Source organism: Pseudomonas sp. NFXW11 (assembly GCF_049887815.1).
GTDB lineage: Bacteria > Pseudomonadota > Gammaproteobacteria > Pseudomonadales > Pseudomonadaceae > Aquipseudomonas.
In genome coordinates this window covers 1-113,897 of the sequence record NZ_JAGEKI010000023.1, presented here as the reverse complement: position 1 = coordinate 113,897, position 113,897 = coordinate 1, and the positions used below count along the sequence as shown (strand labels likewise).

The following is a 113,897-nucleotide window of genomic DNA, read 5'->3' as shown; positions in this document are numbered from 1 at the left end:
TGCTCGACATGGGCGGTATTCCTTCTGCGGTTGAAGTTTCATCCAATGAAGCAAGTTCTTTCTTGAACCTGCAAACCCAGCATGGTCGGCATTTATCCAACTGTCCAAAATAAACACCTACAACCACTAACTAAATAGCTATAGCCTGCAACCCGCCCTCTATAACTTATAAACAAACCCCAAGTACTTATAACTCCCCTCTTGCAACTTACCGCTTGTCACTCGCCACTGCCCTTATCCGCTCCTGCAACTGCCGACCGGCCGCGCTCAAGCCACTGCCGGCATACAGCGCCAGGCGCACGCCCTGGATATCCGGCAAGCCGCTGCCCACGTCGAGTATTCGATGGCCCTTGTCCAACACCCGCACCGGCAACAGGCTGATGCCCAGGCCCGCCGCCACCGCCGAGCAGACACTGGCCAGGCTGGCGCTGGAATAGGCAATGCGCCAGGGCCAGCCGCCGACCTCCAGGTGGTGGAGCATTTCCTGGCGGTACAGGCCGCCCAGCGGAAATGCCACCAGGGGCAGTGGATCGCGGCCAAAGGCTGGCTGGCGCAGGCTGTCGACCCAGCACAAGGGCTCGGGCCAGGACTCCAGGCAGTCATCGCTGTGGCCCATCTGCTTGACCAGCAGCAGGTCGAACTCACCACGCCGGTATTGGCGTAGCAGCTCCGGCCCCAGGCCGCTGCTGACCTCCAGGCGCACCGCCGGATGGTCCAGGCCAAAGCGCGCCAGCAGCGGCATCAGGCGTTCGGCGGCAAAGTCCTCCGGCACCCCGAGGCGCAGCACCTCCTCGCTGCGCTGATTGACCAACACATCGCTGGCCTCTTCATGCAGCGCCAGAATGCGCCGGGCATAGCCCAGCAAGCGCTCGCCCTCCACCGTGGCCACCACTAGGCGCTGGTCGCGATCGAGCAACTGGCAGCCCAGGCTCTCTTCCAGGCGCCGCACCTGCTGGCTCACGGTGGACTGGGTCAGGTGCAGGCGCTCGGCGGCGCGGGTGAAATTCTGACTGTCGGCCACTGCGACAAAACTGCGTAACAGCACGGGGTCCAGCATTTTCACACCATCCAATTTCCCACTGATTGGCATGATTATATTTAATTTCAGAATACTAAACCGGCTCACCATACTTCTCGTTCAGCAACCGGAACCAGGAGTTCTGATGCAACTCCATTGCGTGCTGCTCCCCCTCTTCCTCGGAACCCTTGATGAACGACGATCAACACTACCTGCAACGGGCCGTTGAACTGGCCCGGCGCAATGTCGAACAGGGCGGCCGCCCGTTCGGCGCCCTGCTGGTGCGCAACGGCCAGGTACTGGCCGAGGCGGTGAATGAAATCCACCTCAGCCAGGACCCCACCGCCCACGCCGAAATGCTCGCCATCCGCGCCGCCAGCCGGCAGTTGGGCCCGCGCCTGGACGGCTGCGTGATCTACGCCAGCGGCCAGCCCTGCCCCATGTGCCTGGCGGCCCTGTACCTGTGCGGCGTGTCCCGCGCGGTGTACGCCGCCAGCAACCAGCAGGCAGAGCCTTTCGGCTTGTCCACCGCGGCCATCTATCAACAGCTGAGCCAGCCCCTGGACGCCCAGCGCCTGCCGCTGCTGCACCTGCCCCAGGCGGCGATGAGCGTCCTCTACCAGGACTGGCAGCAGCGCCATGCCGCGAACTGAATCGGTGTTCAAGACCTTTGCCGGCTGGGCCCTGCTGGTGTGCCTGGGCCTCAATCTGCGGCCGATCCTCAGCTCAGTGAGCCCGCTACTCAACGACATTCGCGGCGCCACCGGCATGAGTTTCCAGGGCAGTGCCTGGCTCACCAGCCTGCCGGTGATCTGCATGGGCCTGGTGGCCCTGCTGGGGGTACGGATCGAAGCCCGTCTCGGCGAGCGCCGGGGCGTTTCCCTGGGCCTGCTGCTGGTATTGCTGGCCTGCCTGCTGCGCTTGTTCTTCGGGCATGCCGCAGCCCTGCTCGCCACCGCCCTGTTGGGCGGTGCCGGGGTGGCCTTGATCCAGGCCCTGGTGCCGGCCCTGATCAAGCGCCAGTTCCAGCAGCGCGTGGCGCTGGCCATGGGGGTCTATTCAGCCTCGCTGATGGGCGGTGGCGGCATCGCCGCCCTGCTCAGCCCGCAGGTAGCCAGCCACTTCGGCAACTGGCAGGCGGGGCTTGGCATCTGGCTGCTGCCGGCCATGGCCGCGCTGCTGCTCTGGGCCGGCCTGCCCCTGGGCGCCGGGCGCCGCATGGGCAACAGCACCAGCGCCAGCGGGCTCTGGAGCAACCGCCGCGCCTGGCTGCTGGCTTTGTATTTTGGCCTGGTGAACTGCGGCTACATGAGCATGGTGGCCTGGCTGCCGGCCTACTACCTGCAGATGGGCTGGAGCGCCGCCCAGAGCGGCTCGCTGCTGGCCTTCATGACTGTTTTCCAAGTGACCGCCGCCCTGCTGATGCCGGCCCTGGCCCAGCGCAGCAGCGACCGCCGACCGTTGCTGGGCATCAGCCTTGCGGCCCAGGCCACGGGGTTTCTCGGCCTGGTGCTGTGGCCCTTGCAAGCGCCGCACCTGTGGCTGGCGCTGATCGGCTTCGGCCTCGGCGCCTGCTTCGGCCTGAGCCTGATCCTCACCCTGGATCACCGCCGTGATCCACGGGAAGCCGGGCAACTGGCGTCATTCGTCCAGGGCGTGGGCTTTTTGATCAACGCCATTTCGCCGTGGCTCAGCGGCTGGCTGCGGCAAGTCAGCGGCAGCTTTGCCAGCGCCTGGTGGGTGCTGATTATCGGCGTGCTGGCGATGCTTCTTCTGACGCGGATTTTCAGCCCTGACAGCTATCAGGTCAGGACCCAGCCCGACACAGCGCCACAGCCTGCCTGATGCCTCTCCTCAATAAACCGCCTGCGAACGCTGCAAGTGCCGCAGAGGCGAGCAGCGTAGAATCCCCTCCCGACATCAAGGACACAGGCATAGCGATGGACGCCGCAACGATCGGCCGCTGGGTAAAGAACCTGGGCCTCACCTACGAAGAACTGCTCGCCCAAGGCGAAAGCATCGAGCCCCCGACGGACAAGATCTACGACGAATTCGAATGGCTGACCGTATTTGTCGAGCCCGGCCTGGCCCTGGATTTCTGGGAAGACAGCCTGGCCCTGGAAAAGGTACTGATTGAGCTTATGCCCCTTGAAGAGGGGCGCTCGTTCTACAGCGGCGAACTGCCCGCCCCCTTCTCACGCACCATGACCCACGAGGAAATCCGCAGCCTGCTGGGCACGCCCTTGCGCTCGGGAGAGCGCACGCCATCCGCGGACGGGCAACGCATGCTCAATGCTTGGGAGAGCTACCGATTGCCGGAGCATCTGCATCCCAGTGCCCGGGTTGGATTCGTCTATAGCGCCGATATGCAGATCAAAGTTCTATCGTTCGACCTGCTGGAACCCCGTCGCGACTGAGCCATTCCCTATCGCCAACCTGGCTGCTTTGCCTAGCAACTGTATTCCTCACGCGATTTGTGCCGAAGTCTTGCATCGTTCTTGCGGCCGCCTTCGCGGGCAAGCCCGCTCCTACGATGGCCCGAGATACCTCGTAACCTTGCGTGACAAGCTGCGAACGGCTGCAAAGCAGCCGCAAAACCTGCATTCACATTTGGCCTGATACACCGCGGTGCCCGGACCTGCGCCCTGTTGGAGTGCCGTCCAACCCGTTCGCAGCCTTCGGCAGCTCCTACAAGGGATACGCACACCCCATCTTCAGGCCGGCCGACAGGCCGCCGTCTTGCTTTGGCTATTGATCTTGATCTCAAAGGCCCCGTTAACCACGCTGGCCGCACGCAGGCATTGATCCGTGGGTAACCCGGCAGGACGCCGGGTTAGCCGCCCCAGGCCATGGATGGCCTGTGGCGGCGGCCCACGGATCAATGCCGGAGTAAGGGCATGCCGAGCCTAAGCGAGGCACCGAGTGGAGGGGCAAGCGTTTTTGGTTCCTTTTTAGGCGACTGTAAAAAGGGACTCGCCGTAAGGGCGAAACCACCAGCCGCCACACCCGCAGCAACGGATATGCACACCAACAAGACAGCAGCCTCAGGGTTTACGGCCGCTGCGCAGCCGAGCGGGAGCAAGCTCCCTCGCCACAGTAAAAAAATCAGCAGGGGCGCGGCGTGGGCTCTTCGTCAAAGCTGCGGAAGGCCTCGGACGAACCAGACGGCACACCGCAGCAACACACGGCCAGGCAATACGGGTGCTAGCCAAAAGTTTTCATAAAGGGCTCGGCAGATTGCCGGATCGCCGCGACAACATGCGGTGCCCGCTCGCAGCATTCGGCCGATCGGTTCAACACCTGCTCCAGTGCTGCCAACTGCCCGCGAATAACCTCTTGCGGACGAGCCACATCACAGACCTCGGCAAACTCCAGCAACCCCTGCCGCGAGGCGAACAGAGACTTGTTGCCCAACAGATCCAGGGCCAACACGTCTTGCGGGAGGTAGGCGGTGGTGTTGACGATATCGTAGGCCGGCGCCAGCCGCGCATCGCGCTGGCCAGGGTCGGAATACAGCAACCCGAAGTTCTTCAGGTGAGCATCGCCATTACCCACAATGCAGCTCAGGCTCACCATGGCAAACAGCTGCGCCAGTGAATCCTGTACCTGCTCAGGCGAGCAAAACAGGCGCACGGCCTTGGCAATAGCCGAATAGCTCTTGCTGTATTTCTGCTCCGCGCCCAGCCCCATCAATGCCGCCATGTCTTCAAAGCCCAGGCAATCAAGCTGCGCGTCCCGGTCGAAACGGCGCATGACGAACAGCTTGGCGTTATCGGACAGGTAGAACTCCGGCACCGCAATGCCCGCCTCCCTGGCCACAGACATGCACAGGAACTCGTTGATCGCCAACCCCGGAAACTCATCCCGGCCGCTCTTGATGATCAGCTCGGAAGTCTTCGAGGTAAAACGCTGCGACCCGGTGTCATTCCGCTCAGGCACCATGACCTTGGGCTGCACGCCGGATATCCCGGCACGCAGGATGTAGCGATCCACCAGGTCGGCAAAGATGTCCTCGGCGCCATCCCAAGCGAGGATTTCTTCCAGCTTTTCCCCGGAAAACTGCTGTCGCTGCAACAGCGCATCAACTTCTGGCGAACTCACCGCGACCCGCCCGATGGGCGCGCTGCTGCCGGACAGCGCCAACAGCAACATCGGGTCGACCTTGACCACCTTGGCCAGGCGGTTGCGCAGTTGCTCCAGGACATAGCCTTCAGGCAGGTTCATCTGGAATATCGGGTGCAACTCCCGATAACGGTATTCATCCAGACGCACGGGCATCAGCAAGCTGACCGCTGCCTGTGCCCGAGCATCATCGTGGTAGCGAAACAGATAATCGCCAGCGCCACGGTGGATCTTCCCACTCTCACCGGCCGGGGTTGCGACCTGCAGTGTCGTGCTCATCAGTCGAACACTCCCTGGATCTCATCCAATGTGGGCATGGCAGCAGGCACCAATGTGAACTCACAGTCCAGGGCGGCCAGCACTCGCGCATAGGCCGCCATGCCCACCGACAAGTCGCCGCGCTCGACGGCGATGACCTTCTGCCGGGTCACACCGGCCAAGGCGGCCAGGCTGGCTTGTGTAAGGCCACGATGCAGACGGCGCTGGCGAACCTGCTCGCCCAGGCGCGAGGTGATCAGAAGGTAGTCCATGTTCTATATACCTAACAAAATTGATTGAATGTAACGTATACCTAACATTCTAGAAAATCAAAGAAACGGTGCGCTATTGCGATGGAGTGGCGCGCATATCCATTACTGCGGGTGCGAGGCTTAGATACGGGATATGCACTCCCTCTCTATCGCAACCCCAGGTTTTACGGCCGCTGCGCGCCCGAGCGGGAGCAAGCTCCCTCGCCACAACATCATTTCGGGCTCTAAACCAGCGGCATCTACCGAGAAATAAATTATTGTAATTCGATAATTTTTTATCAATAATTCGCCACCCCCCAGTTTTGCAAGGAATACCGCATGAACTCCCAAATCAACGGCTCGGCCCAATACCGCTTGCGACGGGTCGGCCTGCTGGCCGCGATCCTGGCCTGGGTCATGGGCGTGGTGGAGCTTGGCGGCAACGCCGGACTCTGGCTCTACAGCAAGGACCAGGTCCTGGGCGCCCTGCTCAGCGTGTTCGCCGACCACTCGCCACGCCTGTTGGAAGCCGACTTCAAACTCTCCTCCGCAAGCTTCACCCTGCTGGTGATCCTCGACTTCCTGCCCCTGCTGCTGTCGAGCTTCGCCCTGTGGCTGACCGGGGTGTTCTTCCTGCGGCTGTCCCGCGGTGAAACCTGGAGCGATCGCAATATCCGCATCCTCTGGCGCGTGGGCATGCTGTGGATAGTTGCCCCGGCCACCTTCCCCATGGTGGAAACCCTGCAAGGCCTGGCCCTGTCCATCGACCTGCCGCCGGGCCAGCGCATCTTGCAGATTTCTGCGGGCTTCTCGTCCTACGCGGCCTACGAGGTGGTCAAAGGAATCTTGCTCTGCTCGTTTTCCATTATCATGCGCGACGCCAAAGTCCTCAGTGATGAGCACAGTCACTACATATAGAACAATGAGATGACCATTATCGTTCGGCTTGACGTTGTCATGGCTAAAAACAAGATTCGCTCGAAAGAGCTCGCCGCCATCCTGGGCATTACCGAGGCGAATCTGTCGTTGCTGAAAAATGGCAAGGTCAAGGGGATGAAAATCGAGACCCTCGACAAACTCTGTGCCGCACTCGACTGCCAGCCAGGCGACCTGCTGGAGTACCAGGCCAGCGAGCCGGCATGACACCCCCGCGTTTGTTCGAACCGAGTCTCGATCGTTAAAGCCTTATCCATTCCTCACGTTGCACATTGGCTTATTCATGACTCGCTACCTGCTCTGCCCGCTGTTTCTGTTCGCCCTTTTTCTCACCGGTTGCGCCAACAAGCTCGAGGTTGCGATCAACGCCACCCCCGCTCCGGACTACTACTTCGATCCCCAGGCGCCGGTGCTGGTCACCGTCAACGAGACCAACGAAGCCCACGCCCTCAACGCCCGCTACTACCTGCGGGATATGGTTGCAGCCCTGCATGGCATGGGCTTCAAGCAGGTGTACACCGACACCCCGCAGCCGAACAACCACCCGCCGTTCCGGATGAAAATTGCCCTCGACGTGGGCAGCAAGAACACCAGCTACCGCTACACCGCCACCGACTACGGCCAGGTCCCCAGCAGCACCAAGACGGTGTGCAAGCAGAGCTCGAAAAAGGATCAGAACCTGGTGTGCAACAGCACCCCGGTGATGACCTGGGGCGCGGTGGGCAGCTCCGAGCGAACCGGCTACACCACCCTCTCCACCTTCAATGTCGAGGCCAAGGACGCCCAGAGCCGGCGCACGGTATTCCTGATGCGGGTGTCGTCCTATAACGAAGATTGCCAGGACGCCAAGGTCGAGGACTTCCTGGTGCAGGAGGGCCTGGACAACCTGGACTTCCGCAACCGGGTGCAACGCAAATACAGCGTCACCCTGCCCGAAGGCCACAGCTGCAAATAGCGCCTACCACGGGCTTGGGGATGGGCCTACAATCGCCTCCCCACGCCCGCCCGGTGCCTATCGCGCGGGCGCGGCCCCTCAATCACAAGGCGCATGGCAAGCATGACCACGGACTGGAATGCCTGGGACATAGAACCCGGATCTGCGGTGGACCCACAACTGATCGCCCAGGTGCAGCAACAGCTCGGGGTCGAATTCCCGGCGCTGTACCTGGACCTGGTGCAATACGCCGCAGCCGCCACCCCAGGGGTCGGCACCTTCCCCTATGGCAGCGCCTTCACCTGCATCAGTGAGTTCTTCGAGTTCAGCCTGGACCACCAGCCCTGGAGCCTGCTCTGGTACGCCAGCGCCGGTCGCGTGCCGGGGCTCGCCGCCGGTTGCCTGGCGATTGCCCGGGATGCCGGCGGGCTGCTGATCTGCCTGGACTTCAACAGCCCCTCGGTGGCGGTGGAAGTCTTCGATCCCGACAGCGCCAGGCGCTACCCGGTGGCCCCCGACTTCCAGGCCTTTGTCGAGCTGTGGCAAGCATGAAATCGATAGTCGTGCCCCTGAGCAAAGCGGCCATGCAGCGCCTGGACCTGGACCAGTGCCTGGCGGGCGACCTGCAGGAACTGGCCCTGTCCCCGGAGCAGTGGGCGGCCCTGCTCCACAGCGACCTGCTGCCCAGCCTGAACCGTGCCCTGGGCACCCTGATCGACGACTACGAAGACGCTTCGATCCAGGGCCAAGCCGCCCTCTCCATGGCCCTGTCGATCCTGATGCGGGCCGCGACGCCCGGGGACGAACTTATCCACAAGCTGATCGCCCTGAATCGACTGGCCCTGGAACGGGACACCGGGCTGTTCTTCTACTTCTGAGGCACTGCCCAGGGCTGCTCCCGCACCTCATTGTGTGGCGAGGGAGCTTGCTCCCGCTGGGGCACCAACCCGACCCAACCGGAGCCACAGCAGGGCCTCAAGCTCAGATCCCCGCGCTGGCACTGGCCTGCTTCAACCCCGATTCCGGCACGCTTACCGCGGTTTCCGAACGCGGCGTGTCCTGGGGCACCCAGTCGTAGCTCACCGGCAGAGCGCGATACACCCAGTTGCTGATGGCCTCGCTGCCCGGGGCCTTGCCCAGGTAGGGGCTGACGTATTCCCAGACGATTTCACCGCTGGCGGTGACCTGGAAGAAGCGCCCGTTCATGCCTTCGTCGATCAGCGTATTGCCGTTGGGCAGGCGCCGCGCGCTGCTGATGAACGAGCTGTAGAAGGCCCAGCCCGGCTGCCGCGAACTGGCGGCGCTGTACTGCCAGACGATCTCGTTCTTGATGGGGTCGATCTCCAGCACCCGGGAGCCGGCAATCAGCCCCAGGGGCACCGAGGGGTAGCCGGCGGTGCCCTGGTTGTCGAACACCAGCAGGTGCCCGGCCCCGGGCAAGCCGGCGGGAATGATATGGGCGTCATGCTGGCCGACGAACTGGTCCACCGGGCGCGGCAGCTTGGCCGCGGTCTTCGGGTTGATCGGCGCCAGGTTCGGCCCCAGGCGCCAGACCACCTTGCCGCTGTGCTTGTCGAGAATGGCGATGAAGTTGGCGTTGCGCGAATCGATCAGCAGGTTGTCCGGGGCGAAGCGCTGGTCGCCGGCATCGAACCAGCGGTTGGGGCCCACCACACTGAGGTTGTTGATGTGCAGGTAGTCGGGGTTGTCGGTGGCGTACACCAGCTTCAGTTGCGCCGGGGTAAAGCCGAATTCCTTGAGGTGCGCGGAGGCCAGCCACTGCCATTTGATCTGGCCGTCGGCGCCCACTTCATAGATCGCGTCGTCGATCACCTGGGGTACCTTGAACCCCGCCACCTGGTGCACCTTGTTGGCCAGCACCAGGGTGTTGCCGTTGCTCAGGCGACGCTGGTCGTGATGCTGCTGGGCGGCGCCGCCCGGGGCCTGGTCGCCCCACTGCCAGAGCACCTTGCCGTTCCAGTCCAGCTCGCCGACGCTCTGGTTACCCAGGCCATTGCCCGCCGAACCCAGGGGCCCGGGCGCCTTGTCCTTGAGCTGCAACAGCACCCGGCCGCGCTCGCCGCCCACCAGCTGCGGGTCGATGATCGCCGAGGGGAAGCCGGCCTGGGGCCAGCTCTTCACCTGGTTGCCGTTCATGTCGATCAGGTGGGTCTGCTTGTCGGCGCCACTGAAGATCACGTACTGGTTATAGGCCTTGGCCGGATCGTAGCGGGTCACCCCAGTGGGGTAGACGCTGGGGGCGGCTTGCACCGCAGAGGCCAGCAAGGTGGCGGACAACAGCAGGGGCAAAGCGCTTTTCACGGGCAACATGACGAGTACTCCGGTTCAGGTCGAAGGGCGCCGGCCCAGCCGGCGCGCGGTGCATGCAGGCGGGGTTCAGAAGTCGTAGCGACCGGTCACGCCGAGGGTTCGCGGCGTGCCCAGCAGGCCCTCGTAACCGCCGTTGCCGCCGGTCCAGAGGGTAGTGTAGTAGGTCTTGTCGAAGGCGTTCTTCAGCCACAGCGAAACATCCCACTGGCCCTGCTCATAGTTGCCGCGCAGGCCGGTGGAGAGGTTGACCACGGCGTAGCTGGGGATCTGTCCGTAGGCGGAATCCTCCACGGTGCCCACCGCCTTGGAACGGAACGCATAGCTGGCGGTGACGTACTCTTCCAGGCCGTTGTCCAGGTTCCACTTGTATTCGCCGTTGGCGTTGCCGATCCACTTCGAGGCGCCCACCACCTGGTGCCCGCTGAGGTCGCAGGAAGCCGGGGCACCGGGGCGCAGGCTGACTTCCGGCGGGCATGGCGCATCCTTATAGGAGAGGTAGCGCACGTCGTTGTAGGAGCCGTTGAGGTTCAGGGTCAGGCCGCGGATCGGCACCAGGGTGCTTTCCACTTCCACCCCGCGCGAGCGCACCGAGCCGGCATTGGTCAGGTATTGCACGCGGTTGCCGTAGTCGTAGGCGTTGGTCTGGTAGCCGTTGACCTGGGTCCAGAACAGGTTGGCGTTGAGCTGCAGGCGCCGGTCCCAGAGGGTGCTCTTGAAGCCCAGCTCGGCGTTGTTGGCGCGCTCGGTGCCGATCAGCAGCGAGTCGGCCCCAGCGGTCGGCGCCGAGCCCACCGCCAGGTTGACCCCGCCGGATTTCTCGCCGTGGGACAAGGTGGCGTAGCCCAGCAACTCGTCGCTGAAGCGGTAGCTGAGGTTGAGCAGGCCCGAGGGGCTGGTGCTGTATTGGTTGAGGTCGCCAGAGTCATAGGCCCCGGCGCGCCCACGTCGAGCCGTGGCCGCGGCACCCGCCACCGTGGCCCCGCCCAGCGGCGCGTTGCGGCTCACCCAGGCGCTTTTTTCCTCGTAGGTGCCGCGCAGGCCGGCGGTGAAATCCAGGCGCTCGGTCAGGTGCCAGGTGCCCTGGGCGAACAGGGCGAAGCTGTCGGTACGGATATGCCCATTGCCGATGCTGCTGACGTTGCTCAGGGCACCGTTGGGGGTGCCGTTCCAGATATCCGCCTGGGGCCCGTAATAGGAGAAGGATTTGTTGTCCAGGTCGGAGCCGAAGTAGTAGGCGCCCAGCACGTAGTCGAAGAAACCGCCGGTGGGCGAAGCCAGGCGAAATTCCTGGGACCACTGCTTGTCTTCCACCGACACCCCGGCGTTGTAGCTGGCCGGTACATTGAGGCCGTCGTCGTTGCGCGGGGTGAAATTCCACCAGCGGTAAGCGCTGACCGAGGTCAGGGTGAAGTCGCTGGGCAGGGTCCAGTTGGCCTCCAGCGAGGTGCCGCCCTGGAACACCGTCACATGCTGGTCGTTGTCCAGGTTGACCTTGCGGTGCGAGCCGTTGACCAGGGTCGCCCCGGCCGCCGCCGCCCGCGACTCGTAGACATTGGTGCCATTGATGGTCGGCCCGGTGCTGTACAGCACCCGGGTGCCGGCGCTGGAATCCTCTTCGTTGTAGTCGCCGATCCAGCGCAGGTTGAAACTGTCGCTGGGCTTGTAGAGCAGTTGCCCGCGAAAGCCCTGGCGCGAACCGCCATTGAGGTCATGGCCGTCGAACTCGTTCTTGATATCGCCGTCGCTGCGGGTGCGATAAGCGGAAAAGCGCCCCGCCAGTTCATCGCTCAAGGGCCCGGAAATCGTGCCCTTGGTCTGGAAGTAGCCGTCCTCGCCGAGGGAGGTTTCGATGCTGCGCTCCGGGGTGAAGCTCGGCGCCCGAGTGCTGATGTTGATCACCCCGGCGGTGGTGTTCTTGCCGAACAGAGTGCCCTGGGGGCCTCGCAGCACTTCCAGCTGCTCGATGTCCATCAGGTCGAACACTGCCATGCCCGGGCGCCCCAGGTAGACGTTGTCGATATACAGCCCGACGCTGCCTTCCAGGCCATCGCTGGCCGGGTTGTTGCCCAGGCCGCGGATCGACACGCTGGACTGGCGCGCATGCATATAGGCGACGTTGACGCTGGGCACCAGCTGTTGCAGATCCTGGATGCGGTACACCCGCTGGCTCTCCAGGGCCTGGCCGCCGATCACGCTCATGGGGGTGGGCACGCTCTGCGAACTTTCCTCGCGACGGCGGGCGGTCACGGTCACCGTCTGCAACTGATCGGCGTCGGCCTTGGCCTTGCTGGCGCTGCTCTTGGTCGGCGTGGTGTTTGGCGCCGGGGTCTCTTCGGCCCAGGTCGGCGTCCAGCTCGCGCTGCCGGCCAGCAACAGCGCCAGGGGCAGGCGCTTGAGCCGCCGGGGCGAGAGGGGAGAAGCAATGGACAACAGGCTCATGGGCGGCTCCTGGTCAGAAAATATACAGACTCGTATATTCCTTAAAGTTATTTATTTATGGATTTACAAATATTTACTGCATAAGAGATTGCCTTTATAAGGAGTCGACCTAATGCATAGCCAATGCATTTCCCCGATATTTTTTATGTGAAAAATGCATATCGACCTGCGCCAGCTCCGCCATTTCATCGCCCTCGCCGAACAGCGCAGCTTTGTCGCGGCCGCGGCCACGGTGAACCTCTCGCAATCGGCCTTCAGCCGCAGCATCCAGGCCCTGGAACACAGCGTTGGCTGCCAGCTGGTGGATCGCGGACGCAAGGACCTGGCGCCCACCAAGCAGGGCCAGTTGCTGCTGGAACATGCACGGCGGCTGGTCAGCGGCGCCCAGCAGATGGCCAACGAAATCAGCCAGTTCAATGGCCTGGAAGCGGGGGAATTGCGCTTCGGCTGTGGCCCGGCGCCGGCTGCGGGCTTGATTCCGCGGGCCATCGGCAGCTTTATCGGGCGCTACCCCAAGGCCCGGGTGCAGTTCCAGGTGGATGACTGGCAAAGCCTGAGCAAGCGCCTGCTCAGCGAGGAGTTCGAATTCTTCGTTGCCGACACCCGCCATTTCGAGGCCGACCCGGACTACCTGACCCAGCGCCTGCGCCCGCGCAAATGGCATTTCTGCTGCCGCGCCGGGCATCCGTTGGCCGAACGCGAAAGCGTCAGTGCCAGCGAACTGATGAGCTACCCGCTGGCGGTGACCATTCGCCCGCCGAACCTGCGCAAGGTGATAGTCGACCTCAGCGGCAAGCCGGACTTCACCCCCAATGTGGAATGCGAAAACAGCTACAGCCTGCTGGGGGTGGTGCTGCGTTCGGACGCCATCGGCATCGTCGGTTCCTATAGCGACGCCCTGCACAACGCCAAGGGCGAACTGGTGTGCCTGAAGATCGACGGCCTGGCCGACGACCTGGAAGAGCTCTACACCCGCTACGGCATCGTCAGCCGCGCGGGCTATCGCCTGTCGCCCCTGGCCGCGGCGATGATCGAGGAGATCAAGGCCATCGATGAACAGGACGAGGAACTGTGCAGCCTGGATAAGCTCGCCGTCTGAGCCAGGCCCTCGCGGCCGCCCGCCCCCATCGTAGGAGCCGGCTTGCCGGCGAAGAGGCCCTTGAGTCTTGCGGCGTTCTCGCGGACGCCTTCGCTGGCAAGCCAGCTCCTACACAAGCCAGCCCCACACAAGCCAGCACCTGAGAAACCCAGCGCCGCCGACCGCCTTGCATGCCATGCATCGAAACTATTCGGCAAATGCGCTTGCCGGAAGGCCCCGCCGAAGGCGAAAAAACTCGCCTGTCCTGCCTTCGGTGAACCCTATGTCCAAGCCCGCAAAACCCTTACGCAATGTGCTCTACATCATGTGCGACCAACTGCGCCGGGATTACCTCTCGTGCTACGGCCACCCGCACCTGCACACGCCCAACATCGATCGCCTGGCCGCCGCCGGGGTGCGTTTCAGCCGCGCCTACACCCAGGGCACCATCTGCGGTCCGTCGCGCATGTCGGCTTACACCGGGCGCTATGTCAGCAGCCACCAGGTGGCCTGGAACGCCGTGCCCCTGCCCCTGGAAGAACTGACCCTGGGCGATTACCTGCGGCCCCACGGCATCCGCACCGCGCTGGTGGGCAAGACCCACGCCACGCCCAACCTCGACGCCCTGCAGCGCCTGGCCATCGACCCCGCGAGCCCGCAGGCCGAGGTGCTCAACGAGGTGGGTTTCGAGCCCTACTTGCGCCATGACGGCCTCTACCCCGACGACCCGCTGTTCGACGACAAACGCGAGTCGGCGCCCTATACCCACTACCTGCGCGAGCTCGGCTACGACGGCCGCAACCCCTGGCACGACTGGGCCAACGCCGGTGCCGGCGAGCAGGGGGAAATCCGCAGCGGCTGGCACATGCGCAACGCGCACCTGCCGGCCCGGGTGGCCGAGGAGCATTCGGAAACCGTCTACACCACCGAGCGCGCCATCGACTTTATCCAGGAGCAGGGCGAGCAGCCCTGGTGCCTGCACCTGTCCTACATCAAGCCGCACTGGCCCTATATCGCCCCGGCGCCCTACCACGCCCTGTATGGCCCGCAGCAGGTGCTGCCGGCAGTGCGCGCCGAGCCCGGGCAGCTCAGCGATCACCCGGTGTACCACGCCTTTCGCCAGCATGAAGAGAGCCTGAATTTCTCCCGCGACGAGGTGCGGCTGAATGTGGTGCCCACCTACATGGGGCTGATCAAGCAGGTGGACGACCAACTCGGCCGGCTGTTTGACTTCCTGCAGAGCAACGGCCGCTGGGACGACACCCTGATCGTCTTCACCAGCGATCACGGCGACTTTCTCGGCGACCATTACCTGGGGGAAAAGGAGTTCCTGCTGGAGCAGGCAGTGGGGGTGCCGCTGATTGTCCGCGACCCCCGCGCCGCAGCGGACAGCACCCGCGGCACGGTGGATGAACGCCTGGTGGAAACCATCGATACCTTGCCCACTTTCCTCGACGCCCTGGGGCTGCCGGGGGCCGAGCACCGGCTGGAAGGCCGCTCGCTGATTCCGCTGCTGCACGGCGCCGCGCCAAGCTGGCGCCGCTACGCCATCAGCGAATACGACTACGCCTTCCAGGCCCCGGCCCGGGAGCGCCTGGGCCAGCCCATCGACCGCTGCCGCATGACCATGGTGCGCAGCGAACGCTGGAAATACCTGGCCTACGACGGCTTGCGCCCGCAGCTGTTCGACCTGCACAACGACCCCCGGGAACTGCACGACCTGGGGGCCGATCCGGCCTATGCGCAAGTGCGCGAGGAACACCTGGGCTACCTGCTGGAATGGCTGCGCGGCTTGAAGCGCCGCACCACCATCAGCCATGCCGAGATTGACCTGCGCGGCCAGCGCTTTCGCTACGGCGAGCCGCAAAGCGAAAAGCTGGTGCCGATCGGCGTGTGGTAACCAACCTGTGGCGAGGGAGCTCGCTCCCGCTGGCCGCAAAGCGGCCCAAAACAGGCACCGCGTTCATTCAGAAAGCATCGGGTGGCAGGGTTTACGGCTGCTGCGCCCCCCGGAGGCGCCGGCCGACCGAGCGGGAGCAAGCTCCCTCGCCACAGCACCACCTGATGCCTGGGCTGGAACGGTCAGAGCCCCTTGGTGGTCTGGCTGCGCTGCCCGTGAACCCCCACCGGCACGTCGCCCTTGAGGGTCACGCGGCGCACGATGCGGTCCTGGGTGCCGTAGTCGTCCACCGCATAATGCTGGGTCGAGCGGTTGTCCCAGATCGCCACGTCACCGGCGGTCCAGCGCCAGCGCACGGTGTTTTCCAGGCGGGTGACGTGGCTTTGCAGCAGGCCGAACAGGTGCGCCGAATCGGCCTGGGAATAACCCTTGATGCGCTTCACGAAGTGCCCCAGCACCAGGCTCTTTTCGCCGCTCTCGGGGTGCACGCGAACCAGCGGGTGCTCGGTCTCGAACACGGTGGAGGTGAACACTTGGCGATAGCGTTCGAGCTTCTCCGCCGAGACATCCGGCTTGACCCCGGCGTAGTCGTATTCGTTGCTGTGCACCGCCCAGAGCTTGTCCGCCAGCTCCCGCAGTTCCGCCGGCAGCTCGTTGTAGGCGCTGGCGGTGTTGGCCCACACGGTATCGCCGCCGGAGGCCGGGGCCACCACCGAGCGCAGGATCGAGGCCTTGGGGTAGGCGTCGACGAAGGTCACGTCGGTGTGCCAGGAGTTGGCCCGCTGGCCCTCGGCGCCATCGAGCTGCATCAGGTAACGGGTGCCGTCGCGCACCGGCACCGTGGGATGCGCCACCGGCTCGCCCAGCAGGTGGGCAAAGGCTTCCTGGCTCTGGTCGTCGAGGTGGCCCTGGCCACGGAAAAAAATCACCTTGTACTGCACCAGCGCCTGCTGGATGGCTTCCACGGTGGCGGCGTCGAGCTCGCCGGACAGTTGCACGCCACGGATCTCGGCACCGATACGACCGGCCACCGGATGGATATCCAGGACATGCACAGCGGGTTTGACAGCTAAGGCGGCATTGCTCATCAGGTACACCCTCATCGGATTGCTTGCGGTTGGAACCGCCGCGAAACAACGCTCTATCTATATTCAATTTGGATCTAATAGATAACAACATGCTTCGTTGACGGAATAAGAGCTTGCATTTAAAACCTCATTCCTCACTCGTCGCAAATGCCTTCGAGCTATTTTTCGGATGCCGGGAAAGCATATGGACCTTCGCCAATTGCGTTACTTCATCGCCCTCAATGAACACCGCAGTTTTGTCCGCGCCGCCGACGCCATGGGCATTACCCAGCCGGCCTTCAGCCGCAGCATCCAGGGCCTGGAGCAGGAGTTCGGCTGTGTGCTGGTGGACCGTGGCAACAAGGACCTGCGCCCCACCCCGGAAGGCCAGGTGGTGTTGCAGCACGCCTTGAGCCTGGTGCAGGGCGCGGCGCTGCTCGCCAGTGAAGTGACGCAGATGACCAAGCTCGATGCCGGCGAGGTGCGCTTCGGCTGCGGCCCGGCCCCGGCGGTGAAACTGGTGCCCGATGCGGTGGCGCAGTTCAGCAGCGAGCACCCCGGGGTACGCACCTGTTTCGCGGTGGATAACTGGGAAAAGCTCAGCCGCAGCCTGAACCGCGAGGAGATCGAATTCTTTATCGCCGACATCCGCCATTTCGAGGCCGATCCGAACTACCAGACCCAGCCCCTGACGCCCAAGCGCGGGGTGTTCTTCTGCCGCCCCGGGCACCCGCTGCTGGCCAAGGAAAGCCTGTCCACCAACGACATGTTCGACTACCCGCTGGCCACCACCCTGATTCCCCCGGGCATTCGCAAGCTGCTGGCCAACCTCAGCGGGCGCATCGATTTTTCACCGAGCATCGAGACCGAGCACTTTCCGGCCCTGGTGAAGATCGTGCGCCAGTCCAACGCGATTGGCGTGGGCACCGCCGAGGCCTTTGCCGAAGACATCGAGCAGGGCTCGCTGGCGCTGCTGCACTGGCGCAACCTGCCGCAGAACATCGACAGCCTGAACGCCCGCTGCGGCATCGTCAGCCGCAGTGGTTTTCGCCTGTCGCCGGCGGCGCGCAAGCTGATCGAGGTGCTGGTGGCGGTGGATCGGCAGGGGCACAGCATCGCCGTTTAAGCCCTGGCCGCCGGCTTGCCGGCGACAGGCGCCCCTGGCACAAACCCAGTGTTCAGAGACCGGCAGCGGCCAGTTGCGGGGCGACCCAGGCATCCACCTTGAACGGCTTGCGAATCAGCCGCTCCTTGGCCGCCAGGTCTACCGAATCCTGCAGCTTGCCGAGGAACACCGGGTCCAGGGTCGAGGGGAAAATCTCGCTCAGGCGCTGGTCCTTGAGGTCGTCCTGGAGGATCACCGGCGGGTAGCTGGCGAGCCCCGACACCAGCTGGATATAGGCTTCCTTGTTGCTGTCCTGGGTCAGCCACTGCACCGCCTGCTGCTGGGCCTTGAGCAGTTTTTCCACGGCCTCGGGGTGTTCGTCGACGAACTTGCCGGCGCCCACCAGCACGCTCTGCACGCTGCCGGCACCGCCCAGGTCCTTGGTGCTCAGGGGCAGTTCGGCCAGGCCCTTGCCGCGCAGTGCGGAAATCCCCGTGCTGCCCCAGGAGGCATCGATCTGCTTGGCCGCCAGGGCCGCCACGGCGGCGTTGAAGTCGAGGTTGACCACCTTCAGGTCCTTCTCGCTGAGGCCGCGGCTGGCCAGGGCGGCATCGAACGAGAGCTGGGTGGCGGTTCCGCGAAACACCGCCACGCGCTTGCCCTTGAGGTCTTCCAGGGTCTTGATCCCCGAACCCGGCACCACACCGAGGTAGTGCTTGACCCCGCGCGCCGAGGCGCTGAGCAGGCGGGTGTCGAGGCCGTTGGACTTGCCGATGATGGCGGCCAGGTCGCCCAGGTAGGCCAGGTCCACTTGGCCGTTGGCGAAGGCTTCATTGATCACCGGGCCTGCGCCCTTGAAGAAATTCCACTGGATCTTGATGCCCTGGTCGGCGAAGGCCTTTTCGAAGATCTGTTGCTGGCGCAGCACATCCACCACCCCGCCGCCGCTGTGCTGGGTGCCGGCGCTGAGGTCGGGCACGGCAATGCGGATTTCCTTGAGTTCGCCGGCCAGGGCCTGCAGCGACAGGCAACCCAGGAGGCCGGCCAGGGCCGGTGCGGCGAACAGGCTGATAACACGTTTGAAGGGAAGGTTCATAGGAAGGCTCCTGGTGGCAAAGGCTGTGAGGAGCAACAGGTAGGCACGGAATCGATCAACCTTTAAATACTAAAAATTCACATTTTAATAACCGTATTGAATAAATCAGCAGCCACGGGCGTCTCCGCCGGCATGCATGAAACGCATGAAAAATATTCTTCAAATGCATTGGATGCCGGTTGGCGAGAAGCCTTAAATGGCTTCTCTTATCCCCAAAAAGAATCGATAAGAATTTTAATAGAACATAAAAGAATATTTCGTAGAAGCCGGCTTGCCGGCGAAGAGGCCCGTGAGAGCACCTACAAGGCTGGGGCCCATTCGCTGGCAAGCCAGCGCCTACGTATCGAGCAACGCCATGCAGCACCCGACGACGGAGGTCATCCATGGCCCGTGTTTCCCTTCTCAGCCTGCCGCTCGCGGCGCCGTCCAATCGGCGCCCGGGCTGGCCCGTGATCCATCGGCGGCTGTTGCCCTGGCTGCTGCCCGCCAGCCTGTTCGCCCTGTGGTGGCTGGCCAGCCGCAATCAGTGGATGAGCGAGCAGATCCTGCCGGCCCCGGCGCTGGTCTGGAGCAGCGCCCTGGAGCTGGCCCATGGCGAGCTCTGGAGCCATCTGGCGATCAGCCTTCAGCGGCTGTTCTGCGGCCTGTTGGCGGGCATCGGCGTCGGTGCCTTGCTGGGCGGCGCCCTGGGTTTCAGCCGGCGCCTGGAGCGCCTGGTATTGCCCAGTTTCGGTGCCCTGGCGCAGATCCCGACCCTGGCCTGGATTCCACTGTTCATGGTGTTTTTCGGCATCGGCGAGCTGCTCAAGCTGGTGGTGCTGCTCAAGGCCGTGGTGGTGCCGGTGACCCTGCACACCCTGGTGGGGGTGCGCGATGCCCAGCCCAAGCTGCGGGAAGCCGCGGCAGCGCTGCGCCTGCCACCGGCGCTGCTGATTCGCCGCCTGGTGCTGCCGGCCGCGCTGCCGGCATTCATGGCCGGGGTACGCCTGGCCCTGGCCACGGGCTGGACCTCGCTGCTGGCGGTGGAACTGTTGGCCTCCAGCGAAGGCATCGGCTACCTGATGGTCTGGGCGCGGCAGCTGTTCATGCTGGATATCGTCTTCGTGTGCATCCTGGTGATCGGTCTGCTGGGGGTGGGCATGGACCGTGGCATCGGCTGGCTCGACCGGCGCTTGCTGCACTGGCCGCACCCGGCCACCGCGGAGTTGCGCCGGGGCCCGGGCGATCAGGGCTGGCAACGCCTGCAACCCTGGCTGTTGCCGCTGAGCCTGCTGGCGCTGTGGCAGGTGGCGAGCGACCAGCAATGGGTCGACCCGAACATTCTGCCCAGCCCATGGGCGGTGCTGGCCACCACCCTCGACGGCCTGCTGGATGGCAGCCTGCTCGGCGGCCTGGGCCTGAGCCTGAGCCGCACCCTTGGCGGCCTGCTGCTGGGCGGCGGGCTGGGTTTTGCCACGGGCCTGCTGCTGGGCCTGTCACCCCTCAGCGAGCGCCTGCTGGGGCCGAGCCTGGCGGCCATCCGCCAGATCGCCATCTTCGCCTGGGTGCCGCTGCTCACCGCCTGGTTCGGCCTGGGGGAGTTGGCCAAGTGGGTGTTCGTCGCCCTGGCCGCTTTCTTTCCGCTGTTTATCGCCACCCAGCGCAGCGTCGCCCAGCTGTCGCCACAGCTGGCGGAAGCCGCCCAGGTGCTGCGCCTGAACCTCTGGCAACGGCTGCGGCGACTGGTGCTGCCCGGCGCCACCCCGGGGATTTTCGCCGGCCTGCGCATCAGCCTGATCTACGCCTGGCTGGGCACCATTGGCGCGGAATACTTCATGCCGTCCAACGGCGGCATCGGCAGCCAGATGATCAGCGCCCAACAACTGCTGCGCATGGACCTGATCATGGCCGGCATGCTCCTGGTGGGCCTGACCGGGGCCCTGCTGAACCTGATCGGGCAACAACTCGAACGCCGCGCCACCCGCTGGAGACATGCATGAACGCACCCCTGGTCAGTTTCAATCACGTGGGCAAGAGCTTCGCCGTCGCCGGTGGCGAGCTGGAAGCCATCCGCGACTTCAACCTGGAGATTGCCGAAGGCGAGTTCGTCGCCATCGTCGGTGCCAGCGGCTGTGGCAAGTCCACCCTGCTGCGCCTGCTGATCGGCCTGGACAGCGAATTTCGCGGCGAGATCCGCATCGACGGCCAGCCCGTCACCGGCATCGGCAGCGAGCGCGGCATGGTGTTCCAGGAGCACCGGCTGTTCCCCTGGCTGACCGTGGCCGAGAACATCGGCCTGGGCCTGGTCAACCAACCCCAGGGCGCCGCCGAGCGCCAGCGGCGGATCGACGATTTCATCGAGCTGGTGGGCCTCAAGGATTTCGCCCGGGCCTACCCGCACCAGCTGTCCGGCGGCATGGCGCAACGGGTGGCGATCGCCCGCGGGCTGGTGGCCAGCCCGCGCATCCTGCTGCTGGACGAACCCTTCGGCGCCCTCGACGCCCTGACCCGCCAGCAGATGCAGGACGAGCTGCTGGCGATCCGCGCGCGGGCCAGCATCACCACGGTGCTGGTGACCCACGATGTGGAAGAAGCGATTTTCCTCGCCGACCGGGTGGTGGTGCTGGAGCCGCGCCCGGGACGGATCAAGCGTGTGGTCCAGGTGGCCCTGGCGCACCCGCGCCAGCGCAGCGGTTTCGACTTCCACCAGCTGCGCGAAGAACTGCTGCATGAACTGACCCGCGACGAACACTACCAGGCGCCGCCACCGGCGCAGATCCGCGACCTGCCCCTGACTTTCATTGCTTGCTGAACAGGAGTGACCCGATGCCGCAACGTCCCAACTTCCTGGTGATCCTGGCCGACGACCTGGGCTTTTCCGACCTCGGCGCCTTTGGCGGCGAGATCGCCACGCCGAACCTCGACACCCTGGCGTTCAATGGCCTGCGCCTGACCGACTTCCACACCGCCCCCACCTGCTCGCCCACCCGCTCCATGCTGCTCACCGGCACCGACCATCACATTGCCGGGATCGGCACCATGGCCGAGGCCCTGACCCCGGAGCTGATCGGCAAGCCGGGCTATGAGGGCTACCTCAACGACCGCGTGGTGGCCCTGCCGGAGTTGCTGCGCGAAGCCGGCTACCAGACCCTGATGAGCGGCAAGTGGCACCTGGGGCTGACCGCCGAGCGCACCCCTCACGCCCGGGGCTTCGAACGTTCGTTCGCCCTGCTGCCGGGGGCGGCCAACCATTACGCCTTCGAGCCCACCTACGACGAACACACTCCCGGGCTGCTGAAATCCACCCCGGCGCTGTATATCGAAGACGACCAGTTCATCGATGAACTGCCGGCAGATTTCTATTCCTCCGACGCCTTCGGCGACAAGCTGTTGCAGTACCTCAAGGAGCGCGACCAGAGCCGGCCATTCTTCGCCTACCTGCCATTCTCGGCGCCGCATTGGCCGTTGCAGGCCCCCGAGGAGATCGTCGCCAAATACCGTGGCCGCTACGACGCCGGCCCTGAAGCCCTGCGCCTGGAACGCCTGGAAAAGCTCAAGGCCCTGGGCCTGCTGGACGCCGAGGTCGAAGCCCACCCGCTGCTCAACCTGAACACCGAGTGGCAGGCCCTCAGCGAGGAACAGCGGCAGCTGTCGGCACGGGCCATGGAGGTGTATGCGGCGATGGTCGAGCGCATGGACTGGAACATCGGCCGGGTGCTGGATTACCTGCGTCAGCAGGGCCAGCTGGATAACACCCTGATCCTGTTCATGTCCGATAACGGCGCCGAGGGCGCGCTGCTGGAAGCCTTCCCCAAGTTCGGCCCGGAGCTGTTGAGCTACCTCGACCAGCACTACGACAACCGCCTGGAGAACATCGGCCGGGCCAATTCCTATGTCTGGTACGGCCCGGCCTGGGCCCAAGCGGCCACCGCGCCGTCGCGGCTGTTCAAGGCCTTCACCACCCAGGGCGGGATTCGCGTGCCGGCGCTGCTGCACTATCCGCAGCTACCGCTCAAGGGCCAGATCAGCCACGGCTTCGGCACGGTGATGGACATCACCCCGACCCTGCTCGACCTGGCCGGCGTGCGCCACCCCGGCCAGCGCTGGCGCGGGCGTGAGGTGGCGCCGCTGCGGGGCAAATCCTGGCTGGGCTTTCTCTCCGGAGAAACCGCCCAGGTGCACGACGAACACACGGTCACCGGCTGGGAGCTGTTCGGCCGTCGGGCGATTCGCCAGGGCCAGTGGAAGGCGGTGTACATCCCCGGTCCCGTGGGCCCGGCCACCTGGCAGCTGTACCACCTGGGCCAGGACCCGGGGGAAATCCATGACCTGGCCGCAAGCCAGCCGGAAAAACTGCGCAGCCTGCTGGAGGAGTGGCAGCGCTATGTGGATGAAACCGGGGTGATCCTCAGCGAATCGCCGTTCCAGCCTGACTGAGCAAAGGTGGCGAGGGAGCTTGCTCCCGCTGGAGTGCGCAGCGCTCCCCATGCCTGTCGTGCCAGGACGATCCGGGATACCGCGCCTGCGGCTGCCATGCAGCCGAGCGGGAGCAAGCTCCCTCGCCACGCTAAGCCGCTTCAGGCATTGGCCTCGCGTACAGGTTCTGCCTGCTCCTGCTCCTCGGGATGAAAACGGTTGGCCCGGGCAAAGGTGCCGAAATCATTGAAGCGCACCCCCATCTCGGCCATCACCTTGTGCGCCACCGGGGCGGTCAGCTGGCGGATGTAGAAGGGTTCCTTGACCACGAAATGGTGGATGCCGTGGGTGCTGCCGAAGTTGCAGCAGAACGCCTGCAACGGCCACAGCCACCAGGGGTTGAGCACCTGGGTCTGCTGGATCACGTTGCCCGGCTCCACATCGCCGTAGTAGTGCATGTTGGAACTGACGAAGTGCAGGCAGAAGGTGCGCAGCACATTGGGGCCGATGATCACCACCGCGGCAATATCGATCACCCGCATCATGGCCAGGGTGTCGGCCGACCAGTCGATCGAAGCGCCGAGCAAGGCGGCCACACCATTGGCCGCGTGAAAGCCCAGGAACACATACCAGGCGCCCCAGTGCAGCAACGCCAGCGGCGCATACACCGCCAGGGTGCGGCTGAGGATGCGCAGCTTGTGCCGGGCACTCGGCGCCCGTAGCAGGCGAATGAACGCCGCCATCATGTTGTCCCCCACCATCAACAGCCGGGCCAGGCCCCAGGGTTCGCCATTGGTGATGGCGCGCTCCTCGATATCGCTCTCGCTGCCGGAAACCTTGTGGTGATTCAGATGCAAGTGGCGCCGCACCCAGGGGTTGATGGTGCTCGGTCGCGCCAGCCAGACCAGCGCCAGCATCAGGTTGTGTGCCAAGCGCTGCTTGCGGAAATACATGCTGTGGATCAGGTCGTGTTCCAGCTCGTGGGTCAGGGAGGCGAAAAAGGCATTGAGCAGCAGGCAGGCCCACCAGGCCAGGTAACCGCCCAGGTAGAGCAGCGCCGACCCCAGCATCCCGGACAGCGCCAGCACCAGTATTCCCGCGCCCAAGGCGTCCTGGTGCCGCAGCAGGGGATAGCGCTGGCGCAGCGCCTCGCCCCGGGCCAGCACCACCTGGCGTATATGGGCCGCGCGTTGCTGCGCATTCATCCGCTCGGGACTTGCACAAATACCCTGCATGATTCCATCCTCTGGTCAGTGATCTGTGCATCCTGCCCCGAGCCCCGGCTCCGGGCGCTAGCCGTAAACGCCAACCTGTTGACCGGAAGCGCCAATCGCATGACCGAAGCCACTTCCCTTGCCAGCTGGACCCGTGCCTTGCGCAAGCAGCTGGACGCCCTCGACCTCGACAGCGACGCCCTGTGCCGCCAGGCCGGGCTCGACCCGCAATTGATGGAAGATCCCAACGCCCGTTATCCGTTGTCGGCCACCACCCGTTTGTGGCACTTGGCGGTAGACGCCAGCGGCGATCCGGCCATCGGCCTGCGGGTGTCGCGCTTCGTTAGCCCCACCACCTTCCACGCCCTGGGTTATGCCCTGGTGGCCAGCGGCAGCCTGCGGGAGGTGTTCGAACGCATCGTGCGCTACCACCAGGTGGTCAGCGACGCCCTGGAACTGCAGCTGATCCGCGAGGCGGATCGCTACCGCTTCTTCCTCAAGGTGCCCGAAGGCGCGCAGCAGCCGGCCTTCGAGGCCATCGATGCGTTTGCCGCGATCTATGTGCGCACCTGCCGCAACCGCCTGGGCCGCGACTACGCACCGCTGGCGGTGCAACTGCGGCGCCCGCCTCCGACCGACCCCGGCCAGTGGCACAAGGTGTTCCGTTGCCCGGTGCAGTTTGCCGCCGTCGACGATTGCCTGGAGTTCGGCCTGCACGATTTCGACAGCCACTTGGACGACGCCAACCCGGAACTGGCGGAACACAACGAAGCGGTGCTCAAGCGCACCCTGGCGCAGCTGCGGCCCCTGACCTGGGAGCGCAAGGTGCGCGGCGCCATCGAAACCCAGCTGCCGGAAGGCGAACCCTCCGCCGAACGGGTGGCCCAGGTCCTGCACCTGAGCCTGCGCAGCCTGCAGCGGCACCTGGCGGATGAAGGCACGCGCTTCGATACCCTGCTCAACGAATGCCGGGAAAACCTCGCCCTGCTGCACCTGCGCGACCCCGATTGCTCCCTGAGCGAAATCAGCTACCTGCTGGGCTTTGCCGACGCCAGCAGCTTCAGCCGCGCCTTCAAGCGCTGGACCGGAATGACCCCGGGACAATTTCGCGACGCGATGCGCTGAAGGGTGCGGCGCTTGTCCCGTCACCAGGCTGCTGTGCAGTAATTCGAACTACACTTGCAAAATGCATCAAATACGATGCATAAAAACAATTTTTCATAATATGCATCGTATACGATGCGGAATTAAACCAATGGAAAGCCTTGGACACCTGATCCGCAACCTGCGCAAGGAGCACAAGCTCACCCAGCAAGCCCTGGCACAGCAATATGGCATGAGCCGCGCCACCATCTCGGGCATCGAGAACAACAGCCTCCCCGAAATTGGCCTGCGCAAGGTCGAAGCCATCCTCAACGGCTTCGGCTACGAGCTCAGCGCGGTGCCCCGGGCCCGCCAGCGCCCGACCCTGGACAGCCTGAAGCAGGCGCATTTCCATGACTGAGCCGGCGCGGCTGCACATAAGTGTCGCCGCTACTGCAGTGGGTACGCTGGGGCGCGTCCAGGAGCAGGCAGACACGGTGTTCACCTACTCCGAGCAGGTTGCGCCTGGCAACGCGATCTCCCTGACCATGCCGCCGCGCCTCGCCAGCTATGCCTGGCAAGGAGGCCTGCCGCCCCTGTTCGACATGCACCTGCCGGAAGGCTCGCTGCGCGACGAGCTGTTGCGCCGCTTCAGCAAGGCCATTCGCGGTTTCGACGACTTCACCCTGCTGTCGATAGTCGGGCCGCATCAGTTGGGCCGAGTAACCATGAACCCGCTGGAGCCGCCACAAGCCCCGCTGCCGGAAACCAATCTGGCGGACCTGCTGGTTCACGATGGCGCCGCAGGGTTGTTCGAGGATCTTTTGCATACCTATGGCCGCTATTCGGGAATATCCGGGGTGCAGCCCAAGGTCCTGATCCGCGACAGCGCCAGTCATGTCGAGCGCCTGACCCACCGCGGCGCTACCCATCTGCTCAAGGCCTTCGATGCCGATCAATACCCGCACCTGGCCGCCAACGAGTTCTTCTGCATGCGTGCCGCCTGGCATGCCGGGCTTGCCGTGCCGAAATTCGAACTGAGTCGACATGGCCAGTTCCTGCTGGTCGAACGTTTCGATCTGAGCCACGAAGGCTATCTGGGGTTCGAGGACTTCTGCGTGCTCAACGCCTGGCCGGCCAGGGCCAAGTACGACGGTTCCTACGAAGGGGCGGCGAAGCAGATCAAGGCCTTTGTGTCTCCCCAGCTGTTGAATGCGGCCCTGGAGTCGTTCTTCAAGATAGTGGCGCTGTCTTGCGGTGTGAAAAATGGCGATGCCCATCTGAAGAACTTTGCCCTGCTTTACCCCGATACGGGCCCAGAGGCGCCAGTGAGCCTGGCCCCGGCCTACGATTTGGTGACCACCTCGGTCTACATCAGGAATGACACCTTGGCGCTATTGCTGGGAGGTTCCAAGGCCTGGCCCAAGCGCAAGGCGCTCATCCGTTTCGGTCGCTCGGCCTGCAACCTGACCGAGGGCCGCTGCCATGAACTGCTGCAACAGGTGGAATATGGCATCGCCCAAGCCAGGGGCGAGGTACAGGCTCATATGGCCAGCCAGCATGGCTTTCACGACATGGGCAAGGCGATGCTCGACGCTTGGGACAGCGGAATGGCGCGCAGCCTGAAGGTCTGATCCGCCAGCCCTCGCAGGGCCGCTGCTGTGGCGAGAACCCTCGGCAGCTACCGCGAAGATCCGCCGGCCAGGGCCTGCAGGCCTGCGGCGTCGAGGATCTCGATTTCGCCATAGCTCAAACGCAGGATGCCCTGGGCCTGCAGGTCCTTGAGGATCTGGTTGGTGGTCTGGCGTGACAGCGAGAGCATCAGCGCCAGTTGTTCCTGGGGCAGTTGCAGCACCCTGCGGGCCTGGGCCACTTCGCCGTAGCCGGCGGCCATCGCCAGCAGGCGGCTGGCCACCCGCGCCGGAGCCGGCATCAGGCTCAATTGCTCCAGGTTGATAAAGGCCAGGCGCAACTTGTGGCTCATCAGCAGTGCGAACTGGCGCCAATAGCGCGGCTCCTGTTCCAGCAACTGCAACAGGCAAGGCTGCGGCACCTGGAGCAGGGTGCAGGGGCCCTCGGCGTAGGCATCGTGGGTACGCGGCTGGCCATCGAACAGGCAGATTTCGCCGAACCAGTGGGGCGCTTGCATCAGGCTGAGCAGGGCTTCCTTGCCTTGTTCACTGACCGCACCGACCCGCACCGTGCCCTCCAGCACCGCGTATAAACCGCAGGGTGGATCGCCGCGCAGGAACAGGCATTGCCCCGCCGTCAGCCGGCGCAGGCGGGCGCTGGCCAGCAAACTATTCTGTAAGGAAACCGGCAGGTGGCTGAACCACTGGCCGGTCATCAGGCATTCACGCCACTGCTGCAGTTCCATGAACAGGTCTTTCCCCCAGGGCATCGCAATGATTGTCGCCTAGCTGACAGAGCCGAGCTCCGCCACCGGGCATGATCGAGCCACCCTAACGGAGGAACAACAATGAAAAGCCTCGTCGATCACCTGAGTCAATACGCCGCCTACCACCGTGACCCGCGCAATATCGCCAGCCATTTCATCGGCATCCCGATGATAGTGGTCGCCGTGGCCGTGCTGCTGTCGCGCCCTGCCTGGAGCATGGCCGGCCTGTGGTGGTCGCCGGCACTGCTGCTGGCCGTTGCCGCGTCGGTGTTCTACCTGCGCCTGGAACTGCGCCTGGGCGTGCTGATGACGGCGCTGATGGCCCTTTCGGTGTGGATCGGCCAGGCGCTGGCGCAGCAAGGTACCGGGCTCTGGCTAAGCAGCGGCCTGGGCCTGTTCGTGATCGGCTGGGTGATCCAGTTCATCGGCCATTACTACGAGGGCCGCAAGCCGGCCTTTGTCGATGACCTGTCGGGGCTGATTGTCGGCCCGCTGTTCGTGGTGGCCGAAATGGCGTTTCTGCTGGGGCTGCGCCACGACCTGAAGCAAGCCATCGAACGGCGCTCGGGGCCGGTGGCCCTGCGGCAGAAGAAGGCTATGATCTGAAGCCCTGGCCGGGGGTGCCAATGCCTCCCCGGCCAGGATCTTTCACAGGGTGCCGAACTCCACCCGCACCGTCAGTTCACCCTGGTTGCCCTGCAGGCCGACACCGTAGCGCCCTTCCAGGTCGGCATTGATGCACAGTTGCAGTTCCCCTTGGCGGCCTCCCGGTATCTCGGCCAGATCACCGATCAGGAATGGCTCGCCAGTGTCGCCGACCCTACCGATCAACGCCCCCTCACTGGCCCCCGGTACGATGTAGCCGGCCTTGGCCACATAGCGCGGGTTGCGCCCATCCACCATGCACCCCGCCGGACTGGCGGACCAGCGCCCGCTGACATAGCGCACCAGCCGCGGGCTGATGCCATTGAGCTGCACCCCGGTGCCTTGCCAAGGCTTGTTGGCCTGGACCTTGACCGTCGCGGCCCTGAGCTCATTGGCCAGCACATCCGCGGCCTGGAACGACAGCGCGGCAATGGTCAGGCTGGGGTTGGCGGTACCGCTGGAAGGAAACACCCCATCCCCCACCAGGAACAGGTTGTGGTGGTCCCAACTGCGCTGGTGCTTGTCCACCACCGAGGTCTTGCGGTCATCACCCATGCGGTAGGTGCCCATCAGGTGCCCAGCGCCCTGGAAGCTGTAGGGCTCCTTATCGTAGATGAAGAATCCGGGATTCTTGTCCGGTGTCGGTTTGAGGTCGGTGAGTTCGGTGGCCCCCAGCAGCTCGGTGATGATATAGGTGGCGGCTTTGCGCGCCTGCTTGAAGCCCTCCTTGGTGTAGTCCGACAGCTGGTAATGGATCTCCGGACGAGGGATACCCAGGCGGTCCTTGTGCTCCTTGGAGGGCACGATGTAGCAGTCGGCGTGGTCCGGGTCCTTCTCTACCTGCTCCACCAGGAAGGCAATGCGGAACTGGCGGATCAAGCGATCATTGAGGGCCTGGATCAACTCGCGCCCGAACAGCGCCGGGGGTTTCTGCTCGGGTTCCAGCGGGGGATTGGTTTTGCTGACGTTATCGCCGTCGATCAGGTCGCACACCGTGGTGTAGGGGTCGCCGATCGGCCAGTTCAGGCCCTCATTGCCGATCTCGATGCGCCACGCCGCCCGCTGATCGCGAAAGGCACCGTCGCGCAGGCTTTCGATGCCCGCGGTAGACACCGGCCCGCGATAAGGGAACACCGTCTGCCCCGGTGGCATCAGCCCCCAGGCCAGGTAAATCGGGTGGTCCGCCAGGCTGAGCCCGACCTGGCCACTGCTGTTGGCCACACCATGGGGTGCCTCGGCGCAGGTCGAGTTGAGCAGCAGCTTGGGGGTCTCGATGGCGTGCGCAGCGATCACGTAGCGCTGCCCCAGGGCGACACCGGTGGCGGTGGGCGGACCGTCGCCCAACTGATACTGGATGAACTCGATGCCACTGATATTGGCATCCGCCCCCACCCGCACCTTGCTCGCCACTGTCTGGTACAGCACCCGCACATTGCCGGTCTCCAGAGCCTTGTTCAGGGTCACGGTGGCGTCGTACTTGGCCTGGATCGGGCAGATCGGCGTGCAGTTGGTATTGCCCGCGCACACTCGGCGCCCGGCATAAGGCTCGGAATTGCGCCCTGCCGGGGTCGGGTTCACCAGCAACGGCATGCCGGCGAAAGAGCGCCCCTTCAAGGCCGAGACGAAGCGCTGTTCCACCAGGGACAGCGGAATGCCGTGCATGGGGAATTGATAGCCTTCGGGAAAAGTCATGCCCAGGTAGTTCTGGTCAGCCACATCCGCCGCCACGCCGATCTCCGCTTCAGCGCGGCAGTAGGCGCTTTGCAGATCCTGATAGGTGATCGGCCAGTCGACGCCGACGCCGTAAAGTGACTCGAGGCGAAAGTCGTTGGGCAGCATGCGCAGGCAGGTGGCGACCCAGTGCCAAGTGGTGCCGCCACCGACCCGCTCATAGGTGCTGGTGAAGGCCTCCGGGCCTTTCTGCACCAGGTAGCTGACCTCGGGATTTTGCCAGCCATTGATCAGGTCGGCGATGGTGGGCCGCGGTGCATTCTGTTGCCCGGGTTGCAGTTGCGGGTACTGCGCGGGCTGCAGGTTGCTGGCCGGTGGGTACGGCGATTCGGGGGTTTTCAGGGTGGCGTTGTAGAAGCGCTCCATGTACTGGGTGCGATTGGCCGGTACGGACGGCCCCGATTCCAGCACCAGCACCTTGGCCCCGGCCAGGCCCAGTTGATAGGCAATGATGCTGCCCGCCAGGCCGGCACCGACGATCACCACATCCGCTTGTTCTGTGCTCATGACGAAGCTCCTTGCTGGCCCTTGGCAGGCACCCCGGTAAAGGCTTCCAGGCTGGGCGGGGTCTCGCTCCAGTAGCCGAAATGAAACTGGCTGTAGCCCATGGGATGGGCCTGGGCGACTTTCCACGCCCAGCTCTGCTGGTAGGCCAGGTCGGACACGACCGATTGCTGCTCTTTCTTGTAGGGACCGGCGTCATAGGGCTGATACCAGACGCCCAGCAGCCACATCTTCATGATCGACCGGCACGCCATGGCCGCTTGAGTAGTGGCTGGCGCGTTACCGTTCATCAGTAGGATCTGGGCGATTTTTTCCTGTTCCTTCTCATGGGCGCTGAACAGACTGGCGTACTGGCTCAGCAGGTCATTGAGCAAGGATTCGGTCAGCCGCGGGCGGATATAGGCCAGGAACTGGCTGGGCAGGTCGATGGGGTCGATCGTCGGCGCCAGGCGATTAGGGTCGATCCCCAGCAGCGCCGAGGACAGGCCGACAAAATTCTCACGTTCGCTACTCATGGCTTGCTCCCTGCGGCGCCCGTGGATTGGGCCCGCTCCAGCAGATAGGTGAAGTCGGCGAAGCTGGTTCGCGGACTCTGGGTGACTCGGGTCGTAGCGTTGTTATGGCAGTCCATGCAACTGGAGGACGCCTGGGGCACGGTGCCCTGGATAAAGGTCTCCAGGGTGGCGTTGGCGAGGAAGGTTGGCGCTGGGCTGCCCAACGGGTTGGTTGGCGACGGCGCGCTACAGCCCTTGGCCGGATCGGCAGGCCACTGGGTGCTGATCAATTGGTAGTTGGCCCAAACACTCTGCGGGTTGGCCGTGCGCAGCAGTGCCTGATAGGTGCTGTTCATCGCCTTGGCTTCATCGGTCAAGGGGATCTCGCGCACGATCTGCGACGGCGTGGCCTTGACCGCAGGGTTCCAGGGCCGGGGCGGCGGCTGGTTGACCTCGGCCTTGCTGACGGCGTTGTAGAACAGGTAAGGCCCCTTGCGCTGTTCCGGCGGGGTGGTTTTTTCCGGCACGTTGTCCACATGTTCGAAGGTCGACCAGACCCACTGCGGCGCCTCTTCGGTCTTGTGCACTATGTGCAGGCCCACCAGCCCTACGGTCTCGTTCTTGCACGACTCCGCCACGATCGGCCCATGGCTCGGATCGCTGTTGCCGGGGGTGTAGACCAGGGCATCGACACTGTGGAAGCGGCTGCGCTGGTCATTGCCCTCCAGCACCTTCCACGAAGCCTTGACCATGATCGCACCGTGCTTCTGATGCGCTTGCGAGCCGCAACTGAAGGTCGCGCGGTTGTTCTGATTGGCCGCGAAGTACGCTTGTTGCCCCTCGACGCTGTACAGGCCCTTGTCGAAGATGTCCTTGAACATCGCCTGGTTGACGACGATTTCATTGCGCGTGTAGGTGCCGCTCTGATCCACCAGCGGGCCGCTCTGGAACGGCTGGATAAATTCATCGAGCACCCCGGCCACCTTGCCCAACTGCTGCAACAGCCGCCCGGACTTGAGCCCTTCGCAAGCCTTCGGAAGAATAGCCGGAGCATCCCAGGGCGGTGGCTTCTCGCCCTTGGCCCGGAAGATCTGATAGCTCTCTTTCCAGCCCTCCCAAACGGTGCTCGCATCCTCTTTGCCGATGGGGCCGGTGCCGGCGTTGCCATCCTCCTGGGCCGGCCAGTTGAGGGCGATGAAGGTCTGCCAGGAGAGCACGTCGAAATCGTGCTGCAGGCTGGCCAGGGTGGGTGGCGGGGAAGTGGTGACGCTAACGTCGAAGGGGATCTGCGGGGACAGGGTCGGTGGTGCGGCGGCCAGCACCAATGGACTCAGCAGTGCACTGCACAGCGCACAACCGAGCCTTGGGCCGGGTCGACGGGTTTCCTTTTTCATCGTTATCTCCTTGGCAGCAGGCTGGCCAGGAGACAGAACGCCGGTCCGTCATGGACTCTTCAATCGCGCCCTCCTGGCACAATTTCCAGCGTAGATAAGGAATGTCGCGGGCAGTGAGCGGGCAATAGAACGAATCGAGCTAGCCGCAATAGCCCCGCGCCATCACCGTGCCCGTAGGATCCAGCTCGCCGGCGAAGAGGCCCCTGAGCCAGGTGCACGGCTTAAGGACGCCTTCGCTGGCAAGCCAGCTCCTACAATGGGATCGGCCGGCGGGCAGGTGTCAGAGGTTGGTGTGTTTCTGCCAGACCTTGGGCTTGAAGAACAGGGTCTCGCCACGGGCCAGGCCGATCAGGCTGTCGTGGTCCTTCACCACTTCGGCTTCGATCAGTTCGCTCTGCCCTTCCACCTTCAGGGTGACCCGGGTGGTGGCCCCCAGCGGACGGATATCGCGCACTTCGGCAGCGTGGTGATCCTCCAGCTCGGAACGCGACAGCGACACTTCGTGGGGGCGGAACAGCACGTGGTGGTCTTCCCCCAGGTGCAGGCGATTGGAGTCGCCGAGGAAGTGGTAGACGAAGTCGCTGGTCGGGTTCTCGTAGACCTCGCCCGGGGAGCCGATCTGCTCGATCACGCCCTTGTTCATCACCACGATGCGGTCCGCCACTTCCATGGCTTCTTCCTGGTCATGGGTGACGAATACCGAAGTCAGGTTGATGTCTTCGTGCAGCCGCGCCAGCCAGCGGCGTAGCTCCTTGCGCACCTTGGCGTCGAGGGCGCCGAAGGGTTCGTCCAGCAGTAATACCTTGGGCTCCACCGCCAGGGCGCGGGCCAGGGCAATGCGCTGGCGCTGGCCACCGGAGAGCTGCTCGGGGTAGCGGTCGGCGAGCCAGTCCAGCTGCACCATGTTCAGCAGTTCGTGGACCTTCTCGGCGATCTTGCTCTCGCTGGGGCGCTGGTTCTTGGGTTTCATGCGCAAGCCGAAAGCGACGTTGTCGAACACGCTCATATGGCGGAACAGCGCATAGTGCTGGAACACGAAACCGACGTTGCGATCACGCACGTCGTGGCCGGAAACATCCTCGCCGTGGAACACGATGCTGCCATCGTCGGGAGTTTCCAGCCCGGCGATAATCCGCAGCAGGGTGGTCTTGCCGCAGCCGGACGGGCCCAGCAGGGCCACCAGCTCGCCGCTGTGGATATCCAGGTTGATGCTGTTCAGGGCCTTGAAGGCATTGAAGTTCTTGCTGACGTTACGGACTTCGATCGACATGTCTTATTCCTCCGCGGCGCTGGCGCGCAGGCGGTTGATTCGGGATTCGCTCCACTGCTTGAGCAGCAGGATGAACAGCGCAAGGATCAGCAGCAGGCTGGCGACGGCAAAGGCGGCAACGTGGTTGTACTCGTTGTAGAGGATTTCCACGTGCAACGGCAGGGTGTTGGTGACCCCGCGAATATGCCCGGAAACCACCGACACCGCACCGAATTCGCCCATGGCCCGGGCGGTACAGAGCACCACGCCGTAGATCAGGCCCCATTTGATATTGGGCACGGTGACGTGCCAGAACATCTGCCAGCCATTGGCCCCCAGCAACCTCGCGGCTTCCTCTTCCTGGGTGCCCTGCTCCTGCATCAGCGGGATCAGTTCACGGGCAACGAAGGGCACGGTGACGAAGATGGTGGCCAGGACGATGCCCGGCAGGGCGAAGACGATCTGGATGTCATGGTCCGAAAGCCACGGGCCGAACAGGCCCTGGGCGCCGAACATCAGTACGTAGACCAGGCCGGCGATCACCGGTGACACCGAGAATGGCAGGTCGATCAGGGTCACCAGGATGCTCTTGCCGCGGAACGAGTACTTGCTCACGCACCAGGCGGCGCTGACCCCGAACACCAGGTTCAGCGGCACCGAGATCAGCACGGCGATCACCGTGAGCTTGAGCGCCGACAGGGCGTCGGGTTCGAAGATCGCCTCGAAGAAGGCACCGATGCCAAGCTTCAAGCCCTGGGACACCACGATAAACAGCGGCAGCAACAGGAACAGGGCGAAGATCAGCCAGCCGAGGCCGATCAGCACGCGCCGCGAAGTGGCGCTGCCACGGCGGGCCGCGTTGGCCGACGAAGCGGCGCTAATGGACGATTGGGACATGTGCGCGCCTCCTCAAGGTCGTTCGATGCGCCGCTGCAGCAGATTGATCAGCAGCAGCAGGAAAAAGGAAACCACCAGCATCAGCACGCCGATGGAGGTGGCGCCGGTGTAGTCGTACTGATCGAGCTTGACCATGATCAGCAGCGGCAGGATTTCGGTCTTCATCGGCATGTTGCCGGCGATGAAGATCACCGAGCCGTACTCGCCTACGCCCCGGGCAAAGGCCAGGGCGAAACCGGTGAGCCAGGCCGGCAGCAGCGCCGGCACCAGGATATGGCGGAACACCTGCCACGGCTTGGCGCCCAGGCAGGCGGCGGCTTCTTCCACTTCCCGGGGGATGTCCGCCAGCACCGGCTGCACCGTGCGCACCACGAACGGCAGGGTGACGAAGGTCAGCGCCAGGGTGATGCCCAGTGGGGTGTAGGCGATCTTGAAGCCCAGGTCGGTGGCGAACTGGCCCACCAGGCCGGTGGGCGCGTAGAGCGCGGTCAGGGCGATGCCGGCCACGGCAGTGGGCAGGGCGAATGGCAGGTCGATCATGGCATCGATGACCTTGCGCCCGGGGAAGCTGTAGCGCACCAGGACCCAGGCCAGCAGGGTGCCGATGATGCCGTTGATGATGGCCGCATACAGGGCGGTGCCGAAGCTCAGCTTGAGCGCGGCAAGCACCCGGGGTGCGGTGACTATGGCCCAGAACTGATCCCAGGTGAGTTGCGCGGCGTGCACGAACATCGCCGCCAGGGGGATAAGCACAATCAGGCTGAGGTACACCAAGGTGTAGCCCAGCGTCAGCCCGAAGCCGGGTATGACGGGGGAGATACGACGCGACATAAAAGTCCTTGGTTAGCGGATGTTCTCCAGCACAGGCGCCAATGCCGGTGGCGAGGGAGCTTGCTCCCGCTGGGCCGCTCAGCGGCCCCAGACCAGAGACCGAAGTGCATCAAGAGCACCGTTCGAACCGGTTTGGGAGTGCTGCGCACTCCGGCGGGAGCAAGCTCCCTCGCCACATCAGGCGGGCGCCTGCAATGATCTTGCTTATTGTGCGGTGTAGATCTGGTCGAACACCCCACCGTCATTGAAGAATTTCGGTTGGGCAGTTTTCCAGCCGCCGAAGTCCTTGTCGATAGTCACCAGGTCCAGTTTGGGGAACTGCTGGGCATATTTGGCGGCTACGTCCTTGTCCCGTGGACGGTAGAAGTTCTTCGCGGCGATTTCCTGGCCGGCCGGGCTGTACAGGTGCTTGAGGTAGGCCTCGGCGATTTCCACATTGCCTTTCTTCTCGGCGTTCTTGTCCACCACCGCCACCGGCGGCTCGGCGAGGATCGACAGCGACGGCACGACGATGTCGAACTTGTCGGCGCCACCGTCTTCCTTGAGGGCCAGGAAGGCTTCGTTTTCCCAGGCCAGCAGTACATCGCCCTGGCCGTTGTTGACGAAGGTGATGGTCGAGCCGCGAGCGCCGGTGTCCAGCACCGGTACATGCTTGAACAGCTCCTTCACGTATTCCTGCGCCTTTGCTTCGCTACCACCGGTCTTCAGGCCGTAGGCCCAGGCGGCGAGGAAGTTCCAGCGCGCACCGCCGGAGGTTTTCGGGTTCGGGGTGATCACCGAGACGTCTTTCTTGATCAGGTCGCCCCAGTCCTTGATGCCCTTGGGATTGCCCTTGCGCACCAGGAACACGATGGTCGAGGTGTAAGGCGTGCTGGCCTCGGGCAGGCGCTTCTGCCAGTCCGCCGGCAGGGTCTTGCCGAGCTTGGCGATTTCGTCGATGTCGCCGGCCAGGGCCAGGGTCACCACGTCGGCGCGCAGACCGTCGATCACCGCCCGGCCCTGCTTGCCGGAGCCGCCATGGGATTGCTGGATCTTCACGCTGTCGCCGGGATGTTCCTTTTTCCAGAAGCTGGTGAATTCGGCGTTGTAGTCCTGGTAGAGCTCACGGGTCGGGTCGTAGGAGACATTGAGCAGCTCATAGTCCTTGGCAACGGCGGAACCGGCAAATACGGCGCTGGCGAGGGCGGCCAGGGCATAACGGCGAATCGACGACATGATGGAGCTCCCGAATATTTTTAAGGTGCTGGCATTTTTCTTATGGCGAATCAGGCCCGCATTCGCAGGCGAACGCTGGGGATCATGCTGGGGGTCATGACTGACGCCCTCCGGTGGTCCAGTCGGGCCTCTCGAAGGCGAGAGGGTGACGCGGATGGAACGGGCGTGCCTTAGCTGGGCTTGTTGCCGGGCTGCTGCAGGCGGAATTTTTCCTTGCGCTCGATCTGTACCACCTGGGCGTTGTGCACGGTGATTTCCACGGCGCCGAAGCGCAGATCGCGCAATGCGCTTTGAATTTCCCGCAAGATGGTTGCTTCGTCCTGGCCGTCAACGCTACGTAGAGATGCGCTCATGGTGCTGCTCCTGAGTGGGATGTGCCTGGCAGTGGCGGCACTGCTTGCGGCGTGGAGCAATAGTAGATAGGCGCTAATATTCTTAAAAATACTATTTAAGAATTTTTATATAACCAGAAGCGATTTACTGGCAGGACGTGGCCTGCAGCCACAGCTGCAAGCGGACAGCAGCCTGTGGCAGCGGCCATCAGCGAATCGCCGGGGCGTTGCTCCAATCCAGCTGCGGCGCCGGCATCGGTCGGCCGAACCAGTAGCCCTGACCCAGGTCGCAGCCCTGTTCCAGCAGGAACCTGGCCTGTTCCACCTGCTCGATGCCTTCGGCGTGCACCTGCATGCCCATGCTCTGGGCCAGGGCGATGATCACTCGGGAAATCGCCGCATCGTCTTCGTCGCCAGGCAGGCCAGCGACAAAGCCCTGGTCGATCTTGAGCTTCTGCACCGGCAGGCGCTTGAGCCGCAGCAGGGATGAATAGCCGGTGCCGAAGTCGTCGATGGCCAGGCGGATGCCCAGCTCGCGCAGGCGGTGCATCTGTTCCAGGGCCACTTCGGGGTCTTCCATCACCGCGCTTTCGGTGACCTCCAGCTCCAGGTAGGCCGGGTCCAGCCCGGTGTCGTGCAGCACCTGGGCCACTTGCTGGTACAGCTCGCTGCGGGCGAACAACCGAGTCGAGACGTTGACCGCGATAAACGACAGCACCACGCCCTCGGCCTGCCATTGGCACATCTGTCGACACGCCTGCTGCATGACCCAGGCGTCAATCTCGGCAATCATCCCGGTGCGCTCGGCAATCGGGATGAACTCCGCCGGCGACACCAGGCCACGCTCGGGATGCTGCCAGCGCACCAGGGCTTCAACGCCGATCAGGCGACTGCTCTTGAGGTCGTGCACCGGCTGGTAGTAGACCCGCAGCTCATGCTGCTCCAGGGCCCGGCGCAGTTCGAAGGCGATTTCCACCCGTTGCTGGGCGTGGGCGGTGAGCTCTTCGGTGTACAGGGCATAGCCGTTGCGCCCGGCGCTCTTGGCCTTGAACAGTGCCGCATCGGCGTTGCGCAGCAGCTGGCTGGCACTCAGGGCGTCGCTGGGAAACAGGCTGATGCCGACGCTGGCATTGATCACCAGGGGTTGCCCGCCCAGCTCGAAGGGCTCCTTGAAGCCGTCGATGATGCGCTGCGCCAGGGCTGCGGCCTGCACCACTTGCGGACAGCTTTCGGCCAGCACCGCGAACTCGTCGCCGCCCAGTCGCGCCAGGGTGATGCCGGGGCCGAACATCTGGCTCAGGCGCTGGGCCACGGCCTTGAGCAACTGGTCGCCCACATTGTGGCCAAGGCTGTCGTTGATCATCTTGAAGTGATCCAGATCGATCATCAGCAAGGCGCAGCCGCGCTTGTGGATCTGCGCCGAGGCCAGGGCCTGTTCGGCGCGATCGGTGAACAGCAGGCGGTTGGGCAGGTCGGTCAGCGGGTCGTGGTGGGCCAGGTGGGCCAGTTCGTGCTCGGAATCCTTGATGGCGCTGATATCGGAAAACACCGCGACATAGTGGGTCAGCTCGCCCTGCTCATCACGGATCGCGCGGATGGTCTGCCACTGCGGGTAGATCTCGCCGCTCTTGCGCCGGTTCCAGATCTCGCCGCTCCACTCATCGGTGGTCTTCAGCGAGTCGAACATCGCCCGGTAGAAGTCCGGCGAATGATGGCCGGACTTGAACAGGCTCGGCTGGCGGCCCAGGACTTCCTCGCGCTGGTAGCCGGTGATCTCGATAAAGGCGCGGTTGACGTGGACTATCTGGCCCTGGGTGTCGCTCACCAGCACCCCTTCGCGGGTGCAGTCGAACACTGCCGCGGCCTGGCGCAGGCGCTCGCGGTCCTTCTGCTGGTGGCGCAGCCAGCGATCCGCTCCCAGCACCCGCAGCAACCGGGCTCGGGCGAAGAAGATCAACACCGCGCTGACCAGCGCCCAGGCGTAACCGCTGAGCGATTGCCAGTGGACCTGATCGGTGGATTCATCGAAGAAACTGCTCAATAAATAACCACTGAACTGTAGCCAGAGCAGGGATAGCAGCAGGTAGAACAGCGCGGCACGCAAGCCATTGCGATAAGAAACCGACATAGGTCCGTCTATTTCCACACGAAAAGTTCGGGATTATAGAGGAAGAAACATTCCGTCACTCCTATCTGAAAGGGCGACTGGTTTTCTCGCCGCTCTTGGTGATAATGCCTGAGCTGTTTTTTCTCTATCGAGGGCCTAATCGCCTATGTGGTACGAAGGTTTACTTGGCTTGTCCGCCTGGCAACTGGTGGCAGTCACTCTGCTGATGACCCACGTGACCATTGTCGCGGTGACTGTCTATCTGCATCGCTATTCCGCGCACCGTTCCCTGGAACTGAATGCCGGCCTCAAGCACTTCTTCCGCTTCTGGCTGTGGCTGACCACGGCGCAGAACACCCGTGAATGGACCGCCATCCACCGCAAGCACCACGCCAAGTGCGAGACCGTCGACGACCCCCACAGCCCGGTGATCAAGGGCTTGTCCACGGTGCTGCGCAAGGGCGCCGAGCTGTATCGCGAAGAGGCGAAAAACCCGGACACCCTGCGCATCTACGGCAAGAACTGCCCGGAAGACTGGATCGAGCGCAACCTCTACAGCCGCTACAAGCTCGGCGGTATTGCCTTGATGGCGGTGATCGACCTGCTGCTGTTCGGCACCATCGGCATCACCATCTGGGCCGTCCAGATGATGTGGATTCCGTTCTGGGCCGCGGGCGTGATCAATGGCCTGGGGCATGCGGTGGGCTACCGCAATTTCGAATGCCGCGACGCCGCCACCAACCTGGTGCCCTGGGGCATCATCGTGGGTGGTGAAGAGCTGCATAACAATCATCACACCTACCCCAACTCGGCCAAGCTCTCGGTGAAGAAGTGGGAGTTCGACATGGGCTGGGGCTGGATCAAGCTGTTCTGCCTGCTGCGCCTGGCCAAGGTCCAGCGGGTGGCGCCGATCGCCCACCGGGTCGAGGGCAAGGGCAGCCTGGACATGGACACCGCCATGGCCATTCTCAACAACCGTTTCCAGATCATGGCCCAGTACCGCAAGCTGGTGATCGGCCCGCTGGTGAAGCAGGAGCTGGCCCGGGTCGATCACTCGGTGCGCCACCAGTTCCATCGCGCCAAACGCCTGTTGTCCCGGGAAACCAGCCTGCTGGACGACCGCCATCACCTGCGCATCCAGAACATGCTGGAGCACAGCCAGGCGCTGAAGGTGATCTACGAGAAGCGCCTGGCGCTGCAGCAGATCTGGGCCAAGACCAGCGCCAACGGCCACGACATGCTGGCGGCGATCAAGGAATGGGTGCACGAGGCCGAGGCCAGCGGCATCCAGTCCCTGCGGGACTTCGCCAACCAGCTGAAAACCTACTCCCTGCGACCCAGCGTCGCCTGAAGCCAGGCCCCTGGAGCACCGCCAGCCCCGAATCGGCAGCTGGCGGTGCCGCCCTGTGGCGAGGGAGCTTGCTCCCGCTCGGCAGCGCAGCCGACGCAACCCCGACCACCTGATATCACTGGCCCATCACCCTGCCTGGGGCGGCGCTTCGCATCCGTAACACCGGGCTCCCTGATCACCGCCGTCCATGGCCCTGACGACCGTCCGGCGGGCGCCGCTGGCGTCCATCCGGCCGCCGGGAACTTAGCGCCCGATCCCCTATCTCAAGCAACGCTTCGCCACCCTGGCGAGCCTGGTTGCAGCCGCCCTCGAACGCCAGGCGGCACGCCCTTTGAGATCGGTGCCGATGGCCAATAACAATCCACATACTCCATCTTCGCTTGCGCAATGGCCCGAGGCCGCACAAACCCTGATGGCGCTGATGCATGCCCAGGGCGAGGTCGCCCGGCTGACCGAGCGCGAGCAGCTCTACAGCTCGCTGCTGGTCAGCGTCAACGCAGTGCTCTGGGCCTACGACTGGGACAACCGCCAGGTGCTCTACGTGAGCCCGGCCTATGAACGGATTTTCGGCCGCCCCGCCGGGCTGCTGCTGGCCGACAGCAACCAGTGGCGCGACAGCATCTACCCCGACGACCTGGAATACGCCGAACGCAGCCTGGCCCAGGTGCTGGTCAAGGGCGCGGTGGAAGACCGCGAATACCGCATCATCGACGCCCAGGGCCAGGTGCGCTGGCTCAGCGACAAGTGCTTTATCAACCGCAACCCCGAGCCAGGGCAGCGGGTGATAGTGGTGGGCATCGCCGAGGACATCACCGACAAGAAGCAACTGGAAGCCGAGCTGCAACGCCTGGCCACCACCGATGCGCTGACCCAGAGCAGCAACCGCCGGCACTTCTTCGAATGCGCCAACCGCGAATTCGAACAGGCGCGCCTGCAGGGCGCGCCGATGGCCTTCCTGCTGCTGGATATCGATGACTTCAAGCTGATCAACGACAGCTACGGCCACCCCGAGGGCGATATCGTGCTGCAACGCATTGCCGAAAGTGGCCGCGCGGCGCTACGCCGCGGCGACCTGTTCGGGCGCATCGGCGGCGAAGAATTCGCCGCGGTGTTTCCAGGCTGTAGCGCCCTCATGGCGCTGCAAGTGGCCGAGCGTCTGCAGCGGGAAATCCAGCGCCAGGGTTTCAGCCACCAGGGCCAGGCCTTCAACATTACGGTGAGCCAGGGGCTGACCGAGCTGCGGGCGGAAGACGAGAGCCTCGACAACCTGTTCGCCCGCGCCGATGCGGCGATGTACGAGGCCAAGCGCCAAGGCAAGAACCGTATCGTCAGCGGTTGATGGCCGCGAGGTCAGCCCTTGCGCAGGCGTACCAGCTCGGGCAGGCCGATCTTCAGCAGTCGCGCGGTCTTGCTGCGGGCCACCTGTTCCACGCCTTCATGCTCGGTCAGGCGTGCCAGTTGCGCCGCCAGGTTCATCACCAGGGCCTCGCGGGAATAGACCCCGCCACCGAGCTGATAGCTCGAGGCGATCAGTTCCCGCAGTTCCAGGGGCATACGCCAACGGGTGCGCAGGGCCGAACCGTAGGCGGCGCCGAAACGCTCCAGGGCATCGCCGACTTCTTCCTGGTCGTCCAGTTCGCCACCGGCCTGCTTCCATTCTTGCAGGCAGCGCAACAAGGCCAGGTCTCCCAGGCGATGCAGCAGCCCGGCGCAGTAGCAGCGCTCCTGGTCCAGGTCCAGCAGGCGCGCCAGGGTCCGGCCGTATTCCGCGGTGTGCAATGACAGATCCCAGTAACGCTCGGCGTAGTCGGCCAGGGCCGGATCGCTCAGGCGCGCGCTGCGCTTGAGGGTCAGGCCGAGGATCAGGTTCATGCTCTGCCCGGAGCCCAGCCGATGCAGGGCCTGGGACAGAGTCTGGACCCCGCCGCCATGGTGCTGGGCGGCACTGTTGGCGGCGGCGATCAGCACCGCGGTGACTTGGGGATCGGTGTGGATCTCCTCCTCCAGCTGCTTGAGGTCCAGGCCGTTGGGGTTGAGGCTGCGCTTGACCGCCTGCTGCACATCGGTGAGCAGCGGCGCGCCGTCGGCCACCTCGCGACGGCGTTCGAGAAAGGTCCACAGGGTCATGCCCGGGGCCAGGGCCGGCACCTCGCAGGAAACCTCCTGGCCGGCATCCAGCAGCAACCCTTGCAGGCGCTGGGTCAGGCCTTCCATATTCAACGGCTTGGTCAGGTAGGCGGTGGGCGCCAGGGGCAGGGCCTCGCGCACGCTGGCACTGTCGCTGCGCGAGCTGAGCAGGATGAACGGCTGCAACGGGTTGCGCTTGCGCTGGCGCAACGAGCGCAACAACGCCAGGCCGTCGATGCCCGGCAGTTCCCAGTCGGCGATCACCAGGTCGAAGGGTTTGGCGCTCAACAGGTCCATGGCTTCCTGGCCGTCGGCGCATAGATCCAGGCGCGCGTCACAACGCACGTTGAGCAACACTTGCTTGAGCAAATCGCGGGACCAGGGATCGGCCTCGGCAATCAGCACACGAGGTACAGCGGGTAGATCAACAGCGGTCATGCAGCACGCTCCCTAGGCAATCCCTTGCACCTTAGTCAATGCGCGGGCTTCCATACAGCGCAAATCCCCCCATGGACCACCCGGGGATGAAAAAAACCCGCCGAAGCGGGTTTTTTTGTCGATCAGCTCACAGTGCCATCAGAGTTCGGCAAAGCACTCTTCGATGATGGCCAGGCCTTTGTCCAGTTGCTCGTCCGGCGAGGTCAGCGGCACCAGCACCCGCAGCACGTTGCCGTAGGTGCCGCAGGACAGCAGGATCAGGCCCTTGTCACGAGCCTTGGCCACAACTTGGGCCACCGCCGCTGCGTTGGGCTTGTGGCTGTCACCGTTCTCGAACAGCTCGACCGCGATCATCGCGCCCAGGGCACGCACTTCACCGATCACTGGATGCTTGGCCTGGATGGCCTTGAGGCCGGTCACCAGACGCTCGCCCACCGCCTTGCAGCGATCCAGCAGGTGCTCTTCCTCGAACACTTCCATCACCGCCAGGGCCGCGGCGCAAGCGATCGGGCTACCGGCGTAGGTGCCGCCCAGGCCACCTGGAGCGATGGCGTCCATGTACTCGGCCTTGCCGCAGACACCGGCCAGGGGGAAGCCGCCGGCGATGGATTTGGCGAAGGTGGTCAGGTCGGCGGCAACGCCCATCTGTTCCATGGCGAAGAAGGTGCCGGTACGGCCAGCGCCGGTCTGCACTTCGTCAGCGATCAGCAGGATGCCGTGCTGGTCGCACAGGGCGCGCAGGCGCTTCATGAACTCTTTGGGCGCGACGTAGAAACCGCCTTCGCCTTGCACCGGCTCGATGATGATCGCGGCGATATCACGTGGCTCGGCATCGTTCTTGAAGATGCGCTCGATGCTGGCGATGGAGTCGTCGATGCTCACGCCGTGCAGTTCGTTGGGGTACAGCGCGCGGAAGATACCGCCAGGCATCAGGCCCATGCCGGCCGAGTAAGGCACGACCTTGCCGGTCAGGCCCAGGGTCATCATGGTGCGGCCGTGGTAGGCGCCGGTGAAGGCGATCACGCCGGCGCGGCCAGTGGCGGCACGGGCGATTTTCACGGCGTTTTCCACGGCTTCGGAACCGGTGGTCACCAGCAGGGTTTTCTTGGCGAAATCACCCGGGACCTTGGCGTTGATTTTCTCGCACAGTTCCACGTAAGGCTCGTAGGCCAGGACCTGGAAGCAGGTGTGGGTCAGCTTGTTCAACTGCTCGGTGACGGCGGCGATGATTTTCGGATGCACGTGGCCAGTGTTCAGCACCGCGATGCCGCCAGCGAAGTCGATGAACTCGCGGCCTTCAACGTCGGTGACGGTGGCGTTCTTCGCGCTGTCGGCGAAGATCGGGTGGATCTGGCCCACACCGCGAGGTACAGCGGCTTCACGGCGTTTCATCAGGGATGCGTTGGTCTTGCTCATAAAATCCTCATTCACCGCTGCTACAGCGGTGTGATTCAAGGGTTGCGGGGCGGGGAAGCGGCTGCGACAGCATGCGTTGATCGACTGTCGGAGCCTTCCCGGGCCACCTTGAAAGTGCGTTTTTTACAGCGGCGCAAAGGGGCAGCGCTCTCGTGCCCTCTGCGCTTGAAGCGAAATCAGATGCCCAGGCAGAGGTACTTGATTTCCAGGTAGTCCTCGATGCCGTACTTGGAACCTTCACGACCCAGGCCCGAGGCCTTGATGCCGCCAAACGGCGCCACTTCGTTGGAAATCAAGCCGGTGTTGACGCCCACCATGCCGTATTCCAGGGCCTCGGCCACACGGAACACCCGACCCAGGTCGCGGGCATAGAAGTAGGAGGCCAGGCCGAATTCGGTGTCGTTGGACATGGCAATGACTTCGGCCTCGTCCTTGAAGCGGAACAGCGGCGCCAGCGGGCCGAAGGTTTCTTCCTTGGCCACGGCGGCGTTCTTCGGCACGTTGGTGAGGATGGTCGGCTCGAAGAAGTTGCCTTGCATCGGCTTGCCGCCGGACAGCAGGGTGGCGCCTTTGCCCAGGGCATCGTTGATGTGCTCCTGGACCTTGGCCACGGCTTTCTCGTCGATCAGCGGGCCGGTGGTAGTGCCCTCTTCCAGGCCATTGCCGATCTTCAGCTTGGCCACTGCGGCCTTGAGCTTCTCGGCGAAGGCGTCGTAGATCGAATCCTGGATGTACAGGCGGTTGGCGCAGACGCAGGTCTGACCGTTGTTGCGGTACTTGGAGATGATCGCGCCTTCGACGGCCTTGTCCAGGTCAGCGTCGTCGAACACGATGAAGGGCGCGTTGCCGCCCAGTTCCAGGGACACCTTCTTGATGTCCTGGGCGCATTCGGCCATCAGCTGGCGACCGATTTCGGTGGAACCAGTGAACGACAACTTGCGCACGATCGGGTTGCTGGTGAGCTCGCCGCCGATGTCGCCAGCGCTGCCGGTGACCACGTTCAGCACGCCTTTGGGGATGCCGGCACGGTGCGCCAGTTCCACCAGGGCCAGGGCCGAGAATGGAGTTTGCGAAGCCGGCTTGATGACCATGGTGCAACCGGCGGCCAGGGCCGGGCCAGCCTTGCGGGTGATCATCGCCGCAGGGAAGTTCCATGGAGTGATGGCCGCGGTCACGCCGATCGGCTGCTTGATCACGATCAGGCGCTTGTCGGGCTGGTGGCCGGGGATCACGTCGCCGTAGATGCGCTTGGCTTCCTCGGCGAACCATTCGATAAAGGACGCGGCATAGGCGATTTCGCCCTTGGCTTCGGCCAGCGGCTTGCCCTGCTCCAGGGTCATCAGGCGGCCCAGGTCGTCCTGGTTCTCGATCAGCAGTTCATACCAGCGGCGCAGCTTGGTAGCGCGCTCCTTGGCGGTCAGGGCACGCCAGGCCGGCAGGGCCTTGTCGGCCGCCTCGATGGCGCGGCGGGTTTCCGCGGCGCCCATTTTTGGCACGGTGCCGAGGATCTCGCCGGTGGCGGGGTTGTTGACCTTGATCGTCTGGCCGTTGTCCGCATCGACCCAAGCCCCATCGATAAAGGCTTGTTGGCGGAACAACTGGGCGTCTTTGAGCTGCATGTCGGCTTCCTTAACAGCACCGCGCATACGCGGGGCGAATTGTGATTGTAAAAAGGCGCCCTGTCGGGGGGATTGAACGCATTGAGGCGCTCAACGGCCGGGGACAAAGCTGCCGTCAGGAAAATCGTTCACTGGGTAAAAGCACGAAAATGTCGCACACAAGGATAGACGTGCGCTTGGGCACCCAGGCAAGAGCGTTTGAAATCTCAAACGAATCCTAGGGTCAACAGGGGTAAAGGACAATAGGCTGTTCGAAAAAAAGAACGTAAACCGAAGTGACCGGGAAATTTTCGGATCAACGTCACAGCCAATCCCACGAACGCCAACGCCCCCGCGGCCTGCAGACCGCGGGGGCGTTGGCATGATGCCTTGAGGAAGGGCTCAGACGGTGAACGACTTGAGCACTGTCAGCAGGCTGGTGAGGTTGTCGGCCACACCGCCCTGGGCGACTTTTTCGGTGGCTGCCGCACCGGCAGTGGTGTCGACGCTGTAGATCTGCATCACGCCCTGGTTGGTCGCGGCCTGGGCCAGGGTGTTTTGCTGCTGCTGCGCCGAAACCGAGTTCTGGAACAGGATGGCCACGGACTGGCCCATGGACTGGTAGATAGTGCCCATCGACATGGCCGGCGCTTCGGCGACGACCTTGACGTTGCTCTGGGTGACGGCATCGGTGATTTGCGGACTGACTGTGCTCATAAAAACTCCATTTTTTTAGCAGGAATGGTGCAAGGGCCGCTCAGGCATTCAGGGGCTTAGCCCTGGAACGACTTGAGCACCGTCAACAGGCTGGTGAGGTTGTCGGAAACACCGCCCTGGGCGACTTTCTCGGTGGCAGCGGCGCCGGCGGTGGTGTCGACGCTGTAGATCTGCATCACGCCCTGGTTGGTCGCGGCCTGGGCCAGGGTGTTTTGTTGCTGCTGCGCCGAAACCGAGTTCTGGAACAGGATCGCGGTGGCCTGGGCCATGGATTGGTAGATGGTGCCCATCGCCATGGCCGGCGCTTCAGCGACGACCTTGACGTTGGTCTGGGTGACGGCATCGGTGATTTGTTCATTTACAAGTGGCATGGCTCAACTTCCTTTGTTTGGTACACGGAGCATTCCGTGTCATTGAGTGAACGCGGCAGCCGTTTTGCTGTGAACCGAGCCCCGGGGCAGGGCGCGGTTATTTCAGGGGGTGGTTATTGCTCGCTGGCGGCCTGGATCTGCTTGAGGGTTGCCTCGACCTGCTGCGCCAGCTCGGTCATGCGCGTCTCGACCATGGCCTGGACTTCCTGTTGCACCAGGGCCTTGAGCATCGCCTTGAGCGCCGGATCGTCCGCCAGGGCTGGCGCCTGGACAACCGGCGCCGGGGCGGCCTGCACCACAGCGGCTGGCGGTGCCGCCGCCTGGGAGCCGGCCGATGCCAGCAGTTGCTGGAGCAGCCTGTCCCGCTCCTCGGTGTCGGTGTTGCCGACCACCCGGGAACCGCTCATCTGATCGATCAACTGCCGGGCACGCTGCCCGTCGGACTGGATCACCTGCTGGGCTCGCTGGCGGGCCTGTTCGACACTCTGCTGCGCGCCCTGGGCAAGATTCACCGGTTTGTCCTGGACATAGGCCGCCAGCACCTGACGCTCCATTTCGGTCAACGGGCGCTTCAGGTAGATCTGGGCAAATTCCATGACGGTGGGCAACACACTGGGGGCTTCATTCGCCATCTCGTACTCCTTGTCGATAAATGACGCTGAAGGCTTGGGCAGCGAGTCCGTCGAACTTCAACGCCAGGGGAACAGAGGCCGCGTGACAACGCGGACTCGGGCACAACCCCAGGTGCCTTGCGCGCCCGGGGACATGTTCAGGATGAGGATTTGTTGGCCAGAGTGGCGCTGTACTTGGCGATGCTGGCATCGATCTTGTCGATGGCCACGCTCGCCGCCTCGGCTTCCATGGCCCCCGCGGCAGCCGCCACCGCCGCCGCTGCACCCACCATCAGGTCCGTGGCCAGCACGCCCAGGGCATCCTCGGCAGCGCCCTTGACGTTCTCCTTGACGATGTTTTCGGTCATCTGTTTGAGCAGCACCGCCTGGGCCGCCAGGGCCAGCTTGCTGACCCCGTCGAAGTACCCCGCCGCCGACTGCGCCACTAGGCCGGCGGCCTGGCTGATCATCATGTCCGGCGCAATCGCGATCTGCGCCGGGGCATAGCTGAAGGTCTGGGCATTGGTGAACTCCACCGCCTGGACGATCTGGCTGTTCAGGGCCGCGGTGCTGCCGCCACTCGGGGTATCGGCCTGCTTGAACAGTTGCTCGTTCATGCTCTGCATCATCGACGGCTGGGCCGGGGCGGCCGACGCCGACGCACTGGGCCCGGCAGCGCCAGATGCGCCTGCTGGAGCGAAACTGCCGGGGGTGCCCGCAGGGTCGACGCTGCCGGGGTCGGCGGCGGTACTCGCGGTGTCATCGAGCGGAGCCGCAGCTGGGGTTTTCTTCTTGAACCACGCCATGACGATTCTCCCGGGGCATCAGCCCTACTCGCCGATCGCCATGATCAGCGCCACGGCCTTGGACACCACCGCATTGGAGATCTGATTGAGCGCCTGCTGGCTGTTGACCGCGTTCTGCAACGATAGGCCCGTGGAATGACTGGCCACCTGATACAGCGAGGCGATGGCCTGGGCCGGGGCTTCGGCCACTACCTTGACGTTGGTCTGGGTGACGGCGTCGGTGATCTGCGAATTGACCATGGGATCGGGCATACATCTCTCCTTAGATGGAATGGCCCACCGCAGAAGGCGGCGGCGCCGGCTACAGCGTCGAAAACAGGCTCACTGAACGGGAACGCCCGAGCGGGCCAGTTGTGAATCTTGAGCACAGGTCAACGCAACGCCTCCCGCAACAGCTGCACATGCTTGCGCGCCAGGGGCTGGTTCATCCCCAGCTCGGCGGCGATGTGCGGATAGGGCAGATCATCGACAAACTTTAGTTCAAACAGGCGGCGCTTCTGCAGTGGCAGTTGCGCTACCCGACGACTGATCTGGGCCAGGGCCTCCAGCAGTTCCACCTGTTCCAGCACCGATATTTGTGGTGACTCCAGCTGTTGCTTCGGGTCGTCCTCGACATCGGCCAGGTCGACGAACAACCGCTGCTCGCGACTCCGGCGGCGACAGCTGTCGACAAACACATGGTCCAGCACCAGGAACAGGAAGCCCTGAGGGTCGCGAATCCGCCCCGGGGCCCGGCGAAAGAACAGCAGCGCCTTGATCGCCGTGGCCGCCAGCCATTCCTGGGCACCATCGGTATTGCCCCGCGCCAGTTGCCGGGCGCGCCGCTGCAACCCGGGCAGCACCGCCTTCCAACTGGCCTCGAACAGTTGATCGGCCACCACTGCCGGCCTCTGGCCCTGCATGGAACAATTCATCTCCCACACCTCCCTGTGCCCCGTGATTGCACGGACCTGGCAGCAGGGTGCGCGCCAGCGCGAGGACGATTCAGCGGGAAAAACTACCGCTACGGCCCGGGTTTCCGGGGGTTGCGACGGACAACCCTGCGGGGATGAAAACCGGCGTGGACGCCCCGGGTCGACATAGGTATGATGTCGCCCGCACTGCATCCGTAGCTCAGCTGGATAGAGTACTGCCCTCCGAAGGCAGGGGTCGTGGGTTCGAATCCCGCCGGGTGCACCATCTCTAGCGAAAAGCCCCAGGTCGAAAGGCCTGGGGCTTTTTTGTGCCCGCTGTCCCGTCCTGACACCTATGGGCACACCGTGATGCCATTACCTTCCCGGGCCAGGGACTATCATCGCGGTATCACCTCCCAGTGCCCGCCTTTCGTCGGCCCCACATGCCGGATCACCCCGGCAGCTCGCAGTTTGCCCAAGTGATATTTCACCCCATCGGCACTCAGGCCCAGTTGCCTGGCCAATTCCCGTCGGGTGGCCAGGGGCTGCTGCCGCAACAGCGCGACAATCTGCCCGCGAACCGTTTCCAGGCTGATTTCTTGGGTAGTTTCTTGGGTAGTTTCTTGGGTAGTTTCTTGGGTAGTCGCCTGCAGCAGTGGCAAAGCAGCCTCCCCCAATGCCTCGACCAGCTGCGATGGGTCTGCGCGAAAAGTGAGCATCAAACCGGACAGCCCAATGTCGAACAGCGGTGTGGCAATCCCGTGCTTGCGACATTCGCTGAAGATTTTTTCGATACCTCGGCCCCAGGACTCCACGTATCCGGCACGAAAAAATGCCGACGCCAGCAGTGGGTTGAACGGGTGAGATGGATGCTTGCTCAGTAGCTGTTCCTGGGTCCAGCGCTCAGGCAACTGCCCAGGGTTCCAGAGCACGATCTGGTGGTCATAGACGCTGATCTGGATTGGAATGCCGCTGGCGTAATCCTTGTGGATCACCGCATTGAGCAGTGCCTCGCGCAAGGCCTGCAAGGGAAACAGATAACGCTCCACACGTTGAATGCCTTCGTAACGGATATACGCCTTGAGGTATTTGCTGTGCAGCAACTCCAGCACCTTCTCCACCTGGGAGAACAGGTCGCCATGGATTTCATCCTGATAGCGCAGGTCATCATCGGTAATAAAGAAGCCGAGCTTGATGTAGGCACCCGGGACAAAACGTTCGGGTCGATAGCCAAACAGCAACGCAGTGGCGCGCTTGAGATACTGCCCCTCCTCCAGCTGCAAACTGGCCAGCAAAGCCGTGTCGCTATCTTCCAGCACCCCTTCGTCCACTCGCCCGCTTTTCGCCGCCCGGGCACGAAACCCCTGCAGCGCGGCGGGCTGGCAATCGCCAAGACTCAGGCCTGGCAAAGGCACACCGTCCCAGTGCAGCCCCTGCTTGCGCAGCAGGAAGCGTGACAGCGCTGCACCTTTGAGCTCCTGCTTGGTGCTGCCGCTGCGGTAGTGATACTCGCCTTTGTAGCTGACTGGGCTGGGGTAAGCCGGCACCACAATCTGCAACAGCGTTGCACCGGCCTCCTGATGCAGATTCACCGCGACCATGATGCCCAGCACATCACGCACCTTGTTGGGGATCTCCTCCAGGAGGCGGGCCGCATTGTCCACGCCGACCGGTGCGCCCCGATCGTCACGCCCAATCTCCAAGACTCCACCTTCGGCATTGGCAAAACCACATATCCATTTCAGGTACTCGTCGCGCCAGGTTGCCTTCCATTCCCTTTGCTGGTGTTCGCTCATGCCAATAGGACCCTTTCAGTGGACGCCATGACCTCACGCATCGTTTAAAGCAATGTCATCGCCGAGATGCAAAAGCACTTGGTGTCCAAAGCTTTCAGCACCGCAACATTCACGGCAAAGCCTGCCGCTCCCGACTCGGCGATTCCCTCTCGCTCAACATCAGCCGGAACGAGTTGCCCAAGGCTGTCCTGGCTTGGCACAACTTGCTAAATTCACGGCCCCCCGGACAGGAGGTCCCGATGCTGCTCCATCCCCTGCACCATCAGCCATTCGAGCCAGAGCTGCGCTACTGGATCAGCTGCTTTACCAACTACAACATGCCCCCGGCCCTGGATGCCGAGCTGAGCCGTTTCAACCCCAATGCTCCCGCCGATCGCGAACAGCTGATTCGCCGCTACTGCCTGCCGCACTTCAACTCGCGGGAGAACTTCCGCCATCGGCAGCGCCTGGTCGAGGTCCTGCAGGCGGCCCTGGACAAGCCCGACTTCGATTTCGAGGAAGTCTGGGAGCCGCTTGAAGACGATTACGACGACCAGCAGTGGCCCTCCGGGTGGCCAGCCTCGATCGACAACAGCCGGGACTTTTTCCAGCGTTTGCTGCTGGCGGCGCGGGAGCTGTGGCATGCCGACCTGACCCGCGCGCAGTTGCCTTCACTGGCAGAGTGCCGGGCGATTCCGGCCCGGGAGCGGGGCTCCCATGACTGGTTGTTCAGCATCGACAACAGCGACACCTGGCGCGCCCTGTTCGATATGACGGCCACCCCCTACGACATGACGACCCCGGGCCCGCAGTTTCAGGGTGAGCAACTGAGCCTGCACCTGAGCGGTGAATTGCAACGACTGTCAGTGCCTGCCACCTGGCCAGTGACCCAGGCGCCGAGCCACTGCAGCTTCACCCTCAATGTCCGGGGCATCAGCGAACTGGCAGTCAGCGGCAGTCGTTTCGACGGACGCATGCGCACCCAGCTCACACGCCTGAACCCCGGTTACCATCTGCGTCTGGAAATCGGCTTCGACTGCGTGATCGAATGCGTGGCACTGTCGGTGAGCATTGCCGACCTCAAGGGAATTCGAGATGAAAAGCAACTTTGAAGTGGCCCTGGAGCGCGAGGAAGTGCTGCAGTTCTTTCGCGGCCAGGGCCAGTACCTGACCCGCGATGGCGATTGGGACGAACACCTGTATTGCATCAACTGGCCGGGAGTCTTCGCTTACCTGCGGGACCACGAAAACGGCGCACAACAGTTGAGCGCCGCCTTCGAGGCCTATGTGTACAGCGTCGAGGAAAGCCTGGATGACTGCTTCGGCCTGCGGGAAAACCTGTTCAACTATTACTCGACCCGGGCCCACAGAGCGCCCGACAGCAGTGACCTGCCAGGGCTATTGCCGGAGCCCTGCCGGCGGCGCATCGTGCAGCGCCTGAGCTGGTATCGCTGGCAAGTGGAAAACCATGCCCGGCTGCTGCCGGAACGGGCCCGGCGCATGGCCGCAGACGGCGCTCCTGCCGAGTTCATCGACCTGCCCGCCTTGCCCTACATCTGAACGCACCTGCCGCCGGGCTTACTCATCCTCGGCGGCTGCGGCGTCCGTGGGTGCCTGATCGGTATCAGCGAGCGAATCCTGGTCGCTCTCTTCCTCACCCTCTTCCAGGCCAAAGTCCTTGCGGCTTTCCTTGATCGCCTGGCGGATTTCCGCGCCCTTGATCGGGCAGTTCAACATTGCTGCTATGCGGTCGATGCGGGGTGCCATGACCGGCCTCTCACTTTCTGAAAACTGGCCCGATAGTGCGCGCTTTGCGCAGTGACAGCCAGCCCCCGCCGCTTATTGACGACGCAAAACCTGCAGGCGTGCGTCCAGATCCTCCTGTGGATAAGTTGCCTGCAGCTTGAGCAACAGCTCGGCCGCCTCCCGGCTCTGGCCGCCTTCCCACAGGCGCAGAACTTCCCGCAACTGCGGGTTGAGGCCCTTGATGAATCGAGGCTCGGCCGGAGCGGCCATGCGCTTGGCCAGTTTCGCGGATTGCGCCACGGGCTTGGCGGTGTCCGCTGGCGCCTGGTCACTGAGCATTTCCATCTGTGGCGCCATGGCGAAACTGGCGCTGGGCGCCGCCGGGGCCGGAGCGCTCAAGGCTCCGGTTATGCCCGCAGGAGCCTGCTCGGCCGAGTGGCGGGCCAGGGGCTCCATCTCGGCAACAGGCGCAGGGGCAACAGGCGCGGGCGCCGGGGCAAAAGCCTGCTGCGGATACTGCTCCGGCGTGCGTTGCAGCAGGCCGATGATCAGCGCCACGCCAAACAGGCTGGCAAAGGCCAACTGATAGCGCGGGCGTTGGCAGGCTTGCATCCAGCGCTGCCAGAGGCTCGGCCTGGGTGTCGCGGCTTCGCGGCGCGCGGTAGACAGGATCAGCGCGTCGAGATGGGCCGGCGGCTGTTGCGGGCTGTGCTCGCGGATATGCGCCAGCATCTGTGCTTCGGGGGATGGGGTCTGGCGGGCGTCAGTCATGTGAGTACCTCCTCGGTCAGGAGTCGACGCAGCTTTTTCAGTGCATAACGAAAACGGCTTTTCACCGTTTCCAGGGGCGCCTGGGTCAGGTTGGCAATTTCCGGCAGATCCAGGTCGCCATGGGCGCGCAGGAGGAAAACCTCGCGCTGGTCTTCGGGCAAATCTTGCAGGGCGGCTTCGATACGTTGCTGGTCGCGGGACAGGCTCAGTTGCTGTTCAGGGTCTGGCGCAGCATCGGCCTCGCCGTGCAGTTGTTCGTCGTAGCTGTCGTGCAGCGGGTTGCGCTGGCCGTGCTTGCGCCAATGATCGATCAGGCGATTGCGCGCGATCTGGTACAGCCAGGTGCGGAAGCTGGCCCGGCCCTGGGGTTGGCTGGTGCTGCGGATCAGGCTGAGCCAGGTTTCCTGGTAGACCTCTTCGGCCAGTTCGGCCTTGCCGCCAAGGCGCAGCAGAAAGGCGTACAGGCCCTGGCGATGGCGCTGATAGAGCAGCTCGAAAGCTGCAGTATCACCGGCGCGATAACGCGCCAGCAGCGCTTCATCGCTGCTGGCGGCGGTGGATGACTGGGCAGCAGACATAGGGCGGATGAACTCCTGTTCACTGCGGGTCTGGTGTCTATTCAAGGCGGCTCTGCACTTGGCTGCTATCCGCCGACTGCGCCGCCTGGGCCTTGGGCGCCTGAGTTTGCAGGCTTTGCGCCAGCTCCACCAGCTGTATGAACTCACCCCGCAAACCGTAAGGATCTTCGCCCTTGGCAGTGCGAGCCAGCTTGGCGGTGTCACTCAAGCTGAAGTCGCCGGTGTAGCGCCCTTCCTTGAGTTGCTGGGCGAACGCCGCCACCGCGGCGGCAAAGCGCAGGTCGCTGCTGGCCTGGGTCAAACTGGCCGGTTGTTGTGCACTGATCGGCCGCTCGATCAGGCGACTGCTGCCCCCTTCCGGCGCCTTGTAGCGCAACCGCAGCATCGCCAGCTCGGTATTTTTGGCAGACGGTTCCGGGGCCTTGGCCTGGCCATAACGCAGCGGTTCCAGCCAACCCTTTTCCCCCACTGGGACGATTTCATACAGGGCTGTCACCGTATGCCCGGCACCGATTTCCCCGGCATCGACCTTGTCGTTACTGAAGTCTTCACGCTTGAGTGCACGGTTCTCATAGCCCAGCAGGCGGTATTCGCTGACCTGGGCCGGGTTGAATTCCACTTGCAGCTTCACGTCCTTGGCCACCACTGCGAGGGTGGAGCTGAGCTGGTCCACCAGCACTTTGCGCGCCTCGCGCAGGTTGTCGATATAGGCGTAGTTGCCGTCGCCGGCATCCGCCAGTTGTTCCATCAGCTGTTCGTTGTAGTTATCCACACCGAAGCCCAGGGTGGTCAGGGATACGCCGCTCTTGCGCTTCTCGGCGGCCATGGCCTTGAGGCTGTCGAAATCGCTGATGCCGACGTTGAAGTCGCCATCAGTGGCCAGCAGGATGCGGTTGATGCCTTTGTCGATAAAACCCTGCTGGGCCATCTGATAGGCCAGCTGGATGCCCGAGGCGCCGGCCGTGGAACCGCCGGCGCTGAGCTGATCGATAGCACTGCGAATCTTGGCTTTTTCGCGCCCGGACGTGGGTTCCAGCACCACGCGCGACTCACCGGCGTAGACCACCAGCGACACCCGGTCCTGGTCCCGCAGTTGATCCACCAGCAGCTTGAGGGTGCTTTTCACCAGCGGCAGGCCCTCGCGGCGATCCATGGAGCCGGAGACATCCACCAGGAACACCAGGTTGGCCGGGGCCAATTCCGCCACCGCGCGGTCCGAAGCCTTGATGCCGATGCGCAGCAGACGGGTGTGCGGGTTCCACGGCGTGGGTGCCAGTTCGGTGGTTACGCCAAAGGGCGAGCCGTCGCTGGGCAGGGCGTAATCGTAGGGGAAGTAGTTGACCAGTTCTTCCAGGCGCACCGCCCCTTCCGGTGGCAGGCTGCCCTGGTTGAGCAGACGCCGGACGTTGGCATAGGCACCGGTATCGACATCGGCGCTGAAGGTGGAAACCGGTGCCTCGGCGACGCTGTGGATCGGGTTGTCCGCCAGCTTCTGGTACTGCTCCCGGGGCTCGTCGCGATAGCCGGCGATGCTCGAATCCCGGGCGGCGATGGGCGCCGGCATCGGTGCCGACAAGCGCATGGGATGCGCAACGCGCTTGGCCAAGGCGACATCGGCGTGCTGCACCTCGTACTGCGCTGCGGGCTCAGGCTGCAGCGCCCCCTGGGTCGAGGCGCCAGCGGCTGATTCAGGCTTGGACGAAACACCGCAGCCGGCGATTGCCAACAGCAGACCGGCGGCAAAACCCTGGGCGGCCGGGCGAAGGAAATGCAGAGGAAGGGACATGGGGGCTGACCTCGGGAAGAAAATGATCCTTTCCCCCCTTCAGACGAAGCCCCCTGGCGATTCGGGTTAAGCCCGCGAAAAGAATTTAACGCGAGTAGCGGCGCACCACGCTGCTGTTACGCAACACGTGGCCGTTGATCTTCTCCAGCAACTGGGCTCGAGTCAGCCCGGCGGGCAGCGCCTCGGGGGCCAGGTCGAGGGCGAAGATCTGGATGATGTAGTGATGCGCGCTGTCGCCCACAGGCGGGCAGGGCCCCATGTAGGTGGTGCCGTTACGGCTATTGAGCCCGGCCAGGCCTTCCAGGTTGGGCTTGCTGCCGGCGCCGGCGGGAATCTGCCGGGTGCCGGGCTTGATGCCGTAGTGCACCCAATGGTCCACGCCCTGGCCCTTGGCGCCGTCCGGGTCGTGCATGACGATGGCGTAGCTCAAGGTGCCGGTGGGGCCTGCGGTCCAGTTCAGGGCCGGGGAATTGTTGTGCCCGCCGCAACCCTTGGCATCGCTGGCGTTGCCGGTGGTGAACAGCCGGTCATCCGAGACCCCGGGGATATTCAGGGTGAAACGCTCCTGGGCCTGCACGGGAAACTGCAGGCACAGCAGCACGGCACCGGCGGCCAGCCAAGTATTGCGGGAAGCAAAGCGAGACATACGAAAGCACCTTTTTGCGGATGAGATCGAGGGGGCCACAAGACTATAGCCTGCACCAAAGAGCGCGCCGCTTCGTGCGCGGCGCGGTGGGAGATTGAGCGTGAGGAACGGGGTAGTTGTAAATAAATATTTCAGGCGAAAACAGCCATGCTGACGCCTTGCTCGCCCATGAGCCGACGCGCCTTCAGCCCTGGTGGGCCTGCATGTACTGGCGCAGCAGTTGGTTGATCCGCGTCTGGTAACCGGCACCCTGGGCCTTGAACCACGCCAGCACATCGGCATCCAGGCGAATGGTCACGGCCTTCTTGCCGGGCAGGTGCAGCTCGGCCCGGCGAAAGAAATCGTCGTCCAGTTCGGGGATATCCGTGGTGTCTATCGCCTGGTCATCGGTTTTCGCCAGGCGATCCCAATCAGTTTTCGATCCGTTGGACATAGTATTTGGCCTCCCGCCTAGTGGCTTTTCGCGCCGAGATGATGCGCATCGCATTGCCCCGGCGCTCGGTATGGACCACCACGCCCACCAGGGTCCTGATCCAGCCGAGGCTGACCCAGCGCTCCTCGCCATACTCCAGGCGGTCATCGCGCAAGGACAACACCGGACGCTGGAACATCAGCGCGGCGTCGTTGAAATCGATGCCGTGCTTGAGGATGTTGGCGTGGTTCTTGGCCTCGTCCCATTCAACGTACATGAGCCATTCCGTATTTACAAATGTACATACAGGCTAGCCGACCAGAAGCAAAATGCACCGAGGCTAAACACCTGGAAATACAGTCAATACGGAATAGGCGATGTGCCGGAAAGGCCCTACAGCTCTCTCGGAAAAGGCTCTGCCATGCTTGCCTTGTACCCTTGCAGCCAGCGACTTATAGTCCGGCCGCCCGTTCTTCATAAGGAAATGCCATGCACAAACCCGCTACACACATCCCCCAGCGCCAGATCCGCGCGCTCTACGACGCCACCACTATCCGCGTCTACCAGGCCTACTCCGAGAATATCGCCGACGCCGCCCTGGCCCAAGGCACCTTCGTTTCCCCACCCTTCAAGATGGAGCGCATGACCTGGATAAAGCCGTCTTTCCTATGGATGATGTACCGCGCCGGCTGGGGCTTCAAAGACGCCGGTCAGACCCGCATCCTGGCCATCGACATCAGTCGCGAGGGCTTTGAATGGGCCCTGGCCAATGGCTGCCTGAGCCATGCCGAGGAGTCCGCGAGCAAGGAAGAGTGGCTGAAGTTGAAAGATCAGTCGCCGGTGCGCATTCAGTGGGACCCGGAGCGCGACCTGTACCTGCGGCCCCAGGAACACCGGGCGATCCAGATTGGCCTTGGCAAGCAGGCCGTGCCCCTGTACGTGAACCAATGGATCCAGCGCATCACCGATGTCACGCCCCTGGCCCACAGGATCCATGGGCTGGTTCAGCAAGGCGACCTGGAAGGCGCACGCCAACTGCTGCCGCAAGAATGCGAGTACCCAACGCCATCCCTCATGCCCTGAACTGCACCTTGCACCAGCTCAACTACCACGCCGCCCTGGCTACACCTTGCCCTCACCCTCGCCCTCGGCATGCAGATGAATCACCCGAGGCGGCGGTTCCACCCTCAGCGGCGGGTGCTGCTGATCTTCGGGAAGAATGCGGTAGAACTGCGTGGTGACATGGCTGATGCCACCCTCTTCATCGTTGTGCACCGTCATGATCCCGGGCTGGCGCATCTGCGCCAGGGTCTCGTCGCTGAGCTTGAAGGTCTCGCTCAGGCGCTTGTCGTCCGCCACCGGTGCTGGCAGACGCGGCGGATATTTCTTGTTGCGCCGCTGGCGATAGCGGGCCCAGGAAACCAGCAGCGCCGCATTCACCAACGCCACCCAACCGTAGAACTGCAAGGTGGTCAGGGCGTCAAGAATGCCAGCCTCGAAGCGCGGCCCTTCATGGGTACTCACAAGGGGCATGAGGCCGCGCATCAGCAAATACAGCAGCCCCACCCAGGCCAGCACGGTGAGGACAATGTCGACCACCACCATGAAGGGGCGTTGGCGGGTTCGGATGATTCTCATCAACGCACCTCTTCTTCTTCGTCATCGATGGGCTTGATACCGCGGTCCGGACTGATCCAGCGCGCGCGCTTCTGATGCTCGCCGAACAACACCTTGGGGAAACTCACCAGGGTGGTGAGCAAGCTGATGAACCAGAACACCAGGGGATACCAGACCACCCAGAACATGGTTCTGCCCAGATCCTTCTCGTAGCGTCGGTCGATCAGGATGCTCACCGCGAACTGCACCAGGCAGACCATCGCCAGCAACAGCCCGGTAAAGGCCGGCGGCAATATGCTCTGCACCGCGATGGCCTCGGGCATGACGATGAATTTGCCCAGGGCCCAGAAGATCACCGACAGCAAAAAGGTGAAGGCCCAGCCGGTGGACAGGCAGTAGTCGAACAGCAGGGCCCACAGGTAGCGATGGCGCCACTCCCAGATACCGCGGATGTTCTTGAACAGCACCTCGGCGCCACCCTGGGCCCAGCGCAGACGCTGTTTCCACAGGCCCTTGACGGTTTCCGGCATCAGGATCCAGCACAGCGCCCGGGGCTCGTAGAACACGTGCCAATGGTCCAGCTGCAGCTTCCAGCTGATGTCGATGTCTTCGGTGATCATGTCCGGGCTCCAGTAGCCCACCCGGTGCAGGGCCGAACGACGAAACGCGACTATCACCCCGGACACGGTGAAAATTTTGCCGAACACCCTTTGGGTGCGTTTGATCAGGCCGATGATCGAGGAGAACTCGCCGACCTGGACCCGGCCCACCAGGGTCGAGCGGGTGCGGATCCGCGGGTTGCCGGTCACCGCACCCAAGCGCGGGTTGTCCAGCATCGGCGCCACCAGGTAGGCCGCGGTATCGGGCGCCAGCAACGCATCGCCATCGATGCACACCAGGTACTCGCTGCGCGCCGCCACCGCGCCCATGCGCAGGGCCACGGCCTTGCCCTGGTTCTGCGCCAGGTGCAGCACCCGCAGGCGCGGGTCCTGCAGGGCAATGGCATCCAGCACCTGGGCGGTGTTGTCCTTGGAGCCATCGTTGATGGCAATCACTTCGATGTTCGGGTAGTGCTGGGCCAGCGCCGCATGGACAGTGTCGGCGGCATTATCGCCCTCGTTGTAACAGGGGATGAGAATGCTGATCAGCGGCTCGCCGGCCAGGGGTGGTGCCAGGGTGTGCTCGTCCCAGGGCCAGTGACGCTCCCAGTGCAACCAGAAATACAGGCCGCCGGCGATCCACAGCGCCGACATGAACAGGGGGTAATAGAAGACGAAATCCATGAGGAACTGGCCGGTCATCAGGAAGATCAGGCCCAGGGGTACCCCCAGGACCAGTGCCAGCACTACCAGGGCAAAAATTCGATCCATCATGATTCAAGGACTCCATTTGTTGGAGAATGCGGGCCGCAGGGTCTTCAGGTCCGGTGAGTTCTCGAGGAAGTTGTCCGGGTAGTAACCGAAGTTGGTGGCGCCCTGGCGCTTGAGCCGGCCCATCCAGTCGGCCATCTGCGTGGCCGACAGGTCGCTGGCAGGTTTCTGCGTCCAGTCCCGGGCCTGGAGCTCGAACACCGTGCGCTGCAAGGCTCCGGGCCGGGTTCGTACCTGATCCACCAAGGCCTCCAGCCAGGGGCCGGAATGCTTGCTGCTCTGCCCTTCCATCAGCGGCATGGCCATGGGCGCGGTCCAGTCGTAGCTGACCAGGAAGTCGTCGAGGTTCTGGGCGAACCAGGCCTCGCTTTGCGGGTTGATGATCGGCTCGGCGAACAGATTGCGCGCCGTTTGCACCTGGGGCCCGCGAATCGCCCGGACCTTGGCGGTCAGCTCATGGGTGAAGTCGATCAGGTAGCGGCTCTTGAAGCGGGTCCAGCGCTGCAGCGCCGCCGGGTCGTCGCGCAAAGCGCCAATGGAGCCGGGCAGGCCTTGGGCCACATAGGCGCGCAGGGCCTCGGGGCTGGCGTCCTCGAAATCCGAGAGCACTGCATCGTCGTGGAACAGGATGCCGTCCACCGAAGTCATGCGCGCCACGTCTTCATACAGATCGCCAATCAGGCGGCGCACCTGCGGATCGAAGGGCGACAGGCGCCGGTACTGTTTCGGGTCGACGGCAACCTGGCCGGTGGCCGGGTCCCAGCGAGTGACACGGGGCAGGCGGGCATCCAGATCGAAGCTGAGCACCGGCATCCAGGCATAGACCTTGACGTGGGCCCGGGTGCGCAACTGCCAGGCAACCCGGTCGAATAGATCGGCACGCATCGGCAGATGACGGTTGGGGAAGTACAGCGACTGCACCAGGCCATCGCCCTTGGGGTCGGCGAAGGCCTGGAGGAATACCGTATTGGCCCCCAGGTCGGCCATGCGCTGCACCAGCCTGCCGAGGTTGACTTCCTGTTGCTTGGGGTCCGGGTCGTAGACGTTGTCCAGGTCCACATGTGCCACCCGCATGGGCGATGGGGTCTCGGCACCGACGATGCTGTTGGAGAAGTGCATGCCATCCGGGTCGGATACCACCAGCAAACGCGGGCTGCTCATCAGGTTGTCGAGGCTGTCGAGGCCGTCGTCCAGGGTCAGGGCCAGCTTGTAGCCCTGGCTGTCGACCACTTGCAGGGTCGAGCCATCGGCGGTGCCATAGGGCCAGACCCAGACCCGCGGACGATAACCGGCCACGGCGAGGATCTTGTCCGAGATGGTGCTCACGTCCTTGCGCATCCGCGCCTGGAAGTCCGCCTCGCTTTCGTAGCGGCCCGTAGTGGCGTCATAACGCCGGGTGGCGGCGGCCGGCTGCATGTTGCCCTGGGGGTTGGCGAGAATCCCCAGGTGGCTGCTGTCGGTGTGGGCGGCGATCTCCACCAGCCCGGAGCGGGAAACTTCACGGATCTGCGCCCAGGTCAGGAACTGCGAGCGGGGTCGCATCTCTCCGGCGAAATTCACCGGTTGGTTGGCCGGGGTATCGATCCAGGTGCCCACCGGCGCCAGCAAGGCATGCCAGCGATAGCTGCGCAGCACCGGCATGACCCGGGTGTAGAAGCTTGCATAGCCATCGTCGAAGCTCAGCAGAATGGCCTTGGCTGGCAGCTCCGGCCCCCCCTTGCGGGCTGCCAGGATCTGGTCCACGGTCACCGGCTGATAGCCGTTCTCCCGCAGCCAGGCCAGTTGCTGGAGCAGGCGATCGGTGCGTACCGCCACCACTCGCTGGTCCGGGTCGCGGTCCTCGACATCGTGGTAGGCGATACCCAGCACATGGTTCTTCGGCCAGGGTGCCTCGTTGTCCGGCAGCGCTCGCTGGGCTGGCGTGACGAAGTCCGCGGCGGGCTGGGAGCAGGCCCCGAGCAGCAACAGGCTCAGCAGCAGGAGGCAACGCTTGATCAGGTGCATCGTCACACTCCTCTAGAACCGGTAGGTCAGGTCGACGGCCAGGCGCAGATCGGTTTCCCGATCACCGTCGTAAGGCCGATTGATCACGCTCAGCACCGCGCCAATATCGAACACATCGTTCCAGCTGTAGCGCTGGCCGTAGCTGAGCAGGCCGATCGCGCCAGTGGAGTAGTCGCGCTGGCTGTAGCTACCGGCACCGATCTGGAACTGCTGGCTCCAGGAGGTTTCGTAGCGGTGGTAGAGCACATGGTTGATGCTGACCGTGGGCAGCACGCTGAAGTCCGCCTTGGGGTTGAAGTAGGGCGTGTCGTCCAGAGTGTTGTGGCTGGCGCCCACTTCCAGGCCCAGGTCGACCTGGACCTTGGGCGAGCGATAGACCCCTTCGCGACCGGTGAGCAGGGCCTCGAAGCGGTTGTTGCCATCGCTGAAGTGCGAAGGGCTGAGGGCCAGTTTCCATTCGCGGCTTTCATTGGCGCGCCAGCGCAGGAAGGCACTGCCGCCATTGGCGCTGATATCGCTGTTGAGCGCCCGCAGCGGTGTGCTGGCCGACAGGTAGTCGAGGCTGCCGCCGTACTGCCAGTGATCGTCGATATCCCGGGCCAGAGACACCCGGGCGCCCAGCTTGTCGCCAAAGCCGTAGGAATGATTGGAGACTTCCGCTTCCAGGGTCATGTCCCGGGTACGCCGTTCCACCCCCAGCAGCTGCCAGCGGTGATGACCGGTGCCTTCGCTGAAGTCGCCGGTGGCATAGCCGGCACCACCGAACACTCGCCAGTCCTCATTGATGGGTGGGCTGTAGAGCCGGCTTTCAATGCCAAAATCGCGGCTCCCGGCCACGGCCCCGGCGCCATTGCTGCCACCGCCATAACTCTTGCCGCCGTAGGTCGAGACCCGCAGCTCGGCCATGTCATGCACCTCGCGCTCACGGGCCAGGCGCTGCACCGAACGGTTCTCCGGGGCGCGCGCAAGCACATCGTCGGTCAGGGCATCCAGTTGCCGCCATTCCTGCAGGTCCTGGGCGGCATGTCCCTGGGCCACTTCCAGGGCGATGTCCCGGGGCGCCAGGCTTTCGACTTCCTTGAGCAGGCCTTCCGCGCGCCGCGGCCAGAAACGGGCCAGATACAGATTGGCCTGGGCCAGGCGCACGTTGACATCCCCCGGTGCCTTGCTCGCCAGGTCGTCCAAGCGCTGCTCGCTGTCCGGCAGGTTGTTTGCGTAGGTACCGGCCTGGGCGGCCAGCAGTTGCGCGTCCAACCAGTCGTCGTTGGGGTCGCCTATGGTCTGCCCGGTGAGCTGGATCCGTTGCGGCTCGCTGTTGGCCAGATCGCTGGCCACTTGCTGCGCCTCGTCCGGGCGATCACTTTCCAGCAGCGCGTAGTACAGGGCCGTGGTGTCTTCGACCCGGTAGGCGCTGTCGGCATCCGGCGCCCTGAGCGCCTTGGGATAGAGCTCGGCGGCTTCTTCCGGGCGTCGCTGGTCAAGGTAGGCCGAGGCCACCCAGCGCAGGGCATAAGTGGGAATGCTGACGCCGGAAGCCGTCAGTTGTTCGTATTCGCTGATCACCTCGGCGGTACGGGCCCGCGACTTCAGCGCGCCCATGCGGTCGATGCGCCAGCGGGTCAGGTCTTCCTGGGCCTGGGGGTCCTTGCCCCAGGCGGCGAACAGGGCGTCGTAATCGGCCAGGGCGCGGTCGGCCACCACGAAACGCTCCTTTTCACTGCGGCTGGCCAGCTCCGACAGGCGCACCCGCTCGGCGGCCAGGTCGCCCTGGATGCGCCGCTGGATAACCGGATCGATCAAGCCCGGATGCTGCTGAGCCAGGCGCATGGCCGGTTCCGGCAGGCGCGCCCGTTGCAGGGCATAGATGTATTCGCGCAGCACCTCGGGCCTGTCGCCGGCGCGGATAAACGCCTGGTCGTACTCCACCAGCGCATCCTGCAGCAGGTTGGCGCGGGTCAGGGCATAACCCAGGGCCAGGCGCCGCGATACGTCGTCGGGCTTGGCCGCCACCAGGGCACGGCCACGGGCCACTGCCTCCATCGGGTTGCCGGCATCGGCCTGGGTTAGGGCCGCGCCCAGTTGCAGGTCGGGGTTGTTCGGCTCACGCTCCAGGGCCAGGCGATAGAGCCGGGCGGCGTTGTCCCATTGCTTGAGGTTGCGATAGGCCCGGGCCGTGGCGGTCAGCGCCTGCACTGGCAGCAAGCGATTGCGACCCTGGGTCTCGTAGACCTGCACCACCTCGGTATCCAGACCGGCCCAGCTGGCGATCTGCAGGTGATCGCTGACCAAGCCGTTGTTCAAGGCGTTGGGCGGCAGCTGGCGCAGGTGATCAAGGGCCGGGGCATAGCTGCCGGCCCGGGCCTGGATGACCAGTTGGTCATAAGCAGGATCGGCACAGGCGATCCCGGACCAGAGCAATTGGCCGCACAGTGCCAGACGAAACAACGGGCGCAGACCATAACGACGAGAAGGGTGAGCGGTACATGGCATTTCGTCAGCATCCTTACATAGCAGACCGGAGCTCTGCGCTGTCCCTAACCTTCAAGCGTCAGGCAGCAGGAACGAACGACCCGGCAAAGCTTTCCGGGAGAATTCTTCCACGAAGGTTAGTCGAGAAATTGCAACGCCATAATTATTCAGAATCAGATCGCCCAAGCGCACTGGAACGGGCCTTGAGGCGGGAGGATTGCCGCTGCAAACACGGCGGATGGAGCGCAGAAAGCACAACGCCCGGCCTGTATGAACACACAGATCCGGGCGTCGAGATTGCAGCACGCAGGTCGCCGGGCGACCCTGGAAACCTTATTGCATGGCGCCGGCACCGCCCAGTTTGCTCATGACAAAACCAACGAACTGTTCGACGGTCATTTTCTGACCATTGAAATTCACTTCATTGTTGGCGTAGTGCAGGTTCGACACCACGTTATTGCCTTCGAGTTTCGCCAACTGGGTGGCCAGGGCCATGGCACTGAGCATTTCCGCGGTGGCGGCGCTCTGCTCGGCAATCAGTTTGACATCGGTCAGGCCTTCGGCCTGGGCCTGCATGGCGGCCACGTCCGCCAGCATCGGCTTGGACAGCAACAACTTGGCGTCCAGCTGGCTGATCAGTTGCTTGCCCAGCTCCGCCGGAGGCAGTTCCAGGTTCTGCGGCTTGGCCAGGTCCAGGCTCAGGCTGAAACGGCTTTCGCCGCTGCCGGTCTTCAGGGCCAGGCTTTCCAGGGCGATTTGCGGCCTGGCGGCCAGGACCTTGTTCACCGCCTCGCGGACCTTGACCTGCTCGCTATCGCTCATTTGCAGTTCCGGAGCCGACTCGCCCTGGGCCGCGGCCTCGGTAGCGGCCTTCTGATATGGCTGCAACACGGTCTGGTAGACCTGCATCAACTCAAGCATGCCCTGGCTGTCGAGGTTCTTCATGCTCCAGAGCATCTCGGCCGAACCCACGGCCTTGCCGTCGAAGGTGATCTCGCCCACCCGGTAATCGGCACGGCCATTCACGTTGCTGCCGGACTCTTCGGTGGAGGTCTTCTGCTCGAAGTTCTTCAGGGTCAGCACCGACTGCTTGTCGCCGAAAGTGGCCTTGGTGCCAGCCAGCTCCAGGGTGTTTTGCCCCAGGTAGTAGCCGAAGCTGCTCTTGCTCAGGTTGCTGGCCAGGGTCAGGCCGTTGATTTCCAGCTTGCCCGGAGCCCGGTCCGGCGCGCTGAGCGCCAGGCTCAGGCTGTCCATATAGCCGTCGACCTTGGCTTTCTGGCGGTTATCGCTAACCGCGATATTGAGCTTCATGCCGGAGAACTTGAGGCTCGACTCCTGGTCCAGGGCCAGTTCCATCGGCGCGAATTCCAAGTTGCCTTCGGCAGACAGGTCGTAGCCGATATTGACGTCGCCCTTGAAGGGCACGGCGCCCTTGGTGGCGGCGAACCACTTATCGGTCTGCGAGGTATTTTCCAGCTCGTAGTGGCTGGCCACCATCACCGGCAGCCACTTCAGGCGAACCAGGCGCGAGAACGGCAGCGGGCCGTGCTCCATGCGATCGGTGACCAAGAGCTCCAGGTCACCGTGGAACACCTCGCCCTGGCCCTTGAGGCGGTAATGCGCGGTGCTGCTGAACAGGCCACGGTCCAGGGACACCAGCTCCAGGGTCGCGGTGGCGTCATAGCCAAGCAGCGCGGCTTGCAGCTCCTTGTTGCTTTCGACGATCTGCTGCTGCAGAACCCCTTCCAGCTTGGTGCCGGTGTACCAGGCACCGCCGACACTGATGGCCCCCACTGCGACGACGATTCCTAACAGTACGCCTGCTGATTTATTCATGTCTGACCCGATTGCTATCCATTGTTTGAAGGTGTGCTGGTCTTCCCTGAACCCATATCGGGTCGCGGCTCGACTCCGCGTAAAAACCGGCGAAGGTTACCGCAAGCAGCCAACGCCAAGCCACAAGCTTCTAGCTCCAAGCTTGCGGCGCGCCGTTTAGGAGTATTCAAGCTCCAGCGCATCGAGTTGGTGGTCGAAGCTCTTGAGGCGGGCGCTCCAGGTGTAGACCAGCACCTCGAAGTCTCGGTCGATCACCGCGTTGTTGCCCCGGGACTCGCCACGGGGGTCGCAGAAGTCCAGCTGGTAGCGCTCTCGGGCCATGGCGGTGGCGACATCCGACAGCTCCCGGGCATTGCTCGACCAGTGGTGGCCGTCATCCGCCTGCTTATCCAGCAGCACGCACTGCTTCTTCAGGGCTTCCAGGCTCTTTTCCAGGGGGGTGCCGGTGAGTTCGCCCATGACTTCGGCGAAGGTTCGCCCCGGCTGCCAGTAACTGCCCCAGAAATAGCGGTCGAACACGGTTTCAACCCGGCGCAGGGCCACCTTGGTGTCCCAGATCACCACCAGGGTCTTGCTCTGCTCGAGCTGCTTTCTCTTGATTTTCTGGCTTTGGAAGGAGGCCCAGGCCACCACGCCAATGGCCATCACCGCGATCAACGCGCTGGCGCTGTCGAGGAACACCATAGCTCGGTCGATCTGATGGGCCAGCATGATGCCGTAGAAATAGGTGGCGGACAGCAATACCAGTGCGCAGAGCGCGCACCAGAAGCCCGGTGCATAAGGGTTTTTCATTATTGGAATCCCCGTGACCATCACATGCCTTGATCGACTGCCAAGCCTGTTGCACGCAGTATTTTGGCAGTTGATCAAAGCATAGCAACGGCCTCAGGGTTGCGTGGCTGGCGAGCCTTGCGTTCGTCCGCTTTCCCAGCCGCCCCCCAGGGCCAGGAACAAATCGATCTGGCTCATGGCCACCTGGGTATTGGCTGCCGCCAGTTGCGCACGCATATCGGTGTAGGTGCGGGTGGCTTGCAGGTCGGCGAGGAACGACGCACGCCCGGCCTGGAAGAAACGATGGGTCTGGTCGGCGGCCAACTGCGCCGACTGCTCGGCGTCCGCCAGGGCCTCGCGACGCTGCAACTGGGCGCTGTACTGGGCCAGGCCGGTCTGGGTTTCACGGATGGCGTTGAGCACCACACCGTCGAAATGCGCCAGGGCGCCCTGGCTCGCGGCCTCGGCCTGGTGAATGCGCTCGCGAGCGCCATTGGCCGGTACCGTCCAGCTGATCAGGGGGCCGAACCCCCAGCGATTGGTGGAGGCCTTGCCGAGGTTGTCGAGGAGGCCCACGGTGCCCACCGTGGCGCCAATGCTGATATCCGGATACAGGGCCCCGGTGGCCACGCCGATGCGCGCCGTGGCGGCCGCCAGCTGGCGCTCGGCCTGGCGCACGTCGGGACGGCGCTTGAGCAGCGCGGCACCATCGCCCACCGGCAACAACTGGGCGATATGCGGCAGCTCGGCGCAGCTGGCGGTGCCCGCGGGCAATTGCTCCAGTGGCTTGGCCAGCAACATCGACAGGCGGAACAGCCCCGACTGGCGCGCCGCCTCGTAGCGCGGCAACTCGGCGCGCAACGACTTGAACTGGGTCTGAGAGCGGGTGACCTGGGTTTCATCGCCACGCCCGGCATCTCGCAGGCGCTGGGTCAGCTCGGTGCTCTGGGCTTGCAGGCTCAGGGAATGCTCGGCGATCTCACGCTCTTCATTGGCCGCGCAAACTTGCGTATAGGCCCGCACCACATCCGCCACCAGGGTGATGCGCGCGATATCCGCCGCGGCCTGGGTGGCATCGGCATTGGCCTTGGCCGCCTCGATGCCCCGTTGCAGGGTGCCGAACAAGTCGAACTGATAAGAAGTGCTGATGGACAGGTTGCCGACATTGGCCACCGGTACTTTTTCCGGCAGCAGAAAGGCTTCGCCGGACTCCTGCAAGCGCTCGACCCCAGCCTTGACCCCACCGCTCCAGCCGCCAGCGGCCTGGGCTTCGTCCACCTGGGCCCGAGCCCGGGCCAGGTTGGCCGCAGCCACCCTCAAGTCGCTATTGGAAGCCAGGGCCTGCTGCACCAACTGGTCCAGGCGCGGGTCCCGGTACAGTCGCCACCAGTCGGCGGGCACCGGCGCCGAGAGCACATCAGCGCCCTTGCCGGCCAGTTCGCCCTGCAGGTCCTGGCGTTGCAGCGCGGCATCCTTGGGCACCTGGTAATCGGGGCCGACCATCTGGCAGGCCGACAGCAGCAGGCCGAGCCCGGCCAGGGCCAAACGTGCGCCGTGGTTCATTGCCCGGGCTCCCGCTTGGCCTGGTCATCGAGGATCGACACCGTGGCGGTACGTCCGGCGATCATGCGGAAATCCGCCGGCACTTCGTCGAAGGCGATGCGCACCGGTATCCGCTGGGCCAGGCGCACCCAGCTGAAGGCCGGGTTGACGTTGGGCAGCAGGTTGGAGCCGCTGCTGCGATCACGGTCCTCGATCCCGGCGACGATGCTTTCCACATGCCCGCGCAACCGCGCACGGTCGCCAATCACCCGGATATCCACGGCCTGGCCGATATGAATGCCGTCGAGCTTGGTTTCCTCGAAATAGCCGTCGATATGAAAGGAGTTGCTGTCCACCACCGACAGCACCGGGCGCCCGGCAGTGACGAATTCCTGGCTGCGTGGCGCACGGTCGTTGACGTAGCCGTCCACCGGGCTGCGCACCACCGAGCGCTCAAGGTTGAGCTGGGCGCTGTCCACCGCCACCTGGGCCTCGGCCAGCGCCGACTGGGCACGAGCCTCGCGGGACTGGCTTTCCTCCAACTGCTCGCGGGGCACCAGGTTGCCCAGGCCACGGTTGCGCTTGGCCTCGCGCTGGGCCTGGGCCAGGGTTTCCGCGCGGTCGGCCTGGGCGGCCTGGGCCTGGCGCAGGGCCAGCTTGAAGCGGTCCTGGTCGATGCTGAACAGCACCTGGCCACGTTTCACCCACTGGTTATCGCGCACTTCCACCAGCTGGATCAGCCCGGACACATCCGGGGCGATCTGCACGATGTCGGCGCGGATGTGCCCGTCCCGGGTCCAGGGCGCGAACATGTAGTACAGCACCATGCGCCACACCACCACGACCGCGAAGGTCACCACCAATAACGTCAGGACCACACGGCCGAGGGTCAATAAAGGTTTTTTCATGTCATCAGGTATCGACTGAGAGAGTCCACCACGCCCAGCAGCAGCGCGTAGAGACCCACGTTGAACAGCGCCCGGTGCCAGACCAGGCGGTAAAAGTGCAATCGCGTCAGCAACCCGTGCACCAGCAGGTACAAGCCATAGGTGATGCCCATCAGCACCAGCAGCGTGGGCAGGAACACCCCGCTGATATCCAGATCACCGATCATAGGGGCGCTCCATCGATGCCATGGGGAAGGGGTGGTTCAGGTTCGGCGCTACCGAGGAATTCCACCCCCGGCAGCAGGGCCAGGCGCAGGCCGCTGAGGGCGTGCAGCAGGTGCCGGCGGGTTTCGTCGTCGCCTTGCAGGCCCTGGCTGTCCAGGGCTCGACGGCTGCGGTCGAGGGTCATCAGCAGCGGGCTGGGCGCCGGCAGGCGTTCGCCGGCCTTGAGGCAGGCCTGGAAGTACTCGCCGACCTCGGCCACCACCTGGCGCAACAGGGCCTGGGCCAAACCCTTTACCCTCGGCGCGTAGGCCAGCAGGTCCAGCACATTGAGCGCCACCCGCAGCTCACGCAGGGCAGAGCCGGTGTCCTGGCCGGTGATGGCCAGGCGCGGCAGGTGCTGCATCAGCCGGTCGAGCATCTGCGCGCCCATGTGCCGGTGTTCGGCCAGGGTCGCGGTTTCCGAGAGGCCGACGATATCCTGCCAACTGAAACGGGTCAGGCGCTTGGCCGCCAGCTCCGCGCCAAAGGGCCGGGCGACCAGGGTCCAGATAAAGGCGAACAGCAAGCCCATGGGCCCGGCCAGATTGGAGTTGGCGAAGCTCAGGAAGTCCGCATCGTAGGCGCCCTGGATGCTGATGAAGGACGAGGTGTTGACGATGGTCAGGAGCATGCCCAGGTAGAAGCGCGGCTGTACCGTCAGGGTGCCGACGCAGATGAAGGGCACGGCAAAGGCCAGCACCAGCATCGGGAAGTCGTGCAGGTTGGGCAAGATCAGGAACAGGTAGAGGCTAGCGAACAGTACCGACAGCGCGGTCCAGAAGAAGAAGCGGTAGATCTGCGGTGCCGGGTCGTCCATGGAGGCGAAGAAGCTGCAGGCCACCGCCGCCAGGATCACCGCGCTGCCGCCATCGGTCCAGCCCAACAGAATCCACAGCAGCGAGGCGACGATGATTGCCAGGATGGTCGAGCCCACCGAGTACAGCATCAGCCCGCGGTCGAGGAACGGCGTCAGCCGGCCCAGCCGCCAGTGCCGGTACACCGCGCGCCAGGGCGCCTGGCTTTCGCTGTGGATGGCGTGTTGCAGGCTGCGGCAGTCCTGCCACAAGTCGATCCATTCACCGAGGCGATACAGGGCATTGGAGAACAGCAACTGGCGCCGGTCGTCCAGGGCCTCGGCGCTGGGCTGCAGGGCCTCGAGCTCGTCGCGCAGGGCCTGCCAGCGTTCCACCGAAGCGTCGCGGGCAGAGTCTTCCAGCCACTGATCGGCCTTGGCCAGCAGGGGCGCGAACTGCTCGACCAGTTCCGGGGTACGCCGCTCCAGGGCATACAGGGCATCGTCCAGGGCATCCACCACCGGCAACAGGTGGATCATCCGTCCGCGCAGCTCCTTGGTGTTGCGCACGGTCTGGGGGCGGGCGCCCTCATGGGGCAGTTGGCCAATCATCATTTCCAGGCTGTTGAAGGTGGCCACCATGGCGCCGCGCAAGGCGCTGATTTCTTCGGGCTGTACCTTGCGGGTGAGGAAACGCCGGCTGTAGGTGCTGGCATCGTCGAACCACTTGCCCGCCGTGCCGACGAACACCGGGGCCAGGCGCCGGGGCCAGAACATGCTGCCGATCACCGCCGCGCAGATGATGCCGAGGAAGATTTCCTCGGTCCGCGCCTCGGCCACATCCCATACCGCCAGGGGGTTGTCCACCACCGGCAGGGCGATCAGGGGCAGGGTGTAGCCGGCCAGCATCAGTGCGTAGTTGTTGGCGGTGCGCAGGTGCAGGGAAAGAAACAGCAGGGTACCGGTCCACAGGGCAATGATCAGCACCAGCAGGTAGGGGCTCTGCACGAACAGCGGCACGAACAGCACCGCCGCGCCCGCCCCGAGCAAGGTGCCGATGGCACGGTACAGGGCCTTGGAACTGGTGGGGCCGACGAAGGGGCTGGAGACGATGTACACCGTGGCCATGGCCCAATAGGGGCGAGGCATCTGCATCAGCATGGCGATGTACAGGGCGATCATCGACGCGGCGAAGGTGCGCACACCGTAGAACCAGTCCCGTGCGGGAGGCATATCGGAGAAAAAGCCTTTCAAGATGGCAGCACCGGCAAGTGGCTGGCGGACTCGAAGGCGCGGATCACCCGCAACGCCGCTTCCAGGTCGCTGCTGCTGATGCCTTCCAGCACCTCATGGCGCAGGCGCACCAGCTCGCCTTCCACTGCCTGCACCAGTTCACGGCCGCTGGTGGTCAGGCTCAGGCACTTGGCCCGGCGATCGTTGGGGTCCTCGCTGCGGCACACGTAGCCGGCGTGGCACAGCTGGTCCAACAGACGCACCAGGGACGGGCTCTCCATCCCCGCCGCCTGGGCTACCGTGACCTGGCGCACGCCCTCGCCCAGGCGCCCGATCATCAGCAGGGGCACCGCGCAGGCTTCGGAAATGCCAAAGCCGACCAGGGTGGTCTGGCAGATCCGCCGCCAATGTCGCGACGCGACCACCATGCCACTGCTGATGTTCATGTGGAGTGATTCAAGGGAGTTGGACACAAGACTGTTCGCACACTGTTAGTTTGCTAACTATCAATATGTCATTGACGGAATAATCCAGTCAAGTTTTGTAACAAATTCCGCAGCCGTGCCTATCGCTCGGTCGGCACTTGGTCCGAACGGGTATGCAAAACGTCTATACTTTTTCAACACTCGCCCCAGGAGATGCCCCATGCCCAAGCAAGCCGTCTTTACCTTGAAACTGGAAACCGAACTTCGCGATCAGTTCATGGCGGAAGCTGAAGCGGCCCATCGTCCCGCCTCGCAGATCGTGCGCGAGATGATGCGCGACTTCGTCCAGAAGCAGCAGCAATCCCGGGAATACGAGGCTTTTCTGCAGCAGAAAGTGCATCTGGCTCGGGCTTCGCTGGACGCCGGAAACGGCCGTGACCATGCAGAGGTCGAGGCAGAATTCGCCGCTCGCCGCGCCCAGGCAGTGAAATGGGAGTGAAGATCCTCTGGGCTCCCGAGGCCATACAGGACCGCACACATATCTGGGACTACCTGTATACCCTCAATCCTCGGGCGGCCAGGGAAATGGACGAGCGCTTCAGTGAGTGCGTCGAACACCTCGTCCACAACCCTCTCCTTGGCAACATCGGGTTGATCGAAGGCACTCGCGAGCTGATTCCTCACCCCAGCTACCGCCTGGTCTATCAGGTTGCCCAGGACAGCATCCAGATCCTGGCGCTGCTGCACACCGCACGCCAATGGCCGCCTCTGCCGAGCATCTAGCCCCCGCGCCCTCTCCTCAACAGCACATCCAGCTGGTCCACCACCTCCGCCCAATCGGCATCGTCGAGCACTTCATCGCGGAGGAAATCCGCCTGGCTCTTGTTCCAGAAGAAGGCATCCGCCAGATGCAGCTCCGGCTTGAGCGGCGAATGGGTGGCGATGAAGCGGTCGATGCTGACCGGGTCGTCGGCCAGCCCCAACTGCTTGAACAGGGCCGGCAGGTTGTGGGTCGGTGATTCCATGGTCGAGTTCCCCTTCTAATGACAGACTTCGCAGACCTCGGCGTTGGGCACCATCTTCAGGTACTGGGCCATGCTCATGTGCACCAGGTTGTGGTGATTGCCGGCTTCCAGGTAGATGTCTTTCTGCCGGGTCAGCAAGGGGTCGATGACCACGTCCAGCCCGTAGGATTCACCCAGGGCCGGCACCGCGCCGCGCTCGCAATCGTTGAACAGGTAGGCCAGGGTACTTTCCCGGGTGATCTGCCACTCGCTGCTGCCGCGCACCTTGCTCAGGTCCAGGTGCCGGCTGGCGGGTAGCACCGCCATCAGGTAACGGCCGTGGTGATCGTCGAGGATCACCGACTTGGCTACCCGCTCCGCCGGCACCCCGGCGACCCGCGCCGTTTCCAGGCTGCTGGCCGAGTGCGGATGGGTGACCAGATCAAACTCGCAATGGGCTTGCTCCAGGCTGTGTTGCACGGTTTTTGCCATACGCATGATGCACCTCGGTGCCCCGTACCCGGGGACAGGACTGTGGCTCCTGATGCAAGTCTAGGCCGGCGCCGGACGCCTGCCGGACAAACTTCCAAACGGTGTGCGGGCACTCAGGCGCTGCCCAGGCGCCGGCGTTCCAGGCGCTCATAGGGCCCTCGGGCCCAGCGCTGCACCTGCTCGATCAGGGCCGCCGAGGCGGCCTGGCGCTTGTCCTCGGAATCGCCGTGAAAAGCTTGCTCCGGCTGCTTGGCATGCCAGGAGCTACAGGCCAGTGCCCGGCTGCGCTGGGCCTGGGAGAGGCCGAGGAAATCCCCCAGGCGGCCGTCCATGGCCGCTGGCAGCTCCTGGTAGTTGAGCAGCAGGCCAGCGTGCTCGCGGCTGTGATCGAAGCCCCGTTGCAGCAACCGGCCAAGGCGTCGGGCGATATAGCTTTCGCGCTCGCCAGAGGGTTCGGAGTCGAGCGCGCTGGGGCCGATCAGGCCCGGCACCATGTGCATCCCCGGGCGACGCAGGTGGGAAACGGCAATCTCCAGTGGATCGCGATAAAGAAACAACCAGGGGGTACTCGGGAAGCACTGGCGCAACCAGGGCAGTTCGCCGATGTTCCAGGCGTCGAGCTTGACCACCAGCTGCGATTCGCCCCCGCGCCGGGGTTGTCCATAGGCGCTGAGCAGCCCCCGGAGCGCCATCTGTCGCTGTGCAACACTCAGCTCGCCGCGCAGCAGGCTGTCCAGCGGCGGCGGTTCCGAGATCACGATATGGCTCTCGAGCTGCGCCAGCATCTGACTCACCAGGGTCGAGCCACAGCGCGACGCATGGAAGATGAACAGGCCAGGGCTCAGCCCCGGGCTTTGCAGGCGCCATTGATCCAGGGTCGCCAGCGGCGTTTCGCGACGCAGGGCCTGGTTGAACGGCAAGCGCAGGGCCTGCTCCACCGCATCGCGAAAGAATGGCTGGGTCAGCGCTTGCTCGCCGAACCAGCACCAGTCGACACGCCAGTCCAGCTCCGGCTCCGCCCGCCAGATGCGGATCGGCAGCCAGCCTTGCAGGTTCAGAGCAGCCATTGCTGTTGCCATTGGCGGCGTCCTCGGGACATGGCCGAACGCACTTCATCGGCATCGAATAACCAACCGCGCTCGGCCGCCAGCTCCAGGCTCAAGGCGATAAAGGCCTGGGTATCGGTCTCGGCCTGCAAGCGGCGGCACAACTGCGGGTCTTGCGTGACCCATTGACGGAACGCGGCAAAAGCCTCGGCGGCCTGCCCGTTCCCCGGTGTCGGCGTAGTGGCAACTCCGTCGCGGATCGCCTGTTCCAGCCAGGGCCCGGGACGACAGTCGAGCACCAGGTGGATGCGCTCGACGCTATCGGCATTGCTCACGCTATGGGGTCGCGCCAGGTCCAGGAACCAGCACTCGCCCGCGGCCAACGGCATACGCTGGCCGTCCAGCATGAAGTCCACTGCCGGCGGGCTCAGCAGGGGCACGTGCAGGCGCAGGTCGGCCTGTTCGCCCGACAGGTCGGGGTCGCAATGCTCAAGAATCCGGCTGCCGGGCCCCAGCCGCAGCAAGCGTGCGCTCACCAGTTCCACCGCCAGGGGCTGCAAGGCCCGCTGCCAGCGCGGTTCATCGCACCAGGCCGGGCGTTGCAACGGCACCTGGCGCCCGGGGGCCAGGCCAACCGCATCGGCGGCGCTGATCAGCGCCACGCCGCTCCATTGCCCCAGGTAATAGTCGTGATTGAAATGCTCCTGCCAGTGATCGGCATCCACCCCGGCCAGGGCCTCCAGCAACAGCACCAGATCCAGCTGCACCGGCAGACGCGAATAGGCCGGACGGTTCATGGCCCTGACAACACCCGGCTCTCGCCGAGCCAGGCCAGCAGTTGTTCGAGGCAGGTGGCCACCGGTTGCCCGCCCGTGTCCAGCTCCAGGGCGGCGGCCGGCGGTGCTTCATAGGGTGCCGAAATACCGGTGAAGGCCGGCAACTCGCCACGCCGCGCGCGGGCGTAGTGGCCCTTAGGGTCACGCTGTTCGCAGACCGCCAGGGAAGCGCTGCACCAGACCTCGTGATAATCCTCGCCGAGGCGCCGGGCGAAGATCTCCCGCAGCTCGATAAGGGGCGCGATCAACGCCAGGATCACGATCTGCCCGTTGTCCACCAGCAACGCCGCCAGCTCGCTGACCCGGCGAATGTTCTCCTGGCGCTCGGCAACGCTGAACCCCAGGTCGCTGTTCAGGCCGCTGCGCAGGGCATCGCCATCGAGCACCAGGCTTTGCGCACCACGCCGGAACAGCTCGGCCTGCAGCGCCTGGGCCAGGGTCGACTTGCCCGCGGCCGGCAACCCGGTCAGGAGGATCGCCGCGCCGCGATGGCCGTTGCGCCCCTCCCGTTGCCCGCGACTGATGCTGGCCTGGGGCGCCACCAGGTTACTGGGCTGGGGCATGGCTCGCCGGTACCGTGATATTGCCCGCCGCCCACTGCGCCTCACGGCTGGCCAGGGCGCTGGCAATGGTTTGCACCTGGGTCGATTGCAGTTGGTCCGGCAGTGGGTCGAGCCCGGCACTGGCGAAGATCTGCCCATAGGCATTGCGCAGGTCGGCATAGGCCAGGTCGCGCCGCAGATCGGCTTGCAGGGTGTTGAGCTCACCCTGGATCAGGTCCAGCTCGCCAATACCCGCCGCCTCGTGGCGGTTACGCAGTTGGCCGACGATCTGCCCATCGATCTCGGCCAGTTGCTGGTTGGTCTGGAACTGGCGCAAGGCGTCGCGGTAGTTGGCATTGGCCACATACAGCTGCGCCAGCACGGCGATCGACATGGCCTGGCGCCGCGCGGCAGCGACTTCCTCACCGGCCTTGGCCACATCGATGGCCGCTGGCGCGGAAATCACGTTGAACAGGTTCCAGGTGACCTTGACCCCATAATCGGCCCACTTGTCGTTGACCAGGAACGAGTTGCTGTCGTAATGCCCGCCGGCGGAGAACTCCAGGCCCGGCAGCAGGCGCAGCATGGCCTTGCGGGTCTCCGCGGAACTGATGCGGGTCTGGTAGTCCTGCTCGCGCAGTTCCGGGCGGCTGGCCAGGGCTTCCTGTTCCAGCCGACGCAAATCGACCTTGAGTTCGGGAATCGGATAGTCATCGCTGGTGGCCAGGGTCAGCTCAGTGCCCAGGGGCAGGTTGATCAGGGTCGCCAGTTCGGTCTTGGCCAGGGACAGCGCCCGGCGCTGCTCCTCGAGTTGGCGGGTGGCCTCGATCAGGGCGCGCTGGTAGCCCAGGGCCTGGACCGGATCGCCAATGCGCTGGTCGCTCATTTTCTGGCTGTTGCCCCGCGCCACCTCGACCCGCGCCATCAGGCTGTCGATCTGCTTGAGCAGGCGCTCGGCCGCCACCGCCCGCCAATAGGCCGAACGCACGTCCTGGACAATGGTGTTGATCACCTTGCGCCGGCGCTCCTGGACAATCAGCCGCTGGTCACCCTGCTGCTTGGCGCTGATATAGCTGACGCCGAAGTCGAGCACGTTCCACACCATGGTCAGGTCGGCGACGTTGCGGTCGCGGTCCTGGGAGGTCGAAGGTTCCAGGGACTGGGTACCGGTGCGCACGCTCTGGCTACTGGAAGCACTGATGTTGTTACGCCCGGCATAACCCGCCGAAAGCGCCATGCGCGGCAGCATGTCGAAGCTGGCCAGGTCCAGCTGCCGCTTGGCCAGGGCTTCCTCCATGATCTTCAGCCGGCCTTCGAGGTTGTATTTCACGGCCCGGGCCATGGCCTGGTGCAAGGTCAGGGGCCCGCTGAGGGGTTCCTGACCCTGGTACATATGCTGCAGATCGGTTTTCGCCCGCTGTTCGCTAACACTGCGATCGATCGGCTGACTGGTGACGGCACAACCACTGACCATCAGCGCCAGCAAGCTGACACTGAACCACCTTTGACTCTTTTTCATCCCTAGCCCCGCCCCTGAGTCCTACTTGCTTTTTATGTGCGCCGACCATCGGGTCGGCGCAGATGTTCGAATGCTGTTCAGGCCGGTATTGCGCTGATACCGGCTTGTTCCAATGCCCAGGCTAGTTCATGCAGCTGTTTCTGCTCGCTATCCTTGAGCTGCTGCAACTGCTGTCCCAGGGTCGGTGCGCCAAATACGCCGCGCAGGCCCTGGGACGCATCTCCCGGCCCCTTGCCCGAGTGCCGGTCGAAGGCACTCTGAGCCGAGGTATCGCCAGTGGATTCACGGCTGAACAAGGTCGACAGGGTACTGCCGCCAAATACCCCGCCATCGCCACCGCCAAAGCCGAGGAAACCGCTGCTGTTGCCGTCGCCACCCGTTTCATTGCCGAACACCTGGGCGATATAACTTGGCGCCAGCCCGCCATTGCCGATGAAGATATTGCCCAGCGGCGGCAGGCCGACACCCGATTCACGCTGCTCGAACAGCGGCGGGAAACCCACCGGGGAGCCGAGGTCGCCCGTGGGCGAGGTGAAGACCACAGGTTGCAGCGGCACAGTCGGCTGGCCCGGCGTCGGCACCACCGGATCGCTGATGCGGAATTCCGGGTCGCCGCCCAGGGCCACGGTATTGATCCCGTAGTTGTTGGAGTTGGCATAACCAGTGCCGGCGTTGCCCGCCAGGTCGGTCACCAGGCTGGTGTCCAGGGTGATGAAGTTGCTTGGATCAACCAGATTCGCCGTGGGTGTCAGGGTCGCGGTCCAGGTCTTGCCACCGTCGCTGCTGACCAGGTTGGACAGCACACCATTGGCCACGCTGAGGTCCGACAGGTCGAAGCCGCTGACCTTCTCGCTGAAGGTGAAGGTCACGGTGGTGGTCTGGCCGGCGGTCAGGTTGGGGTTGGCGATCACGATACTGGCCGTCGGCCGGTCGCCGTCGATCCCATAGTTGTTGGAGATGGAAATCCCCAACCCGGTGTTGCCCGCCGCATCGCTGACCAGGCTGGTATCGAGCACGATCAGGTTGGTCGCGTCGGTGATGGCCGCGGTGGGCGTCAGGGTCGCGGTCCAGGTTTTGCCGCCGTCGCTGCTGGTCAGGTTGGACAGCACGCCATTGGCCACGCTGAGGTCCGACAGGTCGAAACCCGTGACCGCCTCGCTGAAGGTGATGGTCACGCCGGTGGTCTGGCCAATGCCCAGGTTGCTGTTGGCCACCACTATGGTCGCGGTCGGACGCTGGGTATCGATGCTGTAGTTGTTGGAGCTGGTGTTGCCGCTACCGGTATTGCCCGAGGCGTTCTGCACCCCGCTGTTGTCCAGGGTGATCAGGTTGCTGGTGTCGCTGATATTGCCGCTCGGGGTGAAGGTGGCGGTCCAGGTGACACCGCCGTCGCTCGAGCTCACCGCGCTCAGGGTGCCGTTTTCCACCGTCAGGTCGGCGTTGCTGAAGCCGCTCACCGCCTCGCTGAAGGTGATGGTCACCAGTGAGCTGGAGCCCACATTCAACGCCGGGTTCGCCACCACAATGGTTGCCGTCGGCCGCACTGTGTCGACGCTGTAGTTGGCCGAGTCGGTGACCCCCATCCCGGCGTTACCCGCCAGATCCGTGTAGCCAGTGTTATCAAGGCTGATGACATTGCTGGTGTCATGGATATTGACCGTTGGGGTCAAGGTCGCAGTCCAGGTCTTGCCTCCATCGCTGCTGCTCACGGCACTCAAGGTGCCATTGGGCACACTCAAATCGGCATTGTCGAAACCGCTGACTGCCTCACTGAAGGTAATGGTCACCAACGAAGTCTGGCCGATTGCCAAGGTCGGGTTGGCGACCACAATGGTCGCGGTCGGCCGCTGGGTGTCGATCCCATAGTTGTTGGAGATGGAGATTCCCGACCCGGTGTTGCCTGCCGCATCGCTGACCAGGCTGGTATCGAGCACGATCAGGTTGGTCGCATCGGTAATGGCTGCGGTGGGCGTCAGGGTTGCGGTCCAGGTCTTGCCGCCGTCGCTGCTGGTCAGGTTGGACAGCACGCCATTGGCCACGTTGAGGTCCGACAGGTCGAAACCCGTGACCGCCTCGCTGAAGGTGATGGTCACGCCGGTGGTCTGGCCAATGCCCAGGTTGCTGTTGGCCACCACTATGGTCGCGGTTGGACGCTGGCTATCGATGCTGTAGTTGTTGGAGCTGGTGTTGCCGCTACCGGTATTGCCCGAGGCATTCTGCACCCCGCTGTTGTCCAGGGTGATCAGGTTGCTGGTGTCGCTGATATTGCCGCTCGGGGTGAAGGTGGCGGTCCAGGTGATACCGCCATCACTTGAACTCACCGCGCTCAGGGTGCCGTTTTCCACCGTCAGGTCGGCGTTGCTGAAGCCGCTCACCGCTTCGCTGAAGGTGATGGTCACCAGCGAAGTGGCGCTCGCATTCAAGGTTGGGTTGGCCACCACTATGGTCGCGGTCGGGCGTACCGTATCGATGCTGTAGTTGGCCGAGTTGGTCACGCCAATACCGCTGTTACCGGCAAGATCGGTGTAGCCGGCGTTGTTCAGCGAGATGAGGTTGGTGGTGTCGCGCACATTGGCGTCCGGGGTGAAGGTGGCGGTCCAGGTGATGCCGCCATCACTCGAGCTCATTGTGCTCAAGGTGCCGTTGGCCACGCTCAGGTCGCTGTTGTCGAAGCCGCTTACCGCCTCGCTGAAGGTGACGGTCACCGTAGTGGTCTGCCCGGCCGCCAGGGTCGGATCGGCCATCACGATGGTGGCGGTCGGCCGCACGCTATCCACCGCATAGGCATTGGAGTTGGTGGTGCCGCTGCCGGTATTGCCAGCACCATCGGCCACGCCGCTGTTGTTGAGGACGATCTGGTTATTGCCTTGGTTTATCCCGGCCGCCGGGGTCAGGGTCGCGGTGTAGGTGATGTTGTCACTGGTGCTCAGGCCGCTCAGGGTACCGTTGGCCGCGGTCAGGTCGGCCAGGGTGAAGCCCGTCACCGCTTCGTTGAAGGTGATGGTCACCAGGGAGGTGCCGCCAATGCCCAGATGGTCGTTGGCCACCACTATGGTCGCGGTCGGGCGTTGGGTGTCGACGCTGTAGTTGTTGGAATCGGTGGTGCCGCTGCCGACGTTACCCGAAGCCGCCGCCTGCACTCCGCTGTTGTCCAGGGTGATCAGGTTGCTGGCGTCGGTGAGGTTGCTGCTGGGCGTGAAGGTGGCGGTCCAGGTGATGCCGCCATCGCTCGAGCTCACCGCGCTCAGGGTGCCGTTTTCCACCGTCAGGTCGGCGTTGGTGAACCCGGTGACCGCCTGGTCGAAACTGATGGTCACCAGCGAAGTGGAGCCGATACCCAGCACCGAGTTGGCCACTACGATGGTCGCGGTCGGCCGCACCGTATCGATGGTGAAGTTGGCCGAGTTGGTCACACCGTTTCCGGCGTTGCCGGCCAGGTCGGCAATGCCGGTATTGGCCAGCGTAATGACGTTGGTCGCGCTGTTGGTGCTGGCCGAAGGGGTGAAGGTGGCGGTCCAGGTGATGCCACCGTCGCTTGAGCTCAAGTTGCTGAGGATGCCGTGGCTGCTGCTCAGGTCGGCCAGGGTGAAGCCCGTCACCGCTTCGCTGAAGGTGATGGTCACCTGCGAGGTTTCGCCCAGGGTCAGGACCGGATCGGCAATCACTATGGTGGCCGTCGGGCGCTGGGTATCGATGCTGTAGTTGTTGGAGTCGGTGCTGCCGCTGCCGCTGTTGCCGGCGCTATCGGTATAGCCGGTGTTGTCCAGGGTGATCAGGTTACTGGCGTCGGTGACGTTCAAGGTCGGGGTGAACGTGGCGGTCCAGGTGATGCCACCGTCGCTCGAGCTCACCGCGCTCAGGGTGCCATTGGCCACCGTCAGGTCGGCATTGCTGAAACCGCTCACCGCTTCACTGAAGGTGATGGTCACCAAGGAGGTCTGGCCGATGGCCAGGGTCGGATTGGCGACCACTATAGTTGCGGTGGGCCGCACGCCGTCGATGGCCACATTGTTCGACGTGCTGGTACCGCTGCCGGCGTTGCCCGCCGCGTCCTGCACGCCGCTGTTGTCCAGGGTGATGACGTTGGTCGGGCTGACGATGTTCGCCGTCGGGGTAAAGGTGGCGGTCCAGGTGATGCCACCGTTACTGCTGCTCACGGCGCTCAGGGTGCCGTTGTTCACGGTCAGATCGGCATTGGTAAAGCCAGTCACCGCCTCGCTGAAGGTAATGGTCACCAGGGAGGTCTGGCCGATGCCCAGGTTGGGATTGGCAAACACGATGCTGGCAGTAGGGCGCTGGGTATCGACGCTGTAGGTGTTGGAGTTGGTGGTGCCGCTGCCGGTGTTGCCGGCCGCGTCCTGCACACCTGCATTGCTCAGGGTGATCATGTCGCCACTGTGGCTGACCCCGGCGCTAGGGGTCAGGGTCGCGGTCCAGGTGATGCCGCCATCGCTGCTGCTGAGGCCGCTCAAGGTGCCATCGGCCACGGTCAAATCGGCGGTGGTGAAACCGGTCACCGCCTCGCTGAAGGTGATGGTCACCAGGGAAGTGCCGCCGATATTCAAGGTCGTGTTGCTGACCACTATGCTCGCGGTCGGGCGCACGGTGTCCACCGCGTAGCTGTTGGACAAGGTCACGCCGGTGCCGGCGTTGGTCGAGGTATCGGTGTAGCCGGTGTTGTCCAGGGTGATGACGTTGCCGGCGCTGTTGTTGCCGGCATTGGGTGTCAGGGTCGCAGTCCAGTGGATATTGTCGCTGGTCGTCAGATTGCTCAGGGTGCCGTTGGACGCGCTCATGTCGGCCAGGGTAAAGCCGCTCACCGCCTCACTGAAAGTGATGCTCACGGTGGAGGTACCACCGATGTTCAACGCTGGGCTGCCAACCACCACGGTGGCGGTCGGGCGGAGGGTGTCGACGGTATAGCTATTGGACAACGAAGTGCCCAGACCGGCCGTGCCTTGCGCCACGCTGGTCACGGTGGTGTTGTCCACGGTGATTTGGCTGGCCCCGCCACTGACGTTCGACGCCGGGGTAAAGGTCGCAGTCCAGGTCTTGCCGCCGTCGCTGGTGGCCAGGTTGCTCAGCGTGCCGTTGGGTGCAGTCATGGACGCCAGACTGAAGCCGCTCACAGCTTCGTTGAAGGTGATGGTCACCTGCGACGTGCTGCCGATATGTTGCGCAGGAGTCGTGACCACAACGGTCGCTACCGGATTTGGTGCATAGGCAGTATCGGCCGTGGCACCGATGTCGTTGAACAGCCCATTGACCGCCGTGGGCTTCTGCCCCGGCAGGGCGGCCGTGGCCAGGCCACCCGAACCGCTGGCCCCGGTGTTGACCGCGCTTCCCAGGGCGGCGAAGTTGGCGGCGGTGATCAATACCGTGCCCTTGTTCCAGATGGCACCGACGCCCAAGCCCCCGTCGCCACCGTTGGAGGTAGTACCGCTGCCGGAAGCGGAGCCACCGCCGCCGCCGCCGCCAGCGCCGATATTTCCGGCAATGGTCGAAGTGCCGATGATGGTCAGCTTGCCGCTGCTGGCGTTGTAGATACCGCCAGCGGCCCCGCCGCCCTTGCCACCCACGGTGTTCCAGCCGGCGCCACCACCGCCGCCGCCGATAGAGAGCCCACTGGCGGCAGCCGTACCACCGGCGGAGCCATTGGCATACCCATAGGGGTTGGTCGAAGCGGTGCCACCGACGCTGGAACCGCCGTGCCCGCTCATCGACGCCAGGTTGTAGCTGCCACCTGTCCCGCCCTGGTTGGCCGATCCTGCGGTACCCGCGTAATTTCCGGTGCCGCTGCCCGTGCTGCCGCCATGACCGCCAATGCCGCCGCCCACAGCGCCGCCGCCACCGCCAGCACCACCGACCACGGGGTTGATCACACCGCCGCCGCCGCCGCCGCCAGAAGCCGCGTTGGCCGTCACGCTGACATTCTTCAGCGTCAGATCGCCAAAGTTGCTGATCCCCGCCCCTAGTGAGTTGGCAGCGGCGGCACCGCCATTGCCACCATTGCCGGCGATCAAGCCACGGGTGATCACCAGGCCATCGAAGGTCACAGTGGTGCCCGCATTGACCTGGACCACGCTGGTCTTGTACTGCCCGTCCAGGGTCACATCGGCAACCCCATCGTTGTTCAAATCGCCATCAAGGGTGATGTTCTTGCTCACTACCAATTGGTTGTTGAGCGCTACCGTCATGGCACTGCTGAAGGTCACGATGTCGCCGTTTTGTGCCGAGGCCAGGGCCGCCCGCAACGAGCCGGTTCCCGAGTCATTGCCATTGCTGGCAGTCCAGGTCGCCAAGCCCCACTGGTAGGAAGTCATGGACTGCTGAGACAGCAGGTTGACGCTTTCAATGCTGCCGGTGGCGATTTCCAGGGTCCAGTCGCCACCAATCCCGGTGCGGTTGCTGGAGGCCGCAATATCGCGCCCGGTGTATTGCGCCAGCGAGTCGACGAAGCTGATGCCGCGCTGGCCTTCGGCGGTGTTGCAGGCGTAGATCAGGATATCGCCACCGGCATTCATGTCCTTGCCGATCTGCCCGAGCACCTCGGCACGGGCCGCAACGTTGTCGGCCGACAGGTAGGTGCTGCCCAGCCACAGGTCGCCGGTGTTGCCATGGGCGACGATTTCCACGGTACTGACGCCCTGATGGTTGTTCAGGTAATCGGCAATCTGTTGCAGGCCGTCCTTGGTGCCATCGAGCACCACCACCTGGGTTCCAGGCGCCACGCCCTTGAGCAGGCTGTCGAAATCCTTGACCCGCGAATCAACGAACACCACACCCTGGCCAGGCACCGCAACCGGGGCCGGGGCCGGGGTCGCATCCGATTGGGCATGGGTATCCTTGGCGGTTGCTGTCTGGTCAGCCGTTGGCACCTTGGCTGCATCCGCCGTTGGATGGCTGTCCGCCGCCGTGGCCACGGTCGCGGCGACTGCGCCGTCGAACAGCATGCGCGGCTCCAAGGACATGATCATGGGTGAAGCCAAGGGCTGATTGCTCTGGGCTGCCCGCTGTACCACCCGCGACTTCTGCTTGCTCCACCACATGCTGCTCACCAGGGATCGAACGTTATCAGGACAAAAAAAACCGCGATCAATTGATCGCGGCGCTGTTTTTTACTCGAATGACATTGGCTGCACTGGAAGACCCATCGAGCCAGAAGGACAGCTTGGAATACTGTTCGAACAGATCCGGCGGCAGAATCGTGCGTCGCGACTGCGGAGCCACCTTGCGCTTGACCTTGTGCAACCCGGCCATGCCCAGCGCCTGATCGAACTCGGGGGCGTCGTAGGCCAGATTGTCAAAGTCGTGCTCAAACCAGGGTTCGCCGATGAACTCGTAGACCAGCCGCATGACCATTTCCGGGGCCTGGCTCAGCAGGTCGTAGTCGACCACCAGCAGGGAATCGGCGTGTTCACCGTAATAGGCTTCCTTGAGCGCGGCCCAGGCAAAGCCCACCAGGCGATTGCGCTGGGCCAGAGTCTCAACCCTGCTGTAGACAGTGTTGCGCTCGCCGTCATCGCTGAACAACTTGGTATTTTCGAAGGGATTGGCCCGGTACAGGCGTTCGATGCTGTCCATGACCCAGGCGACATTACGCACGCAGGCAATGACCTTGGACTGGGGAAACAGATCCATCAGCGCCGGCAGGCGGGAGGACCACTGGCGATTGGTGTCGAAGACTACCGAATGCGCGGACTTGTCGGCGTAGTAGGACTCGAACAGTCCTCGCAACAGACGACGGCGCACGGAGGTATCGATCACCGAACCGAACTCGCTGCCGGCACTGCACTGTCCCAGAACGCTGGCGAACAGCGAGCCCACGGGGCTGGTCATGCCAGCATGAAAACGCGGATTCTGCAGAAGGATGGCGGAGAGCAGGGTCGAGCCTGAACGCGGCAAACCTGAGATGAAATGGAAATTGTGCACTCCCTACACCCTCGACCTAAGTCCTTTTGTAGGACAAAGCGTAGCGTAAGGAAATATTTCCCACTAGTTGTATTTTGACATCAATGCCCGAGCTTTTAAGTCGGAAAAACACCCGTAAACAGGGCACCAAACCGACTTACCCACAGGCCGACCGCTCTAGCTCGGGGCTTGCATCCTCAGTGTCCGCTGCAAGAGGCATTACAGGCCTCATATAAAACCGCCTGGGTATCGCCTCCCGCATGTTGGTCAATTTTTCTCCAGGAGCCCGGAATGGACGGAAATTCGTCCGGGTCCACCCGGCTCATCACCAGCCAGACCCGACCATTGCCCGCCGGCAGGTCCTCCAGGCGATCGAGATAGACCGCAGCGCCATCCTTGACCAGGGTGCCGAAGCCGTAAGCATTGGGCCGGGTCGAGACACCCGTCGCAGTAGGCGGCGTATACAGCCGCGGGGCGATATGGCTGCGGTCGTAGTAGCCCCAGGTCAGGTACCAGAACATGTCGCCCAGCACCACCTGGTCACCGACTTGGGTGTGCTGGTTCATGTACTCCACCATGTTGTTGAACTGATCCTCGGCATCCACCGTGTAGTTGTTCTTCAAGCCCAGCCCCGACACCCCCAGCACCACCAGCAATAGCAGCGCAGCCAATGTCCTGGAGCGTTGCGCCAGCCAGTCGATGGCCAGCGCCAGACACAGCGGCAAGCCGAGCGCCGGCACCGTCAGGTAGCGCTCGATAAATACCGGGGAAACAAATGAAACCGCGAACACCAGCAGCAGGGGCAAGGCGCTGTAGAGCACCAGCAAGGTGGCGATGCGCGAGCGACTGCGGTCCTTGCCGAGCAGGTACAGCAGCACCGCGGTCAGCAACAGCGGCAGGCTGATGAACAGCCACCAGGGCATGCCCTCGCCGTCGTCCTGGGCCAGCAGCTGCCAGATCATCGACGGCAGTGAAGCCAGGGTTACCGGCGGCTCCCAACCGACATCGCCACCGGTCTTCAGGTCGTTCATGTGCAGCACCAGGTCCACCAGGCCCGGCAGCCAGGGCAGGAACAACAGCACTATGCCCACGTTGGCCAGCCACCAGGCCCGCCGCCGCAGAAAGTGCGGCCCGGCCTCAGGGCGAGCCAGCGCCAGATACAGCCAGTGCGACAGCACACAGAAGGCGCTGAAATAGTGGGTATAGAATCCGGCCGCCATCAGCAGCGCATAGATCACCAGGTACCTCGGGCGCTGCGGCGCACGGACCCAATAGGCCAGCGCCAGGGTCGCCCCCAGCAGCCACACCCCCAGCAGCGAATACATGCGCACTTCCTGGCTGTAGCGCACCGCCGTGGGCAGCAGTGCCAGCAGCAGGCAGGCCAATAGCGTGGCCCGCCGGCCGGCGAACAGTTGCATCAGCCAAGTGCCGAGAAACACCACGATCACCCCGGGCACGGCACTCATCAAGCGGATCGACAGGATCGAGTCGCCGAACAGACCGATCCAGGCATGCAGCAGGACGAAATACAGCGGCGGATGAACATCGTAGGCCGCGTGGCTCCAGATCCCGGCCAATGGCAACTGGGCCAGCAGCACGCTGGAGCCTTCGTCGCCCCAGATCGCCGCCGCCGTCAGCTCGTAGCAACGCAGCGCCAGGGCCAGCAGCAGCAAGGGCGCCAGCCAGGGTTCACGCAACAACTGCGCCAGCGGCTGCGACAGCGCAACAGGCTGACGGTACAGCCGCTTCGCCGCTTGATCGGTACTCGGAACGCCCATCACCACCCTCTGCAAATCGATCGCCGCACCCACTCGGGGTCCATGACGCGCTGATTGTAGGTCAGAACCCCGGGGTCTTGTCCCGGTCTTGTACCTGTCATCCGGCAGGCGGAAAAAACCTCTGTCGCCAACAGCAGCATCTACGCTGTCACTCGGCGCACAACAGATCCGCGGACGCCCCAACAGCGCCCAGGCAGCGGGCAATGCGCTCCACTCAACAAGAGCAAGGATAAGGATCTATGGAAGTCTTTCTCGGCACTATCCAGATGTTCGGCTTCAACTTCGCTCCCAGTGGCTGGGCCTTGTGTAACGGTCAGATCATTGCCCTGGCACAGAATCAGGCGCTGTTTGCCTTGCTGGGCACCTTCTACGGCGGCAACGGCCAGACCAATTTCGGCCTGCCCAACCTGCAGGGGCGCATGCCCATCGGGCAGGGTTCGGGTGGGGGCCTTACGCCCCGGGTGATCGGTGAGGTCGCCGGAACGGAAAAAGTCAGCATCCTGAGCAGCAACCTGCCGCCCCAGGTGATCCCCACCAGCGGCCTCACCGTGGCCACCACGGTCAACCTGGCCAATGCCCCGAGCAATGCGGTCACCACACCCACCGCCACCAATGCCTATATCGGGGCTTCGGCGGCTTCCGGGCCACCCTCGGCGGCCATCTACTCCGATCAGCCAGGCTCTGCTCCGGTGGCCCTCAAGGGCGTCACCAGCACCATTGGCGGTACCCTGAGCACTCCAGGCAGCAGCCTGCCCATTGGCACCATGAATCCCTACCTGGCGATCAACTTCAGCGTTGCCCTGCAAGGGCTCTTCCCTTCGCGCAACTGACCCGCCCTCGAGCGCCGGGGCCATTGGGCCTCGGCATCGGCCGTGCATGACGGAGAATTTCAATGCTGCTACAGGTGAGTGATCAACACTTCCAGGTACTGCTGCACCAGCCCTGCCCCCTGCAACTGCCCGATGGCAGCCTGCTGCCGGTGCAGGTGGAATCCATCGAGCTGCGCCCACAGTCACGCCTGGCGGAGAATGCCCGGATCCCTTTCAACGTGGTACTGCGCAGCCTGGAACCGACGCAGTTCGTCGATGGCCTGTGTGCCCTGGAGCTGCCACAGCTGGGCCTGGTGGATGCGATCTTCGTGTCCCGCGAGCCGGCCCTGGGACGGGACCCGACCCTGGGCTACTTCAACATCGTGTTCAACTGAAACCCGGGTACCACACCAGGCGCTCGGCCGCCGGGGTGCTTTCCTCGACCCGAAAACCCAGCGCCAGGTAATGCTGGCGCGCCAGAGGGTTGCTGGCCCAGACCACGGTCGCCACCGGGCAGCCCACCTGCCGCGCGGCTTGCTGCACCCCTTGCAGCACCGTGCGCCCAAAGCCCTGGCCGCGGGCCGCGGGGATAAACGCCAGATACAGCACGCGAATCTCATGGGCGCCAAAGTCGGCGCTCAGTACCCCGATCGGGGTGTCGAGCTTTTCCACCACATAGTGCAAGGCATCGGGAAATCTCTCGCCAATGCCCTGCTCCTGCACCTGGAACTGCTGGGCGACCACCTGCTCGATCAGCTCGGGATCGGCGTCGATCCATTGCAACTCGGGACGCGCCGACTGATAGAGGCTTTGCAGAAAAGGTCCATCGCTGGCCCGGGAAGGGCGCATGGACAAACCGCTGGCTGATGAACTGTGCAACATCGGTTGATCTCCTTGAACCCCGGCACCGACTCGGGTGCTCCCTCTAGAAACCGCTTTCACGCACCCCCAGTGCCGCCAGGCGGCGCCAGGCCGTGCCCAGCAACGACTCGCTGCGCCCCTGCAGCACCGCCACACCTCGTATCGGATGACTGGGGGCAGGCTGCTCCTGGACCAACTGCAAACGCACCCCGTATTGCGCCTGCAGCGGCTCGGGGCGACGGTTTTCATCACGCCGCACGGCAATCGGCCCGTGATGATCCGAGGTCAGGGCCTCCTGATCGATGGCGGCCACGCCGTTGGCGTCCACCTCCAGCAATTGCACCGGCCAGGCCGGACGCATCGGATCATCGGCGACAAAACGCCCACTGGCCCCCGGCGCCAGCCGCCACAGATCCTCCTCGGCCAGGTAGCCGCGCAAGCGCGTGCCATCCTCGACGATCCGCGCCAACGGCTCCCTGGGCGAGACCCAGCGCCCGGCCACCAGCTTGGGCATCAGGTCACGCACCTGGCCGGCCTGGGGCGCGCGCAGCAGCAGGCGCTCGCGCTGGGCCTGCAAGCCCCGGTACTCGGCCACGGCCTCCGCCAGGCGCTGTTCGAGAATGCCCACGTCCGCCGCGGTTTCGCTGCGCCCACCCTGGCGCCGCATCTGCAATTGCAGTACGTCGATCTCACGCCGCACGATCAACAGGCGCGACTCGATATCCGGCGACTCCAGCTCCACCAGCAGCGCGCCCTGCGCCACCTGCTGACCGTCCACTACATTCACCTGCCGCACCCGCGCCGCCGCCGGTGCGTGCAGGGCCGTGACCCGCCCAGCCTCGAGCATTGCCGGCACCTCCACGCTGCTGCGCCAGGGCACCACCACCAGCAACAGCAGCGCCAACAGGCCCAAGCCGCTGAGCAGCACCCGCGGGGTATGGGCCTGCTGGCGTCGCGACCACCATTCCCGGGTTTCCTTGACGATCGGCAGGAAGATGAACCAGCCCAGTTCCACCAACATCAGGAAGATCCCCAGCAATTTGAAGAACAGGTGATAGACCGCCAGGGCGATGCCGAAGAACAGCGCCGCGCGCCATAACCAGGAAAGAAAACCCCACCACAGCAAGCGCCGGCGCATGCGCGGGGTCCAGGGTTCGGGGGCCGGCTCGCCATAGCCGAACAGCAGTTCGCGCAGATGCCAGCGGCACAGGGCGAAGGCTCGACCCTGGAGGTTGTCCACTTCCCATAGGTCGCTGAGCAGGAAATAGCCGTCGAAACGCATAAAGGGGTTGAGATTGACCGCCAGGGTGGTCAGCCAGGTGGCGCTGGCCAGCATAAACGCCGCGGTACGCGCCGGCCCATCCGGCAGCAGCGACCAGGCCAGCAGGGCAATGCACGCCAGGAGCATCTCCGCCAGCACCCCGCCGGCACCGATCAGCAGCCGGGCCTTGCGCTCATTGACCCGCCAGGCATCGCTGACATCGGTGTAGAACAGCGGCAACAGGACCATGAAGGCCAGCCCCATGCTCTGCACCCGGCAACCGGCGCGTTTGGCCATGAAGGCATGGCCGAACTCGTGGCAGAGCTTGGCGAAGAACAGTGCCACGGCAAAGGCCATGGCACCGCCCAGGCTGAACAGATGGGGGAAGGTGGCGAGAAAGCGCTGCCAGTCCCGCGAGACCAGGAACACCCCCAGCCCCAGGGTCACCGGCAGGCCATAACGCAACAGGCCCGGGCCGAAGCGTTGCAACCAGGGCCAGGCGCGATTGAGAAAGGCGTCCGGACGCCACAGCGGAATGCGGAAGAACAGGTACTGGTGCAGGGCCATCTGCCACAGGCTCTGGCGCGCTGCGGCAGCCTTCCAGGCATAGCTGGCACGTTGTTGCGGGTCCAGCGCGGCAATCAGGTCATGGCTGCGCAGAAACGCCAGCAACTGCTCGACCTCGCCTTCCCCCAGCGGCAGTCCCGGCTCGCGATTGGCCGCGTCGAGCACCTGAGTCATCTCACCCAGCGACCAATGGCGCAACAGACGAATGGCCTGGGTGCCCAGCTTGAAGTACCGCCCGCGCACCGGATCGGCCAGGGTCCAGCGCGGCGAGCCGTCCAGCGCCGCAGCGGCCGGCGTCAGTTGCAGGTCCGGGCGCAGGCTGGGCAGAGCCATTACAGGCCCACGCTCTGGCGCAGCCCGGCCAGGGGACGGCGCAGCAGGTACAGCGCCAGCGGCGCGCGCTGGCCAAAGAGTTTCGCCGTGCCCCGCAGGCCAATCCGTGGTGGCGGTGAATCGATGAACGCGGCATCCAGGCGATAAGCCAACTGCCCGGCGGGCGTCGACTGTGCCTCGTAGGCCACCCGCTCGAGCCGCGCCGAATGACGCTGCAACGGGTCGCTGTCGAGGAACAAGGCAACCTCGGCATCCGGTTCCAGGGCGATGGCATCGCCCACCGCCAGCTCGATGCGCAGCTCGGCCTGGGTCGGGTCGGCGATTTCCATCAGCCGCTCGCCGGTCTGTACCGGCTTGCCGGTCCAGCGCTCGGCGTCGGCGAATACCGCAATGCCGTCGCGCTCGGCACGCACTTCGCTGCGTTTGAGCAACTCGGCGGCATAGTCGCGCTCGGCGCGCTTCTGCTCGACCCGGGCCGCCAGCAGGTCGATCCTGGAATTCGATTCGGCATCGGCGAAAGCCCGCTGGGCGTTGGCCTTGAGCTCGGCCTCGGCCACCCCAAGGGCGCGCTGGGCGACATCGGCCTGGGCCTTGAGGCTGGTGCTATCGAAACGCACCAGCAGGTCACCACTCTTGACCGCCTGGTTGGGCTTGACCAGGAACTCGGCAATCACCCCGTCCAGCGGCGCGGCCACCACCCGCCCGGCCAGCGGCACCACTTCCGCCGGCGCCAGCACCGACTGACGCACCGGCACCAGCAAGCCCAGGAGCAACAGCGCCACCAGCAGCACCTGACGCTTGCCGGTCAGGCGCAAGCGCCACGGGCGCCGCGGTTGCAGGGCCAGCCAGGCATGGCTGTAGGTATCCCCCAGTTGCGCCAGCAGCACCTGCTCGGAAGGGCTCCAGGGCGTATCCCGGGCCAGCCACAGGCCACCGAAAACCTCACCCTGATGATCCAGCAAAGGTAGCCAGAACACCTGGGGCGCCGACAGGCTCTGCCAGTCTTCGCGCAGCGCCGTGCTGAAAGCCTCCATGGGCACCAGGGTGGCCGGCTTGGCCCGCTCCAGCTTGAACAGCTGGGCCACGGCCTGCTCGACAAAGGCCACGAAGGGCGCATTAGGCTCCACCGCACTGACCCCGGTCACCGCCCGCACCTTGCCGGCGATCAGCAGTGCCGCATGACGAAAGCCGAACAGCGCCTGGCCATCGTTGACCAGGCTGTAGGCCAGTTGTTCGATGGTGCGCGCCGCGCGGGTCTGGCGTTCAAGTTCGAGGAACTGGGCAAACACCCGCTCCACGGCGCCGGCCACCGGTGCGTTCACGGCAGGGCCTCGAAGCGCGCGGTGCCGCTCATGCCCGCCAGCAGGCCATCCGCCTTGGGCAGGCTGGCCACCAGCAACAGGGTCTGGCTGCCCTCGTCGATCCGCGCGCCCAGGCGCTTGACCGTGGCTTGCAGCGGCTTGCCGGTTTCATCGGGGGTGAAGTTGAAGGTCTGCCCGGCCTTGAGCTTGCCCATCCAGCTCGACGGCACCAGCAAATGGATTTCCAGGCTGCGGTTGTCGACGATTTCCAACAGCGGCGCGCCGGCGGAAACGCTTTCATAGCGCTGCACCTTGCGCTGCACCACTTGCCCATCAAAGGGCGCGACCACCGCGCAACGCTTGATCTGCACCTGGTAAACCTGGGATTGCGCCTGGGTTTCGCTGAGCCGGGCCTCGGCCCTGGCCACTTCGAAGCGGCCCACGGAATTCAGCGCCGCCAGTTGCCGGTTGTGGTTCAGCTCCTCGCCGGCACCACGGCTGGCGGCCTGGGCGGCATTCAACTGGGCCTGGTAGGCCGAACAGTCGAAACGCGCCAGCACATCGCCCTTGTTGAAGGACTCACCCTCGCTGAAAGGCAGCTCGACGATGCGCCCCGAGAGTTCGCTGGCGAGCATGGCCTGGTCCTTGGCTCGCAGCACGCCTCGGGCCTGGGTGCCGGAAGCGCTGCTCTCGGCCGCCGGGGCCGGGCTGCTGAGTAACGGGTCATCTGCGGGTGCGGGCGTCTGCGCGTGCGCCAGGCACGCCATGCCAATCCATCCCACGCCAAGAACCACACCACGAATACGCCGCATAGCCGCTACTCCCTGTCGGATGGGCGGAGTCTACGACAGCCTCAAAGCGCGTCAAGCACATGGCCAGCATCTTTTGCCGGCCGGCTGGCGGGCTTTGCAGCGCGACCTCTCAAGCACGCGCCCTGGCCGGGAAAATGTCGCAATCCTGCCACTGCCTCATAGGTTAGTCGCAATGGCTTCTGTATGATTTTCGACAAATTCCGGCCCCCCCTTCCCGGTCCACCGAATTAAGGACAATTCATGCGTATCCGCGTTTTTTGCGCATTAGCCCTGACCCTTGGCGCGCTGTGCGCCGGCCAGGCCCAGGCCAGTACGGACGACAGTTGCGTACCTGCCTGGAAGCTCTACTCCAACCAGCTGAGCTATTGCAACAACCTGCCCTTTCTCAGCCCGAGCAACGACAACCGGGTCAACCTGCGCCTGTTGATGGCCGACCAGGGCAGCCTGCCCCTGACGTTGCAGGCCCTGAGCGAATATGAGCTGAGCCTGGGTTATGGCCCCGTGCCCTTTCGCGCGTATCGCCTGCACCCGGCAGAGGCCGCTGCCCCCAGTGAGGACGCAATACCGCCTGTCGACCAGGAATTGGACACCCGGCTGCAAGCCCTGGGGCTGCAACGGGAAAGCCGCCAGGTCGCCGGTGACCAGTTTATCTCCGGCGAAGGCAGCCGCTGCCGCAGCAACTCCGACGAAAGCGCCCTGGCCTTTGTCGAACAGCTGGAAAACGCACAACTGAGCCAGGCAGAGCGCCAGGCCCTGGCCCGCTCCCGGGTGAAAATGCTGGGCGCCTGCAGTTGGCAGGGCGATGAACTGAGCAACCTGCTGCCAGGCAACCTGAGCTCACCGGCAGCCAAGGATTTTGCCCGCTACCTGCAAGCCGCCGGCGACTTCTACAACGGACGCTTCAGCCAGGCCGGCGAAGGCTTTGCCGCGCTCAAGGAAAATACCCAGCCCTGGCTCGCCGAGACCGCGGCCTACATGGGGCCCCGCACCCTGCTCAACCTGTCCCAGCAGAACGCCTTCGACGAGTGGAGCATGGCCAACCTGGAGCATGTGGACAAAGCCGTCCTGCAACAGGCCGAGGCCGGTTTCAACGGCTATCTGCAAGCTTATCCACACGGGCTGTATGCGGTGTCCGCCAAGGGCCTGATGCGGCGCGTGCATTGGCTGACAGGGAATACCCAGGCACTGGCTGCGGACTATGCCCGGGACCTGACCCAGGCCCCGGACAGCCCGCGCAACATGAGCCTGGAAGACCTGGTGGATGAAGTCGATGCCAAGCTGCTCGGCACCCCAGTCGAGAATCTCCAGCCCCCACTGCTGCTGGCGGTCCAGGACCTGATGCGCATGCGCCAGGACACCTCGCCGCCCCTGACCCGGGAAGCCCTGCAACAGCAAAAGACCCTGTTCGCGACCCAACCGGCCCTGTTCGACTACCTGCAAGCGGCCTTCACCCTGTATGTCGAGCAGAACCCCGCAGCAGTGCTCAAGCAGTTGCCGAGCCAACTGCCGGCGCAACTGGACTACCTGAGTTTCAGCCAGCAGACCCTGCGCGGCCTGGCCATGCAGGCGCAAAAGGACTGGAAAGGCGCCGCGACGCTGTGGGAAAAACTGCTGCCCCTGGCCCAGCAGCCCCCGCAGCGTGAACAGCTGGAACTGGCCCTGGCCTTCGCCTATGAGCGCAGCGGCCAGCTGGCCAAGGTGTTCGCCGCCGACTCGCCAATCAAGACCCTCCAGGTGCGCGCCATGCTCCTGCGCCAGGTGGCCTCTGCCGACGTGCTGCGCCAGCAAGCGCATAAGGGGAAGTCGGCCACCGAGCGCAACACCGCGGCTTTCATCCTGCTGTACAAGGACCTGAGCCATGGCCAGTACGCGGCATTCGCCAAGGACTACGAGCAATTGCCGCACCCGCTGGCCGAGGAAAAGCTGGGCTCCAGCCTGGGCTGGCCGTATGTCGAAAGCCCCTCACTGCAAGTGTTTCTCTGGGACGGCAAGCCCAGTGAATACGAGACCTCCGGCTACAGCTGCCCGAACCTGATCGAGAGCGTCGCCCTTCTGCAGCGCGACCCCAAGGCTCCAGCCGGTCAACTGTGCTTGGGGGAATTCATCCGCCTGAACAACCTCGATGGAATGCCAATGGATAGCCCGGTCGACGCCCAGACCCTGGGCGGCACCCAGGAGCTGTTCGCCGGCAAGTTCTACTCGCGGCTCGATCGCTATCAGGTGGTGATCAACAACCCCAAGGCCAGCCGCGACGATCGCGCCTATGCCCTGTACCGCGCCATCAATTGCTTTGCTTCCTCGGGCCACAACCGCTGTGGCGGCCCGGGTGTGGAGCCGGCCGTGCGCAAGGCCTGGTTCCGTCAGTTGAAGACCAAGCTGGGGGACACTCAGTGGAGCCAGTCGCTGCGTTACTACTGGTAAGCATGAAACGCCTGGGCTTCTGCCTGCTACCGCTCTGGCTGTGCTGGGCCTTCCCGGCGACGGCCGCGGTCGAGGCTAAAGAGTACGACGCCTTCTGGCTGTGGAGCGGAGTCAAGACCCAACCGGTGCTGGCCCAGGCCAAGACCCTGTATATCCTCCAGGGCCAGGTCAGCCGCTCGCGGCGCCACCCGGCGCGGGGTGTCGAGCTGATCGCCCAGGGCCTGCCGGTTTCGCGTCTGCACCAGGAGCAAGTGTGGGTGGTGTACCGCGCCCACAGCCTGGCCTGGCCGGAGTCGGTGTACCGCCAGTTGCTGGGCCAGGTGCAGCGCTGGCAGGACACCGGTACCCCGGTGGTGGGTATCCAGATCGATTTCGACAGCGGCACTCGCGACCTGCAACGCTACGCCGACTTCCTCCGCGACCTGCGCCAACGCCTTCCGGCGCAGTACCGCCTGAGCATCACCGGCCTGCTGGACTGGGGCAGCAACGCCGACCCGCAATCCATCAGCCAGCTCAAGGGCGTGGTGGACGAAGTGGTGGTGCAGACCTACCAGGGCCGCCAGAGCATCGCCAACTATGCCACCTACCTGCCACGCCTGGACCGCATGGGCCTGCCCTACAAGGTCGGCCTGATCCAGGGCGGCGACTGGCTGGAGCCCCAGACCCTGCGCGACAGCCCCTGGTTCAGAGGCTATGTGGTGTTTTTGCAGAACCTGGAGAACGCACCTTAGGCGCGGTGCAACAAGCGCTCACAGTAATACCCATCGACCGCCTTGATCCCTTGGCCCCACTGATGCAAAACAGTCAACGCGGAGTTGATGTGCAGCCTGATCCTTGAAGCCCCCTGACTCTCGTCGGATAAGGATTGACCCTGACGAAAGCAGGCAATAGGATCGGCTTCACTACTCAACCCCGTACGCAGAGATTAAGTTCACTGGCCGTTGGGGTGAAAAAACCGGCTCCGGCCGGTTTTTTCGTTTCCAGGGAATGGAAAAGTGCGCACCGCCTTCTTCGTCGACGGCTACAACCTGTTCTACGGGTTGCTGGCCGACACCCGATTCAAATGGCTCGATCTGCCCAGGTTGCTGCTGCACATCGTGCAAATTGAAGAGCCCGCCAGTCGCCTGGCTTCGGTGGACTACTTCACCTCATCGGTCAAACCCAGCCTGGCCACTCGTGGCCGCGCCTCCAAGGAAGCCCAGGACACCTACATTCGGGCCTTGAAAGCCGCCAAGGTCAAAGTGCACCTGGGTCGCCACCAGTTGGAACCGGCCAAGGCGCCACGCTTTGTCGACAAGAGCACCCACGCATCAAGACAAGACACGGTGGATATCTGGAAGCTCGAAGAAAAGGAAACTGACGTCAACCTGGCCGTCAGCATGTACCGCCTGGCGTCCAAACAGGCCTGCCGCCCTGCAAGCGAACGCATCGAGCAATTGGTGCTGGTGTCCGGCGACACCGACATGACACCGGCCCTACGAGCCATTCGCGAGGATTTTCCCGAGTTGACCCTCGGTGTCATCCTGCCCTACAGGCCCGAGTACCAGCGCCCGCCACCCGGCTCGCTGAAAGCGCTGGCCCACTGGATGCGCCGGGTCATCACCGCCGAGGAACTGCAAGGACACCAGTTTCCCCACCGCGTGACGACCCACAAGGCCCCGGCGATCAAGCCCGACTACTGGTGAGCCCGCCAGACCACTGCCTTACCAGTCATAGGTCAGGCTCGAGACCATGGTCCGGCCTTCGCCGTAGTAGCAGTCCCAGATGCTGGTGCAGTTGGCGACGTAGGTCTTGTCGGTGAGATTCTTCACGTTCAGCGCCAGCTTCACGCCCTTGAACTGCAATGGTGATTTTTCCAGGTCGTAGGTCAGGCTGGCGTCGTACACGGTGTAGGACGGGATCTGGAAAGCGCCTTGGTAATCGGTGCCGTAGTTGCCCTTGACGTAACGGGTGCCGACCCCCGCCCCCAGGCCCGCCAGCGGCGTGTCGCCAAGCAGGGTGTAGTTGAGCCACAGCGACGCGGTCAACGGCGGCATGCCGGCCGGGTGACGCCCTTCGCGGCCGTCGTTGTCCTTGGTGTACTTGATGTCGTTGCGCGACGCCGAGGCGATCACGTCCAGCGATTCGCTGAGGCTGGCCTTGGCTTCCAGCTCGATACCACGGGAGCGCACTGCGCCGCTCTGGACGCTGCGCCCGGGGTTGGCCAGGTCAGGCGTCAGGATGTTCTCCTGGTCGAGCTGGTAGGCCGATACCTGGACGAAGCTCTCCTGGCCCGGTGGCTGGAACTTCACCCCCACTTCGTACTGTTTGCCCGTGGATGGCTCGAAAGCGCGGCGCTGGACACTGGTGCCACTCAACGGCAAGAAGGATTCCGAGTAGCTGACAAAGGGCGCCAGGCCATTGTCGAACAGGTACACCAGCCCCCCGCGTCCGGTGAAGGACTGGTCCTTGGCATTGGTATGACCACCATCGAGCGGCGTCTTGTTATCGGTTTCCGCCCAATCGTTGCGACCACCCAGCACCAGCACCCACTTCTCGTACTTGATCTGGTCCTGCACATACAGGCCGGTCTGGGTGATGGTGTTGTCCCACCGGTAGGGGTTGCCGAAATTCAGCGACTGGCCGTAAGTGGGGGTGAACATGTCGAGGATCGGCGGGTTGAAGTCGTACTTGCCGTTGAATTTCGAATTGAAGCGGTAGTAGTCCAGCCCCACCAGCAAGGTATGGCTGAAGGGCCCGGTGTTGAACTCGGCCTGGGCGATGTTATCCACGCCGTAGACCTTGTTGTGCTGTTTCCAGTCCACCCCGAAGCGGGTCATGTAGCGCTGGTCGTTGAGCCCGGTCTTGGGATTGGTGACGAACTTGTAGCCGTGCAGCGGCGCGCGGTAGCGGTCATCGACATCGGCGTAGCGAGCGTTCTGCTTCAGGGTCCAGACATCGTTCAGGCGATGGGAGAACTCGTAGCCCAGGACGAACTGGTCGCGGTCATAGGCATTGACCCCGGGCTCGCCAAGGAACAGGTCGCGGTCGATCTTGCCGTTGGGGTTGGCGAACACCGTGCCCACGCTGGGCAGGCCCTGGGCCTCGGGCACGTCATTGTCTTTCTGGAACTGGGCGAACAGGGTCAGCTTGGTGTCCTGGTCCGGCTGCCAGGTCAGGCTCGGGGCGATGAACTGGCGCTGGCGTTGCACGTAGTCGACAGCGTCCTGGCTGTCGCTGGCCAGCCCGGTGAGGCGATAGAGGAACTGCCCCTGCTCATCCAGCGGGCCGCCCAGGTCCAGGGCGATGCTCTTCTGGTCATGGCTGCCGGCCTTCAGTTCCAGCTGGTGCAAGGGGGTTTCGGTGGGCCGCTTGCTGACCATGTTGACGATCCCGCCCGGCTGGTTCTGCCCGTAGAGCACCGAGGCCGGGCCCTTGAGCACTTCGATGCGCTCCAGGGCATAGGGCTCGATCTGCAAGGCACCGCCGGTACTGCCACCGCCATAGGGCAGGTGCAGGCCATCGAGGTACAGCGGGGTCGGAGAGAAACCGCGGGAAGTGGGCTCGTCGAAAATCTTCACCCGGTCGGAAAAGCCACCGCCGGTCATGCCCGGGGTATAGAGCAACGCCTCGGTCACGCTCTGGGCGCCACGGGCCTTGATTTCCTTGGCACCGATCACGTTGATGGTCTGCGGAATCTCCACCAGTGCCGAGTCGGTCTTGCTCCCGGTAGCACTGCGCTTGGCGACGATGCCCGGGACCGCGCCCCAGGCGTCCTCATAGTTCTGGGCGGCGCCGATCCGAGTGGGTGAGAGTTGCAGCGCGCCGTCCTCGGCCAGGGGTTGCAGGCTCCAGCTGGAACCACTCTGCACCGCTTGCAGGCCGCTGCCCGCCAGCAGCGCCTGCAGCCCCTGGGCCACTTCAAAGCGACCTTGCAGGCCGGCGCTGTGCTTGCCGGCGGTAAGGCTCGCATCCACCGACAGGAGAATGCCTGCCGCACTGGCAAAACGGTTGAGGACCTGATCGAGATTGCCTGCGGCAATCTGATAGTCCCGTGCCTGGCTCTGGTTGCTGCTGTCGGCCTGGGCAGCCCCGGGCAACAGCGGGGCCATGGCCAGCAGCGCGACAAAGGCTCGGCGTCGGGCGGCAGTGCCCAGGGTCAAAATGGATGCAGTGGTCTGGTAAGGCATTCCTGAACTCCCCATGAGAATGCGTCTTGATCGGCTTTCATGGGTATCCCGGACAGCTCGGCAGAATCGACAAGGGCAAAGCAAAATATTTTATTCACACCCTGGGCTTGAGGGTGACCCAGTAGCGGGTGACCCGCTGCGCCCGCACCGGCAGCGAGCGTTCCAGGGCGGCCAGCACCGCATCGCTGTCCGCCAGGGGGAAGACCCCAGTCAGCAGCAGCCCGGCCACTTGCTCGTCGCAACGCAGCACGCCCGGTCGGTAGCGCGCCAGCTCGGCGATGAACTGTCCCAGGGGCTGGCGCTCGGCAATCAGCCGGCCCTGGCTCCAGCTGCTGGCGTTGACTTGCGCCACTTGCCGGGCGGAAACCTGGCTGGCACTGAACCACAGGCGCTCCCCGGCATTGAGCAACTGCCCCTGGGCATGCCGGGGGCTGATGCGCAGTGCGCCTTCGTAGAGATCGACCCGGGTGCCGCCATCCAGTTCGCGCACCACAAATCGCGTACCCAGGGCCTGGATATCCCCGGCGCTGGTTTCGACGATCAGCGGGCGCGCCGGGTCGTGCCCGCTGCTCAGCAAGATCTCGCCCTGGATCAGGCGAATACGCCGTTCGCTGGCGCTGAACAGCAGATCCACGGCGCTGTTGCTGTTGAGGTCCAGACGGCTGCCATCGCTGAGGGTCAGGTGACGGATTTCCCCGGTGCCACTGCGCTGCTCGGCAAAGGTCGCGCGCCAGGGCTGGCTGCCCTGCACCAGGTAACCGCTACCACCGGCCAGCAGCAGCGCCCCCAGCAGCTTCAGCGCGGCGCGCCGTTGCCGGTCTGGTGCCTGGGCCAGCAGCACCTGGGTGCTGTGCTCGGGCACTGCGCCCAAGGTCTGTTGCAACTGCTGCAAGCGTTGCCAGGCGCGTCGATGCTCGGGATCGGCCTGCTGCCAGGCAGCGAACGCTTCGCGCTGCTGCGCATCGAGTTCGCCGCCCCAATGCAGCATCAACCATTCACTGGCTTGTTCGACGATGTTGGGAGAGATCGGGGCCTGATGGGCTTTCATTCGGCGTAGAGCACCTGATAGCAGGCCTGGATCGCACGAATCATGTACTTCTGCACCGAACTGACGGACACCTCCAGGCGCTCGGCGATCTGGCTATAGCCCAACCCTTCGAACTGCGACATGACGAAGGCCTGGCGCACTTTGTCCGGCATGCGGTCGAGCATGGCGTCGATCTGCATCAGGGTTTCCAGAATCAGTGCGCGGCTTTCCAGGGAAGGCGTCTGCGGTTCCGGCAGGTGGGCGATGCTTTCCAGGTAGGCGCGCTCGATGCGCGCACGGCGCCATTGGTCGATCACCAGATTGCGCGCGATCTGCGCCAGGTAGCTGCGGCTTTCCTGCTGCCCGGGAAAGCGCCCCGACAGCAACAGGCGCAGGAAGGTGTCCTGCGCCACGTCCGCCGCGTGCTCGCGATCGCCGAGACGCTTGCGCAGCCAACCCTGCAACCAGCCGTGATGATCCTGATACAGGCGCTGGAGCTGTGCTTTGCCATCGATGGTTGCTTGCATGAATGAAACTGCACACGTGATTGAGAGCAATTATCATTACACTTTTTTCGCAATCCAGGCAAAGCACGTTTCATCGGGACAGGCTGGCGGCCTGTAGCGGATACACCGACTGCCAACCGCCGCCCAGGGCCTTGTACAGGCCGACCATGGCCAGGGATACCCCGGCCGAGCTTTCCACCCATTGCTCCTGAGAAGTCAGCAAGGCCCCTTGCACCGTCAGCACGTTGACGAAATCCACCACCCCTTCGACGTATTGCTGCTGCGCCGTGCGCAGGGCGATCTGGTTCTGCCGCACGGCTTCGGCCAGGCTGTCGCGGCGCAACTGGCTGGCGTTGTAGCGGGTCAGTTGGTCGTCGATTTCATGCCAGGCCCGGAGCACGGTCTGCTGGTAGGCCAGGGCCGCTTCCTGCTGCTGGGCCTCACGCAATTGCAGCACGCCGCGCAGGCGCCCGCCGTCGAACAGCGGCAGGCTGAACTGCGGGCCAATGCCGAACTGCCGCGAACTCCAGGAGCCGAAATCCGCCAGTTGCAGGGCCTGGGCACCGACATTGCCGGAGAGGGTGATGCGCGGGTAGAAATCGCCCTTGGCCACCCCGATAGTGGCCGTTGCCGCGTGCAACCGCGCTTCGGCCTGGCGGATATCCGGGCGCCTTTCAGCCAGTTGCGAAGGCAGGCCGATGGCCACTTGCACCGGTGTTTGTGGCACCGGCCCATCGCTGGCCAGTTCCTCGTGCAAGGCCTGGGGCGGCGCCCCCAGCAGCAGGCTCAAGGCATTGATCAATTGCCCCTGGCGCTGGTGCAGTTCGGGCAGTTGCGCCTCGATGCTGGCGACCTGGGCCGCGGCTTCGGCCACGTCCAGGTCGGTGGCCACGCCGTCGGCCAGGCGCAGTTGCGAGAGCTTCAGGCTATGGCGGGCGACTTCCAGGTTCTGTTCGGTGACCGCCCGGGTGCTCTGCACCCCGCGCAGCTGGATGTAGTCCTGGGCAAGTTCCGCCAGCACCGACAACAGCACCGCACGCCGATCGTTTTCCGCCACCTCCAGGTTGGCATCCGCGGCCTCGGCTTCGCGCCGCACGCGGCCCCACAGGTCCAGCTCCCAGGAGGCCGAGAAGCCCGCTTCCCAGAGGTTGAACGGCGACTTGCCCTGGTTCCCCGATGGGTCGTTCAGGCCTTCGGCGCTGTTGCGCTTGCGGGCGTAGCCGCCGTTGGCAGCGGTGCTCGGGTACTGCGCGGCGGTGATCACCTGGCGCGCCGCGCGACTTTGCTGCAGGCGGCTGGTGGCCCGTTGCAGGTCGAGGTTGTCGCTCAGGGCACGACGGCTCAGGGCGGTGAGCTGCGGGTCGTTGAACTGCTCCCACCAGCGTTCCTGCATGGCGCTGTCGACGGCCCGGCTGGCGGCGGCTTGCTGCGGCGCCGACCAGGCCTGGACCTGGGTCGCCTGGGGGCGCTGGAAATCCGGGCCGACATTGCAGGCCGCCAGCGACAGCAGGCTCAGCGCCAGCAGCGCACAGGCCCCGTGGCGAGGGAGCTTGCTCCCGTTCGAGTGCCCGGCACTCGCAAAGCGGCCTTCGCGGGCAGGTTGGGCAACAGTGTCGAGTGTTTCTGGAGTTGCTGCGCAACTCAGCGGGAGCGAGCTCCCTCGCCACGATAGACCTCGGTGCTGGCTACTCATCGCTGGGTCACCTCGCGGGCACTGTTGGCGGAGCTGTGGGTGTCCACGCTGGCTTCCACCGACATGCCCACCCGCAGCCGCTCGGTCATGGGCTGGTTGGGCTCCAGGAGGATCTTCACCGGAATCCGCTGCACCACCTTGGTGAAGTTACCGGTGGCGTTGTCCGGTTTCACCGCGGCGAAGGTCACCCCGGTGGCCGGGGCCAGGCTTTCCACCCGGCCTTGCAGGGGCTCGCCGCCGAGGCTGTCGACCCGCACCTCGACCTTCTGCCCGGCGTGCATGGCGGTGAGCTGGGTTTCCTGGAAGTTGGCCACTACGTAGGCCTGCTGCAAGGGCACCACGGCGAGGATCTTGCTGCCCGGGGTGACATAGGCACCGACCCGCACCGCGCGCTCGCCGACCATGCCGTCCAACGGCGCGACGATGCGCGTATAGGACAGCTCGTAGCTGGCCATTTCCAGGGCGGCCTGGGCCCGTTTCAGGCCGCCTTCGGCCGCATCGCGCTGGGCAGTGAGGATCTCCACCTGCTTACGCTCCGCCGCCAGGGCTGCGGTGGCGGTGGCCAGCCGGGCGCTGGCCTGGTCGATGCGGGTCTTGGCCTGCTGGGCGTTCTGCACCGTGCCGGCACCAACCCCGGCCAAGTGGTTGTAGCGGTTGAGCTCATGCTCGGCGAAGGCCATTTCGGCCCGGGCCGCTACCAGCGCCGCCTGGGCCTGGGCGATCACCGAGCTTTGCCGATCGAGGGTCGCCCGGGCGTTCTGCAACTGCGCCTGGGCCACCAGGGTCTCGGCATCCGCGGCCTGGGCTGCGGCACGCAGGTCGCGGTCGTCGATCAGCGCGAGCAATTGCCCGGCCTTGACCTGCTGGTTGTCCTCCACCAACACCTCCTTGATAAACCCCGCCACTCGCGGGGCCACCAGGGTGTAGTCGGCCGCGATAAAGGCATCGTTGGTGCTCTGTTCGCTGGAGCGGCCGAACAGGCCCGGCGCCGCCAGGTAGGCCAACACACCGAGGGCTGCCACCGCTGCTACGGCGATGGCGATCTTGTCTTTGCTGTGGATGGTCATAAAAACCTTCTCGTTCAAGTGGGCGCCCGCGGTGGATAGATCCGCGTCGGCAGCCAGAAAATCAGCAGGATCAGCGAAGCGGCCAGCCCTGCCATGCAGAAATACAAATCGGCACTGGTCAGCACCACGGCCTGCTGGTGCAGGCGTTGGGCCAGGCCGGCAACCCGGTCGTCCGTCAAGGGGGAATTGCCCAGGCTGTCCACCAACATCGTCGAGTGGAAATGCAGCCGGTGGGTGGTCAGCACATCCAGCACCCCGGTGGCGATGACCGCCGCCAGGCCTTTCACGGTGTTGAACCAGGCCGAGGCGAAGGGCCCTTCCAGCGGGGTGATGCTGCCGGTGGAAAGCATCAGCAGCGGCAGCACTGCCATGGGCTGGCCGAAGATCTGCAACAGCTGCAGCAGGTAGAAATCATCCCGGATCCAGGCCGAGGTCAGGTGCGTGCCGCCCAGGCAGGACAGCACCAGCATCCCCAGGCCGATCCCCAGCACCCAGCGGCAGTCGACCCAGCGCAGGTTGCACAGGGCCGCCACCAGCGGCAGGGCGAGCAGTTGCGGCAAGGCCATCACCAGCATCACCGGCGCGGTCTGCAAGGGGCGATAGCCCTGGACCTGGGCCAGGTAGCTGGAGGGAATGATGATTACCGCGGTCAGCACCACCAGCACCCCGGCCAGGGTCAGCAGGGCGAAGGACAGGTTGCGGATGCCGAGCATCTGCAGCTTGAAAAAGGGAATCGGCTGCGACCATTCATTGATCATGAACAGCACCAGCAGCAGCAATCCGCCGCCCAGTAACGTGCTGATCAGAGACGACTCGAACCAGTCCAGGCGATTGCCCTGAAGAATGCCGATCACCAGCATGCAGATGGCCGGGAAACCCAGCAGCAGGCCGCGCCAGTTGAACTGCTTGAAGCGCTCCAGGCGCAGCGGGTCCTGGGGCAGGCCGTAGGCCACCGCCGCCATCGCCAGCAGGCAGGGCCCCAGCACCTGCCAGAAAGCCCAGCGCCAGCCCACGTATTCAGTCCACAGCGCCGCCAGGGGCGTGCCCAGGCTGGGGCCGAAGGTGGCGGTCAGGGCATAGCCGGCCAAGCCATAGAGCTTGACGTTGGCCGGCAGAAAACGCAGGGCCACGGTCATCAACATTGGCGGCAACGCGCCCCCGGCCAGGCCCTGCAAGGTGCGCAGGAACAGCAGGCTCGGGTAGTTCGGGGCGAAGGGGCACAGCAGCCCCAGCAGGCTGAACAGGCCAATGGCGCAGAGGGTGAAGCGGCGCAGGGAGAAGGTCACCGAACACCAAGGCGCAAAGGCCATGGCGGCCACCGAGGTGGCGGTGTAGCAGGCCACCAGCCAGGTGCCTTCGTCGTAACCGATAAACAGCGCACCGCGGATATCCGCCAGGGCGATCTTGGTCACCATCTCGTTGAGACCGGACACCAGTACCGCCAGCAACACACCCACCAAGCCGATGATGATCCGCGGCCCGAAGACCGGCGGTGCAATGGCTGCCGGCTTGCTGGCGGCTTGCATCGAAGCGGGCGCAGCGACAGCGGGGGAATTCATGGACGTACGGCTCCGGAAAAAGAAAACCAGAGCAGTCTATGAACTGTCAGTACTGACGAAAACTGACTTATTGGCAGTTTATAAGTGCACCAGACGCAATGATCGCTTCGCCGGCAAGCCGGCTCCTACAAGAGATCTGCGTATTTTCCGTAGGAGCTGGCTTGCCAGCGAAAAGGCCCTGCCAGCAGGCCGTTACAGCGGCGGTTGGGATGCCTGCCAGGTGGCTTGGCACGCACTGCGCAGCATTTCGCGGAACCACTTGTGCGCCGGGTCCTTGTCGTAGCGCGGGTGCCAGGCCTGAGTCAGGACCAGGGTTGGCAGGGAGATCGGCAGGGTGAAGGAGCGCAGGCGCAAGCCCAGGCGCGCGACGCTGGACAGGGTTTCCCGGGGTACCGGCAGGATCAGGTCCGAATCCGGCAGCATGAACATCGCGGCGTGAAAGCTCGGTGCGATCAAGGGCACCCGGCGCGCCAGACCAAGCTCCGCCAGCGCCGCATCGATCGGCCCGTGGGCAATGCCGCGGCGCGACACACTGATATGGGGAAAGCCGGCAAAGCGCTCGGCGGTGATGTCTTCGTCCAGCAGCGGGTGGTCGTCGCGCACCAGGCCGACAAAGGCGGTGCTGAACAGGTTCTGCACCTTCACCTCCGGGGTCAGCGGCCGGGTGTTGCTGATCCGCAGGTCGATCCGGCCTTCGCGCAGGGCTTCGTCGTCACCGTCGCCCTCGGGCACGAAACGCAGTTCGCACAGCGGTGCCTGGCGCTCCAGGGTGTCGATCAGGCGGCCACCATAGACACCGACAAAGAAATCATTGGCGCGCACATTGAAGCGCCGCTGCAGCGAACTCAGGTCGACCTGGTCCGCCGAGCGGAACAGCAGCGCCGCCTGCTCCACCAGGTCACGCACCTGGCTACGCAGCTCCAGGGCCTTTGGCGTGGGCACCAGGCCGCGCCCGGCGCGCACCAGCAACGGGTCGCCCAGGGCCTCGCGGATGCGCGTCAGGGTGCGGCTCATGGCCGCCGGGCTGAGGTTCATGCGCCGCGCGGCGCCCACCACACTGCCCTCGTCGAGCAGGGCGTCGAGGGCAAGCAGAAGATTCATGTCCGGGAGTTGCATGCTGAGCATCCATGGCGGGTCGGGAATGATCCGGACGCAATGCTAGCAGGCTGGCTCGCCAGCAGGATGAGGGAGATCAATCCTTGCTGGCGAAATATGGCCGCGGCCCCTGAGTGACTCGGGGCCGGGCGATCAGCGTTCGTGCAGGGCTTCGGCGCGAGCGCGAATGATCGGCTTGAGCAGGTAGCTGAGGATGCTCTTCTTGCCGGTGATGATGTCCACCGAGGCCACCATGCCGGGGATGATCAGCAGGGGCTTCTCGTCGGTGCCCAGGTGGCTGCGATCGGTGCGCAGCTTGATCATGTAGTAGGTGGTCTTCTTGTCTTCGTCGGTGATGGTGTCGGCGCCGATCTGTTCCAGGCGGGCCTTGAGGCCGCCGTAGATGGTGTAGTCGTAGGCGCTGAACTTGACGATCGCCTCCTGCCCCGGGTGCAGGAAGGCGATGTCCTGGGGACGGATCTTGGCTTCCACCAGCAGGGTGTCGTCCAGGGGGACGATTTCCACCATGTCGCTGCCCGGCTGGATCACCCCGCCAATGGTGTTGACCATCAGTTGCTTGACGATGCCGCGCACCGGCGAGGTCACCAGGGTGCGGCTGACTCGGTCTTCCAGGGCCTTGCCGGTGGCGCTGGCCTTGTTCAGCTCGGTGCGGGCCTCGTTGAGCTGGGTCAGGGCCTCGCTGCGGAACTTGCCCCGGGTTTCATCGATCTTGCGCTGCACTTCCTTGATCGCCGATTCGGCGCGAGGAATGGCCAGGGTGGTGGCGTCCAGCTGGCCGCGGGTTTCCACCTCGGCACGCTTGAGGCGCAGCACTTCCACCGGCGATACCGCGCCCTGGGCCACCAGGGGCTCGGACATGGCGATTTCCTGGCGTTGCAGGCCCAGTTGCTGGCGGTACTGCGCCTGCTTGGAGTTGAACTCGCGCAGCTCCTGCTGCTTCTGGATCAGTTGCTCCTGCAAGCCGCCGATCTCGTCATGCAGTTGCTGGCGGCGACTTTCGTACAGGGATTTCTCGCTGGCAGCCTGGCCCGGCGCGTCCTTGACCGCCTCGGCGGGGAAGTCCAGCGGCCGCTCATCGACCTCGGCGCTCAGGCGCTCGACCCGCAGCAGCATCGACAGACGCACGGTCTCGGTCTCGCCAACATTGGACTGGAAGCGCGTGTCGTCCAGGCGAATCAACGGTGCCCCGGCCTCCACCACCTGGCCTTCCTTGACGTACAGCTCGGCGACGATACCGCCCTCCAGGTTCTGGATCTTCTGCACCTTGGACGAAGGAATGGCCTTGCCCTCGCCCTTGGTCACTTCATCGATGACGGCGAAGTTGGCCCACAGCACCAGGAACAGGAAGAAACCGATGATGCCCCAGATGGTCAGGCGGATGACCCGCGGCGCATCTTCGATCAGGGCCTTGTTGACCTCGGGCAGCGGCTGCCCCTGGAGGGAATCGGTGCCTTTGAAATAACGACGGATCGAGTCCTTGAATCCCGACTTAAGCAACACTGATCTGCCCCTTCTTCAACGCTTCCATCACCACCGCTTTCGGGCCATCGGCCAGGATTTGTCCACGGTCCACCACCAAAAGCCGGTCCACCAGGGACAGCAGCGAGGCGCGGTGGGTGACCAGTACCACGGTCTTGCCCTGCACCACGGCTTCCAGGCGCTGCTTGAGGCGCTCCTCGCCGGTGTTGTCCATGGCGCTGGTGGGCTCGTCGAGCAACAGGATCTGCGGGTTGAGCAACAGCGCCCGGGCCAGGGCGACGTTCTGTCGCTGCCCGCCCGAGAGGTTCTGCCCGCGCTCGCCCACTTGCAGTTCGTAACCTTGCGGGTGCAACCGGGCGAATTCATGGACTCCAGCCAGTTCGGCCGCTTGCAGCACCAGTTCGTCCTCGACGTAGCGCGCGCCGGAGGTCAGGTTGTCGCGCAGGGTGCCGGCCAGCAGCTGGATGTCCTGGGCCACGTAGCCAAGGTTATGCCGCAGCTCGCTGACATCGATCTGGCGGATATCCACGCCGTCCACCAGCAGGGCGCCGGAATCCGGCTGATAGAGCCCCACCAACAGCTTGGCCAGGGAACTCTTGCCCGAGCCGCTGCGGCCGATGATGCCGACCTTCTCTCCCGGCTTGATCACCAGGTTGATGTTCTTCAGGGCCGGGTTCTGCTGGCCCGGATAGGTAAAGTTCAGCTGCCGGCATTCGATACCGCCCTGCAGCACGCTGCGGCTCAGGGGGCGCTCGTCGAAGTTGCGCTCCTGGGGCAGTTCCATCATCTGGTCCACCGAGGTCATGGTGACGCGGGCCTGCTGGTAGCGGGTCAGCAGGCCGGACAGCGAAGCCAGCGGGCTCAGGGCCCGGCCACTGAGCATGTAGCAGGCGATCAGGCCGCCCATGCTGAGGTTGCCAGCGATGATCTGGTACACCCCGAAGATGATCATCACCACCCCGGCCAGTTGCTGGATCAGCAGGGTGATGTTCATCGCCAGGCTGGAAAGCATCTTCACCCGCAGCTCCAGACGACCAAGGGTGCCAATGGTCTGCTCCCACTGGTACTGGCGCTCGCTTTCGGCGTTGTTGACCTTGACCGCGTCGAGCCCGGCCAGGGTCTCGATCAGGCTCGACTGGCGCTCGGCGCCCAGGGCCATGGTTTTTTCCATGGTCGCCACCAGCGGCTTCTGCAAGGCGTAGCCGATGCCCAGGGCGATAGGAAAGGCCAGCACCGGGATCCACACCAGGTGCCCGCCCAGAATGGCGATGACCAGGAAGATCAGCAGGGTGAACGGCAAATCGATCAGGCTGGTGAGGGTCAGGGAAGCGAGGAAATCCCGCAGGCTCTGAAACTCGTGGATGTTCTGGGCGAAGCTGCCGACCCGTGCCGGGCGGTACTTCATGGCCATGCCGACGATGCGCTCGAACAGCGTGGCGGAGATGATCAGGTCGGTCTTCTTGCCTGCCAGGTCCAGGCACAGGCTGCGCAGGCCCTTGAGGATCAGGTCGAAGATGTAGGCGCCAATGATGCCGATGGACAGCATCCACAGGGTCGAGGTGGCCTGGTTGGGCACCACCCGGTCGTAGACGTTCATCACGAACAGCGGCGCGGCCATGGCAATGATGTTGATCAGCAGGCTGGCGGCGATGGCGTCGATATACAGCCAGCGCGAGCGCTTCAGGGTGTCGCGGAACCAGGAGCGGGCCCGCGGGATCAGCGAGCCGTGGTTGACGTCGAACTTGTGCTGGGGCTGGGCGAAGAACACCTGGCCGCTGTAGTCGTCGGCCAGCAGCTGGCGGCTGACGCAAACTTCACCGCCATCGCTTTCGCTGAGCAGCAGCCGCGCCTGGTCCTCGCCCTGCCAGCCCAGCAGCACGGCGCTGCGGCCGTCCTTGAGCAACAACAGGGCGGGCATGGCGATGCTGGGGATCTGCTCCAGCTTGCGCCGCAGCACCCGCCCCTGCAGCCCGGCCCGAGCCGCGGCACGGGGCAGCAGCTCGGCGCTCATGCGCTGTGAGGGCAATGGCAGACCGGTGGTCAGCATCGCCGCACTGGCGGGCTTCTGGTGCAGGGAACAGAGGGTCAGCAAACCATCCAGCAAGGGATCGTCATGCATGCCGCGCGGATCATGACTGAGTTGCACACGACTGACTTCTGATTCCACGCTCGACACTCTTGACTGACTGTTGGATGAGTTTGGCTCAATTCATCCCAGGCAGCTGGACCCTGGGCTTGACGTCGTTCTGCACGACGGAAGCCATAGGTGCGACCACTCCCTGGCTCTTGAGCAACTCGCCCATGGTCGCCTTGATTCGATACTGAGTAAATAACTGAATGTTCTTGATCTCGGCCAAACGCCGGGAAGCGGTGAACAACTCGTTTTCGCTGTCGAGCAAGTCCAGCAGGGTACGTTCGCCCAGGCTGAACTGTTTCTGGTAGGCGGTGCGCACTGCAGTGCTGCGATTGACGTATTCCTGGGCCACCGGCACCTGGGCATTGGCGTTGTTCAGGGCGTTCCAGGCCAGGCCCAGTTCTTCATTGAGCACGCGCAGGGCGTTGTTGCGGATATCCAGAGCCTGGTTCGACTGGTAGGACTTGGATTCCAGATCGGCCTTGTTGCTGCCACCGGCGAACAGGTTGAAGCGCATGCGCAGCATGGCCTGCCATTCGTTGTTGTGGCCGTTCTGGCCGTCCAGATCGTTGTCGGCGGTGCGCCCCAGCTCCGCATCGAAACGCGGGTAGAAGGCCGACTTGGCTGCCTCGTACTGCTTCTCGGCCGCCACGATATCGGACTCGGCAGAGCGCAGGATCGGGCTGTTTTCCAGCATCTGGCGCCGGGCTTCGTCGAGGTTGGCCGGGAGCATCGCCATGAAGCTGGCAGGGCGCTCCAACTGATCGGGCATCTGGCCCACGGCACTCAGGAAGTTGGTCTGCGAGTCCGCCAGGTTGGTCTGTTCGGTGAGCAGGTTGTTACGGGCCTGGGCCACCCGCGCTTCGGCCTGGTCGAGGTCGGCGCCGCTGCCCACGCCGCGCTGGGTGCGCAGCTTGATCTGGTCATAGATGCGTTCGTGATTGCGCAGGTTGTCTTCGGCCAATTGCACGAACTCGCGACGGGTCAGCACGTCCAGGTACACCTGGGCCACAGTCAGCCCGGTACGCTCGGAAGTGCCCAGCAGGGAGTAGGCGCGGGAGTTCACGGTGGCTTGTTGACGCCCCACTTCACTGGACGTGGCAAAACCGTCAAAAACCATCTGCTGGAGACGTAAACTTGACTCGCCACGGGTCAAGGTTTCCCAGTGATTGCTGCCAGTACCCGCACGGGTAGAAGGGTTATCTGTGCCTTCGCGGCCATAGCCAGCTAGCATATCGACTCGTGGCAGATAGCCACCTTTCGCGGCTTTCAATTGATAGTCGGCGGCCAGACGGCTGTTTACCCCGGCTTGGATTTCCGGGTGCACATCCAGTGCTTTCTGCATGGCTTCGGGGAGTGTCTGAGCCTGCACGAAGCTGGCGGCTAAGGCGAAAGGTAAGGCCTTGAACAGGTGAAAACGCATGGTAAGAATTTCCCTTGGACAGCGTGTCCAGAATCACGTCAGAACGTGGCACCACATCGAATTGATTACAACCACAACGACCATCCGTCGGAAAGTTCAAACTAAGAACTGGTTCACATACTTCAAGTCAGGTTACCGCGTGAATATCAATGTGACATTAATTCGGCGATTGTTTAGGATGGCACCCATAAGGTCAATAGTTTGGCATAAAGTTAATCCCGAAAAAATATAGCCAAAATATTGACAAGATTACTGTCAAATACCCGTTCCCAATTACACAGCAATGTACCTCCTGACTGAGTTGCGGCCCGCGCCCAAGCCGGTACATGGAAGTCGACTGAGCGGTACACCGGAGAGTCCCCAATGAGCAGTGTTGTTGCCATCGTCAAAAGCATTGTCGGTCAAGTTTTCGTAGTTTCCCCGGAAGGGATCCGACGCGTACTCATCGAAGGTGACCGCCTGTTCGTGGGTGATCAGGTAGATACCGGCCCGGCCGGTGCAGTCACTTTGGAACTGACCGACGGTCGCACCCTTGACCTTGGCCGTGACACACAGTGGAGCGGCAGCGCGCCGGACTCCGGTGCCGACCTGAACCAGGCGGCGGCGCAAGCCGCTCCATCGGTTGCCGAACTGCAGCAAGCCATCGCTGCGGGTGTCGACCCGACCACCGACCTGGAAGCCACCGCGGCCGGTCCGACGGCGGCAGGCACTGGGGGCGCCGCTGGGGGCGGCCACACCTTCGTACAACTGGAAGAAACCGCAGGCCGGGTGGACCCAACCATCGGCTTCCCGACTGCCGGCCTGGGGCTGAGCACTTCGGCGCTGGACAACAACATAGGTGGCCTTAACGGCAATAACGGCCTAGCTGGTGGTAATGGCACTGGCAGCGACACCCTGCGTCCGGCCACCCTGACCCTGGGTGCCACACCGACCATCACTGAAGCCGGCGGTACCCTGGTGTACACCGCGACCCTGACCCAGGCGCCGCTGACCGACCTGACCATTACCCTGTCCAATGGTGCGGTCATAGTGATCAGCGCCGGGCAGACCACTGGCACCGTGCAAGTGCCGCTGGCGCCCAATGACAGCGTCTATATCGACCCAAGCCAGATCAGTGTCAACGTCACCGGCACCTCTGGCGGTGGCGGCCTGGTGGTCACCGTAGACCCGACCCCAGCCGTCACCCAGATCACCGACACCATCGACACCACCACCGCCACCCTGACCGCCGACCCAAGCGTCAGCGAAGGCGGGCAGATCACCTACACCGCCACCCTGACCAACCCGGCACAGACGCCGGTGACCATTACCCTGTCCAACGGCGCGGTGATCACCATCGAGGCGGGCAAGTCCAGCGGTTCGGTGGATGTGGCGGCCCCGGCCAATGATGTCTACAAGAATGGCAGCACCATTGAAGTCGGCATCACCAAGGCCGAAGGCGGCAACTTCGAGAACCTGGTGCCGAGCACCGACAAGGCAGTGACCACCGTCACCGATACCATCGACGATACCGGCCTGAGCCTCTCGGCCACCGGCACCGTGGCCGAGGGCGGCTCCATCGTCTACACCGCGACCCTGACCAATCCGGCCGGCACCCCGGTGACCGTGACCCTGAGCAACGGCGCGGTGATCACCATCGCTGCGGGTGCCAGTTCCGGCACCGTGACCGTGGCGGCACCGGCAGACGACGTCTATAAGGATGCCGGCAAGGTTGAAGTCACTATCAGCAAGACTGAAGGCGGCAACTTCGAAAACCTCGTGCCAAGCACTACACCGGCGGTGACCGACGTCACTGACACCATCGACACTTCCACCGTGTCCTTGAAGGCCACGCCTTCGGCGGCCGAAGGTGGCAACGTCACCTACACCGCCACCGTTACTGCACCGGTTACCGGCTCGCCCGTGGTGGTCACCCTGGCCAATGGCGAGAAGATCACCATCCCGGTTGGCGAAA

101 protein-coding genes and 1 tRNA gene (1 of these 102 running past the window's edge) are annotated in these 113,897 nt (G+C 64.2%); 32 read left to right on the top strand and 70 right to left on the bottom strand.

Annotation, left to right across the window (positions count from 1 at the left end):
* Positions 1-10, bottom strand: the beginning of a protein-coding gene (locus tag J4P02_RS27575; protein WP_426196347.1) for a hypothetical protein. 314 nt of this gene lie to the left of the window's left edge; the window shows 10 of its 324 coding nt (coding positions 1-10); it begins with the start codon at positions 8-10; its stop codon lies off the left edge, out of view.
* 198 nt (positions 11-208) lie between these two features.
* Complete coding sequence (locus tag J4P02_RS27570; RefSeq protein ID WP_426196346.1) at positions 209-1,057, bottom strand: LysR substrate-binding domain-containing protein; 849 nt, start codon at positions 1,055-1,057, stop codon at positions 209-211.
* A gap of 152 nt (positions 1,058-1,209) precedes the next feature.
* On the opposite strand from J4P02_RS27570, the gene J4P02_RS27565 reads away from it, so the two are divergent.
* From J4P02_RS27565 to J4P02_RS27555, 3 genes are all read left to right on the top strand, one after another.
* Positions 1,210-1,671 (top strand): nucleoside deaminase, encoded by a 462-nt coding sequence (locus J4P02_RS27565; RefSeq protein ID WP_426196343.1) that lies wholly within the window; start codon positions 1,210-1,212, stop codon positions 1,669-1,671.
* Positions 1,658-2,863 carry a CynX/NimT family MFS transporter gene (locus J4P02_RS27560; protein WP_426196341.1) on the top strand — a complete coding sequence of 402 codons (1,206 nt, stop codon included), beginning with the start codon at positions 1,658-1,660 and terminating at the stop codon, positions 2,861-2,863. The genes J4P02_RS27565 and J4P02_RS27560 overlap by 14 nt, the downstream gene beginning before the upstream one ends.
* A 95-nt stretch (positions 2,864-2,958) precedes the next feature.
* Positions 2,959-3,435: a DUF6392 family protein gene (locus J4P02_RS27555; RefSeq protein WP_426196339.1), complete on the top strand. Its 477-nt coding sequence runs from the start codon at positions 2,959-2,961 to the stop codon at positions 3,433-3,435.
* A 787-nt stretch (positions 3,436-4,222) separates the two neighbouring features.
* Here the strand turns inward: J4P02_RS27555 and J4P02_RS27550 are convergent.
* The gene (locus J4P02_RS27550) at positions 4,223-5,419 is read right to left on the bottom strand and encodes a type II toxin-antitoxin system HipA family toxin (protein ID WP_426196336.1); all 1,197 of its coding nucleotides are present in this window, start codon (positions 5,417-5,419) and stop codon (positions 4,223-4,225) included.
* Positions 5,419-5,670: a helix-turn-helix transcriptional regulator gene (locus tag J4P02_RS27545; protein ID WP_426196334.1), complete on the bottom strand. Its 252-nt coding sequence runs from the start codon at positions 5,668-5,670 to the stop codon at positions 5,419-5,421. The genes J4P02_RS27550 and J4P02_RS27545 overlap by 1 nt, the downstream gene beginning before the upstream one ends.
* Positions 5,671-5,988: 318 nt before the next feature.
* Between J4P02_RS27545 and J4P02_RS27540 the strand changes: the two genes are divergently transcribed.
* The 5 genes from J4P02_RS27540 to J4P02_RS27520 all read left to right on the top strand — a co-directional run bounded on the left by J4P02_RS27540 (position 5,989) and on the right by J4P02_RS27520 (position 8,397).
* A complete protein-coding gene (locus J4P02_RS27540) occupies positions 5,989-6,567 on the top strand; it encodes a hypothetical protein (RefSeq protein ID WP_426196332.1) in 579 nt (192 codons plus the stop codon).
* A gap of 9 nt (positions 6,568-6,576) precedes the next feature.
* Positions 6,577-6,792, top strand: coding sequence for a helix-turn-helix domain-containing protein (locus J4P02_RS27535; RefSeq protein ID WP_016963103.1), 216 nt, complete (start codon positions 6,577-6,579; stop codon positions 6,790-6,792).
* Positions 6,793-6,868: 76 nt separating this feature from the next.
* Complete coding sequence (locus J4P02_RS27530) at positions 6,869-7,540, top strand: hypothetical protein (RefSeq protein WP_426196329.1); 672 nt, start codon at positions 6,869-6,871, stop codon at positions 7,538-7,540.
* Between the two features lie 102 nt (positions 7,541-7,642).
* Complete coding sequence (locus J4P02_RS27525) at positions 7,643-8,071, top strand: SMI1/KNR4 family protein (protein ID WP_426196327.1); 429 nt, start codon at positions 7,643-7,645, stop codon at positions 8,069-8,071.
* Entirely contained in the window at positions 8,068-8,397 is a 330-nt protein-coding gene (locus J4P02_RS27520; RefSeq protein WP_426196325.1) for a hypothetical protein, read from the top strand. The genes J4P02_RS27525 and J4P02_RS27520 overlap by 4 nt, the downstream gene beginning before the upstream one ends.
* 103 nt (positions 8,398-8,500) lie before the next feature.
* On the opposite strand, the gene J4P02_RS27515 is transcribed toward J4P02_RS27520, so the two are convergent.
* Together J4P02_RS27515 and J4P02_RS27510 are read right to left on the bottom strand one after the other, a co-directional pair.
* Positions 8,501-9,850 (bottom strand): aryl-sulfate sulfotransferase, encoded by a 1,350-nt coding sequence (locus tag J4P02_RS27515; RefSeq protein ID WP_426196323.1) that lies wholly within the window; start codon positions 9,848-9,850, stop codon positions 8,501-8,503.
* Positions 9,851-9,916: 66 nt separating this feature from the next.
* Positions 9,917-12,289 carry a TonB-dependent receptor gene (locus tag J4P02_RS27510; protein WP_426196321.1) on the bottom strand — a complete coding sequence of 791 codons (2,373 nt, stop codon included), beginning with the start codon at positions 12,287-12,289 and terminating at the stop codon, positions 9,917-9,919.
* Positions 12,290-12,443: 154 nt separating this feature from the next.
* Here J4P02_RS27510 and J4P02_RS27505 point away from each other — a divergent pair, with 154 nt between their 5' ends.
* Both J4P02_RS27505 and J4P02_RS27500 read left to right on the top strand, forming a co-directional pair.
* Positions 12,444-13,388: a LysR family transcriptional regulator gene (locus tag J4P02_RS27505; protein ID WP_426196319.1), complete on the top strand. Its 945-nt coding sequence runs from the start codon at positions 12,444-12,446 to the stop codon at positions 13,386-13,388.
* A 262-nt stretch (positions 13,389-13,650) separates the two neighbouring features.
* Positions 13,651-15,267, top strand: a complete 1,617-nt coding sequence (locus tag J4P02_RS27500; protein WP_426196317.1) for an alkaline phosphatase family protein — start codon at positions 13,651-13,653, stop codon at positions 15,265-15,267.
* A gap of 182 nt (positions 15,268-15,449) precedes the next feature.
* Here J4P02_RS27500 and J4P02_RS27495 read toward each other — a convergent pair whose 3' ends face one another.
* Entirely contained in the window at positions 15,450-16,355 is a 906-nt protein-coding gene (locus tag J4P02_RS27495) for a TauD/TfdA dioxygenase family protein (RefSeq protein WP_426196315.1), read from the bottom strand.
* A gap of 184 nt (positions 16,356-16,539) precedes the next feature.
* Between J4P02_RS27495 and J4P02_RS27490 the strand changes: the two genes are divergently transcribed.
* Entirely contained in the window at positions 16,540-17,460 is a 921-nt protein-coding gene (locus J4P02_RS27490) for a LysR family transcriptional regulator (RefSeq protein WP_426196313.1), read from the top strand.
* A gap of 52 nt (positions 17,461-17,512) precedes the next feature.
* Here the strand turns inward: J4P02_RS27490 and J4P02_RS27485 are convergent, their stop codons facing one another.
* Entirely contained in the window at positions 17,513-18,535 is a 1,023-nt protein-coding gene (locus tag J4P02_RS27485) for an ABC transporter substrate-binding protein (protein ID WP_426196311.1), read from the bottom strand.
* A 383-nt stretch (positions 18,536-18,918) separates the two neighbouring features.
* Here J4P02_RS27485 and J4P02_RS27480 point away from each other — a divergent pair, with 383 nt between their 5' ends.
* From J4P02_RS27480 to J4P02_RS27470, 3 genes are read left to right on the top strand one after another with little or no spacing between them, the layout of a single operon-like run.
* Positions 18,919-20,514, top strand: coding sequence for an ABC transporter permease (locus J4P02_RS27480; RefSeq protein WP_426196309.1), 1,596 nt, complete (start codon positions 18,919-18,921; stop codon positions 20,512-20,514).
* Entirely contained in the window at positions 20,511-21,326 is an 816-nt protein-coding gene (locus tag J4P02_RS27475) for an ABC transporter ATP-binding protein (RefSeq protein ID WP_426196307.1), read from the top strand. Before J4P02_RS27480 ends, J4P02_RS27475 begins: the two co-directional genes overlap by 4 nt.
* 14 nt (positions 21,327-21,340) lie before the next feature.
* Positions 21,341-22,951, top strand: a complete 1,611-nt coding sequence (locus J4P02_RS27470) for an arylsulfatase (RefSeq protein ID WP_426196305.1) — start codon at positions 21,341-21,343, stop codon at positions 22,949-22,951.
* Positions 22,952-23,091: 140 nt separating this feature from the next.
* Here the strand turns inward: J4P02_RS27470 and J4P02_RS27465 are convergent, their stop codons facing one another.
* A complete protein-coding gene (locus J4P02_RS27465) occupies positions 23,092-24,165 on the bottom strand; it encodes a fatty acid desaturase (protein WP_426196303.1) in 1,074 nt (357 codons plus the stop codon).
* A gap of 99 nt (positions 24,166-24,264) precedes the next feature.
* Here J4P02_RS27465 and J4P02_RS27460 point away from each other — a divergent pair, with 99 nt between their 5' ends.
* From J4P02_RS27460 to J4P02_RS27450, 3 genes are all read left to right on the top strand, one after another.
* Positions 24,265-25,269 (top strand): AraC family transcriptional regulator, encoded by a 1,005-nt coding sequence (locus J4P02_RS27460; protein ID WP_426196299.1) that lies wholly within the window; start codon positions 24,265-24,267, stop codon positions 25,267-25,269.
* 130 nt (positions 25,270-25,399) lie between these two features.
* Positions 25,400-25,648, top strand: a complete 249-nt coding sequence (locus J4P02_RS27455) for a helix-turn-helix domain-containing protein (protein WP_426196297.1) — start codon at positions 25,400-25,402, stop codon at positions 25,646-25,648.
* Positions 25,641-26,861 carry a type II toxin-antitoxin system HipA family toxin gene (locus J4P02_RS27450; RefSeq protein WP_426196295.1) on the top strand — a complete coding sequence of 407 codons (1,221 nt, stop codon included), beginning with the start codon at positions 25,641-25,643 and terminating at the stop codon, positions 26,859-26,861. The genes J4P02_RS27455 and J4P02_RS27450 overlap by 8 nt, the downstream gene beginning before the upstream one ends.
* Before the next feature lie 47 nt (positions 26,862-26,908).
* Here the strand turns inward: J4P02_RS27450 and J4P02_RS27445 are convergent, their stop codons facing one another.
* Complete coding sequence (locus tag J4P02_RS27445; protein ID WP_426196293.1) at positions 26,909-27,604, bottom strand: Crp/Fnr family transcriptional regulator; 696 nt, start codon at positions 27,602-27,604, stop codon at positions 26,909-26,911.
* Positions 27,605-27,706: 102 nt separating this feature from the next.
* Here J4P02_RS27445 and J4P02_RS27440 point away from each other — a divergent pair, with 102 nt between their 5' ends.
* Positions 27,707-28,231, top strand: coding sequence for a DUF962 domain-containing protein (locus tag J4P02_RS27440; protein ID WP_426196291.1), 525 nt, complete (start codon positions 27,707-27,709; stop codon positions 28,229-28,231).
* Between the two features lie 42 nt (positions 28,232-28,273).
* Here the strand turns inward: J4P02_RS27440 and J4P02_RS27435 are convergent, their stop codons facing one another.
* From J4P02_RS27435 to dibA, 9 genes are all read right to left on the bottom strand, one after another.
* Complete coding sequence (locus J4P02_RS27435) at positions 28,274-30,508, bottom strand: GMC family oxidoreductase (RefSeq protein WP_426196289.1); 2,235 nt, start codon at positions 30,506-30,508, stop codon at positions 28,274-28,276.
* Positions 30,505-31,020, bottom strand: a complete 516-nt coding sequence (locus tag J4P02_RS27430) for a sorbitol dehydrogenase (RefSeq protein ID WP_426196287.1) — start codon at positions 31,018-31,020, stop codon at positions 30,505-30,507. The genes J4P02_RS27435 and J4P02_RS27430 overlap by 4 nt, the downstream gene beginning before the upstream one ends.
* A complete protein-coding gene (locus J4P02_RS27425; protein ID WP_426196285.1) occupies positions 31,017-32,393 on the bottom strand; it encodes a cytochrome C in 1,377 nt (458 codons plus the stop codon). Before J4P02_RS27425 ends, J4P02_RS27430 begins: the two co-directional genes overlap by 4 nt.
* 280 nt (positions 32,394-32,673) lie before the next feature.
* Positions 32,674-33,663, bottom strand: coding sequence for a sulfate/molybdate ABC transporter ATP-binding protein (locus tag J4P02_RS27420; RefSeq protein WP_426196283.1), 990 nt, complete (start codon positions 33,661-33,663; stop codon positions 32,674-32,676).
* A 3-nt stretch (positions 33,664-33,666) separates the two neighbouring features.
* Positions 33,667-34,539 carry a sulfate ABC transporter permease subunit CysW gene (cysW, locus tag J4P02_RS27415; protein ID WP_346634050.1) on the bottom strand — a complete coding sequence of 291 codons (873 nt, stop codon included), beginning with the start codon at positions 34,537-34,539 and terminating at the stop codon, positions 33,667-33,669.
* 12 nt (positions 34,540-34,551) lie between these two features.
* Positions 34,552-35,370 (bottom strand): sulfate ABC transporter permease subunit CysT, encoded by an 819-nt coding sequence (gene cysT / locus J4P02_RS27410; protein ID WP_426196281.1) that lies wholly within the window; start codon positions 35,368-35,370, stop codon positions 34,552-34,554.
* 204 nt (positions 35,371-35,574) lie between these two features.
* The gene (locus J4P02_RS27405) at positions 35,575-36,585 is read right to left on the bottom strand and encodes a sulfate ABC transporter substrate-binding protein (protein WP_426196279.1); all 1,011 of its coding nucleotides are present in this window, start codon (positions 36,583-36,585) and stop codon (positions 35,575-35,577) included.
* 170 nt (positions 36,586-36,755) lie between these two features.
* Positions 36,756-36,938, bottom strand: coding sequence for a sulfur starvation response protein OscA (gene oscA, locus J4P02_RS27400; protein WP_022643503.1), 183 nt, complete (start codon positions 36,936-36,938; stop codon positions 36,756-36,758).
* A gap of 187 nt (positions 36,939-37,125) precedes the next feature.
* Entirely contained in the window at positions 37,126-39,045 is a 1,920-nt protein-coding gene (dibA, locus tag J4P02_RS27395) for a phosphodiesterase DibA (protein WP_426196276.1), read from the bottom strand.
* A 145-nt stretch (positions 39,046-39,190) separates the two neighbouring features.
* On the opposite strand from dibA, the gene desA reads away from it, so the two are divergent.
* A complete protein-coding gene (gene desA / locus J4P02_RS27390) occupies positions 39,191-40,375 on the top strand; it encodes a delta-9 fatty acid desaturase DesA (RefSeq protein ID WP_426196274.1) in 1,185 nt (394 codons plus the stop codon).
* 346 nt (positions 40,376-40,721) lie between these two features.
* Complete coding sequence (locus J4P02_RS27385; RefSeq protein WP_426196272.1) at positions 40,722-41,714, top strand: GGDEF domain-containing protein; 993 nt, start codon at positions 40,722-40,724, stop codon at positions 41,712-41,714.
* 11 nt (positions 41,715-41,725) lie between these two features.
* Here the strand turns inward: J4P02_RS27385 and J4P02_RS27380 are convergent, their stop codons facing one another.
* The 9 genes from J4P02_RS27380 to J4P02_RS27340 all read right to left on the bottom strand — a co-directional run bounded on the left by J4P02_RS27380 (position 41,726) and on the right by J4P02_RS27340 (position 49,373).
* Positions 41,726-42,940 carry an HDOD domain-containing protein gene (locus tag J4P02_RS27380; RefSeq protein ID WP_426196270.1) on the bottom strand — a complete coding sequence of 405 codons (1,215 nt, stop codon included), beginning with the start codon at positions 42,938-42,940 and terminating at the stop codon, positions 41,726-41,728.
* A gap of 138 nt (positions 42,941-43,078) precedes the next feature.
* A complete protein-coding gene (gene gabT, locus J4P02_RS27375; RefSeq protein WP_426196268.1) occupies positions 43,079-44,356 on the bottom strand; it encodes a 4-aminobutyrate--2-oxoglutarate transaminase in 1,278 nt (425 codons plus the stop codon).
* Between the two features lie 176 nt (positions 44,357-44,532).
* Positions 44,533-45,975 carry an NADP-dependent succinate-semialdehyde dehydrogenase gene (gene gabD, locus J4P02_RS27370; RefSeq protein WP_426196266.1) on the bottom strand — a complete coding sequence of 481 codons (1,443 nt, stop codon included), beginning with the start codon at positions 45,973-45,975 and terminating at the stop codon, positions 44,533-44,535.
* A 381-nt stretch (positions 45,976-46,356) separates the two neighbouring features.
* A complete protein-coding gene (locus J4P02_RS27365) occupies positions 46,357-46,671 on the bottom strand; it encodes a RebB family R body protein (protein WP_426196264.1) in 315 nt (104 codons plus the stop codon).
* Positions 46,672-46,727: 56 nt separating this feature from the next.
* On the bottom strand, positions 46,728-47,042 hold the full coding sequence (locus J4P02_RS27360; protein ID WP_025128569.1) for a RebB family R body protein: 315 nt from the start codon (positions 47,040-47,042) through the stop codon (positions 46,728-46,730).
* A gap of 113 nt (positions 47,043-47,155) precedes the next feature.
* Positions 47,156-47,674 (bottom strand): hypothetical protein, encoded by a 519-nt coding sequence (locus J4P02_RS27355; protein WP_426196262.1) that lies wholly within the window; start codon positions 47,672-47,674, stop codon positions 47,156-47,158.
* Between the two features lie 137 nt (positions 47,675-47,811).
* The gene (locus tag J4P02_RS27350; protein ID WP_426196260.1) at positions 47,812-48,459 is read right to left on the bottom strand and encodes a hypothetical protein; all 648 of its coding nucleotides are present in this window, start codon (positions 48,457-48,459) and stop codon (positions 47,812-47,814) included.
* A 24-nt stretch (positions 48,460-48,483) separates the two neighbouring features.
* On the bottom strand, positions 48,484-48,711 hold the full coding sequence (locus J4P02_RS27345; protein WP_092318452.1) for a RebB family R body protein: 228 nt from the start codon (positions 48,709-48,711) through the stop codon (positions 48,484-48,486).
* A 119-nt stretch (positions 48,712-48,830) separates the two neighbouring features.
* The gene (locus J4P02_RS27340) at positions 48,831-49,373 is read right to left on the bottom strand and encodes an RNA polymerase sigma factor (RefSeq protein WP_426196257.1); all 543 of its coding nucleotides are present in this window, start codon (positions 49,371-49,373) and stop codon (positions 48,831-48,833) included.
* Positions 49,374-49,561: 188 nt separating this feature from the next.
* Between J4P02_RS27340 and J4P02_RS27335 the strand changes: the two genes are divergently transcribed.
* Positions 49,562-49,638: transfer RNA gene (locus J4P02_RS27335), tRNA-Arg, on the top strand.
* Between the two features lie 112 nt (positions 49,639-49,750).
* Here the strand turns inward: J4P02_RS27335 and J4P02_RS27330 are convergent.
* Positions 49,751-51,148 (bottom strand): ATP-binding protein, encoded by a 1,398-nt coding sequence (locus J4P02_RS27330; RefSeq protein ID WP_426196255.1) that lies wholly within the window; start codon positions 51,146-51,148, stop codon positions 49,751-49,753.
* Positions 51,149-51,387: 239 nt separating this feature from the next.
* On the opposite strand from J4P02_RS27330, the gene J4P02_RS27325 reads away from it, so the two are divergent.
* Complete coding sequence (locus J4P02_RS27325) at positions 51,388-52,239, top strand: hypothetical protein (RefSeq protein ID WP_426196253.1); 852 nt, start codon at positions 51,388-51,390, stop codon at positions 52,237-52,239.
* A complete protein-coding gene (locus tag J4P02_RS27320) occupies positions 52,223-52,687 on the top strand; it encodes a hypothetical protein (protein WP_426196251.1) in 465 nt (154 codons plus the stop codon). Before J4P02_RS27325 ends, J4P02_RS27320 begins: the two co-directional genes overlap by 17 nt.
* Before the next feature lie 18 nt (positions 52,688-52,705).
* Here J4P02_RS27320 and J4P02_RS27315 read toward each other — a convergent pair whose 3' ends face one another.
* From J4P02_RS27315 to J4P02_RS27285, 7 genes are all read right to left on the bottom strand, one after another.
* On the bottom strand, positions 52,706-52,894 hold the full coding sequence (locus tag J4P02_RS27315; RefSeq protein ID WP_426196249.1) for a hypothetical protein: 189 nt from the start codon (positions 52,892-52,894) through the stop codon (positions 52,706-52,708).
* Between the two features lie 72 nt (positions 52,895-52,966).
* Complete coding sequence (locus J4P02_RS27310; protein ID WP_426196247.1) at positions 52,967-53,644, bottom strand: hypothetical protein; 678 nt, start codon at positions 53,642-53,644, stop codon at positions 52,967-52,969.
* Positions 53,641-54,222: an RNA polymerase sigma factor gene (locus tag J4P02_RS27305; protein WP_426196245.1), complete on the bottom strand. Its 582-nt coding sequence runs from the start codon at positions 54,220-54,222 to the stop codon at positions 53,641-53,643. Before J4P02_RS27305 ends, J4P02_RS27310 begins: the two co-directional genes overlap by 4 nt.
* Positions 54,223-54,259: 37 nt before the next feature.
* Positions 54,260-56,008, bottom strand: a complete 1,749-nt coding sequence (locus J4P02_RS27300) for a vWA domain-containing protein (protein WP_426196243.1) — start codon at positions 56,006-56,008, stop codon at positions 54,260-54,262.
* Positions 56,009-56,093: 85 nt separating this feature from the next.
* Entirely contained in the window at positions 56,094-56,654 is a 561-nt protein-coding gene (locus J4P02_RS27295; RefSeq protein ID WP_426196241.1) for a YbhB/YbcL family Raf kinase inhibitor-like protein, read from the bottom strand.
* Positions 56,655-56,838: 184 nt separating this feature from the next.
* Positions 56,839-57,087: a BrnA antitoxin family protein gene (locus tag J4P02_RS27290; RefSeq protein WP_426196239.1), complete on the bottom strand. Its 249-nt coding sequence runs from the start codon at positions 57,085-57,087 to the stop codon at positions 56,839-56,841.
* Entirely contained in the window at positions 57,065-57,343 is a 279-nt protein-coding gene (locus tag J4P02_RS27285) for a BrnT family toxin (RefSeq protein WP_426196237.1), read from the bottom strand. Before J4P02_RS27285 ends, J4P02_RS27290 begins: the two co-directional genes overlap by 23 nt.
* A 212-nt stretch (positions 57,344-57,555) precedes the next feature.
* On the opposite strand from J4P02_RS27285, the gene J4P02_RS27280 reads away from it, so the two are divergent.
* Entirely contained in the window at positions 57,556-58,149 is a 594-nt protein-coding gene (locus J4P02_RS27280; protein WP_426196235.1) for a DUF4291 domain-containing protein, read from the top strand.
* A gap of 39 nt (positions 58,150-58,188) precedes the next feature.
* On the opposite strand, the gene pgaD is transcribed toward J4P02_RS27280, so the two are convergent.
* The 11 genes from pgaD to J4P02_RS27225 all read right to left on the bottom strand — a co-directional run bounded on the left by pgaD (position 58,189) and on the right by J4P02_RS27225 (position 72,298).
* Complete coding sequence (gene pgaD / locus J4P02_RS27275) at positions 58,189-58,704, bottom strand: poly-beta-1,6-N-acetyl-D-glucosamine biosynthesis protein PgaD (protein WP_426196233.1); 516 nt, start codon at positions 58,702-58,704, stop codon at positions 58,189-58,191.
* Positions 58,704-60,056 carry a poly-beta-1,6-N-acetyl-D-glucosamine synthase gene (pgaC, locus tag J4P02_RS27270; RefSeq protein WP_426196231.1) on the bottom strand — a complete coding sequence of 451 codons (1,353 nt, stop codon included), beginning with the start codon at positions 60,054-60,056 and terminating at the stop codon, positions 58,704-58,706. The genes pgaD and pgaC overlap by 1 nt, the downstream gene beginning before the upstream one ends.
* Before the next feature lie 3 nt (positions 60,057-60,059).
* The gene (pgaB, locus tag J4P02_RS27265) at positions 60,060-62,057 is read right to left on the bottom strand and encodes a poly-beta-1,6-N-acetyl-D-glucosamine N-deacetylase PgaB (protein ID WP_426196228.1); all 1,998 of its coding nucleotides are present in this window, start codon (positions 62,055-62,057) and stop codon (positions 60,060-60,062) included.
* Between the two features lie 12 nt (positions 62,058-62,069).
* A complete protein-coding gene (gene pgaA, locus J4P02_RS27260) occupies positions 62,070-64,547 on the bottom strand; it encodes a poly-beta-1,6 N-acetyl-D-glucosamine export porin PgaA (RefSeq protein WP_426196226.1) in 2,478 nt (825 codons plus the stop codon).
* A gap of 312 nt (positions 64,548-64,859) precedes the next feature.
* Entirely contained in the window at positions 64,860-66,362 is a 1,503-nt protein-coding gene (locus J4P02_RS27255) for a YdgA family protein (RefSeq protein WP_426196224.1), read from the bottom strand.
* 156 nt (positions 66,363-66,518) lie between these two features.
* Positions 66,519-67,154 (bottom strand): NADH:ubiquinone oxidoreductase subunit N, encoded by a 636-nt coding sequence (locus tag J4P02_RS27250; protein WP_426196222.1) that lies wholly within the window; start codon positions 67,152-67,154, stop codon positions 66,519-66,521.
* Between the two features lie 93 nt (positions 67,155-67,247).
* Complete coding sequence (locus J4P02_RS27245) at positions 67,248-68,696, bottom strand: efflux transporter outer membrane subunit (RefSeq protein WP_426196220.1); 1,449 nt, start codon at positions 68,694-68,696, stop codon at positions 67,248-67,250.
* A complete protein-coding gene (locus J4P02_RS27240; RefSeq protein ID WP_426196218.1) occupies positions 68,693-69,583 on the bottom strand; it encodes an efflux RND transporter periplasmic adaptor subunit in 891 nt (296 codons plus the stop codon). The genes J4P02_RS27245 and J4P02_RS27240 overlap by 4 nt, the downstream gene beginning before the upstream one ends.
* Complete coding sequence (locus tag J4P02_RS27235) at positions 69,580-69,789, bottom strand: DUF1656 domain-containing protein (RefSeq protein ID WP_426196216.1); 210 nt, start codon at positions 69,787-69,789, stop codon at positions 69,580-69,582. Before J4P02_RS27235 ends, J4P02_RS27240 begins: the two co-directional genes overlap by 4 nt.
* Positions 69,786-71,873, bottom strand: a complete 2,088-nt coding sequence (locus J4P02_RS27230; protein WP_426196214.1) for an FUSC family protein — start codon at positions 71,871-71,873, stop codon at positions 69,786-69,788. The genes J4P02_RS27235 and J4P02_RS27230 overlap by 4 nt, the downstream gene beginning before the upstream one ends.
* Positions 71,870-72,298 (bottom strand): MarR family winged helix-turn-helix transcriptional regulator, encoded by a 429-nt coding sequence (locus J4P02_RS27225; RefSeq protein ID WP_426196212.1) that lies wholly within the window; start codon positions 72,296-72,298, stop codon positions 71,870-71,872. Before J4P02_RS27225 ends, J4P02_RS27230 begins: the two co-directional genes overlap by 4 nt.
* A 199-nt stretch (positions 72,299-72,497) precedes the next feature.
* Between J4P02_RS27225 and J4P02_RS27220 the strand changes: the two genes are divergently transcribed.
* Positions 72,498-72,776: an antitoxin of toxin-antitoxin stability system gene (locus J4P02_RS27220; RefSeq protein WP_426196210.1), complete on the top strand. Its 279-nt coding sequence runs from the start codon at positions 72,498-72,500 to the stop codon at positions 72,774-72,776.
* Entirely contained in the window at positions 72,767-73,060 is a 294-nt protein-coding gene (locus J4P02_RS27215; RefSeq protein WP_426196208.1) for a type II toxin-antitoxin system RelE/ParE family toxin, read from the top strand. Before J4P02_RS27220 ends, J4P02_RS27215 begins: the two co-directional genes overlap by 10 nt.
* Here the strand turns inward: J4P02_RS27215 and J4P02_RS27210 are convergent.
* The 9 genes from J4P02_RS27210 to J4P02_RS27170 all read right to left on the bottom strand — a co-directional run bounded on the left by J4P02_RS27210 (position 73,057) and on the right by J4P02_RS27170 (position 87,405).
* Positions 73,057-73,302 carry a DUF2789 domain-containing protein gene (locus J4P02_RS27210; RefSeq protein ID WP_426196206.1) on the bottom strand — a complete coding sequence of 82 codons (246 nt, stop codon included), beginning with the start codon at positions 73,300-73,302 and terminating at the stop codon, positions 73,057-73,059. The two genes, J4P02_RS27215 and J4P02_RS27210, sit on opposite strands and share 4 nt — an antisense overlap.
* Positions 73,303-73,317: 15 nt before the next feature.
* On the bottom strand, positions 73,318-73,779 hold the full coding sequence (locus J4P02_RS27205; protein ID WP_426196204.1) for an aminoacyl-tRNA deacylase: 462 nt from the start codon (positions 73,777-73,779) through the stop codon (positions 73,318-73,320).
* Between the two features lie 107 nt (positions 73,780-73,886).
* On the bottom strand, positions 73,887-74,840 hold the full coding sequence (locus tag J4P02_RS27200) for a sulfotransferase family protein (protein WP_426196202.1): 954 nt from the start codon (positions 74,838-74,840) through the stop codon (positions 73,887-73,889).
* Entirely contained in the window at positions 74,828-75,616 is a 789-nt protein-coding gene (locus J4P02_RS27195; RefSeq protein ID WP_426196200.1) for an aspartyl/asparaginyl beta-hydroxylase domain-containing protein, read from the bottom strand. The genes J4P02_RS27200 and J4P02_RS27195 overlap by 13 nt, the downstream gene beginning before the upstream one ends.
* Positions 75,613-76,218: an adenylyl-sulfate kinase gene (cysC, locus tag J4P02_RS27190; RefSeq protein ID WP_426196197.1), complete on the bottom strand. Its 606-nt coding sequence runs from the start codon at positions 76,216-76,218 to the stop codon at positions 75,613-75,615. Before cysC ends, J4P02_RS27195 begins: the two co-directional genes overlap by 4 nt.
* Complete coding sequence (locus J4P02_RS27185) at positions 76,202-77,716, bottom strand: TolC family protein (protein ID WP_426196195.1); 1,515 nt, start codon at positions 77,714-77,716, stop codon at positions 76,202-76,204. Before J4P02_RS27185 ends, cysC begins: the two co-directional genes overlap by 17 nt.
* A gap of 77 nt (positions 77,717-77,793) precedes the next feature.
* Positions 77,794-84,765 (bottom strand): Ig-like domain-containing protein, encoded by a 6,972-nt coding sequence (locus J4P02_RS27180; RefSeq protein ID WP_426196356.1) that lies wholly within the window; start codon positions 84,763-84,765, stop codon positions 77,794-77,796.
* A gap of 46 nt (positions 84,766-84,811) precedes the next feature.
* Complete coding sequence (locus J4P02_RS27175) at positions 84,812-85,648, bottom strand: sulfotransferase family protein (RefSeq protein ID WP_426196193.1); 837 nt, start codon at positions 85,646-85,648, stop codon at positions 84,812-84,814.
* 176 nt (positions 85,649-85,824) lie between these two features.
* Positions 85,825-87,405, bottom strand: coding sequence for a glycosyltransferase family 39 protein (locus J4P02_RS27170; protein ID WP_426196191.1), 1,581 nt, complete (start codon positions 87,403-87,405; stop codon positions 85,825-85,827).
* 239 nt (positions 87,406-87,644) lie between these two features.
* Here J4P02_RS27170 and J4P02_RS27165 point away from each other — a divergent pair, with 239 nt between their 5' ends.
* Both J4P02_RS27165 and J4P02_RS27160 read left to right on the top strand, forming a co-directional pair.
* Entirely contained in the window at positions 87,645-88,235 is a 591-nt protein-coding gene (locus J4P02_RS27165; protein WP_426196189.1) for a phage tail protein, read from the top strand.
* 62 nt (positions 88,236-88,297) lie between these two features.
* Positions 88,298-88,609 (top strand): DUF6916 family protein, encoded by a 312-nt coding sequence (locus J4P02_RS27160; RefSeq protein ID WP_426196187.1) that lies wholly within the window; start codon positions 88,298-88,300, stop codon positions 88,607-88,609.
* Here J4P02_RS27160 and J4P02_RS27155 read toward each other — a convergent pair.
* From J4P02_RS27155 to J4P02_RS27140, 4 genes are read right to left on the bottom strand one after another with little or no spacing between them, the layout of a single operon-like run.
* On the bottom strand, positions 88,602-89,096 hold the full coding sequence (locus J4P02_RS27155; RefSeq protein ID WP_426196185.1) for a GNAT family N-acetyltransferase: 495 nt from the start codon (positions 89,094-89,096) through the stop codon (positions 88,602-88,604). The two genes, J4P02_RS27160 and J4P02_RS27155, sit on opposite strands and share 8 nt — an antisense overlap.
* Positions 89,097-89,139: 43 nt before the next feature.
* Positions 89,140-91,236, bottom strand: a complete 2,097-nt coding sequence (locus J4P02_RS27150) for an HlyD family efflux transporter periplasmic adaptor subunit (RefSeq protein ID WP_426196182.1) — start codon at positions 91,234-91,236, stop codon at positions 89,140-89,142.
* Positions 91,236-92,558, bottom strand: a complete 1,323-nt coding sequence (locus tag J4P02_RS27145) for an efflux RND transporter periplasmic adaptor subunit (protein ID WP_426196180.1) — start codon at positions 92,556-92,558, stop codon at positions 91,236-91,238. Before J4P02_RS27145 ends, J4P02_RS27150 begins: the two co-directional genes overlap by 1 nt.
* Entirely contained in the window at positions 92,555-93,349 is a 795-nt protein-coding gene (locus tag J4P02_RS27140) for an efflux RND transporter periplasmic adaptor subunit (protein WP_426196178.1), read from the bottom strand. The genes J4P02_RS27145 and J4P02_RS27140 overlap by 4 nt, the downstream gene beginning before the upstream one ends.
* Before the next feature lie 240 nt (positions 93,350-93,589).
* Here J4P02_RS27140 and J4P02_RS27135 point away from each other — a divergent pair, with 240 nt between their 5' ends.
* The 3 genes from J4P02_RS27135 to J4P02_RS27125 all read left to right on the top strand — a co-directional run bounded on the left by J4P02_RS27135 (position 93,590) and on the right by J4P02_RS27125 (position 97,455).
* Positions 93,590-95,770: an outer membrane assembly lipoprotein YfiO gene (locus J4P02_RS27135; RefSeq protein ID WP_426196176.1), complete on the top strand. Its 2,181-nt coding sequence runs from the start codon at positions 93,590-93,592 to the stop codon at positions 95,768-95,770.
* 2 nt (positions 95,771-95,772) lie between these two features.
* Positions 95,773-96,501, top strand: coding sequence for a DUF3142 domain-containing protein (locus J4P02_RS27130; RefSeq protein ID WP_426196174.1), 729 nt, complete (start codon positions 95,773-95,775; stop codon positions 96,499-96,501).
* Between the two features lie 264 nt (positions 96,502-96,765).
* Positions 96,766-97,455 (top strand): NYN domain-containing protein, encoded by a 690-nt coding sequence (locus J4P02_RS27125; protein ID WP_426196172.1) that lies wholly within the window; start codon positions 96,766-96,768, stop codon positions 97,453-97,455.
* A gap of 18 nt (positions 97,456-97,473) precedes the next feature.
* On the opposite strand, the gene J4P02_RS27120 is transcribed toward J4P02_RS27125, so the two are convergent.
* From J4P02_RS27120 to J4P02_RS27075, 10 genes are all read right to left on the bottom strand, one after another.
* A complete protein-coding gene (locus J4P02_RS27120) occupies positions 97,474-99,939 on the bottom strand; it encodes a TonB-dependent siderophore receptor (RefSeq protein ID WP_426196170.1) in 2,466 nt (821 codons plus the stop codon).
* 94 nt (positions 99,940-100,033) lie between these two features.
* The gene (locus tag J4P02_RS27115; protein WP_426196168.1) at positions 100,034-100,987 is read right to left on the bottom strand and encodes a FecR domain-containing protein; all 954 of its coding nucleotides are present in this window, start codon (positions 100,985-100,987) and stop codon (positions 100,034-100,036) included.
* Positions 100,984-101,493 carry a sigma-70 family RNA polymerase sigma factor gene (locus tag J4P02_RS27110; protein WP_426196167.1) on the bottom strand — a complete coding sequence of 170 codons (510 nt, stop codon included), beginning with the start codon at positions 101,491-101,493 and terminating at the stop codon, positions 100,984-100,986. Before J4P02_RS27110 ends, J4P02_RS27115 begins: the two co-directional genes overlap by 4 nt.
* 70 nt (positions 101,494-101,563) lie before the next feature.
* Entirely contained in the window at positions 101,564-103,165 is a 1,602-nt protein-coding gene (locus tag J4P02_RS27105; RefSeq protein WP_426196165.1) for an efflux transporter outer membrane subunit, read from the bottom strand.
* Complete coding sequence (locus J4P02_RS27100) at positions 103,162-104,232, bottom strand: HlyD family secretion protein (RefSeq protein ID WP_426196163.1); 1,071 nt, start codon at positions 104,230-104,232, stop codon at positions 103,162-103,164. Before J4P02_RS27100 ends, J4P02_RS27105 begins: the two co-directional genes overlap by 4 nt.
* A 14-nt stretch (positions 104,233-104,246) precedes the next feature.
* A complete protein-coding gene (locus J4P02_RS27095; protein WP_426196161.1) occupies positions 104,247-105,791 on the bottom strand; it encodes an MFS transporter in 1,545 nt (514 codons plus the stop codon).
* 192 nt (positions 105,792-105,983) lie between these two features.
* Positions 105,984-106,907 carry a LysR family transcriptional regulator gene (locus J4P02_RS27090; RefSeq protein ID WP_426196159.1) on the bottom strand — a complete coding sequence of 308 codons (924 nt, stop codon included), beginning with the start codon at positions 106,905-106,907 and terminating at the stop codon, positions 105,984-105,986.
* A gap of 132 nt (positions 106,908-107,039) precedes the next feature.
* Positions 107,040-108,407, bottom strand: coding sequence for an HlyD family type I secretion periplasmic adaptor subunit (locus J4P02_RS27085; RefSeq protein WP_426196157.1), 1,368 nt, complete (start codon positions 108,405-108,407; stop codon positions 107,040-107,042).
* On the bottom strand, positions 108,397-110,553 hold the full coding sequence (locus J4P02_RS27080) for a type I secretion system permease/ATPase (protein ID WP_426196155.1): 2,157 nt from the start codon (positions 110,551-110,553) through the stop codon (positions 108,397-108,399). The genes J4P02_RS27085 and J4P02_RS27080 overlap by 11 nt, the downstream gene beginning before the upstream one ends.
* A 37-nt stretch (positions 110,554-110,590) precedes the next feature.
* Positions 110,591-111,943, bottom strand: coding sequence for a TolC family outer membrane protein (locus tag J4P02_RS27075; protein ID WP_426196153.1), 1,353 nt, complete (start codon positions 111,941-111,943; stop codon positions 110,591-110,593).
* A 363-nt stretch (positions 111,944-112,306) separates the two neighbouring features.
* Here J4P02_RS27075 and J4P02_RS27070 point away from each other — a divergent pair.
* The coding region (locus J4P02_RS27070) for a retention module-containing protein (RefSeq protein WP_426196151.1) at positions 112,307-113,897 on the top strand (1,591 nt) is incomplete at its 3' end.

Bases quoted from the DNA above. Each gene is read 5' to 3' on its own strand.
- J4P02_RS27570 (WP_426196346.1), bottom strand. From the start codon at position 1,057: ATGCTGGACCCCGTGCTGTTACGCAGTTTTGTCGCAGTGGCCGACAGT.
- J4P02_RS27565 (WP_426196343.1), top strand. From the start codon at position 1,210: ATGAACGACGATCAACACTACCTGCAACGGGCCGTTGAACTGGCCCGG.
- J4P02_RS27560 (WP_426196341.1), top strand. From the start codon at position 1,658: ATGCCGCGAACTGAATCGGTGTTCAAGACCTTTGCCGGCTGGGCCCTG.
- J4P02_RS27555 (WP_426196339.1), top strand. From the start codon at position 2,959: ATGGACGCCGCAACGATCGGCCGCTGGGTAAAGAACCTGGGCCTCACC.
- J4P02_RS27550 (WP_426196336.1), bottom strand. From the start codon at position 5,419: ATGAGCACGACACTGCAGGTCGCAACCCCGGCCGGTGAGAGTGGGAAG.
- J4P02_RS27545 (WP_426196334.1), bottom strand. From the start codon at position 5,670: ATGGACTACCTTCTGATCACCTCGCGCCTGGGCGAGCAGGTTCGCCAG.
- J4P02_RS27540 (WP_426196332.1), top strand. From the start codon at position 5,989: ATGAACTCCCAAATCAACGGCTCGGCCCAATACCGCTTGCGACGGGTC.
- J4P02_RS27535 (WP_016963103.1), top strand. From the start codon at position 6,577: ATGACCATTATCGTTCGGCTTGACGTTGTCATGGCTAAAAACAAGATT.
- J4P02_RS27530 (WP_426196329.1), top strand. From the start codon at position 6,869: ATGACTCGCTACCTGCTCTGCCCGCTGTTTCTGTTCGCCCTTTTTCTC.
- J4P02_RS27525 (WP_426196327.1), top strand. From the start codon at position 7,643: ATGACCACGGACTGGAATGCCTGGGACATAGAACCCGGATCTGCGGTG.
- J4P02_RS27520 (WP_426196325.1), top strand. From the start codon at position 8,068: ATGAAATCGATAGTCGTGCCCCTGAGCAAAGCGGCCATGCAGCGCCTG.
- J4P02_RS27515 (WP_426196323.1), bottom strand. From the start codon at position 9,850: ATGTTGCCCGTGAAAAGCGCTTTGCCCCTGCTGTTGTCCGCCACCTTG.
- J4P02_RS27510 (WP_426196321.1), bottom strand. From the start codon at position 12,289: ATGAGCCTGTTGTCCATTGCTTCTCCCCTCTCGCCCCGGCGGCTCAAG.
- J4P02_RS27505 (WP_426196319.1), top strand. From the start codon at position 12,444: ATGCATATCGACCTGCGCCAGCTCCGCCATTTCATCGCCCTCGCCGAA.
- J4P02_RS27500 (WP_426196317.1), top strand. From the start codon at position 13,651: ATGTCCAAGCCCGCAAAACCCTTACGCAATGTGCTCTACATCATGTGC.
- J4P02_RS27495 (WP_426196315.1), bottom strand. From the start codon at position 16,355: ATGAGCAATGCCGCCTTAGCTGTCAAACCCGCTGTGCATGTCCTGGAT.
- J4P02_RS27490 (WP_426196313.1), top strand. From the start codon at position 16,540: ATGGACCTTCGCCAATTGCGTTACTTCATCGCCCTCAATGAACACCGC.
- J4P02_RS27485 (WP_426196311.1), bottom strand. From the start codon at position 18,535: ATGAACCTTCCCTTCAAACGTGTTATCAGCCTGTTCGCCGCACCGGCC.
- J4P02_RS27480 (WP_426196309.1), top strand. From the start codon at position 18,919: ATGGCCCGTGTTTCCCTTCTCAGCCTGCCGCTCGCGGCGCCGTCCAAT.
- J4P02_RS27475 (WP_426196307.1), top strand. From the start codon at position 20,511: ATGAACGCACCCCTGGTCAGTTTCAATCACGTGGGCAAGAGCTTCGCC.
- J4P02_RS27470 (WP_426196305.1), top strand. From the start codon at position 21,341: ATGCCGCAACGTCCCAACTTCCTGGTGATCCTGGCCGACGACCTGGGC.
- J4P02_RS27465 (WP_426196303.1), bottom strand. From the start codon at position 24,165: ATGCAGGGTATTTGTGCAAGTCCCGAGCGGATGAATGCGCAGCAACGC.
- J4P02_RS27460 (WP_426196299.1), top strand. From the start codon at position 24,265: ATGACCGAAGCCACTTCCCTTGCCAGCTGGACCCGTGCCTTGCGCAAG.
- J4P02_RS27455 (WP_426196297.1), top strand. From the start codon at position 25,400: ATGGAAAGCCTTGGACACCTGATCCGCAACCTGCGCAAGGAGCACAAG.
- J4P02_RS27450 (WP_426196295.1), top strand. From the start codon at position 25,641: ATGACTGAGCCGGCGCGGCTGCACATAAGTGTCGCCGCTACTGCAGTG.
- J4P02_RS27445 (WP_426196293.1), bottom strand. From the start codon at position 27,604: ATGGAACTGCAGCAGTGGCGTGAATGCCTGATGACCGGCCAGTGGTTC.
- J4P02_RS27440 (WP_426196291.1), top strand. From the start codon at position 27,707: ATGAAAAGCCTCGTCGATCACCTGAGTCAATACGCCGCCTACCACCGT.
- J4P02_RS27435 (WP_426196289.1), bottom strand. From the start codon at position 30,508: ATGAGCACAGAACAAGCGGATGTGGTGATCGTCGGTGCCGGCCTGGCG.
- J4P02_RS27430 (WP_426196287.1), bottom strand. From the start codon at position 31,020: ATGAGTAGCGAACGTGAGAATTTTGTCGGCCTGTCCTCGGCGCTGCTG.
- J4P02_RS27425 (WP_426196285.1), bottom strand. From the start codon at position 32,393: ATGAAAAAGGAAACCCGTCGACCCGGCCCAAGGCTCGGTTGTGCGCTG.
- J4P02_RS27420 (WP_426196283.1), bottom strand. From the start codon at position 33,663: ATGTCGATCGAAGTCCGTAACGTCAGCAAGAACTTCAATGCCTTCAAG.
- cysW (WP_346634050.1), bottom strand. From the start codon at position 34,539: ATGTCCCAATCGTCCATTAGCGCCGCTTCGTCGGCCAACGCGGCCCGC.
- cysT (WP_426196281.1), bottom strand. From the start codon at position 35,370: ATGTCGCGTCGTATCTCCCCCGTCATACCCGGCTTCGGGCTGACGCTG.
- J4P02_RS27405 (WP_426196279.1), bottom strand. From the start codon at position 36,585: ATGTCGTCGATTCGCCGTTATGCCCTGGCCGCCCTCGCCAGCGCCGTA.
- oscA (WP_022643503.1), bottom strand. From the start codon at position 36,938: ATGAGCGCATCTCTACGTAGCGTTGACGGCCAGGACGAAGCAACCATC.
- dibA (WP_426196276.1), bottom strand. From the start codon at position 39,045: ATGTCGGTTTCTTATCGCAATGGCTTGCGTGCCGCGCTGTTCTACCTG.
- desA (WP_426196274.1), top strand. From the start codon at position 39,191: ATGTGGTACGAAGGTTTACTTGGCTTGTCCGCCTGGCAACTGGTGGCA.
- J4P02_RS27385 (WP_426196272.1), top strand. From the start codon at position 40,722: ATGGCCAATAACAATCCACATACTCCATCTTCGCTTGCGCAATGGCCC.
- J4P02_RS27380 (WP_426196270.1), bottom strand. From the start codon at position 42,940: ATGACCGCTGTTGATCTACCCGCTGTACCTCGTGTGCTGATTGCCGAG.
- gabT (WP_426196268.1), bottom strand. From the start codon at position 44,356: ATGAGCAAGACCAACGCATCCCTGATGAAACGCCGTGAAGCCGCTGTA.
- gabD (WP_426196266.1), bottom strand. From the start codon at position 45,975: ATGCAGCTCAAAGACGCCCAGTTGTTCCGCCAACAAGCCTTTATCGAT.
- J4P02_RS27365 (WP_426196264.1), bottom strand. From the start codon at position 46,671: ATGAGCACAGTCAGTCCGCAAATCACCGATGCCGTCACCCAGAGCAAC.
- J4P02_RS27360 (WP_025128569.1), bottom strand. From the start codon at position 47,042: ATGCCACTTGTAAATGAACAAATCACCGATGCCGTCACCCAGACCAAC.
- J4P02_RS27355 (WP_426196262.1), bottom strand. From the start codon at position 47,674: ATGGCGAATGAAGCCCCCAGTGTGTTGCCCACCGTCATGGAATTTGCC.
- J4P02_RS27350 (WP_426196260.1), bottom strand. From the start codon at position 48,459: ATGGCGTGGTTCAAGAAGAAAACCCCAGCTGCGGCTCCGCTCGATGAC.
- J4P02_RS27345 (WP_092318452.1), bottom strand. From the start codon at position 48,711: ATGCCCGATCCCATGGTCAATTCGCAGATCACCGACGCCGTCACCCAG.
- J4P02_RS27340 (WP_426196257.1), bottom strand. From the start codon at position 49,373: ATGAATTGTTCCATGCAGGGCCAGAGGCCGGCAGTGGTGGCCGATCAA.
- J4P02_RS27330 (WP_426196255.1), bottom strand. From the start codon at position 51,148: ATGAGCGAACACCAGCAAAGGGAATGGAAGGCAACCTGGCGCGACGAG.
- J4P02_RS27325 (WP_426196253.1), top strand. From the start codon at position 51,388: ATGCTGCTCCATCCCCTGCACCATCAGCCATTCGAGCCAGAGCTGCGC.
- J4P02_RS27320 (WP_426196251.1), top strand. From the start codon at position 52,223: ATGAAAAGCAACTTTGAAGTGGCCCTGGAGCGCGAGGAAGTGCTGCAG.
- J4P02_RS27315 (WP_426196249.1), bottom strand. From the start codon at position 52,894: ATGGCACCCCGCATCGACCGCATAGCAGCAATGTTGAACTGCCCGATC.
- J4P02_RS27310 (WP_426196247.1), bottom strand. From the start codon at position 53,644: ATGACTGACGCCCGCCAGACCCCATCCCCCGAAGCACAGATGCTGGCG.
- J4P02_RS27305 (WP_426196245.1), bottom strand. From the start codon at position 54,222: ATGTCTGCTGCCCAGTCATCCACCGCCGCCAGCAGCGATGAAGCGCTG.
- J4P02_RS27300 (WP_426196243.1), bottom strand. From the start codon at position 56,008: ATGTCCCTTCCTCTGCATTTCCTTCGCCCGGCCGCCCAGGGTTTTGCC.
- J4P02_RS27295 (WP_426196241.1), bottom strand. From the start codon at position 56,654: ATGTCTCGCTTTGCTTCCCGCAATACTTGGCTGGCCGCCGGTGCCGTG.
- J4P02_RS27290 (WP_426196239.1), bottom strand. From the start codon at position 57,087: ATGTCCAACGGATCGAAAACTGATTGGGATCGCCTGGCGAAAACCGAT.
- J4P02_RS27285 (WP_426196237.1), bottom strand. From the start codon at position 57,343: ATGTACGTTGAATGGGACGAGGCCAAGAACCACGCCAACATCCTCAAG.
- J4P02_RS27280 (WP_426196235.1), top strand. From the start codon at position 57,556: ATGCACAAACCCGCTACACACATCCCCCAGCGCCAGATCCGCGCGCTC.
- pgaD (WP_426196233.1), bottom strand. From the start codon at position 58,704: ATGAGAATCATCCGAACCCGCCAACGCCCCTTCATGGTGGTGGTCGAC.
- pgaC (WP_426196231.1), bottom strand. From the start codon at position 60,056: ATGATGGATCGAATTTTTGCCCTGGTAGTGCTGGCACTGGTCCTGGGG.
- pgaB (WP_426196228.1), bottom strand. From the start codon at position 62,057: ATGCACCTGATCAAGCGTTGCCTCCTGCTGCTGAGCCTGTTGCTGCTC.
- pgaA (WP_426196226.1), bottom strand. From the start codon at position 64,547: ATGCCATGTACCGCTCACCCTTCTCGTCGTTATGGTCTGCGCCCGTTG.
- J4P02_RS27255 (WP_426196224.1), bottom strand. From the start codon at position 66,362: ATGAATAAATCAGCAGGCGTACTGTTAGGAATCGTCGTCGCAGTGGGG.
- J4P02_RS27250 (WP_426196222.1), bottom strand. From the start codon at position 67,154: ATGAAAAACCCTTATGCACCGGGCTTCTGGTGCGCGCTCTGCGCACTG.
- J4P02_RS27245 (WP_426196220.1), bottom strand. From the start codon at position 68,696: ATGAACCACGGCGCACGTTTGGCCCTGGCCGGGCTCGGCCTGCTGCTG.
- J4P02_RS27240 (WP_426196218.1), bottom strand. From the start codon at position 69,583: ATGAAAAAACCTTTATTGACCCTCGGCCGTGTGGTCCTGACGTTATTG.
- J4P02_RS27235 (WP_426196216.1), bottom strand. From the start codon at position 69,789: ATGATCGGTGATCTGGATATCAGCGGGGTGTTCCTGCCCACGCTGCTG.
- J4P02_RS27225 (WP_426196212.1), bottom strand. From the start codon at position 72,298: ATGAACATCAGCAGTGGCATGGTGGTCGCGTCGCGACATTGGCGGCGG.
- J4P02_RS27220 (WP_426196210.1), top strand. From the start codon at position 72,498: ATGCCCAAGCAAGCCGTCTTTACCTTGAAACTGGAAACCGAACTTCGC.
- J4P02_RS27215 (WP_426196208.1), top strand. From the start codon at position 72,767: ATGGGAGTGAAGATCCTCTGGGCTCCCGAGGCCATACAGGACCGCACA.
- J4P02_RS27210 (WP_426196206.1), bottom strand. From the start codon at position 73,302: ATGGAATCACCGACCCACAACCTGCCGGCCCTGTTCAAGCAGTTGGGG.
- J4P02_RS27205 (WP_426196204.1), bottom strand. From the start codon at position 73,779: ATGCGTATGGCAAAAACCGTGCAACACAGCCTGGAGCAAGCCCATTGC.
- J4P02_RS27200 (WP_426196202.1), bottom strand. From the start codon at position 74,840: ATGGCTGCTCTGAACCTGCAAGGCTGGCTGCCGATCCGCATCTGGCGG.
- J4P02_RS27195 (WP_426196200.1), bottom strand. From the start codon at position 75,616: ATGAACCGTCCGGCCTATTCGCGTCTGCCGGTGCAGCTGGATCTGGTG.
- cysC (WP_426196197.1), bottom strand. From the start codon at position 76,218: ATGCCCCAGCCCAGTAACCTGGTGGCGCCCCAGGCCAGCATCAGTCGC.
- J4P02_RS27185 (WP_426196195.1), bottom strand. From the start codon at position 77,716: ATGAAAAAGAGTCAAAGGTGGTTCAGTGTCAGCTTGCTGGCGCTGATG.
- J4P02_RS27180 (WP_426196356.1), bottom strand. From the start codon at position 84,765: ATGTGGTGGAGCAAGCAGAAGTCGCGGGTGGTACAGCGGGCAGCCCAG.
- J4P02_RS27170 (WP_426196191.1), bottom strand. From the start codon at position 87,405: ATGGGCGTTCCGAGTACCGATCAAGCGGCGAAGCGGCTGTACCGTCAG.
- J4P02_RS27165 (WP_426196189.1), top strand. From the start codon at position 87,645: ATGGAAGTCTTTCTCGGCACTATCCAGATGTTCGGCTTCAACTTCGCT.
- J4P02_RS27160 (WP_426196187.1), top strand. From the start codon at position 88,298: ATGCTGCTACAGGTGAGTGATCAACACTTCCAGGTACTGCTGCACCAG.
- J4P02_RS27155 (WP_426196185.1), bottom strand. From the start codon at position 89,096: ATGTTGCACAGTTCATCAGCCAGCGGTTTGTCCATGCGCCCTTCCCGG.
- J4P02_RS27150 (WP_426196182.1), bottom strand. From the start codon at position 91,236: ATGGCTCTGCCCAGCCTGCGCCCGGACCTGCAACTGACGCCGGCCGCT.
- J4P02_RS27140 (WP_426196178.1), bottom strand. From the start codon at position 93,349: ATGCGGCGTATTCGTGGTGTGGTTCTTGGCGTGGGATGGATTGGCATG.
- J4P02_RS27135 (WP_426196176.1), top strand. From the start codon at position 93,590: ATGCGTATCCGCGTTTTTTGCGCATTAGCCCTGACCCTTGGCGCGCTG.
- J4P02_RS27130 (WP_426196174.1), top strand. From the start codon at position 95,773: ATGAAACGCCTGGGCTTCTGCCTGCTACCGCTCTGGCTGTGCTGGGCC.
- J4P02_RS27120 (WP_426196170.1), bottom strand. From the start codon at position 99,939: ATGCCTTACCAGACCACTGCATCCATTTTGACCCTGGGCACTGCCGCC.
- J4P02_RS27115 (WP_426196168.1), bottom strand. From the start codon at position 100,987: ATGAAAGCCCATCAGGCCCCGATCTCTCCCAACATCGTCGAACAAGCC.
- J4P02_RS27110 (WP_426196167.1), bottom strand. From the start codon at position 101,493: ATGCAAGCAACCATCGATGGCAAAGCACAGCTCCAGCGCCTGTATCAG.
- J4P02_RS27105 (WP_426196165.1), bottom strand. From the start codon at position 103,165: ATGAGTAGCCAGCACCGAGGTCTATCGTGGCGAGGGAGCTCGCTCCCG.
- J4P02_RS27100 (WP_426196163.1), bottom strand. From the start codon at position 104,232: ATGACCATCCACAGCAAAGACAAGATCGCCATCGCCGTAGCAGCGGTG.
- J4P02_RS27095 (WP_426196161.1), bottom strand. From the start codon at position 105,791: ATGAATTCCCCCGCTGTCGCTGCGCCCGCTTCGATGCAAGCCGCCAGC.
- J4P02_RS27090 (WP_426196159.1), bottom strand. From the start codon at position 106,907: ATGCAACTCCCGGACATGAATCTTCTGCTTGCCCTCGACGCCCTGCTC.
- J4P02_RS27075 (WP_426196153.1), bottom strand. From the start codon at position 111,943: ATGCGTTTTCACCTGTTCAAGGCCTTACCTTTCGCCTTAGCCGCCAGC.